The 115,343-nt window shown below is 71.4% G+C and carries 95 protein-coding genes and 1 pseudogene (1 of these 96 running past the window's edge); 32 read left to right on the forward strand and 64 right to left on the reverse strand.

Translation table 11 applies throughout. The features are described 5' to 3' along the window. Nucleotides 1–92: 92 nt before the first annotated feature. The 6 genes from ABT001_RS21675 to ABT001_RS21700 all read right to left on the reverse strand — a co-directional run bounded on the left by ABT001_RS21675 (nt 93) and on the right by ABT001_RS21700 (nt 8,551). Nucleotides 93–1,172 carry a Zn-dependent alcohol dehydrogenase gene (locus ABT001_RS21675; protein WP_351279895.1) on the reverse strand — a complete coding sequence of 360 codons (1,080 nt, stop codon included), beginning with the start codon at nt 1,170–1,172 and terminating at the stop codon, nt 93–95. 30 nt (nt 1,173–1,202) lie between these two features. Beyond that, nucleotides 1,203–2,597, reverse strand: a complete 1,395-nt coding sequence (locus tag ABT001_RS21680) for an aldehyde dehydrogenase family protein (RefSeq protein WP_351279898.1) — start codon at nt 2,595–2,597, stop codon at nt 1,203–1,205. A gap of 187 nt (nt 2,598–2,784) precedes the next feature. After that, on the reverse strand, nt 2,785–4,056 hold the full coding sequence (locus ABT001_RS21685; RefSeq protein ID WP_351279900.1) for an MFS transporter: 1,272 nt from the start codon (nt 4,054–4,056) through the stop codon (nt 2,785–2,787). After that, nucleotides 4,056–5,462: a CitMHS family transporter gene (locus ABT001_RS21690; protein ID WP_351279903.1), complete on the reverse strand. Its 1,407-nt coding sequence runs from the start codon at nt 5,460–5,462 to the stop codon at nt 4,056–4,058. Before ABT001_RS21690 ends, ABT001_RS21685 begins: the two co-directional genes overlap by 1 nt. 121 nt (nt 5,463–5,583) lie before the next feature. Next, complete coding sequence (locus tag ABT001_RS21695) at nt 5,584–7,764, reverse strand: molybdopterin oxidoreductase family protein (RefSeq protein WP_351279906.1); 2,181 nt, start codon at nt 7,762–7,764, stop codon at nt 5,584–5,586. 175 nt (nt 7,765–7,939) lie between these two features. Continuing rightward, nucleotides 7,940–8,551, reverse strand: a complete 612-nt coding sequence (locus tag ABT001_RS21700; RefSeq protein ID WP_502967499.1) for a TetR/AcrR family transcriptional regulator — start codon at nt 8,549–8,551, stop codon at nt 7,940–7,942. 147 nt (nt 8,552–8,698) lie between these two features. Between ABT001_RS21700 and hmgA the strand changes: the two genes are divergently transcribed. The 3 genes from hmgA to ABT001_RS21715 all read left to right on the forward strand — a co-directional run bounded on the left by hmgA (nt 8,699) and on the right by ABT001_RS21715 (nt 12,129). After that, nucleotides 8,699–10,018, forward strand: coding sequence for a homogentisate 1,2-dioxygenase (hmgA, locus tag ABT001_RS21705; protein ID WP_351279911.1), 1,320 nt, complete (start codon nt 8,699–8,701; stop codon nt 10,016–10,018). A gap of 43 nt (nt 10,019–10,061) precedes the next feature. Next, nucleotides 10,062–10,835 carry a GntR family transcriptional regulator gene (locus ABT001_RS21710; protein ID WP_351279913.1) on the forward strand — a complete coding sequence of 258 codons (774 nt, stop codon included), beginning with the start codon at nt 10,062–10,064 and terminating at the stop codon, nt 10,833–10,835. A 70-nt stretch (nt 10,836–10,905) separates the two neighbouring features. Continuing rightward, a complete protein-coding gene (locus ABT001_RS21715) occupies nt 10,906–12,129 on the forward strand; it encodes a type ISP restriction/modification enzyme (protein WP_351279915.1) in 1,224 nt (407 codons plus the stop codon). Between the two features lie 234 nt (nt 12,130–12,363). Here ABT001_RS21715 and ABT001_RS21720 read toward each other — a convergent pair whose 3' ends face one another. Continuing rightward, the gene (locus tag ABT001_RS21720) at nt 12,364–12,627 is read right to left on the reverse strand and encodes a hypothetical protein (RefSeq protein ID WP_351279918.1); all 264 of its coding nucleotides are present in this window, start codon (nt 12,625–12,627) and stop codon (nt 12,364–12,366) included. Between the two features lie 208 nt (nt 12,628–12,835). On the opposite strand from ABT001_RS21720, the gene ABT001_RS21725 reads away from it, so the two are divergent. Beyond that, on the forward strand, nt 12,836–13,918 hold the full coding sequence (locus ABT001_RS21725) for a serine/threonine-protein kinase (RefSeq protein ID WP_351279921.1): 1,083 nt from the start codon (nt 12,836–12,838) through the stop codon (nt 13,916–13,918). 69 nt (nt 13,919–13,987) lie between these two features. Here the strand turns inward: ABT001_RS21725 and ABT001_RS21730 are convergent. Continuing rightward, nucleotides 13,988–14,228 (reverse strand): annotated as a pseudogene (locus tag ABT001_RS21730) (lipase); the annotation flags it as partial. A gap of 582 nt (nt 14,229–14,810) precedes the next feature. Between ABT001_RS21730 and ABT001_RS21735 the strand changes: the two are divergent. The 4 genes from ABT001_RS21735 (at nt 14,811) to ABT001_RS21750 (ending at nt 18,682) form a co-directional block, all read left to right on the forward strand. Next, nucleotides 14,811–15,629, forward strand: coding sequence for a glycosyltransferase family 2 protein (locus tag ABT001_RS21735; protein ID WP_351279923.1), 819 nt, complete (start codon nt 14,811–14,813; stop codon nt 15,627–15,629). 23 nt (nt 15,630–15,652) lie between these two features. Further along, nucleotides 15,653–16,657 carry a glycosyltransferase family 2 protein gene (locus tag ABT001_RS21740; protein WP_351280136.1) on the forward strand — a complete coding sequence of 335 codons (1,005 nt, stop codon included), beginning with the start codon at nt 15,653–15,655 and terminating at the stop codon, nt 16,655–16,657. Between the two features lie 38 nt (nt 16,658–16,695). Then, nucleotides 16,696–17,472 carry a polysaccharide deacetylase family protein gene (locus ABT001_RS21745; RefSeq protein ID WP_351280138.1) on the forward strand — a complete coding sequence of 259 codons (777 nt, stop codon included), beginning with the start codon at nt 16,696–16,698 and terminating at the stop codon, nt 17,470–17,472. A 115-nt stretch (nt 17,473–17,587) separates the two neighbouring features. Then, complete coding sequence (locus ABT001_RS21750) at nt 17,588–18,682, forward strand: DUF5925 domain-containing protein (RefSeq protein WP_351279926.1); 1,095 nt, start codon at nt 17,588–17,590, stop codon at nt 18,680–18,682. 7 nt (nt 18,683–18,689) lie between these two features. On the opposite strand, the gene ABT001_RS21755 is transcribed toward ABT001_RS21750, so the two are convergent. Continuing rightward, a complete protein-coding gene (locus ABT001_RS21755) occupies nt 18,690–19,064 on the reverse strand; it encodes a GntR family transcriptional regulator (RefSeq protein WP_351279928.1) in 375 nt (124 codons plus the stop codon). Nucleotides 19,065–19,157: 93 nt separating this feature from the next. Between ABT001_RS21755 and ABT001_RS21760 the strand changes: the two genes are divergently transcribed. Together ABT001_RS21760 and ABT001_RS21765 are read left to right on the forward strand one after the other, a co-directional pair. Continuing rightward, a complete protein-coding gene (locus ABT001_RS21760; protein ID WP_351279931.1) occupies nt 19,158–20,084 on the forward strand; it encodes a GNAT family N-acetyltransferase in 927 nt (308 codons plus the stop codon). After that, a complete protein-coding gene (locus ABT001_RS21765; RefSeq protein WP_351279934.1) occupies nt 20,059–20,574 on the forward strand; it encodes a ribonuclease FAU-1 family protein in 516 nt (171 codons plus the stop codon). The genes ABT001_RS21760 and ABT001_RS21765 overlap by 26 nt, the downstream gene beginning before the upstream one ends. Before the next feature lie 12 nt (nt 20,575–20,586). Here the strand turns inward: ABT001_RS21765 and ABT001_RS21770 are convergent, their stop codons facing one another. Beyond that, nucleotides 20,587–21,846, reverse strand: a complete 1,260-nt coding sequence (locus ABT001_RS21770; protein WP_351279936.1) for a hypothetical protein — start codon at nt 21,844–21,846, stop codon at nt 20,587–20,589. A gap of 1 nt (nt 21,847) precedes the next feature. Further along, the gene (locus ABT001_RS21775; RefSeq protein ID WP_351279939.1) at nt 21,848–22,690 is read right to left on the reverse strand and encodes an alpha/beta fold hydrolase; all 843 of its coding nucleotides are present in this window, start codon (nt 22,688–22,690) and stop codon (nt 21,848–21,850) included. Between the two features lie 173 nt (nt 22,691–22,863). Here ABT001_RS21775 and ABT001_RS21780 point away from each other — a divergent pair, with 173 nt between their 5' ends. Next, on the forward strand, nt 22,864–24,711 hold the full coding sequence (locus tag ABT001_RS21780; RefSeq protein WP_351279941.1) for an AMP-binding protein: 1,848 nt from the start codon (nt 22,864–22,866) through the stop codon (nt 24,709–24,711). A gap of 39 nt (nt 24,712–24,750) precedes the next feature. Here the strand turns inward: ABT001_RS21780 and ABT001_RS21785 are convergent, their stop codons facing one another. Genes ABT001_RS21785 through ABT001_RS21800 form a run of 4 tightly spaced genes read right to left on the reverse strand, consistent with a single transcriptional unit; the run spans nt 24,751 to nt 29,310 of the window. Continuing rightward, complete coding sequence (locus tag ABT001_RS21785) at nt 24,751–26,229, reverse strand: trifunctional class I SAM-dependent methyltransferase/NUDIX hydrolase/VOC family protein (protein ID WP_351279944.1); 1,479 nt, start codon at nt 26,227–26,229, stop codon at nt 24,751–24,753. 34 nt (nt 26,230–26,263) lie between these two features. Further along, a complete protein-coding gene (locus ABT001_RS21790) occupies nt 26,264–27,751 on the reverse strand; it encodes a tripartite tricarboxylate transporter permease (protein WP_351279946.1) in 1,488 nt (495 codons plus the stop codon). Between the two features lie 3 nt (nt 27,752–27,754). After that, on the reverse strand, nt 27,755–28,330 hold the full coding sequence (locus ABT001_RS21795; protein ID WP_502967500.1) for a tripartite tricarboxylate transporter TctB family protein: 576 nt from the start codon (nt 28,328–28,330) through the stop codon (nt 27,755–27,757). Continuing rightward, a complete protein-coding gene (locus ABT001_RS21800; protein WP_351279949.1) occupies nt 28,327–29,310 on the reverse strand; it encodes a Bug family tripartite tricarboxylate transporter substrate binding protein in 984 nt (327 codons plus the stop codon). Before ABT001_RS21800 ends, ABT001_RS21795 begins: the two co-directional genes overlap by 4 nt. Before the next feature lie 141 nt (nt 29,311–29,451). On the opposite strand from ABT001_RS21800, the gene ABT001_RS21805 reads away from it, so the two are divergent. From ABT001_RS21805 to ABT001_RS21815, 3 genes are all read left to right on the forward strand, one after another. Further along, a complete protein-coding gene (locus ABT001_RS21805) occupies nt 29,452–30,141 on the forward strand; it encodes a response regulator (RefSeq protein ID WP_351280144.1) in 690 nt (229 codons plus the stop codon). Nucleotides 30,142–30,268: 127 nt separating this feature from the next. Then, entirely contained in the window at nt 30,269–31,843 is a 1,575-nt protein-coding gene (locus tag ABT001_RS21810) for an alkaline phosphatase D family protein (RefSeq protein WP_351279951.1), read from the forward strand. Between the two features lie 284 nt (nt 31,844–32,127). Beyond that, nucleotides 32,128–33,162 carry a lytic polysaccharide monooxygenase auxiliary activity family 9 protein gene (locus ABT001_RS21815; protein WP_351279953.1) on the forward strand — a complete coding sequence of 345 codons (1,035 nt, stop codon included), beginning with the start codon at nt 32,128–32,130 and terminating at the stop codon, nt 33,160–33,162. A gap of 66 nt (nt 33,163–33,228) precedes the next feature. Here ABT001_RS21815 and ABT001_RS21820 read toward each other — a convergent pair whose 3' ends face one another. Continuing rightward, nucleotides 33,229–34,227: a DNA polymerase Y family protein gene (locus tag ABT001_RS21820; protein ID WP_351279956.1), complete on the reverse strand. Its 999-nt coding sequence runs from the start codon at nt 34,225–34,227 to the stop codon at nt 33,229–33,231. Further along, on the reverse strand, nt 34,224–37,718 hold the full coding sequence (locus tag ABT001_RS21825) for a DNA polymerase III subunit alpha (protein WP_351279959.1): 3,495 nt from the start codon (nt 37,716–37,718) through the stop codon (nt 34,224–34,226). The genes ABT001_RS21820 and ABT001_RS21825 overlap by 4 nt, the downstream gene beginning before the upstream one ends. 157 nt (nt 37,719–37,875) lie before the next feature. Between ABT001_RS21825 and ABT001_RS21830 the strand changes: the two genes are divergently transcribed. Beyond that, a complete protein-coding gene (locus tag ABT001_RS21830) occupies nt 37,876–38,922 on the forward strand; it encodes a DUF3533 domain-containing protein (RefSeq protein ID WP_351279961.1) in 1,047 nt (348 codons plus the stop codon). 15 nt (nt 38,923–38,937) lie between these two features. Here ABT001_RS21830 and ABT001_RS21835 read toward each other — a convergent pair whose 3' ends face one another. Further along, nucleotides 38,938–40,113 (reverse strand): macrolide family glycosyltransferase, encoded by a 1,176-nt coding sequence (locus tag ABT001_RS21835; protein ID WP_351279963.1) that lies wholly within the window; start codon nt 40,111–40,113, stop codon nt 38,938–38,940. A 365-nt stretch (nt 40,114–40,478) separates the two neighbouring features. Here ABT001_RS21835 and ABT001_RS21840 point away from each other — a divergent pair, with 365 nt between their 5' ends. Next, entirely contained in the window at nt 40,479–40,970 is a 492-nt protein-coding gene (locus ABT001_RS21840) for a phospholipase (RefSeq protein WP_351279965.1), read from the forward strand. Nucleotides 40,971–41,077: 107 nt separating this feature from the next. On the opposite strand, the gene ABT001_RS21845 is transcribed toward ABT001_RS21840, so the two are convergent. Beyond that, complete coding sequence (locus ABT001_RS21845; RefSeq protein WP_351279967.1) at nt 41,078–44,557, reverse strand: HelD family protein; 3,480 nt, start codon at nt 44,555–44,557, stop codon at nt 41,078–41,080. Between the two features lie 399 nt (nt 44,558–44,956). Here ABT001_RS21845 and ABT001_RS21850 point away from each other — a divergent pair, with 399 nt between their 5' ends. Continuing rightward, complete coding sequence (locus tag ABT001_RS21850) at nt 44,957–46,282, forward strand: serine hydrolase domain-containing protein (protein ID WP_351279970.1); 1,326 nt, start codon at nt 44,957–44,959, stop codon at nt 46,280–46,282. Between the two features lie 118 nt (nt 46,283–46,400). Then, nucleotides 46,401–48,389: an N-6 DNA methylase gene (locus ABT001_RS21855; protein ID WP_351279973.1), complete on the forward strand. Its 1,989-nt coding sequence runs from the start codon at nt 46,401–46,403 to the stop codon at nt 48,387–48,389. 79 nt (nt 48,390–48,468) lie between these two features. Here the strand turns inward: ABT001_RS21855 and ABT001_RS21860 are convergent, their stop codons facing one another. Further along, on the reverse strand, nt 48,469–49,554 hold the full coding sequence (locus ABT001_RS21860) for a S1 family peptidase (RefSeq protein WP_351279975.1): 1,086 nt from the start codon (nt 49,552–49,554) through the stop codon (nt 48,469–48,471). Nucleotides 49,555–50,029: 475 nt separating this feature from the next. Between ABT001_RS21860 and ABT001_RS21865 the strand changes: the two genes are divergently transcribed. Further along, nucleotides 50,030–50,875 carry an alpha/beta fold hydrolase gene (locus ABT001_RS21865; protein WP_502967501.1) on the forward strand — a complete coding sequence of 282 codons (846 nt, stop codon included), beginning with the start codon at nt 50,030–50,032 and terminating at the stop codon, nt 50,873–50,875. Between the two features lie 315 nt (nt 50,876–51,190). On the opposite strand, the gene ABT001_RS21870 is transcribed toward ABT001_RS21865, so the two are convergent. From ABT001_RS21870 to fxsA, 5 genes are all read right to left on the reverse strand, one after another. Further along, nucleotides 51,191–53,497, reverse strand: a complete 2,307-nt coding sequence (locus tag ABT001_RS21870; RefSeq protein ID WP_351279979.1) for a tetratricopeptide repeat protein — start codon at nt 53,495–53,497, stop codon at nt 51,191–51,193. 602 nt (nt 53,498–54,099) lie between these two features. Further along, a complete protein-coding gene (gene fxsT, locus ABT001_RS21875; protein ID WP_351279981.1) occupies nt 54,100–58,032 on the reverse strand; it encodes an FxSxx-COOH system tetratricopeptide repeat protein in 3,933 nt (1,310 codons plus the stop codon). Continuing rightward, complete coding sequence (gene fsxC / locus ABT001_RS21880; protein WP_351280147.1) at nt 58,029–59,330, reverse strand: FxsC protein; 1,302 nt, start codon at nt 59,328–59,330, stop codon at nt 58,029–58,031. Before fsxC ends, fxsT begins: the two co-directional genes overlap by 4 nt. Nucleotides 59,331–59,446: 116 nt before the next feature. Continuing rightward, nucleotides 59,447–61,756, reverse strand: a complete 2,310-nt coding sequence (fxsBH, locus tag ABT001_RS21885; protein ID WP_351279983.1) for a radical SAM/SPASM protein FxsBH, inactivated beta-hydroxylase extension form — start codon at nt 61,754–61,756, stop codon at nt 59,447–59,449. Between the two features lie 110 nt (nt 61,757–61,866). Next, nucleotides 61,867–62,031, reverse strand: a complete 165-nt coding sequence (fxsA, locus tag ABT001_RS21890) for an FxSxx-COOH cyclophane-containing RiPP peptide (RefSeq protein WP_351279986.1) — start codon at nt 62,029–62,031, stop codon at nt 61,867–61,869. Nucleotides 62,032–62,242: 211 nt separating this feature from the next. On the opposite strand from fxsA, the gene ABT001_RS21895 reads away from it, so the two are divergent. Further along, entirely contained in the window at nt 62,243–63,172 is a 930-nt protein-coding gene (locus tag ABT001_RS21895; protein ID WP_351279988.1) for a DUF4231 domain-containing protein, read from the forward strand. 15 nt (nt 63,173–63,187) lie between these two features. Here ABT001_RS21895 and ABT001_RS21900 read toward each other — a convergent pair whose 3' ends face one another. The 10 genes from ABT001_RS21900 to ABT001_RS21945 form a co-directional block, all read right to left on the reverse strand. After that, nucleotides 63,188–63,667 (reverse strand): hypothetical protein, encoded by a 480-nt coding sequence (locus ABT001_RS21900; RefSeq protein ID WP_351279990.1) that lies wholly within the window; start codon nt 63,665–63,667, stop codon nt 63,188–63,190. Nucleotides 63,668–63,798: 131 nt separating this feature from the next. Then, nucleotides 63,799–64,710 carry a S1 family peptidase gene (locus tag ABT001_RS21905; protein ID WP_351279993.1) on the reverse strand — a complete coding sequence of 304 codons (912 nt, stop codon included), beginning with the start codon at nt 64,708–64,710 and terminating at the stop codon, nt 63,799–63,801. 269 nt (nt 64,711–64,979) lie between these two features. Continuing rightward, a complete protein-coding gene (locus ABT001_RS21910; RefSeq protein ID WP_351279996.1) occupies nt 64,980–65,786 on the reverse strand; it encodes a DUF1684 domain-containing protein in 807 nt (268 codons plus the stop codon). A 4-nt stretch (nt 65,787–65,790) separates the two neighbouring features. Further along, complete coding sequence (locus tag ABT001_RS21915) at nt 65,791–67,080, reverse strand: NtaA/DmoA family FMN-dependent monooxygenase (RefSeq protein ID WP_351279999.1); 1,290 nt, start codon at nt 67,078–67,080, stop codon at nt 65,791–65,793. Continuing rightward, on the reverse strand, nt 67,077–68,156 hold the full coding sequence (locus tag ABT001_RS21920) for an LLM class flavin-dependent oxidoreductase (RefSeq protein ID WP_351280002.1): 1,080 nt from the start codon (nt 68,154–68,156) through the stop codon (nt 67,077–67,079). The genes ABT001_RS21915 and ABT001_RS21920 overlap by 4 nt, the downstream gene beginning before the upstream one ends. A gap of 15 nt (nt 68,157–68,171) precedes the next feature. Beyond that, on the reverse strand, nt 68,172–69,146 hold the full coding sequence (locus ABT001_RS21925; RefSeq protein WP_351280004.1) for an ABC transporter substrate-binding protein: 975 nt from the start codon (nt 69,144–69,146) through the stop codon (nt 68,172–68,174). A 27-nt stretch (nt 69,147–69,173) separates the two neighbouring features. Next, complete coding sequence (locus ABT001_RS21930; RefSeq protein WP_351280149.1) at nt 69,174–69,926, reverse strand: amino acid ABC transporter ATP-binding protein; 753 nt, start codon at nt 69,924–69,926, stop codon at nt 69,174–69,176. Between the two features lie 35 nt (nt 69,927–69,961). Further along, the gene (locus ABT001_RS21935) at nt 69,962–70,867 is read right to left on the reverse strand and encodes an amino acid ABC transporter permease (RefSeq protein WP_351280006.1); all 906 of its coding nucleotides are present in this window, start codon (nt 70,865–70,867) and stop codon (nt 69,962–69,964) included. Between the two features lie 43 nt (nt 70,868–70,910). Next, nucleotides 70,911–72,752 carry an FAD/NAD(P)-binding protein gene (locus tag ABT001_RS21940; RefSeq protein WP_351280008.1) on the reverse strand — a complete coding sequence of 614 codons (1,842 nt, stop codon included), beginning with the start codon at nt 72,750–72,752 and terminating at the stop codon, nt 70,911–70,913. Then, the gene (locus tag ABT001_RS21945) at nt 72,749–73,612 is read right to left on the reverse strand and encodes an amino acid ABC transporter permease (RefSeq protein ID WP_351280010.1); all 864 of its coding nucleotides are present in this window, start codon (nt 73,610–73,612) and stop codon (nt 72,749–72,751) included. Before ABT001_RS21945 ends, ABT001_RS21940 begins: the two co-directional genes overlap by 4 nt. Nucleotides 73,613–74,062: 450 nt before the next feature. Here ABT001_RS21945 and ABT001_RS21950 point away from each other — a divergent pair, with 450 nt between their 5' ends. Further along, nucleotides 74,063–74,995 carry an ABC transporter substrate-binding protein gene (locus ABT001_RS21950; protein ID WP_351280013.1) on the forward strand — a complete coding sequence of 311 codons (933 nt, stop codon included), beginning with the start codon at nt 74,063–74,065 and terminating at the stop codon, nt 74,993–74,995. Between the two features lie 30 nt (nt 74,996–75,025). On the opposite strand, the gene ABT001_RS21955 is transcribed toward ABT001_RS21950, so the two are convergent. Continuing rightward, the gene (locus ABT001_RS21955) at nt 75,026–76,228 is read right to left on the reverse strand and encodes a DUF5685 family protein (RefSeq protein ID WP_351280151.1); all 1,203 of its coding nucleotides are present in this window, start codon (nt 76,226–76,228) and stop codon (nt 75,026–75,028) included. A 310-nt stretch (nt 76,229–76,538) separates the two neighbouring features. Between ABT001_RS21955 and ABT001_RS21960 the strand changes: the two genes are divergently transcribed. After that, nucleotides 76,539–76,979, forward strand: coding sequence for a cell division protein SepF (locus ABT001_RS21960; protein WP_351280015.1), 441 nt, complete (start codon nt 76,539–76,541; stop codon nt 76,977–76,979). A 22-nt stretch (nt 76,980–77,001) separates the two neighbouring features. Here ABT001_RS21960 and ABT001_RS21965 read toward each other — a convergent pair whose 3' ends face one another. Both ABT001_RS21965 and ABT001_RS21970 read right to left on the reverse strand, forming a co-directional pair. Further along, nucleotides 77,002–78,231: an acyl-CoA dehydrogenase family protein gene (locus tag ABT001_RS21965; RefSeq protein WP_351280018.1), complete on the reverse strand. Its 1,230-nt coding sequence runs from the start codon at nt 78,229–78,231 to the stop codon at nt 77,002–77,004. Between the two features lie 76 nt (nt 78,232–78,307). Next, on the reverse strand, nt 78,308–80,002 hold the full coding sequence (locus ABT001_RS21970; RefSeq protein WP_351280021.1) for an MFS transporter: 1,695 nt from the start codon (nt 80,000–80,002) through the stop codon (nt 78,308–78,310). A gap of 481 nt (nt 80,003–80,483) precedes the next feature. Between ABT001_RS21970 and ABT001_RS21975 the strand changes: the two genes are divergently transcribed. Beyond that, complete coding sequence (locus tag ABT001_RS21975) at nt 80,484–81,533, forward strand: phosphatase PAP2 family protein (RefSeq protein WP_351280024.1); 1,050 nt, start codon at nt 80,484–80,486, stop codon at nt 81,531–81,533. 84 nt (nt 81,534–81,617) lie between these two features. Here ABT001_RS21975 and ABT001_RS21980 read toward each other — a convergent pair whose 3' ends face one another. Together ABT001_RS21980 and ABT001_RS21985 are read right to left on the reverse strand one after the other, a co-directional pair. Next, nucleotides 81,618–81,833 carry an I78 family peptidase inhibitor gene (locus tag ABT001_RS21980; RefSeq protein WP_351280027.1) on the reverse strand — a complete coding sequence of 72 codons (216 nt, stop codon included), beginning with the start codon at nt 81,831–81,833 and terminating at the stop codon, nt 81,618–81,620. A 431-nt stretch (nt 81,834–82,264) separates the two neighbouring features. After that, nucleotides 82,265–83,545 carry a glycosyltransferase gene (locus tag ABT001_RS21985; RefSeq protein WP_351280029.1) on the reverse strand — a complete coding sequence of 427 codons (1,281 nt, stop codon included), beginning with the start codon at nt 83,543–83,545 and terminating at the stop codon, nt 82,265–82,267. Nucleotides 83,546–83,858: 313 nt separating this feature from the next. Here ABT001_RS21985 and ABT001_RS21990 point away from each other — a divergent pair, with 313 nt between their 5' ends. Continuing rightward, nucleotides 83,859–84,641, forward strand: a complete 783-nt coding sequence (locus ABT001_RS21990; RefSeq protein WP_351280031.1) for a DUF8842 C-terminal domain-containing protein — start codon at nt 83,859–83,861, stop codon at nt 84,639–84,641. Nucleotides 84,642–84,781: 140 nt separating this feature from the next. Beyond that, nucleotides 84,782–85,090, forward strand: coding sequence for a hypothetical protein (locus tag ABT001_RS21995; protein ID WP_351280034.1), 309 nt, complete (start codon nt 84,782–84,784; stop codon nt 85,088–85,090). A gap of 70 nt (nt 85,091–85,160) precedes the next feature. Here the strand turns inward: ABT001_RS21995 and der are convergent, their stop codons facing one another. The 7 genes from der to ABT001_RS22030 all read right to left on the reverse strand — a co-directional run bounded on the left by der (nt 85,161) and on the right by ABT001_RS22030 (nt 90,661). Beyond that, on the reverse strand, nt 85,161–86,630 hold the full coding sequence (der, locus tag ABT001_RS22000; protein ID WP_351280036.1) for a ribosome biogenesis GTPase Der: 1,470 nt from the start codon (nt 86,628–86,630) through the stop codon (nt 85,161–85,163). Nucleotides 86,631–86,693: 63 nt separating this feature from the next. Beyond that, nucleotides 86,694–87,353: a lysophospholipid acyltransferase family protein gene (locus ABT001_RS22005; RefSeq protein WP_351280039.1), complete on the reverse strand. Its 660-nt coding sequence runs from the start codon at nt 87,351–87,353 to the stop codon at nt 86,694–86,696. Next, nucleotides 87,350–88,066, reverse strand: coding sequence for a (d)CMP kinase (gene cmk, locus ABT001_RS22010; protein ID WP_351280041.1), 717 nt, complete (start codon nt 88,064–88,066; stop codon nt 87,350–87,352). The genes ABT001_RS22005 and cmk overlap by 4 nt, the downstream gene beginning before the upstream one ends. A 118-nt stretch (nt 88,067–88,184) precedes the next feature. Continuing rightward, nucleotides 88,185–89,270, reverse strand: coding sequence for a prephenate dehydrogenase (locus ABT001_RS22015; protein ID WP_351280043.1), 1,086 nt, complete (start codon nt 89,268–89,270; stop codon nt 88,185–88,187). Beyond that, nucleotides 89,267–89,629 carry a chorismate mutase gene (gene aroH, locus ABT001_RS22020; protein WP_351280046.1) on the reverse strand — a complete coding sequence of 121 codons (363 nt, stop codon included), beginning with the start codon at nt 89,627–89,629 and terminating at the stop codon, nt 89,267–89,269. The genes ABT001_RS22015 and aroH overlap by 4 nt, the downstream gene beginning before the upstream one ends. A gap of 35 nt (nt 89,630–89,664) precedes the next feature. Next, nucleotides 89,665–90,294, reverse strand: a complete 630-nt coding sequence (locus ABT001_RS22025; RefSeq protein WP_351280048.1) for a TetR/AcrR family transcriptional regulator — start codon at nt 90,292–90,294, stop codon at nt 89,665–89,667. Between the two features lie 4 nt (nt 90,295–90,298). Beyond that, entirely contained in the window at nt 90,299–90,661 is a 363-nt protein-coding gene (locus ABT001_RS22030; RefSeq protein WP_351280051.1) for a DUF1304 domain-containing protein, read from the reverse strand. 133 nt (nt 90,662–90,794) lie between these two features. On the opposite strand from ABT001_RS22030, the gene ABT001_RS22035 reads away from it, so the two are divergent. The 3 genes from ABT001_RS22035 (at nt 90,795) to ABT001_RS22045 (ending at nt 92,268) form a co-directional block, all read left to right on the forward strand. Next, nucleotides 90,795–91,487, forward strand: a complete 693-nt coding sequence (locus ABT001_RS22035) for a nucleotidyltransferase domain-containing protein (protein WP_351280052.1) — start codon at nt 90,795–90,797, stop codon at nt 91,485–91,487. A gap of 62 nt (nt 91,488–91,549) precedes the next feature. Continuing rightward, nucleotides 91,550–92,047 (forward strand): DUF2975 domain-containing protein, encoded by a 498-nt coding sequence (locus ABT001_RS22040; RefSeq protein ID WP_351280054.1) that lies wholly within the window; start codon nt 91,550–91,552, stop codon nt 92,045–92,047. Next, nucleotides 92,047–92,268: a helix-turn-helix domain-containing protein gene (locus tag ABT001_RS22045; RefSeq protein WP_351280056.1), complete on the forward strand. Its 222-nt coding sequence runs from the start codon at nt 92,047–92,049 to the stop codon at nt 92,266–92,268. Before ABT001_RS22040 ends, ABT001_RS22045 begins: the two co-directional genes overlap by 1 nt. Nucleotides 92,269–92,323: 55 nt before the next feature. On the opposite strand, the gene ABT001_RS22050 is transcribed toward ABT001_RS22045, so the two are convergent. Then, on the reverse strand, nt 92,324–93,220 hold the full coding sequence (locus tag ABT001_RS22050) for a class I SAM-dependent methyltransferase (protein WP_351280058.1): 897 nt from the start codon (nt 93,218–93,220) through the stop codon (nt 92,324–92,326). Between the two features lie 47 nt (nt 93,221–93,267). Here ABT001_RS22050 and ABT001_RS22055 point away from each other — a divergent pair, with 47 nt between their 5' ends. After that, nucleotides 93,268–93,834, forward strand: coding sequence for a helix-turn-helix domain-containing protein (locus tag ABT001_RS22055; RefSeq protein WP_351280061.1), 567 nt, complete (start codon nt 93,268–93,270; stop codon nt 93,832–93,834). A gap of 23 nt (nt 93,835–93,857) precedes the next feature. Here ABT001_RS22055 and ABT001_RS22060 read toward each other — a convergent pair whose 3' ends face one another. The 14 genes from ABT001_RS22060 to pyrG all read right to left on the reverse strand — a co-directional run bounded on the left by ABT001_RS22060 (nt 93,858) and on the right by pyrG (nt 109,316). After that, entirely contained in the window at nt 93,858–94,652 is a 795-nt protein-coding gene (locus ABT001_RS22060) for a nucleotidyltransferase domain-containing protein (protein WP_351280064.1), read from the reverse strand. A 3-nt stretch (nt 94,653–94,655) separates the two neighbouring features. Continuing rightward, nucleotides 94,656–95,678: an ADP-ribosylglycohydrolase family protein gene (locus tag ABT001_RS22065; RefSeq protein ID WP_351280066.1), complete on the reverse strand. Its 1,023-nt coding sequence runs from the start codon at nt 95,676–95,678 to the stop codon at nt 94,656–94,658. Next, the gene (locus ABT001_RS22070) at nt 95,675–96,418 is read right to left on the reverse strand and encodes an NUDIX hydrolase (protein WP_351280068.1); all 744 of its coding nucleotides are present in this window, start codon (nt 96,416–96,418) and stop codon (nt 95,675–95,677) included. Before ABT001_RS22070 ends, ABT001_RS22065 begins: the two co-directional genes overlap by 4 nt. Then, nucleotides 96,415–97,494, reverse strand: a complete 1,080-nt coding sequence (locus tag ABT001_RS22075; RefSeq protein WP_351280070.1) for an AAA family ATPase — start codon at nt 97,492–97,494, stop codon at nt 96,415–96,417. Before ABT001_RS22075 ends, ABT001_RS22070 begins: the two co-directional genes overlap by 4 nt. Then, the gene (gene pnuC, locus ABT001_RS22080) at nt 97,491–98,144 is read right to left on the reverse strand and encodes a nicotinamide riboside transporter PnuC (RefSeq protein ID WP_351280072.1); all 654 of its coding nucleotides are present in this window, start codon (nt 98,142–98,144) and stop codon (nt 97,491–97,493) included. The genes ABT001_RS22075 and pnuC overlap by 4 nt, the downstream gene beginning before the upstream one ends. Before the next feature lie 132 nt (nt 98,145–98,276). Next, nucleotides 98,277–99,449 (reverse strand): pseudouridine synthase, encoded by a 1,173-nt coding sequence (locus ABT001_RS22085; RefSeq protein WP_351280075.1) that lies wholly within the window; start codon nt 99,447–99,449, stop codon nt 98,277–98,279. Next, entirely contained in the window at nt 99,449–100,099 is a 651-nt protein-coding gene (scpB, locus tag ABT001_RS22090) for an SMC-Scp complex subunit ScpB (protein WP_351280077.1), read from the reverse strand. The genes ABT001_RS22085 and scpB overlap by 1 nt, the downstream gene beginning before the upstream one ends. After that, entirely contained in the window at nt 100,096–101,136 is a 1,041-nt protein-coding gene (locus tag ABT001_RS22095; RefSeq protein ID WP_351280080.1) for a segregation and condensation protein A, read from the reverse strand. Before ABT001_RS22095 ends, scpB begins: the two co-directional genes overlap by 4 nt. Before the next feature lie 157 nt (nt 101,137–101,293). Further along, the gene (locus ABT001_RS22100) at nt 101,294–101,878 is read right to left on the reverse strand and encodes a hypothetical protein (protein WP_351280082.1); all 585 of its coding nucleotides are present in this window, start codon (nt 101,876–101,878) and stop codon (nt 101,294–101,296) included. Continuing rightward, nucleotides 101,863–102,981 (reverse strand): ParA family protein, encoded by a 1,119-nt coding sequence (locus ABT001_RS22105; protein WP_351280084.1) that lies wholly within the window; start codon nt 102,979–102,981, stop codon nt 101,863–101,865. The genes ABT001_RS22100 and ABT001_RS22105 overlap by 16 nt, the downstream gene beginning before the upstream one ends. Nucleotides 102,982–103,339: 358 nt before the next feature. Next, the gene (gene ald, locus ABT001_RS22110) at nt 103,340–104,455 is read right to left on the reverse strand and encodes an alanine dehydrogenase (protein ID WP_351280153.1); all 1,116 of its coding nucleotides are present in this window, start codon (nt 104,453–104,455) and stop codon (nt 103,340–103,342) included. 163 nt (nt 104,456–104,618) lie between these two features. Next, nucleotides 104,619–106,694: a tetratricopeptide repeat protein gene (locus tag ABT001_RS22115; protein WP_351280087.1), complete on the reverse strand. Its 2,076-nt coding sequence runs from the start codon at nt 106,692–106,694 to the stop codon at nt 104,619–104,621. 224 nt (nt 106,695–106,918) lie between these two features. Then, on the reverse strand, nt 106,919–107,545 hold the full coding sequence (locus tag ABT001_RS22120; protein WP_351280089.1) for an NUDIX domain-containing protein: 627 nt from the start codon (nt 107,543–107,545) through the stop codon (nt 106,919–106,921). A gap of 100 nt (nt 107,546–107,645) precedes the next feature. Further along, on the reverse strand, nt 107,646–109,316 hold the full coding sequence (pyrG, locus tag ABT001_RS22125; protein WP_351280092.1) for a CTP synthase: 1,671 nt from the start codon (nt 109,314–109,316) through the stop codon (nt 107,646–107,648). Nucleotides 109,317–109,753: 437 nt separating this feature from the next. On the opposite strand from pyrG, the gene ABT001_RS22130 reads away from it, so the two are divergent. The 3 genes from ABT001_RS22130 to ABT001_RS22140 all read left to right on the forward strand — a co-directional run bounded on the left by ABT001_RS22130 (nt 109,754) and on the right by ABT001_RS22140 (nt 113,875). Beyond that, a complete protein-coding gene (locus tag ABT001_RS22130) occupies nt 109,754–111,556 on the forward strand; it encodes a glycoside hydrolase family 15 protein (protein WP_351280155.1) in 1,803 nt (600 codons plus the stop codon). A 124-nt stretch (nt 111,557–111,680) separates the two neighbouring features. Then, on the forward strand, nt 111,681–112,223 hold the full coding sequence (locus ABT001_RS22135) for a DapH/DapD/GlmU-related protein (protein ID WP_351280094.1): 543 nt from the start codon (nt 111,681–111,683) through the stop codon (nt 112,221–112,223). An 11-nt stretch (nt 112,224–112,234) separates the two neighbouring features. Continuing rightward, entirely contained in the window at nt 112,235–113,875 is a 1,641-nt protein-coding gene (locus ABT001_RS22140) for a PucR family transcriptional regulator (protein WP_351280096.1), read from the forward strand. Nucleotides 113,876–113,881: 6 nt separating this feature from the next. Here ABT001_RS22140 and ABT001_RS22145 read toward each other — a convergent pair whose 3' ends face one another. Together ABT001_RS22145 and recN are read right to left on the reverse strand one after the other, a co-directional pair. Next, nucleotides 113,882–114,961 carry a glycosyltransferase family 4 protein gene (locus tag ABT001_RS22145; RefSeq protein WP_351280098.1) on the reverse strand — a complete coding sequence of 360 codons (1,080 nt, stop codon included), beginning with the start codon at nt 114,959–114,961 and terminating at the stop codon, nt 113,882–113,884. 174 nt (nt 114,962–115,135) lie between these two features. Next, on the reverse strand, nt 115,136–115,343 hold the end of the coding sequence (gene recN, locus ABT001_RS22150; RefSeq protein WP_351280101.1) for a DNA repair protein RecN. 1,538 nt of this gene lie beyond the right edge of the window; 208 of the gene's 1,746 nt are visible here — the last part of the coding sequence; its start codon lies beyond the right edge, outside the window; its stop codon occupies nt 115,136–115,138.

Genomic DNA, 115,343 nt, shown 5'->3' on the forward strand with positions numbered 1-115,343 from the left:
GACGTGCACACCGTCGGCAAACCCGGCCCCGCAAAGCGACGAACAAAGAAGTCAACGACCCCACGCCCACGCCGCACAGGTTAAAGATCAAGCTAGAACACGACCAGCGCGCGTCCGCCCTTGCCCGCGATCATGTTCTCGAAGGCCGCCGGGATGCCGTCCAGCGCGATCCGCTCCGTCACCAGCATGGAGAGGTCGAACCGTCCGGAGCGGATGTGTTCGGCGAGCACCGGCAGGTCGCGGGCCGGGTCGCTGTTCCCGTAGACGCAGCCGGTGAGGGAGCGGCCCCAGTGGAAGATCTCCAGGGCGTTGAAGGTCACCTGCTGGTCCTTGCCGCCGATGCCCACGACCGTGGTGCGGCCGCCGCGGCGGGTGGACTCCCAGGCGCCGCGGATGGTCGCGGGCCGGCCCACGCACTCCACGGCGACGTCCGCACCCTGACCACCGGTGAGCTTGCGGATCGCACGCGGGGTGGTGTCGGACGCGACGACGTAGTCGGTGGCACCGGCCCGGCGGGCCAGCTCCTCCTTCTCCGGTGACACGTCCACGGCGATGATCTTCGAAGCCCCCGCGATGCGGGCGGCCTGCAGGACGGCGAGGCCGACCCCGCCGATCCCGAAGACGACGACGCTCTCGCCCGCCCGGACCCGGGCGGAGTGGTGCACCGCCCCGTATCCGGTCAGGACCGCGCAGCCGAGCAGCGCCGCGTCGGTGAGCGGGATCCCGGCCGGGGCGGGCAGCACGCAGTTCGCCGCGACGACGGTCTCCTGCGCGAAGGCCGCGACGTTCAGGCCGGGGTGCAGCTCGGTGCCGTCGGCCGTCCGGGCGTGGATGTTCGCGGCGCCCTTCAGCGCGTCGGCGCAGAGCCAGACCTCGCCGATCCCGCAGTGGAAGCACTCCCCGCAGGACGGCGCCCAGTTGAGGACCACCTGGTCACCGGCGGCGACGTCGGTGACGCCCTCGCCGACGGCGAGCACCGTGCCCGCCCCCTCGTGACCGAGGACGGCGGGGACGGGCAGCCGCATGGTGCCGTTGGACAGGGACAGGTCGGAGTGGCAGACACCGGCGGCGGCGAGGGAGACGCTCACCTGGCCGGGGCCGGGCTCAGGGAGTTCGATGTCGGTGATCTCCAGGGGAGCTCCGACGGCGGGCAGTACAGCGGCGCGGACCACGAACAGACTCCTCGGTGGGTCGGAGGGGGCTCAGAACTGGAGGGACTTGGTCTGGAGGTACTCGGAGAGGCCGTGCGGGCCGAGCTCGCGGCCCACCCCCGACTGCTTGTAACCACCGAAGGGCGCCAGGGGGTTGAAGCGTCCGCCGTTGATGTCGACCTGCCCGGTGTCCATGCGGCGGGCGAAGGCCACGGCCTCCTCCTCGTCCGCGCCCCAGACGGCGCCGGCCAGCCCGTACACGGTGTCGTTGGCGATCCGCAGGGCGTCGTCCACGTCCTCGTACCGCAGGATCGTGAGCACCGGGCCGAAGATCTCCTCCTGCGCGATGGTCATGCCGGGTGTGACGTCGGCGAACACGGTCGGGCTGACGTAGTAACCCTGCTCCCTGGGCGCCTCGGGGCCGCCCGCGACGAGACGCGCGCCCTCCTCGACGCCCTTCTCGATGTAACCCCGCACCCGGGCCTGCTGCGCGGCGTTGACGAGGGGGCCGACCCGCTCCCCGGGTACGTACTTGGCGACCGCGGCGACGGCGAGGCCCACGGCCTCCTCGTACCGCTCGGCGTCGACCAGCATGCGGGTCCAGGCGCTGCACGTCTGGCCGGAGTTGGACATCACGTTGGCCACGCCCACGTTGACGGCCTTGGCGAGGTCGGCGCCGGGCAGGATCACGTTGGCGGACTTGCCGCCGAGCTCCAGCGCGACACGCTTGACCGCCGCTCCCGCGGTGGCCCCGATCTGCCTGCCGACGGCGGTGGATCCGGTGAAGGAGACCAGGTCGACGTCCTCGTGCTCGGCGAGCGCCTGGCCGGCGACCGCGCCGATGCCGGTGACCAGGTTGAAGACGCCGGCCGGCAGGCCCGCCTCCTGGGTGGCCTCGGCGAAGAGCTGGGCGGTGAGCGGGGTGTCCTCGGCGGGCTTGAGTACGACGGTGCAGCCCGCGGCCAGCGCGGGGGCCACCTTGGCGACGATCTGGTGGAGCGGGTAGTTCCAGGGCGTGATCGCGCCGACGACGCCGACGGGCTCCAGCAGGACGGTGGAGTTGCCGAGCTTCTCCTCGAAGGAGTACGAGGCGGCCAGCTCGGCGTACGAAGCGGCGACCAGCACCGGTACGGCCGCGTGGATCTTCTGGGACGTCTGCGGCGGCGAGCCGAGCTCGGCGGTGACGGTCTCGGCGATCTCGTCCTTACGGGCGGCGAGCACGTCGCGCAGGGCGGCGATCCTCGCGGCGCGCTCGGCGGGCGGGGTGGCCGCCCATCCGGGGAACGCGGCGCGGGCGGCGCCCACCGCCGCGTCGACGTCCTCGGCGGTGCCCGCCGGCACGTGGCCGATGATCTGCTCGTCCGCAGGGTTCACGACCGCGATCGAGTCCCGTCCCGAGGCGGGCCGCCACTCCCCCCCGATGTACATCCCGTCATGCGCCTTCATGGCTGTCCCTCCCGGGCTCGCTGTGCCTGCCGCCGAAGCCGTGCGTCGTACGGACGGATGCCGTCCCGGCCCCAAACTAGCGCTGTTAGTTTTTCGGCGCCAGAGAGTGGCTGGAGACACAGGTCACGCACGGACCCCGGCAACCGTCGCACGGCCGGACCGGATCCGTCCCAGCGCGGCGCCGGGCCTAAGGCTTCGGCGCTCTCACGTCCGGAGGGGTTTCGCTCGGCGCGGGGCGTCCTGCGCCGGGCCCCGGGCCCGCGGCCGCCGGATCCGCCGCCTTCGGTCCGCCGCCGCGCAGGCCGAGTCCCGCCGCACCGACCAGCAGCGCGCCCAGCATCACGAACGGGGCCGCCGTGCCCGCGACCCCGGCGATCAGTCCGGCCGACGCGGGGGCCGCGACCTGGCCGAGCCGGTTGCCCGTGAGCCTGAGGGCGAGCGCGGTGGAGCGGGCCGCCGCGGGGGCCGCCTGCACGACGGTGGTCATGGAGAGCGGCTGGCCTACCCCCAGGCAGAAGCCCAGCACCCCGAGCATCACGGCCAGCCCCCACACCGGGGCCGGCAGGGCGACGGCCGCGCAGAGGAGACCGCCGAGCAGGCAGGTCGTGGAGAGCAGGGCGGTCCTGCCGACCCTGCGCAGCATCGGTGTCATGACGAGCCGGCAGGCGATGGTCGCGGCGGCCCGCAGGCTGAGCAGCAGGCCGACGGTGGCGGGCGCGATGCCACGGTGCTCACCGACCACCGGGAGATAGGCGGTGAGGATGTCGGTGGCGCTGAGCACGGCGAGGCTGATGAAGATGCCCGCCGGGACTCCCCGGGTGCGCAGGATGCCGCCCACCGGTACCTTCGCCGCGGCCTTCCGGGACGAGCCGGCGGACCCCCGGTGCTCGATGCGCCACAGCGACGTCAGCGACACCGCGGCGACGACCGCCGAGACGAGCAGGGCGAGGGCGCTCGTACGGGCCATGGCGCCGTCCCGCTCGGAGATGAGGTAGCCGGCGGCGATCGGGCCGACGAGCTGGCCGAGGGAGGCCCCGATGGTGAAGTGCCCGAAGTTGCGGTCCTGGTCGGCCGGAGCCGACTGCCGGGCGACGAGCGACTGCGCGCCGATCACGAAGCAGAGGTGGCCCAGGCCCATGACCCCGCTCCAGGCGGCCAGCGCCGTGAGGGAGCTCGCGGTACCGCTGAGCGCGCAGCCGCCGCCGATCAGGAGGACCCCGACGGGCAGCAGCGGCGCGCAACGGCCGTGATCGGTCCGCCGGCCGAGCGGTACGGCGGCGAAGAGCGGCAGAAGCGCGTACACCCCGGCGATGACGCCGATCGCGCGCTCGTCGGCGCCCAGCGAGAGAGCCCGGTAGGAGACGGCCGGCCGCGCCATCGACACCGCCCCCTGCGCGAAGGCGAAGGCGATGACGAGGCGCAGCAGCCAGCCCCTGCCGGGCCGTGGTTCCGGAGGCATCAGATGATTCCGAAGAGGATTCCGGCGCCGAGTACCACCAGCGAGGTGAGCACGGCCCACTTGACGGTGAACCGGGTGTGGTCGCCGAACTCCACCTTGGCCATGCCGACCAGGACGTAGACGGCGGGGACGAGCGGGGACGACATGTGCAGCGGCTGTCCCGCGATGGAGGCGCGGGCGATCTCCAGGGGGGAGACGCCGTGGGCGGCGCCGGCCTCGGCAAGCACGGGCAGCACTCCGAAGTAGAAACCGTCGTTGGACATGAAGTACGTGAGGGGGAGGCTCAGCACCCCGGTGACGATGGCCATGTGCGGGCCCATCCCGTCGGGGATCGCCCCGACGAGCCAGTCCGCCATGTGTTCGACCATACCGGTGCCGGTGAGCACGCCGGTGAAGACGGCCGCGGCGAAGACCATGCCGGAGACGTTGAGCACGTTGTCGGCGTGGGCCGCGATCCGGGCCCGCTGGTCGGGCATGTGGGGGAAGTTGACGGTGAGGGCGAGGGCCGCGCCGAGCAGGAAGAGCACCGGGATCGGCATGAGTTCCAGGATCATCGCGGCCAGCAGGGCGACGGTGAGGCCGGCGTTGAACCAGTAGAGCTTGGGGCGGAGCGTGGACCTGTGGGGGTCGAGGCCCTTGAACTCCTCGTCCGTGTCGCCGTGCTCGACGCCGTCCGCGCCGCCGGTCCCGGTACCGGCACCCTTCGGGGTCTTCGTGAGCCGGTCAGCCCCTCCGCCCGCGCCGACCAGGACGGTCTCGGGCTCGGTCACCAGCGCCTCGTCGAGCGTGAGCACGCCGAGCCGCTTGCGCTCGCGGCGCCCCAGGACCCAGGCGAGGAGGACGACGGCCAGGAGGCCGACGGCGAGAGCCGGGATCATCGGGACGAAGATGTCGGCCGCGTCGACCTTGAGCGCGGTGGCCGCTCGGGCCGTGGGGCCGCCCCAGGGCAGGGTGTTCATGACTCCGTTCGCCGTGGCGGCGACACCGGTCATCACGACCAGGCTCATCTTCAGCCGCTTGTAGAGCGGATACATCGCCGAGACCGTGATCATGAAGGTGGTGGAGCCGTCGCCGTCCAGCGAGACGATCGCGGCGAGGAGCGCCGTGCCGACGACGATCCGCATCGGGTCTGCCTTGCAGAAGCGCAGGATGCCCCTGACGATCGGGTCGAAGAGGCCGACGTCGATCATCACGCCGAAGTAGACGATGGCGAACATCAGCATCGCCGCGGTCGGTGCGAGGGTGCCGACCCCTTCGATGACGTAGTCACCGAGCTTCGCGCCCTGTCCGACGGCCACGCAGAACAGGGCGGGGATCAGCACCAGCGCCGCGATCGGCGACATCTTCTTCGTCATGATCAGGACCAGGAAGGTCGCGATCATGGCGAAGCCGAGGATTGTCAACATGTGGGTTACCTAACGTTCACCTTTGAACTCTCACCGAGGCCGGCGGTCCGGATGACGTTAGGGGCCCTGAAGCAGCGTTAACAAGATGTTGACGTGTGAGCAATACGAGCAAAACCCCAGGTCAACGACTTGGTGCTACGGATACGGGGACGGCGTTGAGCACCGCTGTGCCGGACAGCGGGTCCAGGAGGGTGCCGTCCAGGAGTTGGTTCACGTTGACGCCCGGGTCGTCTCCCGCGACCGACATGCGGGTGCCGGGACGGTGGTGACCCCAGCCGTGCGGAAGGCTCACGACGCCCGTGCGTACCGAGTCGGTGATCTCGACGGGCGCCTCGACCTCGCCGCCGGCCGCGGTGATCCTGGCCGTGCCGCCTTCGGCGAGTCCGATCCGGGCCGCGTCGTCGGGGTGGATCTGGAGGGTGCAGACGTTCGAACCGCCGCGCAGCGCGGCGACGTTGTGCATCCAGCTGTTGTTGGACCGCAGATGGCGGCGGCCGACGAGGACGAGTCCCGCGGGGCGTGCGCCGAGTGACGCGCGAAGCCTGGGCAGATCGGCGGCGATCGGTGCGGGGAACAGCTCGATGCGGCCGCTGCGGGTCCTGAGCACCTGGGGAACGCGTGGCTCCAGCGGTCCGAGGTCGATGCCGTGCGGACGCGCGAGGAGCCGCTCCAGCGTGAGGTCGTACGGACCGAGGCGCAGCATCAGGTCGAGGCGGCGTTCCGCGCCGGTGCGGCCGGTCAGACCGTCGGCGAACGACTCGGGGAGTCCGGCCCTGGCGAGCGTCGCGGCGACGACCTGGTCGTCGACGGTCTCGGGCGGCGCGCCGTGCCTGCCGCCGACGGCGAGGACGAGCCGGGCGAGGATCTCGTTCTCGTCCATCAGCCCCTCCTCCAGCGGCACCGCGGGGCGGCTGTAGCGGACCTGGTTGCGGACCGCCAGGGAGTTCAGCGCGAAGTCGAAGTGGGCGCTCTGCGAGGGGGGCGGCGGGGGCAGCACGACATCCGCGTGGCGCGTGGTCTCGTTGAGGTACGGATCGACGCTGATCATGAAGTCGAGGCCGCCCGCGAGTGCCCGGTCCAGCCGGTCCCCGTCGGGGGCGGAGAGCACCGGGTTGCCCGCGACGACGATCAGCGCCCTGATCCGCCCCTCCCCCGGCGTCTCGATCTCCTCGGCGAGTGCGGCGACGGGCAGTTCGCCCTTGGCCTCGGGGTGTCCGGAGACCCGGCTCCTCCAACGTCCGAGGGCGAAGCCCTTGCCCGGCGCGGCGGGGCGCGGGGCACGCGCGGTGGCCGAGAGCGGGAAGAGCGCGCCGCCGGGGCGGTCGAGGTTGCCGGTGAGGACGTTGAGCACGTCGACGAGCCAGCTGGCCAGGGTGCCGTGCTCGACGGTGCAGCTGCCGATGCGCCCGTAGACGGCCGCCGCGGGGGCCGCGGCCAGTTCGCGGGCGATCTCCCGGATGGTGCCCGCGTCCAGGTCGCAGGCGGCGGACACCGCCTCGGGAGTGAAGTCCGCCACGGCTTCGGCGAGTTCGTCGTATCCGTCGAGGTGCTCGGCGAGTGCGCCGGGGTCGGTGAGCTTCTCCTCGACGAGGACCTGGGTGAGCGCGGCGAGCAGCAGGGCGTCGGTGCCGGGCCGGATCGCGGCGTGCCGGTCGGCCAGGCGGGCCGTGCGGGTGCGGCGCGGATCGATGACGGTGAGGGTGCCGCCGCGGCGGCGGAGCGCCTTGAGCTTGCCCGGGAAGTCGGGGGCGGTGCACAGACTGCCGTTGGACTCCAACGGGTTGGCGCCGATCAGCAGCAGATGGGCGGTGCGGTCGAGATCAGGTACCGGGATGGCGTTGGCGTCGCCGAAGAGCAGTCCGCTGGAGACGTGCTTGGGCATCTGGTCCAGGGTGCTGGCGGTGAAGACGTTGCGGGTTCCGAGCGCGGAGAGCAGCAGCGGCGGGTAGAGCCCGCCCGCCGTGGTGTGCACGTTGGGGTTGCCGAGGTAGACCCCGACGGCCTGCCCGCCGTGTTCCTGGACGAGGGCCGGGATCTTCGCCGCGATCGCGTCGAACGCCTCGCTCCAGGTCGCCTCGCGCAGGACGCCGTCCGTGCGGACGAGTGGGGTGCGCAGCCGGTCGGGGTCGGCGTCGAGGCCTCCGAAGGAGGCGCCCTTGGGGCAGATGAAGCCCTGGCTGAAGACGTCGTCGCGGTCCCCTCGGGCGCCGGTGACCTCGGTCCCCTCGATGGTGAGGGTGAGTCCGCAGGTGGCCTCGCAGAGCGGACAGACGCGCAGAGCGGTACGGGACGTGTGGGACATGGGCCCTCCCCGGGGCGGCGGCAGCGGTGGCGCGCGGGTGTGATCCGGCGTCCCGCGGCACGCTCGGCGGGCGCGGGCTCCCGGCGAGGCGAGCATACCGACCGGTACGGATGCTGGCGAGACGCCGGGGCGAAATACGCCCCGGGCCATCCCGTCCGCCACGGCCCCGGGGCCGCTACTCGATGACCCGCGCGAGATACGCCTGGAGCAGGACCCTGGTCTCCGCTATCAGTTCGGGGTCGCCCACCGGATCGGCACGGAAGGCGAGCTGGAGCAGGGCGTCGGCCGCCTGCACGCAGACCAGGACCGTGCGGAGCAGAGCGGCGTCGGGGGCTGCCCCCTCGCCCGAGGGGCCGAGACGTCCCGCCCGGCCGAGGTGACCGGAGAGCAGCTCGGCCAGGCGGCCCGCGACGAGCCGGTTCACCTCCTCGTCGAGGGGTCCGGTGACGGGCACGGGAGGGCCGAAGTCGACGAGGGCGAAGCCGGGGACGGAGCGCTTCATCGCCAGGTACTCGTCGAGCACCGCGTCGATGGCGGTCCGCCACTCCCGCTCGGGGATCGCCTCGAGTCTCGCGACGACACGTGCGGCGTAGACCTCCAGATTGCGCTCGGCCAAGGCGTCGACCAGCGCTCTCTTGTTGGGGAAGAAGCGGTAGACGGAGCCGATGGGCACACCGGCACGGTCGGCCACCGCCCGGGTGGAGAGCTGCTCGTAGCCGGTCTCGTCGAGCAGCGCGGCGCCGGCGTCGAGGATGCGGGCGAGCCGCTCGGCACTGCGTTGCTGCACGGGGACACGTCGGAGGTTCGTATGAGCGCGGGACACGGCCCCATCATGCCCTTATGCCGTTGACGGGCCACGTTTCGATTCCTACGGTGTTCCATAGGATTCTCCGACAGGGGGTCCACGGGATCCCTCATCCACCGGGAGCGCACGTTGAGCGGCATCGAGCAGGCGAGGAAGACGGCGGAGGGCCTCCGCCACAGTTCCGGCTTCGGGAACGAGCACAGCACGGAAGCCGTCCCGGGCGCACTGCCGCACGGCCGGAACTCACCCCAGCGCGCCCCTCTCGGGCTGTACGCGGAACAGCTCAGCGGCTCGGCCTTCACCGAGCCCCGTGCGCGCAACCGCCGGTCCTGGCTCTACCGGATCCGGCCCTCGGCAGCCCATCCCGCCTTCGTCCGGACCGACAACGGCACCCTGCGCACCGCGCCCTTCACCGAGACGGTCCCCGACCCCAACCGGCTCCGCTGGGACCCGCTCCCCGACCCCGCGCCCGGCACGGACTTCCTGACCGGCCTGTGGACGCTCGGCGGCAACGGTGACGCCACGCGGCGCACCGGCATGGCCGTGCACCTGTACAGCGCGGACTCCTCGATGCGGGACCGGGTGTTCAGCGACTCCGACGGGGAGCTCCTGATCGTCCCCGAGCGCGGCGGTCTGCTGCTCCGTACCGAGATGGGTCTGCTGGCCGCCGGCCCCGGTCAGGTGGCGCTGATCCCACGGGGCGTCCGCTTCCGTGTCGAGCTGCTGGACAGCACCGCCCGGGGCTATGTCTGCGAGAACTACGGCCAGCCCTTCGTCCTGCCCGACCTGGGTCCGATCGGTGCCAACGGGCTGGCGAACGCACGGGACTTCCTGGCGCCCGTCGCGGCGTTCGAGGACCGCGAGGGCCCCGTCGAGGTGGTCAACAAGTTCTGCGGAAACCTCTGGTCGGCGACGTACGGGCACTCGCCGCTCGACGTGGTCGCCTGGCACGGCAACCACACGCCGTACGTCTACGACCTGCGCCGCTTCAATGTGATGGGCACGATCAGCTACGACCATCCGGACCCGTCGATCTTCACCGTGCTGACCTCGCCGTCCGACACCCCGGGGCTCGCGGGCGTCGACTTCGTCGTCTTCGCCCCGCGCTGGCTGGTCGGCGAGGACACCTTCCGTCCGCCGTACTTCCACCGCAACGTGATGAGCGAGTACATGGGCCTGATCGAAGGCGCGTACGACGCCAAGGCGGGCGGCTTCGTGCCGGGCGGCGGCTCGCTGCACAACATGATGTCGGCGCACGGCCCGGACCGCGCGACGTTCGACCGCGCGAGCGCGGCGGAGCTGAAGCCGCAGAAGATCGACGACGGCCTGGCGTTCATGTTCGAGACCCGCTGGCCGGTCACAGCGACCGCGCAGGCCGCGGGTTCGGACCGTCTCCAGCGCGGATACGACGACGTGTGGCAGGGTCTGAGCCGCAACTTCCGGCCGTGAGACCGCACCGCCGGCCGCGCCGCAGAGAGATCGGGTGAACCGGATGGACCAGGTGAACGAGGCCGGTCGGCCCGGATTCGCCCCCGACTCCCTGGTGCTGAACCGGAAGCTGCCCCTGTGGTACCAGGTCTCGCAGTCCCTGCGGGCCTCCATACTGGGCCGCCCCCAGGACGCCTCGACGCGGCTGCCCACCGAGGAACAGCTCGCCGCGCACTACGGCGTCAGCGTCCTCACCATGCGCCAGGCCCTCAAGGAGCTGGAGAGCGAGGGGCTGATCAGCAGGCACCGCCGGCGCGGCACGTTCATCGAGCCGCGCGCCCGCCGCGTGTCGCCCGTCCGGCTGCTGGGGTCGATCGACGCGATCGTCGCCCAGCAGTCGGGCGAGCGGACGACCGTGCTCGGCCACGGACGGACCCCCGTCCCCGGTGATCTCGCCGAGTTCTTCCCGGACTGCCCCGAGGTCGTCAGCTACCGGCGGCTCCGCTGCGACGAGGGGACGGGCGAGCCCACCAACTGGGCGGAGAACGCGGTGCGCCCGGAGATCGCGGCCCGGCTCGACGTGGCCGATCTGGAGCGGTGGCCGATGACCAAGGTGCTGCGCGACGCCGTCGGCGTACGGATCTCCCGGATCACCGACACCGTGGAGGCGCGTCTCGCCGACCCCGGCACGGCCGAACTGCTCCAAATCCCGCTGCTCAGCCCGATCCTGCACTACACCGGCGTGACGTACGACGAGGACGGCACGGTGGTGGACGTGGCCCGCATCCGCTACCGGGGAGACCGTTTCTCCTTCTCCGTGACCGTCGACGCGCACTGACGGCGGGGCCGCGAGGGGCGGTCGTTACGATGCCGGGAGCGGCGGACGTGGCGACGGGGAGGACGACACGGTGGCAGCACGAGCGGCGACCGGAGCCGGCGGGGGCGGCACGCTCCCCCTGCTGGACGACCTCATGCCCTGGTCGGTGCGCCCCCTGAGAACGGGGCGCTCCTGGGTGACGGCCCCGGACGCCGCCTCCCTCCGGGCCCGCTGGGACCTGCTGGTACGGGCGGAAGGTGCCGAGCAGGAACGCCTGTTCCGGCCCACCCGCTCCCGTACGCCGCTGACCCCTGCCGCCGCGCTGCCGGGCATGTCCACGGGCACGCGAGCCTTCGCCCGCGACCCTGGCCCGTATCCAGGACCCGTCCGGATCCTGCACGGCCCCTTCGACGAGCAATGGCTGATTCCCGACCACCGGCTGCTCGACGCGGCCCGCCCCGAGCTGTGGCGGGTCGCCGACGGATATCAGCTCTTCGCCGTCGAGCACGGGTACGTGCCCCAGGACAGCGGCCCCGCCCTGTCCGCGACCACGCTGCTGCCCGACGGGCACTCCCCCGCCGGGCGTCCCGGCCGGATCAGGCCGCTCTTCCGCCGTCCGGGCGGACGGGAACCCAATCTCACCCCGGGTCTGGCCGCACTGCTGACCGCCCGGTACGGCGTGCCGGTCACCGCCGAATCCGTCCTGGCCTGGACCCTCGCCGCCTCCCTCCCCTCCCCCGCCGGGCCGCTCGTCCCACTGCCCGCCGACGGCGCGCTGTGGGCGGAGGGCGTGGAGCTCGGCCGGGAGCTGCTGCGGCTCCAGCTGCGCGGCGCCCGCGGCGGGGAACGTCCCCGCCTGCCCGGCGGCCGGCGGCCGTACGTACGGGCCGCGGTCCCGGCCCGTCCGGACGGCCTGCGCTACGACGCCGGCGAGGAGGCGGTCGTCCTCGGTGAGGGACGTGTCTCACCCGTGCCCGTCGGGGCCTGGGAGTTCCGGGTCAGCGGGGTCCGGATGCTGGAGCTCTGGGTGGAGCGCCGTACCGCGACGGCGGAGGGGCTGGCGGCGGTGGGGCCGCGCGGCTGGCCTCGGGAGCGGAGCTCCGAACTGCTGGAGCTGATCACTCTCCTGGCGCTGCTCGACGGGCTGCGGCCCCGGCAGCGGGCACTGCGGGACCGGCTGGAGCGGTCGGGCACGCTCACCCGGGACGGGCTGCGCTCGGCCGGGCTGATTCCCGTCCCCGCGCAGGCGCGGCTACCCGCGTCCGTACTCGATCATCGGGAGGAGGGGCCGGAGGGGCAGTTCGCGCTGCTGTGAGGCGGCGTACCGGGACACGGCTCGGCCGTGGCAGGGCGCCGGCTCCGATGGGTGCCGTACCGGCGCCGAGGAGACGCCTGGGGAGGGCGCCTGGGGAGGAGTCTTGAGGAACACACCGACGCAACGCTGCCGGCCCTGGGGATGACGGACGGGCGGAGAGCAGCACTGCGCCGGAGCGGAGTGATCGTGGACACGGCCCTGAGCGGAGGGCCGGCCGGTCGTGACAGCCGTCGGTCAGTGGCGGCTGCCGAAGAGCGAGCGCCGCAGTCGCCGCAGGGGGGCGAAGAGCGAGACACGCGCGCTCCTGCTCCTGCGGGTGTGCGCGGCGTCGCGCGAGGTGAGTTCGAGCATCAGCAGCGTCGCTTCCGCCGACTCGCGCTGCGGAACGGCGGGGCCGCCCAGCACTGCGAGATGACGGTCGAGGCGCGAACTGGTCGCTCCGCTCCCACATGTGATGGCAGGCACACGCGGCCTGCTGCGCACCGTTATCTGTTCCATATCACTCCCCACCCGTACGAGGGCACCCGGCCCGGGCAGGTTAACCCTATCGTCCCGCGGTGACCCACGTGTATCCCGGCCACAGGATCGCACCCCCGTACGCGGGTGCTGACGGGCCGTTACCGGAACCTGTCGGTTCCGGAGCGGGTTGAGTTAGCTTGGAGTGGATTCGCCCGTACTGCGCACCGCTGCTGATGGAGGGTCACCGATGAGCGAGTTCCCGGGCACCGGCCGTGTGATCGCGGATCGTTACCGCCTCCTGGACCCGTTGGGAGAGGGCGGAACGGGCATCGTGTGGCGCGCCCGCGACGAGGTGCTGGGACGCGAGGTGGCCGTGAAGGAGGTGCGGATCTCGGCCGCCCTCCCCTCCGACGAGGCCGAGCGGCTGCACGCCCGGCTGGAGCGGGAGGTCCGGACGGCGTCCCGCGTCTCGCACCGCAACGCCGTCGCCGTCCACGACGTGGTCAGCCATGACTCCCGGCCCTGGATCGTGATGGACCTGATCCGGGGGATCGCCCTGTCCGACGCACTGGACGCAGACGGCCCGCTGGCACCGCGGCGGGCGGCCCGGGTCGGCGCGGAGGTCCTCGCGGCGCTGCGCGTCGCCCACGAGGCAGGGGTGCTGCACCGGGACGTGACGCCGGGCAACGTGCTCCTGGCCAACGACGGGCGGGTGATGCTGAAGAACTTCGGTATCACCCCGTCCGAGGAATCCTCCGGTCTCACCGGGACGGGTGAACCAGTCGGCTCACCGGACTACCTTGCGCCCGAGCGCGCGCTGGGGCGCACACCGGGTCCCGAATCCGATCTCTGGTCACTCGGAGTGCTTCTGTACGCCGCCACCGAGGGCCGGTCCCCGTTCGGCCGGGCTACCCCGCAGGACACGCTGCGCGCGGTGCGAGAGGAGGAGCCGCCCCCGCCGCTGCGGGCGGGAGCGCTCGCCCCCGTCGTCGAGGGGCTGCTGCGCAAGGATCCGGCCGAGCGGCTCACGGCCGGGGAGACCGAGCGCCGGCTGCGGATCCTGGCCGCGGGCGGGACCGGATCACCGAGCGGAGCCGTAGGCCCGCCGCCGGACGGCGGCCCGGCCGCGACGGCCGGGGAACCAGGGGGATCCGGGCCGGCCGCGGACCAGCCGGAATCCGCCGGGCCCGGAAGCCTCCGGGGCGTCCTGGTGGCCGTCGGGGCCGCCCTACTGCTCATCGCCGGTGGTCTCGTCTGGGCCCTGACGGGCGACGACGACACGGAGGAGAGCGGCGGGAAGGCCACGACGGGTGTGGTCGCGCTCGCATGACGTGCGAGGGGGAGACCGCGCGGGACGGCCCCTCCCCCTCACCGGTCGGCGCATCGCTCCGCGACGCGGTCAGGCCTTCGCGCTGAGGACGGGCAGATAACCGCCGGACCGGCCGGCGGCGGTGGGGTGGCAGGACTCCCCGATGTCGGGCCGGTTCACGCTGTGCAGCCAGGCGCTGCCCGACCAGATCTCGTGCCCGGTGAAGGTCGGGGTGACGTCGCCGAAGGTGAAGCGCGTGATCGGCCGCGCGCTTGGCGGTGGCGGTGTCGAGGTGGTCTGCGGCGCCGTTGACGGCGGAGCGTTCCGGATCCCTGCGCATGGGCGACGCCCGCGCCCGTCGCGGCACATCGGCACGCTCCGGGTCGGCATGCTCCGGGCTCTCGCTTCACTTCCACCCGCCCCTTTCACGCTCTTTCACCTCTTCGCGACACCGACTGCCGCACTGCACGCCGCCATATACCTCGCACACCCCGATAACCCCGATAACCCCAAAGTCCCCGGGCGGCCGAGAACAAGGAATCACGAATTCCGCAGCCGTGTGTGACAGTTCTGTCAAAGTCCGAAAAGGACGAGACGTCATAGCGCGCCTTGCCATACAGTTCCCCTCGTCAATACCGTCGTAGATATACCCGTGACGGTCCATCACGCGAGCGGCTCCAGGGGAGGGCTCAGGCGGCCGCGATGGATACCGGAGCGGGGCGCGGTAGGGGGGTGCCGTGCTCAGCGGCCCGACTCGCTCGAGTCGGTCGCCGTGCGGCCAGTTGTGCCAGCTCATCCAGCCAGCTCGGAGCGTCATGCCGTCATGGCCTGGGTGAGAGCCCCCCTTTCGAACCGGACCTTTATCCGGACAGCCCGGGGGCGGGCCGTCCACCGGACGAGAGGGAAAAGACTCATGAGTTCAGTTCTGCCTTCCTCGATCAGACCTGCCGTCGAAGAGACCGAAACAGCGCGCGTGAAGAGCGAATACCGCCCGATCTCCTCCCATCTCGCGATAGCGCCGCCGGTAAGTGTCGTGATCCCCGCCATGAACGAGGCGGAGAATCTTCCCCATGTGTTCAGGACCCTGCCCGACTGGATTCACGAAGTCGTACTCGTGGACGGGAATTCGACCGACGACACCGTCCGGGTCGCCCGTGAACTCCGGCCGGACGTCGTCGTCGTCGAACAGGTCGGCAAGGGCAAGGGGGACGCCCTGATCAGTGGCTTCGCGGCCTGCACCGGCGAGATCATCGTGATGGTCGACGCGGACGGCTCTGCCGACGGTGAGGAGATCGTCAGCTACGTCTCCGCCCTGGTCGGCGGCGCCGACTTCGCCAAGGGTTCGCGCTTCGCCAACGGCGGCGGCACGGACGACATGACGCCGGTCCGCAAGCTCGGCAACCGGGTCCTGTGCGCGGTGGTCAACCGCAAGTTCGGAGCCCGCTACACCGACCTCTGCTACGGCTACAACGCCTTCTGGAAGCACTGCCTGGACCGGATCGCCCTGGACTGCACCGGCTTCGAGATCGAGACCCTGATGAACATCCGGGTGGTCAAGGCCGGCCTCAGGGTCCAGGAGGTGCCCAGCCACGAGTACAACCGCATCCACGGCGTCAGCAATCTCAGCGCCGTACGCGACGGACTCCGGGTGCTCAGAGTGATCCTCACGGAGAAGCGCGTGCGCCGGACGGCGGCCGTTCCCGCCGTCATCGGCCAGGGGCAGGTGCTGTGAACGCGCGGCCGGGGGCGGACCCCATGGGCCCGCGCGGCTTCTCCGTCGTCATCTGCGTCTACACCGAGGAGCGCTGGGGGGACATCCTCGACGCCGTCGCCTCGGTCCGCGCACAGTCCCTGCCCGCACAGGAGATCCTGCTGGTGGTGGACCACAATCCGGTGCTGCTGCGTCGGCTGGCCGCTGAGTACGGGGAAGGTCCCGGGGTGCGGGTGCTCCCGAACGCGGGTCCCCGCGGCCTGTCGGCCGGCCGCAACACGGGCATCGCCGCCGCCCGTGGCGCGGTCGTCGCCTTCCTCGACGACGACGCGGTGGCCGAGCGGGACTGGCTGCGTCACTTCGACAAGGGCTACGACGATCCGCGGGTGATGGCCGTCGGCGGCCGGACCCTGCCGTCGTGGGCCTCGGGCCACAGGCCCGTCTGGTTCCCCGAGGAGTTCGACTGGGTGGTCGGATGCACCTACCTGGGGCTGCCGTCCGGAACCGTCCGCGTCCGCAACGTCCTCGGCGGCAACGCGTCGTTCCGGCGCGAGGCGTTCGACGCGGCGGGCGGCTTCGCCACAGGCATCGGGCGGGACGGCGACAAGCGGCCACTGGGCGGGGAGGAGACCGAGCTCTGCATCAGGCTGAGCCGCGCGCTCCCCCACGCCGTCCTGCTGATCGACGACCGCGCGGTGATCCACCACAAGGTCCCCGACGTGCGGGAGCGCTTCGGCTACTTCCGGACCCGTACGTACGCCGAAGGGCTCTCCAAGGCGCTCGTCGCCCGGAGCGTCGGTGCGGGGCGGGGCCTTGAGTCCGAGCGCGCCTACACCACCCGGGTGCTCCCGGCCGGAGTGCTGCGGGGCGTACGGGACTTCCTGCTCGGCCGTCCCGGCGGGGCGGGACGCGCCGGCGCCGTCGTGACGGGGGTGCTGGCGGCGGCGGCCGGCTACGCGGTGGGGAGCGTGCGGGTCCGGCGCGACGGCGCGTCCTTCGCCGTGCCGGTGATCGAACCGGCGGCCGGGGCGCGTGAGGGGGTGCGGTGAGCGAGGCGGGCGGGGCGAGCCGGGCCGTGCCGATCCTGATGTACCACGCCGTCGGCCACCGCCCGGCCGACGGCGCGTACGGCCTCTCCGTGTCGCCGGACGCCTTCCGTACACAGATGGAGATCCTGGCCCGGCGCGGCTTCACCCCGCTCACCACGGCCGCGCTGGGCGAGACCTGGCGCACGGGGCGGCCCCTGCCGCCCCGGCCGGTGCTGATCACGTTCGACGACGGTTACGAGGGGGTGCACCGGCACGCCCTGCCGGTGCTCGCCGAGCACGGCTTCGCGGCCACCGTCTTCGTCACCACCGGCTGGCTGCGCGGGGCGTACGACGAGGGCGGCGCCCCGGACACCATGCTCGACTGGGGCCAGGTGCGCGAACTCGCCTCCACCGGGGTGGAGATAGGCGGCCACAGTCACACCCACCCGCAGCTGGACCAGCTCGACGACATGGTCCTGCGCGCCGAGGCCGTGCGCTGCCGGGAGATCGTGGGCGCGGAACTGGGCGCTCCCCCGGTCTCGTTCGCCTATCCCTACGGCTACTCCACCCGCCGGGTGCGGCAGTCGGTGCGGGCCGCCGGATTCGCGCAGTCCCTCGCCGTGGGCAACGCCCTGGCCCGCCGCCGCCAGGGTCCTTACGCCCTGGAACGGGTGACCGTCCGCCGAGGTACCGGCCCCGCCGAGTTCGCGCGGCTGGTCGAGGGCCGTGCGGTCGGCCGGGCGTTCGCGGTGGACCGGGCCCTCACCAAGGGGTTCGCCGTCGTGCGCGCGGCACGCCGGGCCCGCCACGGTCTCGGCGGCTCCGGGCCTCCCTGAGCACGGTGAACGGCGGGACCGGAGCGCCGCGCACGCTGCGCTCCGGTCCCGCCGCCCGGGGGCAGCTGCCGAAACCCGGGTGCACGGGGTGCCGCCGTGCCGGATCATGTGCGGCATGTCTGCCAACCCCGAATCCGCCCTGCCGATCCGGCTCAACGTCGACGACAGCGACTCGCCGTCCGACGTCGTGGACGCGCTGTTCCTGGGCCGCTTCGCGACAGGCGAGCAGCCGTACTCGCACAGCTCCTCCCTCGACCGCGTGCGGTCGGGGGCGACTCTGCTGCCCGCGGCGGCCGAGGTGCTGCGGGCCGCACGTGACGACGACCGCAGCGCGACCCTCGCCGAGGGCGACGGCTGGACCCTGCTCATCTCGCGGTGGAACCGGGGCGCCGACGTCACGGTCACAGCGACCACCCCCGAACTGGCCCAGAAGATCCTGTCCGAGGCGACCGACGGGGCGCGGGACGAGCCGGAGCCGCAGCCCGAGAACGTGACCATGGGTTTCTGGTACGTCTCCCCGCGCCGCGGCCCGCACCGCACCACCCGGCAGATCGCCGCCGGCACCTGGGACGAGGTCCGGTCCAACTACACGGCCCCCGTGGCCGATGCGATGGACCGGCTGATGAAGGTGACCCCCGACGACATCGCCGGACGGCTGCTCCTGCTGCACGGCCCGCCGGGCACCGGCAAGACCTCGGCGCTGCGCACCCTCGCCCGGTCCTGGGGCGACTGGTGCCAGGTCGACTGCGTCCTGGACCCGGAGCGGCTGTTCAACGACGTCGGCTATCTGATGGACATCGCCATCGGTGAGGACGACGGTTCGGCGAAGGGGCGGTGGCGGCTGCTGCTCCTGGAGGACTGCGACGAGCTGATCCGCGGCGAGGCGAAGCACACGGCCGGCCAGGCACTGTCACGGCTGCTGAACCTCACGGACGGTCTGCTGGGCCAGGGGCGCAACGTACTGGTCGGGGTGACGACCAATGAGGACCTGGAGCGGCTGCACCCCGCCGTCGTCAGGCCGGGCCGCTGCCTGGCCCGCATCGAGGTGGGTTCGCTGACCCGTGCGGAGTCGGCGTCCTGGCTGGGCACGGAGGAAGGGCTCGGCCGGGAGGGCACCACCCTCGCGGAGCTGTACGCCCTGCGGAGGGGCAGCGGTCATCCCTCCGTACCGAAGCAGGACGCGGGGGCGGACGCCGGGCTGTACCTGTGAGCGCGCGTCAGCGGCCGTAGGCAGCCCGCAGCGCGTCCTCGGCCAGGGCCAGCGCGTCGGCCCGGGACAGTCCGAGGCGCCGGGCCTGCTCGGCGTACTCCTGTGCCGCCGTCGCCGCGTGGCGGTCGGCCGCGTCGCCGGCGGCGGCGACGAACGTGCCGTTGCGGCCCCGGGTCTCGATCACCCCGTCGGCCTCCAGCGCGCGGTAGGCCTTGGCCACGGTGTTGGCGGCGAGGCCCAGTTCACCTGCGAGACCGCGTACGGTCGGCAGCCGGTAGCCGACGGGCAGGGCTCCGGAGCGGGCCTGTTCGGACAGCTGGGCGCGCAGTTGTTCGTACGGGGCGGTGGCGGAGTCCGGGTCAACGGCGATCTTCAGAGTCACGCGCCGATTCTCTCGTACCGCGTCCCCGTCACCGGGGCACCGCCGCAAATATTCGGAGGCGGCCGGGCCGGGTCCCGCGTTAGCGTCCGGCCCATGACCGTTCTCGTGCGTGATTTCCGGCCCGACGACGTGGACGCCTGGATCCGGGTGCGGCGTGCCGCGCTCCCGTACATGGTGACGACTCCGGAGCAGGTCCTGAGCGACCTGGCCACCGCTCCCCCCGACCGGCACTACCGGCTGCTGGTCGCCGAGGAGGACGGCGAGGTGATCGGGACCGCGCAGACGGGAATCTCCCACGAGAGCACGGAACCCGGCCAGGGGTTCTGCAATCCGTACGTCCGACCGGACAGGACCGGCCGGGGCGCGGGCACGCTGCTGGCGCGGGCCGGTGAGGAGCATGTGGCCGGTGCGGGCGCGACCGCCGTCTACACCTGGGTGCTCGACGAACCGGCCAACCGTGGGTTCGCCGAGAGACGCGGCTATGCGGCGCGCCGGACGGCGCACTTCCTCCGTCTCGGCCTGGCGGACAGCACGCTCCCTCCGGTCCCGGAACTCCCCGCCGGGACCGAGCTGCGGACCGCCGCCGACTACGAGGACGACCCGCGCCCGCTCTTCGAGGCCGACGCGGAGACGACCGCGGACGAACCGAGCGACACCCCGGTGGAGTTCTCCGACTACCAGAACTGGCTGACCACGACCTGGCGGCAGCCCTGCTTCGACCACGCGCTCACCACGGTCGTCGTGGTGGACGGGCAGGTCGCGGCGTTCAGTGTGGCGGAGACGGACGGACTGAGCCGCTACTCGTCGGGCATGACCGGCACCCGGCGCGCCTTCCGCGGCCGGGGCCTGGCGAAGCTCGCGAAGAGCGACTCGCTGCACCGGGCGCGGGCCGCCGGATACACGGACGCGTACACCGGAAACGACGCCGGCAACGGCCCGATGCTCGCGATCAACCGCTGGTTCGGGTACGAGATCTGCGCGACGGAGGTGCGCCATGTCCGCGAGACCGGCCGGAACTGAAGCCGGGGCCGGGGCCACGCTGACCGTCGCCCTGGTCAAGGCGGGCCGTACCAAGATCCGTTACCCGGCCGCGCGGCTGGCCGACGACGGGACCCGGATCACCGTCCGGGCTCCCTGGGCGGCCCCCGGTGTCCGGGACTTCGGCTTCGTACGCTTCGAACCGGGCGACGTCCTCACCGAGCACTACTGGCGCGACCGGTGGTACGCGGTGAAGGAGGTCCGCACCGGCGGCGGCCGGCTGAAGGGCTGGTACTGCGACATCACCCGGCCCGCCGTGCTGCGGGGCTCCGAGCTGGTGGTCGAGGACCTGGACCTCGACCTGTGGGTGTCGGCGGACGGCTCGGCCGTACTGCGGCTGGACGAGGACGAGTTCGCGGAGAGCGGGCTCGCCGACCGCGACCCCTCGGCGGCGGACGCGGCCGTCCGGGCCCTGGACGAGCTGGAACACCTGGCCCGCGCCGAGGGGCTGGCGGCACTGGTCGGCCGGTAGGACTCTCCCTCGTCACACGGCGCGCGCCGTGTCCAGGATCCCGGCCATGACCGCGTGGACCGGCTCACCGCCGAGGAGCCGGCCGAGTTCCGCCACGCCGTGCCGCCGCTGTGCCGGGGTGAGCGAGACGTGGTGCTCGATGCGTTCGTTGAAGGTCCGCCGGTATCTCGCGTAGAGCTCCTCGTCCTTGCGGATACGGCCGGCCAGCCCGACCAGGGCCGCCGTGCCGGCGAAGTCGTCCTCCGGCAGCGGGTGGTCCGGCACGACGTCCGCGAACCGGCCCCCGCTCCGCCCGAACTCCGTGCCGTCCAGGGCGCGCATGGTGAACACATGGGCGTAGTGCTGCTCGTGGATCGCCAGGGGCAGTCGCCCGAGAGCGATCGATTCGTGGAGCGCGGTGAGCCCGGGAGCCATCAGGCAGTCCGGGGTGCTCGCCACCGCCTGGAGCAGCTCGCGCTGGCGCAGGAGGCGGCAGTCGGCCGTGCCGCCGGCGGCCGAGACCGTCCGCTCCCGGCCCTCGCCGAACGGGCCTCCGCAGACGAGGACGCGACGGAACCGGGGCCAGTCGCGCAGCAGGTCGGGGAGCCACCGGTGGAGCAGGCGCAGGTAGTCGTCGTTGACGTCGAAGTCGAGCAGGAAGTTCTTGAACCCGCCGACGTTGATGAGCAGGTCGTGTTCCGGTCCGGTGGTGCGCGCGACGTCCCGCACCCCTTCGACGTCGACGATCGGGCCGGTCAGGTGCGTCCGTGGGCCGGTGCCGAGAGCGGCGAACTCCGTCGCGCGCTCGGTGACGCCGGGGAAGTTCTGGACGACGCTGTGGGTGGCGAGCAGGTGGGCCGCGACGACCCGCTCGTGCGGCGAGAGGCCCGCCAGGTGCTGCTCGGCGGCCGCGAGACCTGAGCGTGGCATGGTCACGCAGCGTTCGTGGATCCTGGCCAACGGGAGTGCGAGCTGCCAGAAGCTGAAGAGACTGTCCACCATGGTCACCGGCCGACCGGCCACGACGGACCGGATCACCAGCTCGGCGTCCATGACGGAGATCACGTGATCGCTGCCCCGCAGCAGCGCGTCGGTCGTCTCCGCCGCCACCTCCCCTGTCATGCCTCCGGTGTCGTGCACCGCGTCGAAGGCGTCGGGGTTACGTCGGGCGAACACAGCGGCGACACCGTCGCCGACGAACACCCGCTCGTGGCCGTGGAGTCCCCGTGAGACCGCGACGAGCTCGGCGACGGGACCGAAGCCGCAGTTCTGCGCCCCCATCACGATCCGCATGTCACCACCCTCCGCCGGTCGTCTCCCGGGGACGGTCCGCTCCGGCGGGTGAGGTGGTGAGGATCTCGACGAGGCGCTCCGCGAAGTCGGCGGGATATCGCGCGTATCCGACGTGCCCGCCGGGGAACAGTTCCACCGGACGGCCGAACCGCTCGGCGAGGGCGGACACGGGGCGGTGCACGAGGTCCCCGCGCGAGGCGTGGCCGCCTGCCCACACCACCTTGTCCGCGACCTCTCCGAGCGCGGTGAGGTCCGGCACGAAGCGGGTGAACGGCAGGACGAAGTGGCTGAGGAAGAAGTCGGTGTTGTTGTGCTCCTCGGGGAGGGCGGGAGCGGGCCGGCCGCCGTGGAGGGCCTGCAGCTTGACGAGCGCCGGTGCCATGCCCGCGCCGCGGTACGTCCGGCAGATGTCCTTCATGAGCGCCAGGTGGATGCGCGCGTCCGGAAGGATGCTGAGCACGGGGGGTTCGTGTGCGACGGCCAGCCGGATCCTGTCCGGGTGCCGGACCGTGAGTTCCAGTGCGACGAGCCCGCCCGAGCAGCTCCCGAAGACGTGCACGGGCTCGTCGGGGCCGGCGAGACGGCGGATCAGCCGGTACGCGTCGTCGGCGTGTTCCTCGACCCTCTGGTCCACCGGGGGGCCGTCGAGCACGCTGCGTGAATTCCCGCGCGGATCGTAGGTGACGACCCGGTGGCCGGCGGCCAGGACCGCGGCCAGTCGTTTGAACACGGCCGCGTCGGAGTTCCCTCCTCCGATGAGCAGCAGGAGAGGCCCTTCGCCCCGTACTTCGTGGTAGATCTTCGCGCCCGGTACCGCGAGCGTTCCGCTGTTCGCTGGGTTCATCTCACTCCCGTGCCGAAACCGGTGTGATTCCACAGCGTGACACGCACGTCACGTACGGTGCAGGGCGTGCGTGATCCTTTCCCACCCACTTCGGACGCCTCCCTGGTCACTCGCGCTTCCCACTGCTTCCGCGCGCCGGTCTCCCGCCCCGGTGTGCCGGGCATACCGTCCGAATGACGGGCATCGAAGAAGTGCGCAGGATCCTCCGTGACCTGGGAATCGGTGAAGAACTGCTGCGCGAGGACGCGCGGTTGCGGGCGGACCTCGCGCTCGACTCCGTGGACCTCACGCAGATCCAGGTGGACCTGGCCGACCGGTTCGCCACCCGCGTCGACCTCTGGACCGAGCACGACCACACCGTGCGACAGCTCGCCGCCGTCCTCGACGGACGCGTACCGGACACCGATGCCCGTGGAGACGTCCACGGGGAGTACCGGGACCGTGGCTGGTGGCGCCCGGAGTTCCTGGACGACCTCGTGCTGGGCACCCGCGTCCACGCGGGTCACCGCGCGGCACTGACCGACGGCGTCCACGCCTTCACCAGGGCCGAGCTCGACGCGGCGGTGTCGGGCTGCGCGGCGGGGCTGGCCAGGGCCGGTGTCCGGGCCGGCGAGACCGTGCTCGTACAGCTGCCGAACCAGGCCCGGTTCGTCGTCCTCGTCCTCGCTCTGATCAGACTCGGCGCGCGCCCCGCACTCGCCCTGCCAGCCCTGCGTGAACACGAACTGGGGCCTGTCCTGACCGCGTTGGCCCCGGCGGCCCTCGCCGTGCCGGCCCGGCACCGGCGCTTCGACCACCTGGAACTCGCCGAGCGGCTCCGCGAGCGCCATCCGTCCGTACGGACCCTCCTCGTCTCGGGCCTCGCGGGCCCTGCCGGGGAACACGTGGACCTCGACCGTCTCGTCCTCGACACCGGTGACTCCCCCGGAACGCCCGCCGGCCGGTGCCCCTCGGACACCGCGCTCTTCCTGCTGTCGAGCGGGACGACCGGCGCGCCCAAACCCATCGCCCGCACCCATGAGGCACTCGGACACGTGATCCGCGCCGCGGCCTCGGTTTCGGGGCTGACGTCGGAATCGGTGTTTCTCGCGGTCCTGCCCGTGGCACACGGTTTCGCCTTCTCCGCTCCGGGGATGCTGGGCACACTCGCCCGCGGCGGAAAGGTCGTACTCGGCGCACCGGACGACGCCACGGCGGCTCTGGCGCTGATCGAGCGGGAGCGCGTCACCCACTGCGCGCTCACTCCTGCGCTCGCCCTGCGGTGGCTCACCGCCCGCGCCGCACACGGCGGCCATGACCTGTCGAGTCTGCGGGTCCTGCAGGTCGGCGGGGCACGCCTGGACGCGTTCACTGCCGCCCGGCTGGCCGAGGCCTTCGACTGCCGGATCCAGCAGGTGTACGGCATGAGTGAGGGGCAGTTGAACTTCACCCGGCTCGACGATCCGCCCGAGGTCGCTTTCACCACGCAGGGGCGGCCGTCCTCGCCGGGTGACGAGATCCTCGTGGTCGACGAGGAGGGCCGGCGCGTCGCGGAGGGGGACATCGGTGAACTGCTGGTCAGGGGCCCGGGAGTCATCTCGGGGTATCACGGCGACGCGGACGCGGCGTCGTTCACCCCCGACGGCTTCTACCGCACCGGCGACCTCGTCCGCCGCCACCCGTCCGGGAACCTCGTGGTCGCCGGGCGGCTGAAGGACGTGATCAACCGCGGAGGGGAGAAGATCCCGGCGGACGAATTGGAGGCTCTGGTCCTGACGCACCCGGCTGTGCTGGCCGCCGCGGCCGTCGCGATGCCGCATGCGGTGCTGGGCGAAGCCGTCTGCCTGTACGTCGTGGGCACGGGCGCGGGGGCGCCGCCGCTGCGGGAGATCCGCAGGCACCTGGAGGCCGGCGGGCTGGCCCGGTTCAAGCTGCCGGAGCGTCTCGTCGAGGTCCCGGCGCTCCCGTCGACCGCGGTCGGCAAGACGGACAAGGTACGTCTGCGGGAGGACATCGCCGCGCGGTTGGGGGCCGGGGGCTGACGGACGCGGTTCCGGTCGTGGGAGCGTGTCCGCCCGGACTCACGGGGCGACCAGCTCGACCTCGAACCCGGCGGTGTTCTCCAGGTACGCGGCGTAATGCCGGTCGCCGCCGGCGTGCGGATGGCGGTCCGGGAAGAGCAGCCGCCAGCCCCGGCTCGGAGCGTGTGCCACGAGCGCGTCGAGTGTGGCGCGGTCCACGACGTGGAACGCCAGGTGGTTGAGGCCGGGGCGCAGCCGGTCGTGCGTGCGGGCGGCCAGGTGCGGTGACTGTTCGACCACCACGTAGGTGTCGCCGCGCCGCCAGCTGCGGCCGTGCGCCCAGCGCTGGTACGGGACATGGCCCAGCTCGCCGAGCAGCCAGCCCCACTCCTCCTCGGCCTCGGCCAGGTCGGGTGTCCACAGCTCGATGTGATGCAGCCGGCCGGTGGGGCTCGCCGCCACCGGCAGCGGGACGGCACGCCGGACCGCCCGTGGTGCGTGGGCGACGGTGTCGCCGTCCTCGTGCCAGTGGATCAGGAAGCGCTGCCCGGCGCGGTATCCGTCGAGGCCCGCACGGCAGTACGCCACCATGTCGTCCGGCAGCGCGTCCAGCGGGAACCAGTCCAGCTCGGAGCACTTGTCCGGCTCCGCGTTGCGCGGCGGGCGGGCCGGGTCGTGGTCCGCCTCGAAGAACCAGCCCATCCGGGGGGTGCCGCCGGGCCCCCGGTGCTGCATGACCAGGGCCACCCGGAGCTCGTCCGGATCCAGCTCGACGCCGATCTCCTCGGCCGTCTCCCGGATCATCGCCGCCCGGACGTCCTCGCCGTCCTCCGCGTGGCCGGAGGGGGCGTGGAGCAGCCCGTCCGCGTACCCCGTGCCGGCCCGCCGGGCGAGCAGCACCTCGGAGCCCCTGCGCAGGATCAGGTGGACGTCGACGACCTCGGTGTGCCGGTGCGGCGGCTCGGCGCGGGCCACCAGGGCGTACCGCTCGTCGTCGACCTCTTTGCCCCAGAGCCGGGAGTCCCCGGAGAGCGGCTCGTGGTGGACGCGCTCGGTGTGTTCGGTGAGGAGCGCGGTGAGGGCGGCCGCGGAGAGGCCGGTGCCGTTCCACACGCCTTCGATCAGCACGAGACGGCCCCCCGGCCGCAGCAGCGAGAACCAGTGCCGCAGGACGGACGCCGGGTCGGGCAGCAGCCACACGAGGTGCCGGGCGAGGATCACGTCGAACCGCTGCTTGCCGACCGGGGGGTGTGCCGCGTCGCCGACGAACACCTCGGTGCCGGTGCCGGCCAGCTTGGCCCGCGCCTGCTCCACCATGCGCGCCGAGCGGTCGACGGCGGTGACGCGGTGCCCCTGACCTGCGACGAGCAGGGCCAGGCTGCCCGTTCCGCATCCGAGGTCGAGGACCGCGGAGCGTGCGGTGGGCAGCCAGGTCTCCATCCGCCGCGCCCAGGCACTGCGGACCACCGGGTCGTGGAGCCCGTGGTCGGGTTCCTCGTCGAAGGAGTCGGCTGCGTCGTCCCAGTCGATCATGGTCATGCCCACAATTCTCTCAGCCGCCACGGACATCCACTCATCCCCGGTTCCGTCCGAGCACCTTCCTCACCAGCGGCCACGCCAGGATCAGCGCGACGACGACGTAGACGGTCACGGAGAACGGGGTGTCGACCAGCCCCGTCACGCTGCCGTCGCTGATCTGGAGGGCGCGCCGCAGCTGCTGCTCGGCGGACGGGCCGAGGATGACGGCGATGATCGCGGGCAGGATCGGCAGTCCGTACCGCCGCATCCCGAAGCCGATCAGCCCGATCACCAGCAGGATCACGAGGTCGACGGCCTCCCCGCCGACCGCGTACGCGCCGACGGCGGCGAAGAACAGGATGCCCGCGTAGAGGTAGGGGCGCGGGATCTTCAGCAGCCTCGCCCAGAGCGGTGCGAGCGGCAGGTTCAGCGCGAGCAGCAGCACCATGCCGACGAAGAGCGAGGCGATCAGGCCCCAGACCAGCTCGGGTTCACGCTCGAACAGGAGGGGTCCGGGCTGGATGCCGTACTGCTGGAAGGCGGCCAGCATGACGGCGGCGACGGCCGTGGTGGGCAGGCCGAGCGTGAGCATGGAGACCAGGGTTCCGGCGGCGGAGGCGGAGGCCGCCGACTCCGGCCCGGCGACGCCCTCGATGGCGCCCTTGCCGAACTCGTCGCGGTGCTTGGAGAGCCGCTTCTCGGTGACGTACGAGAGGAAGGTGGGGATCTCCGCGCCGCCCGCCGGGATCGCGCCGAACGGGAAGCCGATGAGGGGCCCGCGCAGCCAGGACTTCCAGGTGCGCCGGACGTCGGACTTCCCGAGCCAGGGGCGGCCGACCGGGATCGGCTTCCCGCTGGTGCGGCGCAGGTGCGCGGCGACCCAGAGTGCCTCCCCGATGGCGAAGAGACCCACCGCGACGATCACCACGTCGATGCCGTCGGCCAGTTGGAGCGACCCGAAGGTGAGGCGCTGCTGGCCCGTCATCTGGTCGAGGCCGACGAGGCCGATCGTGAGGCCGATGAGGAGCGAGGCGAGTCCGCGGATCCGTGAGGAGCCGAGGACGGAGGTGACGGCGATGAAGGCCAGCACCATGATGGCGAAGTAGTCCGGGGCTCCGATGTCGACCGCGAGGGAGGCGACGGTCGGGGCGAGGACGACCAGCAGGATCGTGCCGATCATGCCGCCGGCGAAGTGACCGATGGCGGCGGCGGCGAGCGCCTGTGCGCCGCGGCCGGCCTTCGCCATCGGGTTGCCCTCGATCGCGGCGACGACGGCCGCGCTCTCGCCCGGGGTGTTGAGGAGGATCGAGGTGGTGGAGCCGCCGAACATGGCGCCGTAGTAGATCCCGGCGAACATGATGAAGGCGCCGGTCGGTTCGAGTCCGTACGTCACCGGCAGCAGCAGCGCGACGGCCATGGCGGGGCCGATGCCGGGGAGCACGCCGATCGCCGTGCCGAGCAGGACGCCGAGTGCGGCCCAGAGGAGATTGACCGGCGTGAGAGCCGTGCCGAAGCCGTCGATGAGGGAATTGAGGGAATCCATCGGTCAGAGCACCCCCATCAGCGGGCCGCCCGGGAGGGGCACCCCGAGCAGGTTGTCGAAGACGAAGTAGGTCACCAGGGAGAGCCCGGCCGCGATGAGCGGATCGCGGTCGTGGTGGCGGCTGCCCAGTGCGTACGCGGAGCCCCAGAAGAGGAGGGCGCCGGAGATGGGGAAGCCGAGCGGGCCGATGAGGGCGGCGAAGGCGAGGAAGACGCCGGTGAGCAGGGCGACGGTGCGCCGGTCGGCGGGTTCGTCGAGGTCGACGTCCTCGCCGCCCTCCGCCTCGCCGCGGCCGCCGCGCAGGACGTCGACGGCCAGCAGCACGGCGACGACGAGCAGCCCGATGCCGACGGCCACGGGGACGGTCCTGGGGCCGACGGGTCCGCGCTGGGTGATGTCCACGTCCATCGTGAGGGCGTCGGTCAGGACGAGGACGCCCAGGACGAGCAGCAGGACGCCGACGCCCAGTTCGGAGTGCTCACGCAGCCAGGAGCGCGCCGTGGCGGGCCGGGAGGGGGTGGGCCGGGAGGGGGTGGGCCGGGAGGGGGTGGGCCGGGAGGGGGTGGTCTCGTCCGTCACAGTCCCAGCTCCTCGAGGACGGTGGCGACACGCCGGTCCTGGCTGTCCAGGAAGTCGCCGAAGTCGTCGCCGGTGAGGAAGGCGTCGTCCCAGCCGTTCTTCTTCATGGAGTCCCGCCACTGCTTCGAGTCGTGCAGCTCGCTCACCAGCCCGATGAGCTTGTCGCGTTCCGCTGCGGAGAGTCCTGGCGGGGCGACGATGCCGCGCCAGTTGGTGAATTCGGTGTCGAGACCGGCCTCACGGAGGGTGGGCGCGTCGAGGCCGGGGACCCGTTCCGGGCCGGTGACGGCGAGCAGCCGCAGCTCACCGGCCTCGATCTGGTCGAGGTACTCACCGACGCCGGAGACGCCGAAGCCGACCTTGTTGCCGAGGATCGAGGCGAGCAGTTCGCCGCCGCCGTCGAACGGGATGTAGTTGACCCGCGCGGGCGCGATCCCGGCGGCCTTCGCCATCAGCATCGGTGCCAGGTGGTCGGGCCCGCCGGGTGAGGACCCGCCGCCGACCGGGATCTTCCCCGGGTCCTTCTTCCAGGCGGTGAGCAGCTGGTCGATCGTCCTGTACGGGGAGTCCTTGGCGACGACGACGATGTCCTGCTCCTCGGTGAGCCGGGCGATCGGGGTGGTGTCGGCCAGGGTCGTGGGCGACTTGTTGGTGTGCACGGCGCCCACGACACCGAGGCCCATGGACATGGCGAGCTTGCCGTTGCCGTGCTCGGCGGCCAGCCGGGTCACGCCGACGGTGCCGCCCGCGCCGGGCAGGTTGAACACCTCGATGCCGTGGGTGAGTCCGGCGTCCTCGGCGTTCTTCGCCGCGGTGCGCGCGGTGATGTCGTACCCGCCGCCGGGTGTGTTGGGAACCATGAAGCGCAGTCCGGGAATCTGCGTGCCGGTGTCGGAACCGCCGCCGGTGGACAGCAGCGGTGGTCCGACGACCACCAGCAGCGCGGCCCCGAACAGGGCGAGTGGAGTGCGCAGTCGCACCGGATGCCGCCTTTCGAGCCGTACGTGTGCGTGTGTGAGGTGGCCCACATGTTGCCCGCGCGTTAACGAGCTGTCGCCGTTCCGGAATCAACGGACGTTGTGGTCGTTGTGGTCGCGCCCTACGGTGTCGGCGTGACGAAAGTGCTGGTGGTGGACGACGACTTCATGGTCGCGAAGCTGCACAGCCGCTATGTGTCCGCATTGGACGGTTTTACGGTCGTCGGCGTGGCTCACACGGGCGCCGAGGCCCTGCGCGCGGCCCGCCGGTTCCGTCCCGACCTGGTCCTGCTCGACATCTACCTACCCGACATGGACGGGATCCAAGTCCTGCGTGAGCTGCGCGCGGCGGAGGAGCGCGACGGAGGCACCCACAGCGCGGACGCGCTCTTCATCACGGCGGCGCGCGACGCCGGTGTGGTCAGAGCGGCTCTGCGGGCGGGCGCCCAGCACTACCTGATCAAGCCGTTCCACCGCTCGGCCCTGCAGGAACAGCTGCAGCACGTGGCCTCGCTGCGCAACCGCCTGAACGCACTGGACGAGGCCCGCCAGGAAGCCCGTCAGGAGGATGTGGACCGCATCTTCGGCACCCGCCCGCCGGGCTCACGTGAGCTCCCCAAGGGCCTGGCGGCGCACACCGCGGACCTGGTGGAGCGCGTCCTGCGCGACCATCCGGCAGGGCTGTCGGCCTCCGAGTGCGCCGAGGCGGGCACCCTGTCCCGGGTCAGCGCGCGCCGCTACCTCGAGTACTTCGCGGAGACGGGCAGGGCCGAGGTCAGCCTGCGGTACGGCGGCACGGGCCGGCCGGAGCGCCGCTACCGCGCGGTGTCCTGAGCCGCCGCCGGTACAGCTGTCCTGTTCACGTATCGCTCGGCACCCGGCCATACGGTGCGCGTGAGCATGACATGAACCCCCGGCAGCGTGTCCGAGGTTGGCGCAGATCAACCGAGGAGGACGAACCGTGGTCGCGTATTCCGTGTCCCGCAGGCAGATGTTCGGATTCGGCGGAGCGGCGGCAGCCGCGCTGATGCTCGGAACGGGAGCGTGGGAGGCGCAGTCCGCGTTCGCCTCTCCCACCCTGAAGGGTGACCCGTTCACCCTGGGGGTCGCCTCGGGCGACCCGACGTCGGACGGCGTCGTGCTCTGGACGCGTCTGGCCCCTGACCCCTTCGCGCAGGACGGCCTCGGCGGCATGCCGGCCCAGCCCGTGCGGGTCCACTACGAGGTGGCGCTCGACGACCGGTTCCGCCGGGTGGTCCGCCGTGGCAGCGTCGTCGCGACTCCCGAACTGGCGCACTCCGTCCACCCCGAGGTGCACGGGCTCGCCCCCGACCGCACGTACTGGTTCCGCTTCAGGGCAGGCTCCGCGATCTCCCCCGTCGGACGTACGCGCACCACCCCGGCCCCCTGGGACTCCCCGCGCGAGCTGAAGTTCGCCTTCGCCTCCTGCCAGGCCTGGCAGGACGGCTACTTCACGGCGTACCACCACATGGCACAGGAGGACCTGGACCTGGTGGTGCACCTCGGGGACTACCTCTACGAGTCCGGTGTCAAGACGAACAAGCGCGGCGTGACCACCGACCCCAAGTTCCACACGGAGACCCTCGACCTCGCCCGGTACCGCCTCCAGTACGGCCTCTACAAGTCCGAGGCACCGCTCCAGGAGGCGCACGCCGCCTTCCCGTGGATCATGACCTTCGACGACCACGAGGTGGAGAACAACTGGGCGGACGGGACCTCCGAGAACGGCGAGAACCCGGAGACCTTCCTGCAGCGCCGCGCCGCCGCCTTCCAGGCCCTGTACGAGCACGCGCCGCTGCGCCGCACCCAGCTGCCGAACGGCCCCGACGTACAGATGTACCGCAGGCTCCCGTACGGCCGGCTCGCCGACTTCACGATGCTCGACACCCGTCAGTACCGCGACGACCAGCCCTGCGGCGACGGTACCTCGGCCGACTGCGCCGACCGCTTCGCCCCGGACCGCACCCTGCTCGGGTCCCGGCAGCGGGACTGGGTCCTCAAGGGCTTCAGCCGCTCGCAGGCACGCTGGCAGGTCCTCGGCAACCAGGCGCCGATGGGCCAGACCGACCAGGATCCGGGCCCCGGCACGACGGTCTGGATGGACCCCTGGGACGGCTACGTCGCCGAGCGCAACCGCCTTCTCGCGGAGGCCGGCACCCGCGGGGTGCGCAACCTGGTCGTCATCACGGGCGACCGCCACCAGAACTACGCCTGGGACCTCAAGCGCGACTACGCCGACCCGGAATCGGCGACCGTCGGCTCGGAGTTCGTGGGCACCTCGGTCACGAGCGGCGGCGACGGCGCGGACATGACGGCGCAGGGCGAGACGTTCCTGGCGGCGAACCCGCACATGAAGTTCTTCAACAGCCAGCGCGGCTACGTCCGCGTCACGGTGGACCGGGAGCGGTGGACGAGCGACTTCCGCGTCCTGCCCTTCGTGTCGAGGCCGGACGCCCCGATCAGCACCCGCGCCCGCGTGGTCGTCGAGGACGGCACCCCGGGCGTCCAGGTCTGAGGCCGTCGGTGGGAAGTCACGGACAATAAATCCGGGCATTTCGGCCGGATCTCTGTCCGTGACTTCCCACCGACCCGTTTCCTGAGCCCTTCCCTAACCGTCCCTTAAGGGCGGCATAACGATCGCCACCTGGGGCTTTTCCCGGGTGGAACCCCTTCCGGCAGCGGCTAGCTTGCTGATCAGTTCAGCCCAGTGCGTTCAGTTCAGTTCAGCTCGTTCGGTTCAGCTCGTTCAGTTGACCTGGTCGAACAGAAGAAGCCGTGTCGCGAAGGAGAACCACCACCATGGCCGTCATCACCACCGCCCGTCGCCGGCTCGCCGCCACCGCCGCCGTCCTCGGTGCCGCGCCGCTCGCCCTGGCGGGGCTCTCCGCCGCGCCCGCCGCCGCGCACGGGTCGCTGAGCGACCCGGTCAGCCGGGTCTCGGCCTGTTTCGCGGAGGGGCCGGAGAACCCGCGGTCCGCGGCCTGCAAGGCGGCGGTGGCGGCGGGCGGCACCCAGGCGCTGTACGACTGGAACGGCGTGAACATCGCCAACGCGGCGGGCAAGCACCGTGAGCTGATCCCGGACGGCAAGCTGTGCAGCGCGAACAACGACAAGTTCAAGGGGCTCGACCTGCCGCGCGCCGACTGGCCGTCCACGCCCGTGACGGCGGGCAGCCACACCTTCCGGTTCCGGGCCACCGCACCGCACAAGGGATCGTTCGAGCTGTACCTGACCAAGGCGGGCTACGACCCGACGCAGCCCCTGAAGTGGTCCGACCTGCAGGAGAAGCCGTTCGCCACGGCCACCGACCCGACGCTGGAGAACGGGTCGTACGTCTTCGACGGCACCGTGCCGGAGGCGTCGGGACGGCAGTTGATCTACACGGTCTGGCAGCGGTCGGACTCCGCCGAGGCCTTCTACGCCTGCTCCGACGTGGTCTTCGGCGGTGAGGGCGCCGGGGGCGGCACCACCGAGGCGGCACCGGCGCCGGTGGCCTCCGCGCCGTCGGAGGAGGAGATCGACGAGGGCACGGACAAGTCGTCCGTCGAGCACAACGGCCACGGTGACGACGACGCGGCGACCGGTGCGGAGGTGACGGAGGCGGCCCCGGCTCCGGTCCCGGCCGAGGACACGGCGGCGAACGCTCCCGAGCCGAACAACGTCGCCGCCTCTCCCGCGGACACGGCCCCCGCCGGCGACGTGCTCGCCGAGACGGGTGGCAGCAGCAGCACCTCGTACCTCGCGATCGGTGGAGCCGCCGCGCTGGCCGTCGGTGCGAGCGCCCTGTTCGTCTCGGTCCGCCGCCGGGCCGCGGGCGGCTCGCACCGCGCCTGACCCGGGGACGCGTACTGCCGGGCCCCGGTTCCGGGGCCCGGCAGTACGCGTCCCCGGGACGGGAGGTCAGGCCGCGAGCCTGCCCGGCTTCACGGCCTGCGGGCCGAATCTGGCCCGCAGCTGGTCGGACACCGCCTCGATCCGCCGTGTCCGTTCGTCCACCGGGTCGAAGGTGAGCTGATGGGCGGCGCGTTCCGCGTCGTCGAGCCCTTCCGCCCTCAGCCCGATCCCCCGCACCCGCGCCCGCTGCAGGGCGAAGGAGTCCTGGATCCGGTACGCGAGCGAGCTGAGCGCCGCCGAGTGGGCGGTGGGCTCCGGGAGCGTACGACTGCGGGTCAGCGTCGCGTAACCGGTCCGGCCGGCGTAGCGCACGGAGACCGCGAGCGAGCGGCACACCTGTCCGTCGCCGCGCAGCCTGGCGCCCAGTTCCTCGGTGAGCGAGAGGAGCGCGCGGCGGTGCCGCTCCGGGTCCAGTTCGTCGTGGGGGAAGGTGCGCTCGGCGGCGATCGACCGGGCGGCGGCGTTCGGCACGACCCTCGTACGGTCGATGCCGTTGGCCCGTTCCCACAGCTCGCGCCCGGTCCGTACGCCGGTGATCCGCTGCAGGGTGGTGAGCGGTGCGGCGGCTATCCGGCCGATGGAGTCGAGCCCGTATCCGCACAGGGTGCGCGCGGTCGCCGCCCCGACGCCGTCCAGTGCGGCTGCGGGCTTGGACGCGAGGAAGCCGGCGTGCTCGCCCGGGGGCACCACGAAGGTCGTTCCGGCCGTCGCCTGCCGTGCCGCCATCCGCGCGAGCATGGGGTTGGAGGCGGCGCCGATCGCGCAGTCCACACCGTGCAGCGCGAGTGCCCGCACCCGGATCAGGGAGGCCAGGCCGGCCGCGTCCTGCCCGAAGTAGCGCAGCGCGCCGGTGACATCGGCGAGCGCGGCGCCCGGCGGTGCCGCCTCGACGACCGGGGTGAAGGCCCCGAGGAGGGCGAGCAGCCCTTCGTACCCCGCGCTGTCCGGCAGTCCGCCGCCGATCCGGCGGAACCGCAGGCACAGGACGGCCGGCTGGTCGTTCATCCCGCGCTCCCCTGGCTCCGGTGCCACAGTTTCCTTCCGGTGGGCGTCCCTTCACCGGCCGGCTGGAGATCGGACCAGGGGTTCATCTCGTAACCGGTCGGGAGCTGGATGCGGCGGCCGTCGTCTGCTGCCTCCTTCTCCTCCTCCGAGGGGGGTTCCTCCGCCAGTCGTGCAGCGACCGCGTCGAGGCCGCCGGTGCGGCGGAGTTCGGCCAGCTCCGCCAGGTTCCAGGCCGCCGAGCCGACCACGCTCATGCTGCGCGCGCCGCGCCGCTGGACCACCCCGCGCACCAGCAGCAGCCAGGAGTGGAAGACGGTGTGCGCGCAGGCGGCGTGGCTGTCGTCGAAGAAGGCGAGGTCGACCAGGCCCGTCCCGTCGTCCAGGGTGGTGAAGATGACCCGGCGCCCGGAGCGGACGGGCGGGGTCTGGGTGGCCACCTTGGCGCCCGCGACCAGCACGGTCTCCCCGTGCCTCGCCTCCCTCAGCCGCTTGGCGGAGATCGCGCCCAGCTCCTCCAGGAAGACGTGGTGATCGCCCATCAGATGGCGGGACACGTCCATGCTGAGGACGCCGAGCTCGGCGCTGAGGCGTTCGGCGTCGTTGAGGTCGGGCAGCCCGACGGTGCCGGTCCGGTGGCCGTCGCCGAGCGGGAGCTGGGCGCCCGCCGCACTGGAACCGGAGCCCCGCTGGGCGCGGTGGAGCTCGGACAGATGCAGCAGCAGGTCCCGGCGGTTGGCGCCGAAGGCGTCCAGCGCGCCGACCTGGGCCAGCCGTTCGGCGGCCGGTTTTCCGGGCCTGGCCCGCTGCCAGAAGTCCAGCAGCGAGGTGTAGGGCTGTCCGGCCTCGATCCGGGCGACCTCGGCCTCACTGATGCCGTGGACGTCCGGGAGAGCCAGCCGCAATCCCCATTTATCACCGTTGTCGCCAGACACCAGTTCGATCCGATGGGTGGCCGCCGACCGGTTCACATCCAACGGCAGCACCGGCACCCCGCGCCGCCGCGCGTCCGCGAGCAGCAGCCGCTTCGGGTACATCCCGGGGTCGTGCGTGAGCAGCCCGGCGTAGAAGGCCGCCGGGTGGTGCGCCTTGAGCCAGGCCGACTGGTACGTCGGCACGGCGAAGGCGACGGCGTGCGCCTTGCAGAAGCCGTAACTCCCGAACGCCTCGATGATCTCCCAGGCGCGGGCGATCACCTCGGCGCCGTACTTCCTCCGCGCCGCCCGCTGTGCGAACCAGACCCTGATCCGGGCCTGCGAATCAGGGTCGGAGAGCCCGCGCCGCACCCGGTCGGCCTCGCCGCGTCCGCAGCCGGTCATGATGTTCACCATCTCGATGATCTGCTCGTGGAAGACGACCACCCCGTAGGTGTCGCGCAGTGCCTCCTCCAGATCGGGGTGCGGATACCGCACGGGCGCGCGACCGTGCCTGGCCTCGATGAACGGCCGCACCATGTCGGCGGCCACCGGCCCCGGCCGGAACAGCGATATGTCGACCACCAGGTCGTGGAAGGTTGCGGGCTGGAGCCGGCCGACCAGGTCACGCTGGCCCGGTGACTCGATCTGGAAGCAGCCCAGCGTCTCGGCACTCCTGATCAGCCGGTACGTCTCCGGGTCGCCCTGCGGTACGGCGTCCAGGTCGACCTCCCGTCCGGAGGCCCGCTTCACCTCGGTCACCGCGTGCGCCATCGCCGACTGCATCCGTACGCCGAGCACATCGAGCTTGAGCAGCCCGAGGTGCTCCACGTCGTCCTTGTCGAACTGGGACATCGGGAAGGGGCCGCCGCCCGTGCCGTCGGGGCCGTGCGGGATCTCGCCGCTGGTGGGTACGACCGGTGTGCGCCGCAGCAGCGAGTCGTCCGAGAGGAGCACCCCGCACGGGTGCATGGCGATGCCGCGCGGCAGGGCGTCCAGCGACTCCACCAGGTCCCAGAGCCGTCCGTACTTCTCCTTCCGCCCGGCCACGGCGCGCAGTTCGGGCAGTTCCTCCATCGCGGCGCGGGCGTCCCTGGCCCGGATGTGCGGGAAGGCCTTGGCGAGCCGGTCGGTCTCGGCCGGGTCCATGGAGAGCGCGGCGCCGACGTCGCGGATGGCGTGGCGCACCCGGTAGGTCTCCGGCATGGAGACGGCAGCGACCCGCTCGGCGCCGAAGCGGCCGATGATCGTGCGGTAGACGTCGAGGCGGCGGGCGGACTCGACGTCGATGTCGATGTCGGGCAGCACGAAGCGCCGCTTGGACAGGAACCGTTCCATGAGCAGCCCGTGTTCGAGCGGGTCGGCGTGGGCGATCCCGAGCAGGTGGTTGACCAGGGAGCCGGCCCCGGAGCCGCGTGCGGCGACGCGTATGCCCATGCCCTTCACGTCGTCGACGACCTGGGAGACCGTCAGGAAGTAGGACGCGAAGCCGTGGTGGGCGATGATGTCCAGCTCGTGGTGCATCCGTTCCCAGTAGTCGCGCCTGCGGTCGTAGCCGTGCAGCACCATGCCCGCGGCGGCGCGGGAGGCCAGCACCCGCTGGGCGGTGCGCCGCCCGGCTCCGACGAGGCGCGGTTCGGGGAAGTGGACGCTGCCCAGACCCAGGTCGTCGGCGGGGTCGACGCGGCAGGCGTCGGCGGTGCGCCGGGTCTCCGCGAGCAGCCGCCGCCCCGCGTCCTGTCCGAGCCCCGCCGCGGCGGCGATCCGCTCGGCGGTCTCCCGCATCGCGAGGGCGTCCTTGAGCCATCGCTCCCCGCTGTCGAGGGGGGAGCGGCGCGGGTCGACGGGGACCAGCCTGCGGGCGGAGTCGAGTACGTCGGCGACGGGCCCCTGTCCGGGGTCGGCGTACCGGACGGCGTTGGTCAGCACGGCCCGCACCCCCTGCTCGGCGGCGAAGCCGACGGTACGGGCGGCGAGCCGCAGCGAGCCGGGGCCGGTGCCCTCGCGGCCGTGGTGGACGGCTTCGAGACGCAGGGCGTCAGCGTAGATCTCCCGCCAGGGGGCGAGCAGCGCGGCTGCCCGGTCGGGACGGCCGGCGGCCAGGGCCGCGCCCACCTCGGAGGCGGGGCCGAGCAGCACGGTGAGCCCTTCGGCGGGCAGTGCGTCCCGGTCGAGCAGGGGTTGCCCGGCGTCCGGGTGTCCGGGGCTGTGGGCATGGGCGGCGGTGACCAGCCGGCAGAGCTCGGCCCAGCCATGGGCGCCGTCCCGGGCGAGGAAGGTGACCCGGGGTGCGGATTCATCGACAAAGGCACCCCCGCGGACCGGCTTACGCGTCCGGTGCGTACGCCCCTCTCCTCCCGCCTGCCGCGCCACCGCGAGCTCCACCCCGAAGAGCGGTCGTATCCCGGCCCCCTCGCAGGCCCTGGCGAAGCGGACCGCGCCCGCGAGGCTGTCGCGGTCGGTCAGCGCGAGGGCGTCCATCCCCCGCTCGGCGGCGCGCTCGGCCAGCCGTTCCGGGTGCGAGGCCCCGTACCGCAGGGAGAACCCCGAAACGGTATGCAGATGCGTGAACCCTGACATCCGCACCTCCTGGACCGCCGATCCGTACTCATCACCCCCCTCGCTCCACCATAGACCAAGTTTCGAACGTTCGTACGATAACCGGAGGTGCGGCCACCTCTCCGCCATTCGGCCCGCCCCGCCTGCGCGAACCACACCCCGGCCGGACCGTGGGGGCATGACTTTCGCTGACGAGGTGAGAAACGCCGTCACCGCACGGGCCGCGCTGCTGGTCATCGGCGTGCTGGCGCTGCAGCTGCTGTTCATCGCCTCCTACGTCGGCGCGCTGCACCGGCCCGACCCGACGGACATCCCCTTCGGTGTCGTCGCCCCGCGGCAGGTGTCCGGGCAGCTCGTCACCCAGCTGGACGGGCTTCCGGGCGGACCGCTCGACCCGCGCGCGGTCTCCGGTGAGGCCGAGGCCCGTCGGCAGATCCAGAACCGTGACATCGACGGCGCCCTGATCGTCAGCCCCACCGGGGCGACCGACACCGTACTGGTCGCCTCCGGCGGCGGCACCGTGCTGGCCACCTCACTGACCAAGATCATCAAGGAGGCCGAGGCGCCCCGGCAGCGCACGGTACGGACCGTGGACGTGGCCCCCTCGTCCCCGGACGACTTCGACGGCCTCTCCTCGTTCTACCTGGTCGTGGGCTGGTGCGTCGGCGGTTACCTCTGCGCCTCGATCCTGGCGATCAGCGCGGGCACCAGACCGGCCAACCGGCAGCGCGCGGTGATCCGCACCGCGGTGATGGCGCTGTACTCGATCGCGGGCGGGATCGGCGGCGCGGTCATCATCGGCCCCGTCCTCGGCGCGCTCCCGGGCAGCATCTGGGCCCTGGCCGGCCTGGGCGCCCTGGTCGTCTTCGCGGTCGGCATGATCACGCTCGCCCTGGAGGCACTCACCGGCATCGTCGGCATCGGCCTGGCCGTCCTGCTCATCGTGATCGCGGGCAACCCGAGCGCGGGCGGCGCCTTCCCGCTGCCGATGCTGCCGGACTTCTGGCGGGCGATCGGACCCGCCCTGCCGCCCGGCGCGGGGACCTGGGTGGCCCGCTCGATCGCGTACTTCAGGGGCAACGCGGTCACCGGCCCGCTGCTGGTCCTCTCCGCCTGGGCGGTCGTCGGCACGGCCCTGACCCTGCTCCTGTCGATGCGCCGCCGGGACACGGAGGAGACCCGGCAGGCGAGGGCCTCCTCCGGCGGGGGTTCGAGCCTCGGCTGAGGCCCGGACCCGGGGTCAGCCCAGCATCTCCTCGACGAGGCCGGCCGCCCGCACCGTCCCGCCCTCGGCACGCGCCTCGGCGCGGAGCCGCGCCGAGCGCCGTGCGACCTCGGGGTCGGCGACGAGCTCGATGAGCGCGGTGCGCAGGGCATCCGCGGTGGCGTCCACCGTGTCGATGCGGCGGGCCACGCCCAGACCGACGAGCCGGTCCGCGTTCATGAACTGCTCGGCGCCCTGCGGGACGGCGATCATGGGAACACCGGTGTACAGCCCTTCGCTGCTGCCACCCATCCCCGCGTGGGTGACGAACGCGTCGGCCTGCTCCAGGATCGCGAGTTGGGGCACCCAGGAGTGCACCTCGACGTTGCCCGGGATCTCGCCGAGTTCGCCGGGATCCGTGTGCTTCCCGATCTGGAGCACGACATGCCAGCCCGCCAGGTCGCCGTAGGCCTCCAGACACCGGCGGTAGAACTCCGGCTGCTTCGTGTACGCCGAGCCCAGGGAGATCAGCAGTACGTTCTCGGCGCCGGCCGGCCGGCTCCAGGTGTCCCGGTCCGCACGGGAGCCGAAACAGGGGCCGACGAAGGTCACCACGCCGGTGTCGACCTGGTCCGCGTGCGGCTGCATGGCCCTCGGAATCATCGCCAGAGCCCTCGCGGGCCGGCCGGAGAAGGCGTCCACGTCGGTGGTGGCCGCCCCCGAAACCGCGAGCCATCGCGCGAACTTCGCGCGGTACGCGTCGGCGCCGGGCAGCGCCCACAGGGCCGCCGCCATGTCGTCGTCGTAGCCGTCCCAGGCGACGAAGGTCGGGGAGAGCTGGAGGACGGGCCGGCCCTGCGACTCGGCGAGGGCACGCGCGGCGTAGGCGCCGATGTCGTACAGATACAGATCCGCCGGGTCGGCGTCGTACACGGCACGCAGCTGCGGCAGGGCCTGGACGGCGTCGTCCAGGAAGAGCTCCATCGCAGCGATCGGGTCGTCGGGCCAGTCGTTGTCGGCGACCGGAAGGACAGAGCCGCACGGCACGAATTCGGCACCGGTGGCCGTGATCAGGCCGGCCACGGCGGGGTCGTTGGCGTACGTCACCCGATGGCCACGGGCCACCAGCTCACGCAGGATCTCGAGGCTCGGCAGGACGTGACTGACGGCGGGAATGCCGGTCATGGCGATATGGGCACGGCGACGGGACATACGGGATCACTCGTTTCAGGTCTACGGCGAAGAGGACACACCGGGACGGTGCGCCGCCGCACGGCAACAGCCTGCCGAGGAGCGCGCACGGGTCGCGGTACGGGAACGGGGACGCGGCCCCGCCCGTGTCAGCCGTAGATCTGGTGGAAGTGCATGCCGGAACTCTAGAGCACACCCCAGGACCTGCGCAGGGAATATCCGGGGTACTCCGGCCGACCACCGCCCGAGGCACGTCCGAATTCCTGGCGGCCGGCCGGCGAACTCGCTAGGCATGGCAGGTGCATGACGGCATTCTTGGAACGCCTCGCGGGACCCGTGAGGCGCACGGCCGGCCCAACCCCCCTTTCATCCACCGGAGGTTGCTCATGCGTCGCAGATTCACCGTCCCGTTCGCCGCAGTCGCTGTGTCGCTCCCGCTCGCCCTCGTACCTGCCGCCTCCGCTTCGGCCGCCCCGTCGGACAAACCGCAGGTCCTCAGCTCCTGGACCCAGACGAGCGCCTCCAGCTACAGCGCGTGGAACGCCGCCCGCAACAATCAGGGCGCATGGGCCGCATACGGCTTCAACTGGTCTACTGACTACTGCAGTTCATCCCCGGACAACCCGTTCGGCTTCCCCTTCCAGACGGCCTGTGCCCGCCATGACTTCGGCTACCGCAACTACAAGGCCGCCGGCACGTTCCCCGCGAACAAGTCCCGCATCGACTCCGCGTTCTACTCGGACCTCAAACGCGTGTGTGCCGCCTACTCCGGCGCCCAGCTGACCGCGTGCAACAGCACGGCGTGGACGTACTACCACGCGGTGGACATCTTCGGCGTCGCGCCCGCCAAGGCGAGCACGCTGACGCCCGCCGCGTGAACGAGAGGCCCGAGCCCGCCGCGGCGGCGGTCTCGGGCCCCACCACCCACCGCGCGCCCGGGGCACCGCGGGGGCGTATCGCAACACCCTTCGGTGGCCGGAGTGTTCTACGCCTGCTCCGCCCCCAGCACGGCGTCGGCGCCCTGGCCGGCCCAGGTCTGCTGCGGGGTGCGCCACAGGACGTCGACTCCGAACACGTCGTGGACGGTGGCGGCCGGCCAGTCCTCGGCCGGGGGGTCGGACAGGACCAGGCAGAGGCGGTCGGCCCGCGCGGGCAGGACGTGGTCGACCTCCCGGAGGCGTACCGCTCCCGAGCGGAGGTCGGCGTACGTGCGGAGGCCGGCGCCGAGCACCTCGAAGAGCACCCGGCCGTTCTCCGTGACGCAGGTGGCGTCGGCGACCGGGTGCTCGGGCTCCAGTCCCCGGTCCGCACGCAGGAGGGCCGCCTTCAGTTCGAAGCGCACCGCCTCGTGGGTCCTGCAGGCGCGGTCCGTCGCCGCCGAGGCCGTGAGGACGTCGAGGAGGCCCGTGGGTCGTTCTCCTTGTTCCGGCGCGTTGGTGGTCATGGGTTCTGCTTCCTTCGGCTCGGACGGCTCGGACGGCTCGGTTGTCTCGGACGACTCGGGTGTCTCCGACGGCGGCGTGGAGCCCCCGTCGTTCCGCTCGCTCTCCCCCACGGGGCCGGCCGCGTCGTCGATGCGGCGCTCGATGGTCCGCCGCGCCTCGGCCAGGTCCTCGGCCAGGCCGCTGCGTTCCAGTTCGGCCCGGAACCTGTCCAGGTCGGGCGTGCCGGAGGAGGACGCGCGGTTGGCGTTGACCGCCAGGTCACGCAGCAGGCTCAGACGGGCCCTGTCCGGGGAGCCGAGGACCCGCCAGACATCCAGCCAGTCGTGCTGGTCCAGGCGCAGGCAGCGGTTGGCCATGCCCTTGAGCTCCGACAGCCGGGCGCGGAAGTCCTCCGGGACGTGCCCGCCCGCCAGGTCCTCGACCACCGCGAGCGCGTCCGCGTAACGCCTGGCCATGGAGGGTGAGATGGGCCGGCGGCCGCGTTCGTCCACGGTGACGAAGCTGATGCCGGAGGCGTGGCGGAGCACCCAGGCGTCCAGCTCCGCCCCGAGGGTGGGAGGCGTGGAGCCGTGGCGCACGGCCATGAGCAGCGGGCGGTCCGTGGCCGGCGAGATCGCCTCGACCTTGTAGTTGCCGCCCGTGGTGTGGCCGATGACCCGGACCCGAATGTCGGTCCCGATCTCGGGGATGTCCGCTCCCACCACGGGCACGGAGCCGGGATCGGCTTCAGGCCCGGCCTCGGGCCGCGGCTCCTGGGTGCCCCCGGTGGTGTCCGTCAGGGCGTCCGGGAGGGGGGCGGTGTGCAGAACGGTCAGGCTCTGGGTGCTGCGGGTCAGGGCGACGTACAGCTGGCGCAGGCCGGCCGGGCCGCGGTCGGCGATGGTGGCGGGCTCGACGACGAGGACGTGGTCGTACTCCATGCCCTTGGCCTGCGCTGCGGCCAGCACGGACACCGCCTCGCGTTCCTGCGCCGTGATGCCGTCGGCCTCGTCCAGGTGGCGGGCGATCTCGTCGAGCCAGCCGGAGTCGTCGGGAACGATGACGGCGACGGACCGCAGGGTGCGCCCGTCGCTGCTGCCGACAAGGCGGACGGCCTGGGTGACGGTGTCGCCGAGCAGCTTCCAGGGCTCGGTGGCGATCGTCCGTACGGCGTCCGCACCGGCCTCCCGCACGGCACGCGGGTACGGCAGCGAGGGTGCGACCGCCCGTGCCAGGGGGGCGACGAACTCCATGATCTCGGCGGGTACGCGATAGCTGGTGGTCAGCTTCTCGACGCGCCAGTCACCGTGGTCGGACAGGAGTGCGCCGAGGCGGTCCCATCCGGTGTACGGATACGGGCCGGTGGCCTGGGCCAGGTCACCGAGGACGGTCATCGAACCGCCCCGGGCGACACGGCGGCGCAGGGCACGGGCCTGCATGGGCGTCAGGTCCTGGGCCTCGTCGGCGACGATGTGGCCGTAGCGTCGCGGGGTCTCACCCGTGATGAGGTGGCGGAGCTCCTCGAGACAGACGCGGTCGTCCAGGGTCCAGGGGTCGTCCTCGGCCCGCTCCGCCCTGGGCCTGTGCAGGGCGGCCTGTTCCGCATCGTCGAGGATTCCCTCGGCGCAGGCACTCAGCAGGTCGGGCGAGTCGTAGAGGCTGCGCAGCGCTTCCCGGGCGCCCGGTGAGGGCCAGGCCCGGTCGAGGAGGCGCTCCACCTGGCGGTTGCGTTCCAGGCTTCGGCGGATCGTGCCGTCCGCGCCACGGCGTGGTGCCTGGACGGCGAGTTCCCGCAGGAGGCGGTCGACGAGCAGGCTGCGGAAGCGGTCACGGCGCTCGCGGTGGGCCCCGTCACCGCCGCGCGCCTCCTCGAACAGGGCCTGGATCCCGGAGCGCGGGACACGCAGGGTCGTGCTGCCCGCGGTGACGGTGAACGCCGGCTCGTCCCCGTCGAAGGAGGGCTCGGTGAGGAGACGGTCGATGGCCTCGGGGCGGCACTCCTGCTCGACGCGGCGCCGCAGGACGGCGGCCATGCGCTCGTCGGACTTCACCAGCCGTGCCGCCGGTGTGTCGGTGCCGAGGACGTCGCCGTCCCACAGACGGGAGAGCTGCACGGCGTTGACGTCGCGGGTGCCGAGGGTGGGCAGGACCTGGCCGACGTAGTCGAGGAACCGCTGGTGCGGGCCGATGACCAGCATGTCCTGGGCCTTGAAGTGGTTGTTGTCGACGAGCCAGGTCACGCGGTGCAGACCGACCGCGGACTTGCCCGTTCCGGGGCCGCCCTGTACGACCAGGATGTCGGAAGGAGTCCCCGTGACCAGGTCCATCTGATCGCGGCGGATGGTCTCGACGATGTCCCGCATGCGTCCGCTGCGGGAGCGCTGGAGCTCCCGCAGCAGCAGGTCGTCCGGCTGGAGGGGCTTGCGGCGCTGGAGCCGGGCCACATCGGCGGGGGTGCGGACCGGCGGGCGGGCCCCCGGCCTCTCCGCCTCCGCTCCGCCGGCGTCGACGGGCTCCGGGGCGGCGGCGTCGTCCCCGGCCTTCCGGGGCGTCGGGACGGCCGGAAGCTCGGCTTCGGCCACGGCTGCGGGCACAGCGGCCGTGGTGATGTCGTCGAAGTAGTCCTCGACGACGCGGCGCACACAGCGCAGTTGGCGCCGCAGGGTGATGTCACCGGGCGCGTCCGGCTGTGCCGCCAGCCACTTGGACGCGGCCGGGCTGGTCCACAGCACGACGACGGGCTCGCGGGTGCGGACGTCGGAGACCGCGCGCCGCCCCACGTACCAGGGCCGGCACTCCTCCCCCGTCGCCTCCGGCGCGTCGACACGGGCGGTGACCAGCGATTCGTCACCCAGCCCGCCGTACGCGGCCGCCTTCTCCTCGATGTCGAGCCGATTGGCGATGCCGTCCTTGTTGCTGACGGCGGCCGTTGCCGCAGCGGCACCTGTCATCTCGGCCAACCGCTCGGCGTAGCATTCGTACGCCCGGTCCACGGCCTTCTGCTCGCCGCCGATGACCTGGTCGCGTGTGGTGGTGTTCATCCGCTGCCCCCCCTCTCACGGTGCCCGTCGGGACACCGTCACGGTCCTGCGTCCGCGCCCTTCGACATCGCTGCCGCCCGCGTCCTGCGCGCCCGAGGCGACACGACTCCGCCCCTGGAGCGGCCGGAGATCAAGCATCTCAATCATTGACTCAGTTCACAAGCAAAAGTGGGGATCGCTTTCCCGCCACGCTCGCTCCTGGCGCGATCCGGCCCTGCGCCGGCTTCGGCCGTGACCGGGCGAGGGTCCTGACCACGGAATTCGCGCCGTGGGGACCCACACCTGACAAACGTCATCTCTTTCTGTGCACAAGGTCGTTCCCAAGGAGGATGGACGGCCGGTGCGGCGCACAGAGGATGGGGAGCTCCGCCACGCACACCTGAAGACACGGGAGTTCCCATGCACAGCACCCGCCCGCGCCCTCATCCCGATCGCCGGAGACTGCGCCTGGCAGCCGTGGCCTCGACGGTCCTGCTGTCTCTCGCGGTCGGCGTGCTTCCGGCCGGGGCCACCGCCCCGCCTTCCGCTCCCGCCGCGTCTGCCGCCTCGACCGCCTCCGGCCTCGACCGCAAGGCGCTGAACGCCTCCCTCGACGCGTTCCACCAAGCGGGGATGTACGGGGCCTACTCGGCGGTCAGGGACGGCTCCGAGCGGTGGCGCGGAGCGACAGGTGTCGCCGACATCGGGACCGGGCGGCCGATGCACCCGGACTTCGAGCACCGGATCGGCAGCATCACCAAGACCTTCACCTCGGTGGCCGTCCTCCAGCAGGTGGCCAAGGGCCGGATCGACCTGGACGCCCCGATCGGCGACCACCTCCCTGAGGTGGTGCCGGGCGAGCGGGGCCGTCAGGTGACCGTACGGATGCTGCTCAACCACACGAGCGGCATAGCCGACTACATACTGCCCGCGTTCCCCCAGCTCGTGACCGACCCGGGACTCGCCCTGGACGAAGGCCGGTTCCGCGAGCGGGCCGCCGAGGAGCTGGTCCGGCTCGGCCTGGCGGCCGAGGCTCCGGCGCCGCGTGGCACGCACTCCTACGCCAACACCAACTTCCTCATCGCCGGGCTGCTCCTGGAGAAGGTCACGGGCCAGGACCCGGAGGCGTACATCACCAGGAACGTCATCCGCGAGGCCGGGCTGCGGCACACCTACTTCCCGCGCTCCGCACGCATATCAGGACCGCACGCCAGGATGTACGAGTCGTTCTACGGCACGATCGCACCGGCGCGCGACTACAGCGTCTACGACATGTCCTGGGCCGGGACGGCCGGTGCGATGGTCTCCACGATGAGCGACCTCAACGACTTCTACCGTCAGCTCCTGAGCGGGAAACTGCTCGGCGCGGCGGAGCTGCGGGAGATGAAGACGACGGTTCCCGCGTACGAGCCGCCTCCGGGCCAGGAAGTGGCGATGCGGTACGGCCTCGGCCTGTACACGCTCAAGAGGCCCGACGGCGGCTGGTACTGGGGCCACGACGGTGGCGTGTTCGGGGCGGGGACCTGGGCACTGTCAACGGAGGACGGGCGCCGCCAGGCCGCGATCGGCTACAACCTGATGAAGTACGAGCGGTTCGGCGAGGACGGTCAGCCGTTGCCCGACCCGATCGGCGCCGCCCTGCTCGCCCACATGGACGAAGCCCTGAGCGGTGCCCCCGCCGAGCGGTCCCACGGCACCTCACCGGTGCCTCATCGTCTGGTCCCGCCCGAGCAGCTGCGGCGCTGACCTCTCCGGGTCACTTCCTGGCGGCCTGTGAACAGAGTCAATGAGTGCAGTAGCCTGCCATGACCGAGGCCGCCAGGACGCCGACCCACCCGGCCCGACAAGGACCCGGAGACCTCACATGCGCAACGCCGACGCCGTACCCGTCAGTCTCGCCGAGATAGCCCGGATCGCGGGCGTAGGACGTGCGGCGGTCAGCAACTGGCGCCGACGTCATGACTCGTTCCCGTCCCGTATCGGCGGTACGGACGTCAGCCCCCAGTTCTCGCTGTCCGAGGTCGAGCAGTGGCTGCGTGACAACGGGAAGCTCCACGACGTCGCCGGCCGCGAATTCCTGTGGCCCCGGTTCGAAGCACTCGGCAGCAGGGACACCTCGGGGCTCGCCGTCGCCGAGGCGGCCCGCCGGATGCTCGCCCCTCGGACACGCTCCACGCTCCCGGGCCTCTCCGACGAGGCACGCGACCTGGCCGGTGAAGCCGCCGGGCTGGGACGGAGCGAAGGCCCGCGCGAGACGTTCGAGTTCCTGTTGCAGAGGTGGCTGGACACCCACGTACGCCAACTGAGCACCACACCCGCGCAGCTGGCCTCCCTCATGGTCAGGATCGCGCTCCGCACCCGGCTCGGCGAGGGCACCGGAGGCCTGACCGTCTTCGATCCGGCGTGCGGGACAGGGCATCTGCCGGTCGCGGCGACGCAGGAGTACACAGGGCCGGGACTGACCCTGGTGGGATGCGAACGCGATCCGGCGCTCGCCGCCCTCGCCACCGCCCGCCTCGGCTTCGTGACGGAGGACCGGGCCGGTGTGCGTACGGAGATCGTCACGGCCGACGCGCTGCGGGCCGATCCCTTCGAGGGCCTGCAGGCCGACATCGCGCTGTGCAACCCGCCCTTCAACGAACGCGACTGGGGCTACGAGGAGCTGGCCACCGACCAGCGCTGGACCCATGGGCTGCCGCCGCGCACCGAACCGGAGCTGGCCTGGGTCCAGCACCTGCTGACACATCTGCGGCCAGGCGGCACCGCCGTGGTCGTCCTCCCCCCGGCCGTCGCGTCGCGCAAGGCCGGCCGCCGCATCCGGGGATCACTGCTGCGCACGGGAATGCTGCGGGCGGTCGTCGCCCTGCCGCCGGGCTGCGCGCAGCCGCACAGCGTCTCGCTCCAGCTGTGGGTCCTGCGAGCCGCCCCCGCCTCCGCGGGACCGGTCGCCCAGGACGCCCTCCTGATCGACGCGACCCGGCCGGCAGGGCCAGGAGCACGTGAACAGGGCACCGACTGGGACCGGTTGACGGACTTCGTGCTCTCCGCCATCGCGCAGCTGGACACGCCCGAGGGTGCTCTTCCGGACGGCGCCGTACGGATCCCGCTGCTCGACCTGCTGGACGACGAGGTGGATGTCACCCCCGGCCGCCACACCTCCGCGGGAGGCGATCCTTCGGGAGCGGAACTGACCTCCTCGTGGGCGGAGCTGACGGAGTCGCTCGCCCGGCTGACGGAACTGTCCGGGCACCTGTCGAAGCTGAGCCTGTCGGCCGGCAACCCCCGCACGACGGTCACCGTCGGCGACCTCGTCAAGGCCGGAGCCCTCACCCTGCGCGCCGGCCAGCAGCCGGCCGCGACCACGGCATCGCCCCGCGACACCGGCATTCCGCTGCTCACCGTCCCCGACCTGCTGACGGACGGCTCCCCGAGCACCCGGGTGGCCGCCGACGAAGCCGGGACCGTTGCCGAGGAGGGCGATGTGGTGGTCGCCGGTGTGGTCCGCGCGTTCAGGGCATGGGTGCACGAAGGCCCTCCGATCGCCCTGGGACCTCAGCTCCACGTCCTGCGCGTGGAGGCCGCGAAGCTGAGCGCCCACTTCCTGGCCGGGTGTCTGCGCGCCCCGTCCAACGGCCGCCAGGCCGGCACCCACGCGTCGAGCTCGTCCCGCGTGGACATCAGACGCCTGCACGTCCTGCGGCTGCCCTTGGAGGAGCAGGCCGGTTACGCGGAGGTCTTCCGGCGCCTCACCTCCTTCAGACAGCTGCTGAAGGGAGCGGACGTACTCGGCGAGCAGCTCGCGGACGACATCAGCGACCGGCTCGCGGCGGGCGGACTGACGGCCGGCGGGTAGTCACGGCATGCCCGTGCACGCGGACGAGCCCGCCCCCTCGTGTGCGGGGGCGGGCTCACCGGTGCGCAGTGACCTGAGGTCAGCCGATCTCGGCGCCGTACGCCGCCAGTGCCTCGGGCACCGGCTGGAAGAACGTCTCGCCGCCGGTGGAGCAGTCGCCGCTGCCGCCCGAGGTCAGGCCGATCGCGGTGTCGCCGGAGAAGAGCGAGCCTCCGCTGTCCCCGGGTTCGGCGCAGACCGTGGTCTGGATGAGGCCGTTGACGATGTCTCCGTTGCCGTAGTTGACCGTGGCGTCCAGGGCGGTGACCTCACCGTCGTGGACCTGGGTGGTGGAGCCGCTGCGGGTCACCGACATGCCGACGGTGGCGTCGCCCGCCTTGGTGATCGCCTGGGTGGAACCGTCGTAGAGGTCCACCTCGCTGGGGTGCTCCACGTCGGACGTGTACTTGACCAGGCCGTAGTCGTTGTCCGGGAAGCTGGAGCCCTCGTTGGCGCCGATCTCCGTGCCACCCTGGGTGTCGGACCAGCTGGTGATCCCCTCGGTGCAGTGGCCGGCGGTCAGGAAGTACGGTTCGCCGTCCTTGACCACGTTGAAGCCGAGCGAGCAGCGGCCGGAGCCGCCCCAGATGGCCTCGCCGCCCGCGATGAGCGGCTTGAACTCCCCTGCGGTCTTCTTGAGTTCGGCCTTCGTACCGAGTCCTTCGACCACCTTGCCGAGCTTGTCCCAGGCCGCGCCGTCGACCGTGCGGTCGGCCGTGACGACCACCTTGTTGCTGACCGGGTCGACCGCCCAGGAGGTGCCGGGGATGGTGGCCTTGTCGGCGAGGGTCTGCCGGGCGTTCGTCAGCTCGGCGAGCGTGTGCTGGACCAGTCTGGCCTTGCCGCCCGCCTGGCGGACCTGCTCGGCCGCCGCCTCGTCGATGACGTTGACGACGAGGTTGTCGGCCTCGGCGTCGTAGTACGCGCCCGCCGTGTCACCACCCAGGGTCTTGTCCAGGGTGGCGGCGAGATTTCCGGCCGCGTGCGCGCTGAGGGTACGCGGGGTGAACTGGGGTACGTCGTCACTGGCGTTCGCGGTCTGGAACGTGAATCCTGCCGCGACGAGGGCGAGGACGGCCGATCCGGCCAGGGCCACACGCTTCCTGGGTATGCGTCGGTGCTTCAACTTCGACCTCCTGTGGGGCCGCGCCCGGACAAGTGGGGTGTCCGGAACACGGAGGATGGGGCGCCCACTATTCCCATACGGCCACTAGCACACAAGGTCGACTTCAGGACGCGCACACGACGGCGACGGTTCGACCGCGCCATGTTCACAACCTGGATGCCGCACCAGGTCGGTTCCGTTCGCGAACACCCGGTGCGACGGCACGTGGGCAGCGGGTGAGAAACGGCCCTGTCCTGTAATGGTTCCTGGAGTCCGGATGCCGTGGAGCGCGCTCCCGAAGCCGAACACCTCCGAATGCCTCCGAACGTCCCGAACACCACCGGCGCGTTCGGACAAGGAGTGCCGGTATCGCTTCCGATAGGTCATCATCGAACAGGCAGTACACGCTGGGCACTCGGTGCCCGGACCGGGCGGAGCGACCGAACGGAGGAGCGGCGTGCGAAGTCAGGTGCGCGTGGCGGACGGACGGCATCTGATGGTCGAGCGTCAGGGGGACCCCCGCGGCAGACCGGTGTTCCTCCTCCACGGCATGCCGGGCAGCCGGCTGGGGCCCGCTCCCCGCGGGATGGTCCTCTACCAGCGGAACATGCAGCTGATCGCCTACGACCGCCCGGGGTACGGCGGCTCGGACCGGCTGCCGGGCCGGCGGGTGATGGACGTCGCCGAGGACGTACGGGCGATAGCGGACTCCCTCGGCCTGGAACGCTTCGCCGTGGTCGGCCGTTCCGGCGGCGCACCGCACGCCCTGGCCTGCGCCGCGCTGATGCCCGAGCGGGTCACCCGTGGCGCCGCTCTGGTCAGTCTGGCGCCCCCGGACGCCGAAGGGCTCGACTGGTTCGACGGGATGGCCGCTTCGAACGTGCTCGCGTACTCCAGGGCGACGGCGGATCCGGACGGGCTGGCGGAATCCTTCATCAGCCGCTCGGAGGAGATCCGGCAGAACCCTGTCCGGCTCCTGGACGACCTGCGTCGGGAGCTGACCGCCTCCGACCGCACCGTGGTCAACGACGCCGGGATCCGCACGATGCTGCTCGCCAATTTCCGCGAGGGGCTGCGGACATCGGCGTACGGATGGATCGACGACGTGCTCGCGTTCTGCAGGCCCTGGGGGTTCGACCCCGCCGACATCAGGTGCCCCGTGATGCTGTGGCACGGCGTGCAGGACGTGTTCTCCCCCGTGGGCCACTCACGCTGGCTGGCCGAGCAGATCCCGGGCGCCACCACCGTACTCGAGCCGGCGGCAGCGCACTTCGACGCGCTGTCCGTGCTGCCCGAGGTGCTCAACTGGCTGCTCGACGAACGGGAGGCGGTGGTGGGCTGACAGCGGTGCGGTGGCTGCTACGGGACCCGGGCCCTCACCGGATCACCTGGCCCGGAGGAAGCCGGAGGTCGAGGTCCGGCCGATGAAGGTGAAGCGGGTGTCGCGTTCGAGGTGCTTCTCAGCCGAGGCCTCACCCTCGGCCGTTGATGACGACGACGCCCTACGCACGGTCGGAGACGGTGGTGCGGACTTCGGTGTCGTTGGAGAAGCCCTGCCTCAGCCGGATCCGTTCCTCGGGCAGACCGGAGAGCCCGAGGTTGGCGCGAACGACGCTCTCAAGTCCGGACGCGGTGCACGGTCCACGCGCACGCAGTATCAGGACCCGGTTGGATCCTCGCTACCGGCCCTCTCCTCCTGGACGGCCCCGAGCTCCTCGATTTCGCGCTGCACCTCGTCGCTCATCGGATCACCTGCGGCCTGTAGCAGGGCCAAGGCTCGCGCCATCGTGGCGCGCGCGTCCTCCAGGCGGCCCAAATCGCTGAGACAGCGCGCACGAGAGCGCAGAGCGATGGCCTGACCGTTCGGGTAGCCGGAGTCCTCATGAGCATCGGCGGCTTCCCCGAAGGCTGCCTGTGCGGAGTCCAGGTCGCCCCGATGCAGAGCGACATGTGCCAGGCCGGTGAGGGCGAAGCCGATGGTCTGACGGTCGGCCATGGCCCGCAGCTCAAGACTCTGCCGGTAGTTCTGCTCAGCCGAATCCGGGTCGCCCGACGCCAGGTGCAGATCACCGAGCAGGAACAAGGAGATGGCTGTCTCACGCTGATTTCCGAGCGAGCGGCGAATGCGCAGTGCATCCGCGATCACCTGGGTAGCCTCAACCAGCCGCCCCTGGGCGATCAGGGCATCACCCAAGTTGTTGAGGCTCTTTCCTTCACCCTCGGCATCTCCCAGTACACGCCACAACGCCACCGCTTCCCTGCCCTTCTCGGCGGCCTCATGGTTCAGGCCCAGCTCACGCAGTGCGCCACCGAGGCTCATCAGACTCCACGCCTCACCCCAGCTGTCCCCGGCGCGACGAGCGGCGTCCAGCGCGATCTCGCAGACCTCACGGCGGTCCGCGTGGTAGGAGCGCAGGACAAGAGGGGTGATCAGTGCCATGGCGAGGCGCCAGCACAGGCCGTCCTCACCGTTCGCGGCAGCCGCACGGACCATCGCCATGGAATTCATCCGCTCCGAGTCGCACCAGGCGATGGCCTCCTCGTACGAAGAGAACGGCTCACCGGCCTCCTCGGCCGACAGCACGTGACGACGTCCCGGAGCGAGAACACGATCGGCCGCGTCCGTCCGGGAGAGATAGGCCGCCAGCAGACGACGCCGTGCCAGGCTCGTTTCCGTACCTGGCTCGTCCTCCCGTGCACGCTCCGCTGCGAACGCCCGCAGCAGGTCGTGAAAACGGAAGCGTGACCGGCCAGACGGCTCCAGAAGGCTGAGCTGAACCAGCCTGTCCAGGCGGCGCACGGCCTCGGCCTGTTCTACGGCCGCCAGCGCAGCAGCGTCAGCCGCACTGAAGTCGGCTCCGGGATGAAGCCCGAGCAACCGGAACGTCCGGGCCAGGTCGTCGGGGATATCGGCGTAGGACCAGGAGAGCACCACACGCAGCTCCATAGATGAGTCGTCGTCCAGCGGGGAGAAGGTGTCCAAAGCCGCACGAGCGTCCTGTAGCTCTCCGATGACCTCTGCGGCGCAGTCACCGAACGAGTCGAGGCCTCGGGTCGCCAGCCGTTCGAGGATGATCCGCAGCGTCAACGGAAGGTAACCGCACTTACGGGCGATGTCGTCGGCCAGCAGCAGATCGGCCGCCGGTAATCCCTCTCGGTCACCGGTGAGCATCTGGATCGCGACGCGGTCGTCGAAGGGTTCGAGTCCGATGCGCAGCGCCCCGAGCTGAACCGCGAGTGCGGCGAGCCTGTTCCGGCTCGTGAGCACGGTGAGCGACGTACTGGCTGAAGGGATCAACGGCCGGACCTGGCGGGCGTCCAGGGCATTGTCGAGGAGCAGCAGAAGGGACCGGCCATGAGTGATCGACCGGAAGAGCGCGGTACGGCTGTCTTCGTCGTCGGGGATCCTGTCTGCCGGCACGTCCAGCGCACGCAGGAACTGTTCGAGCACCTGGCTCGCAGGGGTAGCAGGTCCGTCCGAGAAGCCGCGCAGGTTGGCGTAAAGCTGGCCGTCGGGGAATTGGTCGGCGATCGCGTGGATCCAGTGGACGGCGAGCGAGGTCTTCCCCACACCGCCCATCCCGCTCATGATCACGACTGCGGGCTCGTCGGCCAGCCGACGCCGCTCCAGGTTCGCGTTCAGGGTGTTCTGCGTTGCTTCCCGATCTCGGAAGCCGACCACCCGGGGAGGTAACTGATGCGGCATCGGCAGCGGGGCCGGGGCTACGTCGCCGATGGTGAGCCCATTGATGACTCCGGTCTGCACGACGGTATGCGCAGCTCCTGAGAAGGTGGTGTCGATCTGCAGATGTCCGGTGTTGGCGATGCTGCCTGTGGTGGCACACGCGTGCCCCGTGTCACTGACTGGCCCGAACTCCGCGGCGTCGGCGCCCGGTGACCGTACACCGGATACCGCTGTCGAGCCGTCCACGGCAAGCGCGTCCCCGGTGTGCGTGACAGTCACGGACCTGCCCAGCTCGTTCCCACGATCGGACCCACCCTCGTCACCGAGGTGACGTTTCCACCAACGCGCTGCCAATCGAGCCCCCCTTTTTGTTCGCCAGTCCGGCCGACGATCAGCTCAGCTGTAGTCGAGGCCGCTACTGGCTGTGCTCCCCGGCCCGGTCGCAGTGGCGTCCCCGGTACGCTCGGCCCGCGCCGACCCGCTGCCGGCGCCCCGGCGCGTGACACCCGTTCCGGCGGTAGCACCTCCAGAAGCCCTTGCCCTGCCCGTGTCGACGGCCGCGTCAGCAGGCCCTGGGGCGGACGGCCTCTGGAACAGCGCCCAGAGCAGGGCGGCAATTCCCGTGGCGCCCTGCACGGACGCGCCGACCATCTGCCCCGTGTTCGGGGTGTCCAGCAACCAGAACAGTGGGGTGGAGACGATTCCTGTTGCTGCGACCACCATCATCGCGGTCCTCCGGCCTCGCGACACGCTACCGCCTCCTCACCAGGACACACCTCGACAGGGCAGTTCCAACTCTAACGAACGGTATGAGGGGGCGGCCCCCCGTGACCACCCCGATGGGCGCCGGCCGGCACCGGGCTGCCGCCCCCCCCATTCCGTCAGACCGACATCGGCTCCAACTCGCGCCGGAACCTCCGCTCGTCCCGCGCTATCCGGGTCAGCGGATGCTCATCGCCCAGCTGCCGTGCCAGCTCGTCACCTGTCTCGGCACGCACCCTGATCGCCTCGTCCTTGCGCCCCAGCGCGTCCAGCGTCACCGCGCGGTTCGAGTTCATCGCCAAGGTCTCCGGGTGGTGTGCCCCGAGAACCTCCCGGAGCTGACCGACCAACTGTCGCTCCGTCTCCAGCACGATGTCGAACTCCCCCCGGTCGGCTGTGGCATTGGCCAGGTTCATCACGCAGAACAGCGTGTTCGGGTGCTCCCGTCCGAACACCTCGCGCATGGAGGCGACCACCTGCGTCAGCAGTCTCACCGCCTCCAGGGGGGCACCGCTCCCCGAGAGGTAGACGCCTAGGTTGTTCTGCGCGGCCAGGGTGTACGGGTGCTGCTCCCCCGGCACGGTCATGTACTGGTCCACCACCTCCTGCGCGGCGTCCCTGGCCTCGACAGCCTCCCCCGCGGCGAAGAGGTCGGCCGCCACGTTGAGGTCGCAGGCCAGTGATTCCGGGTTGGCCAAGGTGTACTTGGCCCGGTACCTGGCCCGCGTGGCCAGCGTCAGCCTGCGCGCGTCCTCCAGCTGCCCCGCCCTGCGCAGCGAGACCGCGAGACTCTTGGCGACGCTGAGGGTGGTGGGATAGGTGCGTCCGAGCGTGGCCTTGTACGCGTCGTATGTCCGGCTGAGCAGTCCCACCGAGTCCTCGTACCGCCCCACCTCACGCAGGTCACGTGCCAGCGACATGGCGGAGGACAAGCTGTACGGATGCTCGGGGCCCAGGACCTCGGACCGCAGGTCGTAGACGTCCTGATCGATCTCCCTGGCGCGGGCGTACTGCCCGACACTCCGCAGGTTCAGTGCCAGGTTGTTCGCCGCGGCCAGAGTCCGGGGATGCCTGTCGTGGAAGATCTGGCTGAACCCCTCGTGCGCCGCGGTCGCCAGTTCGATCGCCTTGCCGTAGTCACCGAGCAAGCCCAGGTCGATGGCTAGGCTGCTGGTGGTCATGTACGTGTGCGGATGCTCCGGACCCAGCACTTCCCTCTGTCGGGCGAGGGTCACCTCGTCGAGCTCCTTGGCCTCCACGTAGCGGCCCCGGGTACGCAGGATGTTGGAGAGGTGGAAGCAGAGGTAGAGATACTGCAGGTCCTTGTTGCCCAGCATCTCCCTCCATGTGTCACGGAGTTCGTCACCGAGTCGGCCCGCCGTCCGGACGTCCCCCCGCTTCCAGAGGTAACGCACGCGGTCGATCAGCAGCCTGCGGGTCTCCGGGTCCTTGCAGTTGCGCGCGTCCGACGGGCCGAGGTGCGGCCAGATCGTGGCGAAGCGCGGCCACGTCTCCGGGTTGTCGATCGGTTCGTCGTCGTCGGGCCGTGCGCCCGCCAGGATGCGGTGGACGACGTGCCTGGCCTCCCTCTGCTCCTCCTCGCTGAGCTGCGCCCTGATCACCGCCTGCACCAGACGGTGCACCTGGATGGAGTTCGACACCTGGTCGACCTTGGCGAGTGCGAAGCGGCCGATCTCACGGATGACCCGGCCCAGCACCAGCTTCTCCTGCAGCGAGGCGTCGTACGGCTTCAGTGCCTCGATCATCTCCTTGCTGTAGAGGAGATTCGCGGAGATCGGCTCGGGCGCGAAGAACGCGCAGAGCTGGAGCAGCCGCACAGCGGCCGGCGAGCGGTCCTTGAGGCGTTCGATGGAGATGTTCCACGTGGCCGCCACGGGCTGCGGATACCCCGCCGGCTGGTTCAGGGCCAGGACTTCGGGCGCCTGGCGGGCCAGCTGTTCCAAGTAGGTGTCGATGGGGGTGGCGGTCTCGGCGATCCAGGCCGCCGCCTGTTCGACCGCCAGCGGCAGATCTCCGACCGCGGTGGCCACCTGAGCCGCGTCCTCGTCGCTCAGCCCGGGCGCGCGGCGCTGGAGGTGCTCGACCGACTCCTCCCGCAGGAACACATCGACGGGCAGCGCGTCACCGTGCTGGGACCAGGTCTGGTTCCTTGAGGTGACGAGGATGTGACCCGAACCGCCCTGCGGGAAATAGCGGCTGAGGCGCTCGGGATCGTCGGCGTTGTCGAACACCAGCAACCAGCGTTCCGAAGGCACACCCCGACGTAGCAGGTCCACCGCCTCCTGCGAGGCGGCCGCCATGTCGTCGCCACCCTGGGCGCCGAGCCGTACGGCGAGTTCGGCGAGGCTCGCCACCACGTCGTCGATCTGCTCGGACGATATCCACCACACCAGGTCGTAGTCGGCCATGAAGCGGTGCACGTACTCCAGGGCCACCTGGGTCTTGCCGACACCGCCGAGACCGTACAGGGTCTGCGGCTGCGGCAGCACGACTGCCATGCCGCCGCCGAGCTGGTCACGCATCCGCTCCAGGACCACGGAACGGCCGGTGAAGCCGGGGTTGCGTGGCGGCGCGTTCCAGATCCTGGGCACGGTACCGGGGAAGCGGGGCCCTGGTGACATCCCGTCGCCGAGCTGTACCGGCCGGTCCAGGGCGCGCATGAGGGCCGTGGTGGCGTGCACCTCGTCCAGCCGGAACAGGTCGACCGGGTTACGGTCGATGTACGGCGCGGAGAGCCGGACATCACCGACCCTGAGCGGCAGCAGCTGACGCCGCCCCCCACCGGGGTCCTCGGAGACCGCCCGCTCCCAGAGGTCCACGGCCCGCTGGGACTTGAGATAGGCGCTGGAGAGGAGCACGACCGTACGAGTCGCAGCGTCCGCCGCATGCGTGATGTCCCCGTCGCCCGGGTCGGCGGAGACGTCACGCGGAACCACACGGAACCCGGCCCGGGTGAGGGTCGCTTCGATCCAGTCCGCCCACATGCGGTTCTCCGCCACATAACTGAGGAAGAGATCCGCGGGCAGCGCGGGCCTGCGCCGGGTGAACGCGTCCCGGATCCGCAGTCTGACCTCCTCGCTCACCGGAGGCATCGAGGTGATCTCCTGCTGGGTGACGACCGCGGTGAGCCGTTCGAAAGCCGACAGGAGCGAATTGCTGAGGCCGGCCTCGTCGCCGAACGTGGCGAGGGTCTCCTCGTACGCGTAGTAAGGACGGTAGGGAATCTCCACCGCACCCCAGTACGCGGTGAGTTCGTCACCGGAGAGGTCACGGGGCAGCCGGTCGAACTTCAGCCGGGCAAGCGCCCGGCCGGCGTCGGCCTTCTCCTTCTCGCCTTCGTCGATCCGCATGGGGACGGGGAAGATGGAGATGGGCCGACCGGTGTAGCGCTCGGCGATCTGCCGGGCGACGGAGGCCGCGCCGTCGATGGACTGGTCGCTGAGGGTGAAGCAGTCGACCAGCACGTCCGGGAGGTGGACGGTGCAGATGTCGGCGATATCGCTGAGGCCGGTGCGGCTGTCGATGAGGACGTAGTCGTAGTTGGCCTTCATGTCGTCCCGCAGGGCGTCGAAGAAGTGGCCGCCGCCGAGCCGGTCGTAGAAGTTGTCCCAGTCGAAGGTGGAGACGGTCGCGGAGTACTCACGGTTCTGCCGTCCGGCGGACACGAAGTCGAGCGTGCCGCCCCGTGGGAACTCCCAGCCGAGCTGGTCGGGCGTGAGCGAGACGGCGTGCGGCTGGATCCGGGCGTAGTCACGGTGCCAGTCGTCCGCCCGCTGGGCGGGATTGGTCGCGGCCCAGGCGTATTCGGTGATCAGATCGATCACGCCGGTGGTGGCCCCGAGCGTCGAGGGGTCGAGGAAGGGGTGGAAGAAGCGGTGAAGTCCCGGGGCTTCCAGGTCCCAGTCGACGGCCAGGACCCGTTTGCCGTTGGCGGCGAGGATCCAGGCGGTGTTGGCCAGGGCCATGGTGCGCCCCGTACCGCCCTTGTACGAGTAGAAAGTGACGACGCGCCCGTCACGACCGGCTGTCATACGTCCTCCACATCCGTCGCAGGGTCGTGCATGTCGGGTATGAACTGTGTGTTGCCCATGGGCCCCATCAGCCGGGTCCGTTCACTGTGCCGTCCACCGGCCGGTGGGTAGACCGTGGCATGCCTCAGATACTGCTGGGCGGCCACCTCGACCACTTGCGGCAGAATCTGGCCGAACGCTTCCATGCTGGGTACCCCCTTGGCCGCGACACGGCAGAATGCCCGCCCCTGCTGCATCTTGACCGGCATCGTCTGCTCGAGTCTCTCGGTCAGTTCGGCCTCGGCCGCCCTGCTCTGGTGGTCGTCCCTGCACCAGGGAACGACCATGGTCACCCAGGGCCGGTTCTCCCTGTCGAAGGCTGCGAGCCTCCGTCTCAGGTCGTCGTCCTGCAGAGCCCAGCGATCCACCAGGAGGATCTCCGGCGTGTTGGGCGCCTGCTTTCCCTCTTGCTGTCCGGGCTCCTCGTCGAACGACCCGATGACGGCCTGGTAGTTGAGGGACCGTACGAGCTCTTCGGCGACGTAGGCCAGCGGTCTGACTGCGGCCGGATGGTAGGGGTTCCATTCCTGAGGGTTGTCCCCGTAGTAGTCCGGGTTCCGGCCTTCCGGCAGGTCGTGACGGGTGAGAGCGGCGATGGTGATCCGCATGGGCCTCGGAGCGCCCGCACCGCTGCCCGGTGCACCGAAGGCGCTGGGCACCTTACGGAAATCGAGAGGTCTGCCCGAACCGAGTTGCACGGTGTCGGCGACATGGACGATGCGTTTGGCCAGCTGGTACACGGCTTGTTCGTAATCCTGGGCGAACAGCGTGAGCTTGATCAACCCGTAGAGCCCGTCGCTGACGTAGCGGTCACCGAAGTCCCGGTGATTGAACTGTAATCGTTCGGCCGGCCCTGGCATCTGACTCGGCTGCACCGGGACCCAGAGTGCGGGGACGATCGCCTCGGCGGACTGATTGGACCGGGCTCTGTGGTGAATGGCGCGCTGCTCGAAGGCGTACCACTCCTTGCCGCACATCTCACTGGCGAAATAGCGCGGCGAGAACAGCGGGACGAAGACCCGGCAGTTGGCCAGGACATTGCTCAGCCTCTCGGACCAGCCCTCGCCGGAGCGTATCTCCCGGTCCATGAAACCGGCCGGCGACCCCGCGGGCAGATTGGTCATGGCCATCACATGACCACAGAGATCTTGGAAAAGCCGCTCGACCCACATGTCTGGGTCCGATCCACCGCCGTACCCCGGTGTATGCGCGTAGCTCAGAAAAAAGTACGGCCGATGGTCCGCTCGCTGTTGCGTCATGCGTGCACACGACCCCCGTCCTGTGTGAGCACCCGCATCCCAGGACAGTGGTGAGGGTGCGAGCGAATTCATCATTCCGGAGCGGACTGTGCTCCACCCCCATGGCGTTCGGTCATTCAACGCCGCTTTTCAGTCATCCCTACCCAGAATTCATCGGCAGGTTCCTGCTCCATGACTTTCATGCGGCTCTTCATCCCACTTGTCCCATGCACACCTCCGACCTCGTCCCGGAGCGACCTCAGCAGCTGCTTTCCTCCGACAGTGGGTTCGGCCGCCCCGTCCATCATGTCGAGGGCCTCGGGCACGCCGTCCATGAATGCCGGTACCAGGAGAGAAAGTCCCACGCGTTCGTATGTGTCGGCCAGTAGCCGGGAGAACGGAATCCTGGCGTTCCGCTTCCAGGGCGGCGAGTACTCCCAGGCCCCGTCCAGCGCGTAGAGATCCGTGACATCCAGGAGAGCCCGCAGGCCCGATCTCCGCAGGCCTCGCATCAGCGCGACGGCGAGCGCCCAGGTGTCCCCGGTCATCGTGACTCCGACGGCCCCGTAACCGTGCGGGCGCTTGGTGTTGTCGCCGGCCACGAGCGGGGTCAGCATGGTGAGCCACTCCCCCGCCTCCGAGACCTGCCGGGGCGCGGCCGCCTCCAGCTGTTCCCACGCCCTGCCGACGGCCTCGGCCCACGCCTCTGCCGCCGCATGGCCCAGGCGTGGCGCGGCCGGAGCCTCGTAGCAGTCTCGGTACGGATCCAGGTCCTCGAGGGCGAACGGGAGCCTACCGCCCACGGTGTAATGCCGCACCGGAAGCCAGTCCGGGCTGTCTGAGCCCCTCGTGATGATCCGTTCACCGCCGCCCTCCCGCCGGACCGAGAACCCCTCGCCGACGGCGCGGACCCGTACCCTGCCCGCCTCGCCCGGCCCAGCGATCCGCAGCTCGCCGAGTGTGGGGAGGAACAGCCTGCCGTCCCGGTAGTCCGCGGACACCTCCAGGTCGAGGCCGGACCGCACTGCGGCAGCCGCGGCGTACGACGGGAGGCGCAGCGCCTGGCCCACGGCCTCGGGCCGTTCGGCGTGCAGACCTTCCAGAACATCCAGCAGCCAGGTCCTCGTATACGCGTGCGCGAGGACCCGGTCGAGCGCGGCCGCGCCCTCGTCGGAGGACTCCAGAGTGCCCGCGAGCGTCCACGCCTCGTCCCACCGGGCGCCGCCGCGGCCGTCCAGTGCGTCATGGAGACCTGCGAGAAGCGTACGGGTCAGGTCATGCTGCTCGATGGCCAGTTCCTCACTGTCGGCCAGAGCCGGGGCCACGGTGACAGCGTGTGTACGCGCTTCGATCCCCCGTACCAGCGCATCCAGGTCGGCGCAGTAGACGGAGGGATTGTCGAAGTCGTTCGCCGACCGGTACCGGTGGGTGTAGAGCCCGCCGCCGCACGACCGTACGACGGGGCAGCTGTGGCACGTCTGACTGACACCCGCCAGGCCGAGTTGCCGGGCCCGGACTCCGGGGTGGCCGGCGACGTCGTCGAACGAATGGGAGAACACGTCGAATCCGGTTGCCGCGGCTCCTTCATAGGCGCTCTTGAGGGAGTCGACCTGCTCCAGCTGCCCGTCCGTCTCGACGACCACCAGGTCCGTGGGGGCCAGCCCGAGGGACTCGGTGAGGCTGGGGCCGCCGCTCAGCGTGGAGAGCACCGAGGAGAACAGGCGCACCGGTACCGGGCTGCCCTCCTCCTGCCAGCGGTCGAATACCGCGAGGAGCCACTCGGCGTAGGCCGTGGGCGAACCGTCGGGTCGGGGCGGCGGGGCGTCCCATGTCGCGTGCGGGAGGAGGAAGTCGATGAGTGGGGGGTCGAGCGCGACGAGGGCGTCCAGCACCGCGTGCGGATCGTTCTCGATGTCGACGGTGCACAGGAGTCCGAGATCGAGGTGGCGGTAGCGGTCCTGCCGGAGCAGCTCGACCGCCTTCAGAACGAGGGGATGGCTGCTGCGCCCGTCGGCGTAGCGCCGGTGCCGGTCGTTGGCCGCACGGTCGCCGTCCAGGGAGATACCCACCTTGACGTCGAACTCGTCGAAGAGGTCCAGATACCGGGGGCTGAGCTGAAGTCCGTTGGTGTGGATCCGAAGGTCGAGGCCGGCGACACCGGAAAGGGCGGAACCGAACTCCTCGCAGACGCGCCGCAGTCGGTGCGGGCCCGCCAGCAGAGGCTCCCCTCCGTGCAGGATCACTGTCACGGAGGGCAGTGCATGTGTCTTTGCGTGCTCAGCGAGGCGCTGTGCCGTTTGTGAGATGACATGATCAGAAACCGTCTTGGGCCGGGATCTCCAGCTCTGATCAGCATGTTCATAGACATAGCAATGATCGCAGGCTAGGTCGCACCTGCTATGAACCTTCAGCACGATTTCGCGGAACGGTACCGCGGGGCCTGTCATTCCACCACTCTAGTCCAGGGGCGTCAGGAATCCGACCGTCGGCTACAGCAGCCTATCGGCCGAACGGGTGGAGTTTTTAACGCTTTACGGCGCCACCGTCCCCGCTGTCCTTACAGCGCGGAGTTGAATGTGGAGATCTGTGTCGGGCGGCCGCCTGCAGTCGCGAGCACCCGGCCCATCTTCCTGGCTGCTGCACTACCTGATACCTCGATCTTCGCAAGCGGCACACGACGCTTCGCGACGGCGAAGTTCGGAGTGGATTCGTAGGTCTTCACGGCCGTCCTTGATGGGCTCGTTCCGGACACGGAAACAGCACCGGCACCTGCACCATTGCAGTGTCCGGCGGGACGACTTTACTCTCATGGCCCCGGCGTGCAACTCGACTCGTACCACAGTGACCCGAGCGATTTGCGGCGCTACGCCAAATGGCCCGGAGCCCATTCGAGCAGGACCGGGGTGACCACTACATCGATTACAGGAGTGATCATGACGGCGATTCCCGGACCACTGCAGAGCATGGTCTTCAGGAGCGCTGATCTGCCCGCACTCTTCCACCACACCGACGCCGTCGCCGTCGCCCGCCAGCGCGAGGCGGTCAACACCACCCGCGGCCAGCTGGTCCTGCTCGTGCTGGGCACCGTGCCGGCCGCCCTGCCCTGGCGCGCCGAGGTCGGCGACGGCATCCAACTCCTCGATGGTATCGCGGTGTTGGCCTATCTCGGTGTCCTGATCACGACCTACGCCGGATCTCGGCGGAAAGCAAAGTCGCATTGGCAACTCAACCGCTCCGCAGCGGAGTTCATCAAGTCCAACTGCTGGCGCTACGCGGTCCACGGTTCACCCTTCGACTCGGCCGTCCAGCACCCCGAGGCGGTGTTCGCCAGCCGTCTGGAGGAAGGGCTCCAGGAGCTGCGGAAGGTCGGGTGGAACGATCCGAGGGAGGAGATGGCGGACTCGGGCGGCGGTCTCATCACCGCGTCCATGCGGGAGTTACGGGACAAGGCCTTCACCGTACGCAAGGAGACGTACGTCCGGGACCGGTTGATCGAGCAGCGGCGCTGGTACCGCAGGCGCCGGCTGGTGTCGCGGCGGGGGGCGCTCGTGTGGTCGAGCACCATTGCCGCGCTGACCCTTCCGGCGCTGGTCCTCGCCGTGCTGCAGACCTTCGGCGGCGCGGGGTCGTTCGCGCTCACCGGGACGTTCTCCGCCGCCGCTGCCGCCTGCCTCGCCTGGAACGAGATGCGCCGTCATCACCCGCTGGTGACCGCTCACTCCCTGGTCGAGGAGGACCTGGAGAGCATGCAGGCCGCGATGGAGACCACCCTCACCGAGCGGCAGTGGGCCGCCGCCGTCTTCGAGACCGAGCGGATCGTCTCCCCCGAGCACACCGACTGGCTGGTCCGGCACCGGATGTGAGGCCGCGCCCTCGGCTCAGGCACGCTCCACACCGTCGCGCCAGATGACGGTGACCGGCCGTCCGAGGCTACGGGCGTAGGTCACGATGTCGCCGGTGCCTCCGAGGCCCCGTGCGGGACGGCCGTCCCAGACCGCGAGCAGCCGGTCGCAGTGGTCGGCGATGTAGGCGCCCGCCGCGTAGTAGGCCTCGTCGGTGGAGTGCGGGAAGTCCAGCCGGATCTCACGGGCGGCCCGGGCCTTGAGCGCGTGGTAGCGCTCCAGCTCCGCCTCGTCGGCGAAGCCGGCCTCGTAGTCCCCGCTGGGGATGACCGCGGTCAGCTCCGCGCCATGGGCCAGCGCCAGGTCGGCGAAGAGCTGGTCCGCGCCGACCGCCAGGCTGGAGAGCACCTCCAGGGAGCCCTCATGTCCGCACAGCGCCGACCTCAGCCCTTCGAGCACATGGGCGTGCAGCTCCTGGGGAATGGAACGGTGACCGGTCACTCCGATGCGTTTCACGGACCTGGAACCCCCTGGTGCCTGCCTCTGCGACCCACCGTCCTGACATCCTCTCAAAAGCCGCGGTCCGAACGGGAGCCCCCACCGGGGTTCGACGGGGGCTCACTGGAGTGCGGCGGTGCCCGACGGGGTCAGTACACGTTGACCCCGTACGCGCTCAGCGCTTCGGTGACGGGCTGGAAGAACGTCGTCCCGCCCGAGGAGCAGTTGCCGCTGCCACCCGAGGTGAGACCGATCGCCCGGGGGCCCGCGTGGAGGGGGCCGCCGGAGTCGCCGGGTTCGGCGCACACGTTGGTGCGGATCAGGCCGTGGACGATGTCACCACCGCCGTAGTTGACGCTGGCGTCGAGGCCGGTGACGAAGCCGCTGTGGATTCCGGTGGTGGAGCCCCGCCGGGTGACGCGCATGCCGACCGTGGCGTCGGCCGCGCTGGTGATGTCCTGACTGCCGACGGTGCCGGACTTGGTGACCGAGTCGTTGGTGTAGCGGACGATGCCGTAGTCGTCGACCGGGAAGCTGGATCCCTCGGTGGTGCCGAGGACCGTGGTGCGGGCCGGGTCGGCCCACCAGGTGTCGGCACCTTCGGTGCAGTGTCCGGCCGTCAGGAAGTAGTAGGTGCTGCCGCTGCGGACGTTGAACCCGAGGGAACAGCGCCAGCTCGACGCGTAGACGGCGTCGCCGCCCGAGATCAGCTTGGTCAGCTTTCCGGGAGTGCGCTCGATGCGCAGGGCGCCCGCGTCGGCCCCGGCGGCAGCCTTGATCGTGTCGATCTCCGTCTGCGAGACGGTGCTGTCCACGGTGACGAGCAGCCGGCCGGTCGCCGGGTCGACGTTCCAGGCGCTGCCGGCGACGTCGGCCCGCAGCACGGCCTCTCCTGCCGCGCTGAGCTGGTCGGCACTGTACGTACCGGACGTACCGGCCTGATCGGCGTCGGCTGTGGGGACGGCGAGGGCGGCGACGGCGACGAGGCCCGCGAAGACGGCCGTGATCCGGTTTCGTCTCGCGGCTCCGCCGCTGCGGGGGGTGATGCGCTTGATCCTCACTTGTCATTCCTCCCGAGGGGAGCCGAGGGCCCGCCTGTGGGGTGGCCGGGCCCGTGAGGCGCCGTCATGGGGCGCGGACGCGTCCCGAAACGTGTTCGAATCAGGACACACCACGCTTTTGACGAGCGCTGCTCGGGAGTATCAAGGGGCGTCAATGTGCCATGCAAGGGCGCCTTTCCAGCCATGCCGGCGTGCGGCCACACCGGCCCCGGCAGCCCTGTAGCCGCTGGGGCGGGTGTGCCGGTCCGCCGTGTTCCGCCCGGGACGGTTCAGCCGTCGACGCGGTTCCGCTCCCCCGCCGGGACGGCCACCGTGAGGGTGTTGCCCGGGGGCGGGAAGGGACAGATGAAGTGGTCGGCGAACGCGCACGGCGGCAGCAGGGTGCGGTTGAAGTCGATCCGTACCCTGCCGTCCCCGTCGGGTGCCGGGGGCCGCAGGAAGCGGAAGCGGTAGCTGCTGTTCCCGCTGGTGGCGTCGGCGAAGACGGCCCAGAGCGAGCCGTCGGGTTCGACCGCCACCTGGAGGGTGTGCTCGGCGCCGTCCAGGGTGAAGGCGATCTCGCCCGAGAGTCCCAGCCCCCGCTCGCGTCCGTCGGCGTTGCCGACGCGGACGGTCCGGTCGGACCCGTACGGCCGGAAGGTGCCGTCCAGCGACCACTTCGGGTCGTACGGGGCGGCGTCGATGGTGCGGAAGGCGTGGCGGGCCGGTGACCCCGGGTCGAAGTCCCGTACCGCCCAGAGGCCTTCGCGGCTCAGCACGACCAGTCGGCGCTCCCCCTGCGCCACCCGGGAGGCGTCGACGGGGCCCCGGTCCGCGCCGAGGCGGACCTCGCCGGAGAACGGCTTCGCGTCGACGGTCAGTCCGTCCTCGGGGCCGGCGGTGAGCACGACCCCGTCGTCCTCCTCGCGCCACAGTCCGGGCACGGCCGGAATTCGTTGCTCCGGATGGTCGGCGAGCCAGTGGGTGCCGGTGAGGGAGAGCGGGCCGTGCGGCGCGGCCACGGCGACGATGCGCCCCTCGTGCCAGCGCTGCCAGGCGTGGAACTCCTCGCTGTCCTGCTGTGCGTCCGTGCTCATGCGGTCAACCTTTCCACACCGGCTCGGCCAGGCCGAGGTGCGACCTCAGCGTGGAGCCGGTGTATTCGGAACGGAAGGCCCCGCGTTCCTGGAGGAGCGGGACGACCCGGTCGACGAAGTCGTCGAGACCGCCCGGGGTGAGATGCGGTACGAGGATGAAGCCGTCGGCCGCGTCGGTGGTGACGAACTCCTCCAGCCCGGCGGCGACCGTCTCCGGCGAACCGATGAAGGACTGCCGGGCCGTGGACTCGATGACCGTCCGGCGGATGGACAGCCCCTTGGCCTCCGACAGCTCCCGCCACCTCGCTGCGACGGCGAGCGGGTCCGCCACCCGCACCCTTCCCTGGACCAGGTCCGATTCGGGGTCCGGGTCGATGTCGGGGAGGGGCCCGTCGGGGTCGTACGAGGAGAGGTCGCGGCCCCAGACCTGTTCCAGGGCGAGGATCGCGTTCTGCGGGGAGACCTGCTGCCCGCGGATCTCGGCGGCCCTCTGCTGGGCCTCCGCGTCGGTGTCCCCGACGACGACGGTGACCCCGGGCATGATCTTCAGGTCGGCCGGTTCCCTGCCGTACTTCGCCAGCCGTGCCTTGACGTCGGCGTAGAAGGTCCGTCCGGCCTCCAGGGTGCCGTGCCGGGTGAAGATGACGTCGGCGGCGGACGCGGCGAATTCCCGGCCCGCGTCGGAGTCCCCGGCCTGGATGACGACGGGGTGCCCCTGGGGTGAGCGGGGGACGGTGAACTCCCCGGTGATGTCGAAGTGCTGCCCGGAGTGGGCGAACGGACGCGAGGTGCCGTCCGGCGTCCAGGAGTCCCACAGTTCCCTGGCAGTGGAGACGAATTCGGCGGCGCGGGTGTACCGGTCGGCCCGGTCCAGGTAGCCGCCCCGGCGGAAGTTCTCGCCGGTGAAGGCGTCGGACGAGGTCACCACGTTCCATGCGGCCCGGCCCGCGCTGAGGTGGTCGAGCGTGGCGAGGCGGCGGGCGAGTTCGTAGGGCTCGTTGAAGGTGGCGTTGACCGTGGCGGCGAGCCCGAGACGTTCGGTGACGGCGGCCAGGGCGTTCAGGACGGTGAGGGATTCGGGGCGGCCCACCACGTCCAGGTCATGGATGCGGCCGTTGTGCTCGCGCAGCCGCAGCCCTTCCGCGAGGAAGAAGAAGTCGAACTTCCCGCGCTCGGCGGTCCTGGCCAGGTGCTCGAAGGAGGAGAAGTCGATCTGGCTCCGGGAGCGGGGGTCGGTCCACACGGTGGTGCTGTTGACGCCCGGGAAGTGGGCGGCGAGGTGCATCTGCTTCATGACGTCCCTTCCGAGGCGGTCCTCGCGAGCGTGTGACGGTTGGCCGGCCGGACCAGGCCCAGGTGCTCGCGGAGTGTGCCGCCCGGGTAGAAGGTGCGGAAGAGGCTGCGGTGCTGGAGCAGGGCCACGGTTCCGTTGACGATCCTTTCGAGGTCGCGCTCGGGTGTGAGGGGCCTGAGGTGGAAGCCGTCCACCGCTCCGCTCCGGTGCCACTGGGTGATGAGCTCGGCGAGGTCCACCGGGCCGCCCCGGAAGTAGGTCCCCCGCGCCGCGAGCTGCGGGCCGCTCACCAGCCCGGGTTCGGGTGCCGTCTCGGCGTCGCCGAGGTCGACGGTGAGGGCGGCCAGGACCCGCAGGCTGTCGGGGTCCCGTCCGTGGGCAGCCGCACCCCGGCGCACGTCCTCGCGGAGCGAGGCCGCCTGCCCGGGTGAGGTGGCCCGTACGTAGACGATGTCGGCGTGCCGCGCGGCGGCCTCCCGGGCCGGGCCGCTCGTCCCGTCGATGACGGTGACGGGCCGGCCCTGCGGCGGGCGGGGCACGATGGCCGGGCCACGGACCGAGAAGGTGCTGCCCCGGAAGTCGACGTAGTGCAGTTTGTCGCGGTCGATGAAACGGCCGGTGGCGACGTCCCGGATCTCCGCGTCGTCCTCCCAGCTGTCCCACAGCCGTGCCCCGGCGTCGGCGACCTCCCCGGCCTCCTGCCACAGCGCGGTGGCGGGTGCGGCGGGGCGCCGGCCGAACAGCCGGGCCTCGGTCTCGGTCGTCGACACGTCGGCGTGCCAGCCGGCCCGGCCCTTGCTGACCCAGTCGAGGGTGGCGACGGCGGACGAGACGTGGAAGGGCTCGGTGTGGGTCGTGGTGACGGTCGGCACGAGGCCGATCCTGGTGGTGGCCGGGGCCACGCGGGCCAGTACGGCGAGCGCGTCGGGGCCGGGGCGGGCGAAGGAGTCGTGCAGGGTGACGAAGTCGAGTGCGCCCTTTTCGGCGAGGCGGGCGAGCTCGACGTGGGAGCGGGCGTCGTAGCGTGGCGGGCCGCCGATCTCGGCGGCGATGTGGAGTGGCCTGGTGGCGGACATGCGGGACCTCTCGGGTCAGTTCTCGGTCTTGGGGAGGCCGGGCGGGTTGAGCTCCGACTTCTCGACGGCCTCGTCGGACAGGCCCCAGCGCTCCAGCACCTCGGCGTAGGAGCCGTCCTGGATGATGTGGTCGATCGCCGCTCCGTACGCCTCGGCCAGACCGCTGCCCTTCTTCGTGGTGGCGGCGATCTTTCCCTGGATGCCGTCACCTCCGCCGGAGAGCGTCCCGATGATCTCGGACTGTCCGGCCGAGGCCACGTGGTAGTGGGCCGAGGGGCTCGGGCCGAGGTAGGCGTCGATGCGGCCCGACTGGAGGGCCAGGTAGTAGTCCGTGTCCTTCTGGAAGTACGTGATATCCACCGGCTTCCGCCCGGCCTCCACGTTCACCTCGTTCCAGTCGACGAGGATCTTCTCCTGGTTGGTTCCGGAGGCAACGGAGATCTTCTTTCCCGCCACGTCCGCCGGGCCCTTCACCTTCCAGCCGCTTCCCTTCCTGGCCTCGAAGGCGATGTTGTCGAGCCGGTACGTCGCGAAGTCGTACTTCTTCTTGCGCTCCTCCGTCACCGTGACGTTGGAGAGGACCCCGTCGAACTTGGAGCTGTCCAGCCCGACGAAGAGGTTCTCCCAGGAGACCTCCTCGAACTCCGGCTCCAGGCCCAGCGTGTCGGCGATCAGGGTCGCGAGGTCGATCTCGCTCCCGATCCGGGTCCTGTCGTCGGTCGCGTAGAAGCCGAGCGGTGGCGAGGCGTCGGCGCTCGCGCCCAGCCGGAGGGTGCCGCGTTCGCGGACGGCGGCGGGCACCCGGGCGGCTATGGCGTCCACCTTCTCGCCCCTGATCCGGTTCTGGTCGGGGCCGATGTTGACGCCGGTGTCCTTCTCGCCCTTCGGGCGGATCACGTCCTCGGCCGCGTCGCTGCCGCCGCACGCGGTGAGCAGCCCGGCGGCGGTGAGTGCGGCGAGGGCGGCGGTGAGGGTGCGGCGGACGGACACGTGGCTGCTCCTTGACTGCGGCATGGTTCAGAGGACCTTGGAGAGGAAGGCGCGGGTGCGTTCCTGGACCGGGTGGTCGAGTACGTCGGCGGGCGGGCCCTGCTCGACGATCCGCCCCTCGTCCATGAAGACGACGGTGTCGGCGACCTCGCGGGCGAAGCCGATCTCGTGCGTGACGACGATCATCGTGGTGCCCCCGTGCGCCAGGTCCTTGATGACGTCGAGCACCTCACCGACGAGCTCGGGGTCGAGCGCCGAGGTCGGCTCGTCGAAGAGCAGCAGTTTCGGTTCCAGGGCGAGGGCGCGGGCGATGGCGACGCGCTGCTGCTGGCCTCCGGAGAGCTGCTTGGGGTAGGCCCCGGCCTTGTCGGCGAGCCCGACCCGGGCCAGAAGTTTCCCGGCCGCGGCGACGGCGTCCTTGCGGGGGCGCCCGAGGGCGGCGACCGGGGCCTCGATGACGTTCTCGAGGACGGTGAGGTGCGGGAAGAGGTTGAAGTTCTGGAAGACGAAGCCGATCCGGGTGCGCTGGCGCAGGACCTCACGCTCGCGCAGTTCGTACAGCTTGTCGCCGGCCCTGCGGTAGCCGACCAGGGTGCCGTCGACGCTGATCCAGCCCCGGTCGACCTTCTCCAGGTGGTTGATGGTGCGCAGCAGGGTCGATTTCCCCGACCCGGAGGGGCCGAGGACGACGGTGACCTCTCCGGCGCGTACGGCCAGATCGATGCCGCGGAGCACTTCGAGCGAGCCGAAGCTCTTGTGGACGGACCGGATCTCGACCATGGCGTCGGAGCCGGTGACTTCTTCCGTGGGTGCGCTCATCGCACGGCCCCCTTGGCGTAGTGACGTTCGACGTAGTGCTGGAGGACGGAGAGCACGGTGGTGAGGAGGATGTACCAGACGGTGGCGACCATGAGCAGGGGCACCACCCGGCCGTTGCGTCCGTAGACGACCTGGACCTGGTAGAAGAGTTCGCCGATCGCCATCACGGAGACGATCGAGGTGCCTTTGAAGAGGGAGATGATCTCGTTGGCGGCGTTCGGCAGGATCGAGCGCATCGCCTGGGGCAGCACGATGCGCCGCAGCTGCCTCAACCGTGGGATCCCGAGCGCGGCCGCCGCTTCCAGCTGGCCGCTGTCCACGGCCAGTACACCGCCCCGGACGATCTCCGCGGCGTACGCCGCCTGGTGCAGGGCGAGTCCGAGGACGGCGGCGCTCATCGCGCCGACGAGGTTCATCGTGTCGAAGGAGACGAATCCGGGTCCGAACGGGATGCCGAACCGTATCTCCTCGTAGAGGTAGGCCAGGTTGAACCAGAACAGCAGCTGGACGATGAGCGGGATGGAGCGGAACGCCCAGACGTACGCGTACGAGACCGCCCTGAGGAACGGGCTGGCGGACAGCCGCATGACGGCCAGTGCGATGCCGAGTGCGAAGCCGATGACCGTGCCGTAGAAGGTCAGCTGCAGGGTCACCCAGACGGCTCGCAAAATCGTCTCGGTGGTGACGAAGCGGGCGAAGACGTCCCATTCCCAGCCGGGATTGGTGATCAGGCCGTGCAGGAACTGGGCGAGCAGCACGGTCGTGGCGGCGACGGCCACCCAGCGCCAGGGGTGGCGTACGGGGACGATTTTCAGAGCGGCGTACGCGTCGGCGGCCGGCGGTTGCCCGGCGGTGGCGGGCGGGGCCTGTGGATGGACGGGTGGATCGCTGGTCAGCGACATGAAGGAGTTTCCTTCTGCGACAGGAGAGGTGGAGGGGCCGTGCTCAGGCGGTGCGGCGGACCCGACAGGAGAGGTCGCGCAGGAACGCGAGCGCCGCGCGGGCGGTGGCGTCGTTCTGCCGGAAGGCCGGGCCGCCGGTGCGCGGCCGGGTGAAGGCACCGCTGGAGCGCGCGGTGGTGTAGGGGCCGAGGGCGAAGCGGCGCGGGTGGGGGCGGCCGTCGCGGTCCAGGATCCGGCTGTCGGCGGGGTCGACGGAGAGGAGCCCGGTGTCGGTGCCGGCCGCGCCGTCCTGGTGGAGTCCGCGCAGCAGGCTGCTGCGGGTCGCGCGGAGCGACGGGTCGGGCAGCCGGGCCTCGACCAGGGCGCGGGCCTCGGTGTGGGCGCCGGGCACGGTGGTGCTGCGGGCGCGGAAGACGCCCTGTGCCTCGTCGGTCTCGACGGTCATGCCGGCGCCGAGGAAGCGGACGACCCCGGCCCGTGAGAGGGCGAGGAGCTGGCGCAGCCTGGGGCCGGGCGGTCCGGAGGCGAGGTAGCTGAAGAAGCTGTGCCACCGTTCACCTATGTCGCCGAAGCTGGTCAACTGCCCGTAGACGGAGAGGAGTCCGAGGAACACGGCGAGGTCGGGGCTGTGCCGGGGGTCGTGCCGCCGGTCGAGGTCGGCCGTGATGTGGGCACGCATCCCGTCCTGCAGTGCGTCGTACGAGGTGTGACGCACTCCTTCGAGCGGCCGGTCGAGCGCGTCGAGGTCGAGCCGGTCGGCGGGGTCGGGGACGGCCGAGGCGACGAGGGCGGCGAGTTCGGGGCTGCCTGGCTCGGTGGCGGCGTACGTCTCCTCGAAGGCGGCCTGATCCATGGCGGTGCGCTCGGGGTGGGCGGTGAAGAGCCGCTGGTAGTGGGCGTGGCCCAGCTCCTTGGTGACCAGCGGCCAGAGGTCGCGCCGGAAGTCCACGGGGCCGGGACGGTTCAGGATCTCCTCCGCCTGGGCGGTGCCGAAGTGGCGCGGCAGGGACGGTGGTTCGCCCTGCAGGGTGTAGCCGATCTTGGAGTGGTACGGGACGCCTCGGCGTGACCCGACGTACAGGACGGGCTCCTTGCCGGAGGGGACGTAGGCCCCGTTCTCGTAGCGGCCGCCGCGGCCTTCGGTGAGGAGCACCATCAGGTCGATGAAGGCGAGGCCGAAGCCGCGCACGAGGACGGGTTCGCCGGCCGGAAGGGCCGTCAGGTCGGTGTCGGCGGTGAAGTCGGGCGGCAGGTGGACGAGGCCGTGGCGGGCGGCAAAGCCTGCCAGCTCCCGCTGTTCCGGCGCCGGTTCGGCGTCCAGGTGGCCCACGGTGAGGACGACGAGGTCGGCGAGGAGCGGTTCGGCGCGCCCCTCGATCAGGACGAGCTGCGAGCCGTCGCGGGGGCCCGAGAGGCGCAGGGCGACCCCGGTGTGTTCGTGGACGGTGATGCCGGGAGGGAGCGCGGCGAGCGCCTGCTCGTGGACCCAGCGCAGGTAGGCGCTCTGCAGTCGTCGGCTGGGGAAGTCCTGGGGTCCGAGGCCGCGGATCTCCCTCAGGACGGCGGGGTCGGCGGAGATCACGGTCCGCCCGTCACGGACGTCACCGGCCCAGGTGTGCAGGGTGGGTCCTGGGCTCACGGGACCGTCCATCCGGACCGTGTCGTCGGTGAACATGGTGACGTCCTCGGCCATGGAGTTCATCCGGAGCAGCGGGGACTGGTCCTGCCGCCAGATCCGGCCACCGCCCGGCGGGTGGGGGTCGACGAGGTGGATGTCCAGGGGCCGGTTCCCGTACAGCTCGCGGGCGTTGGCGGCTATGCGTTCGATGACGCCGGTGCCGCGCGGCCCGGCGCCGATGACGACGAGCACCGGTGCGGCGTTCATCGTGCGCCCGCCGTGCCGCGGGCGTAGTGGCGCTCGACGTAGTACTGCCCGATGGACAGGAGCGAGGTGACGGCCACGTACCAGAGGGTGGCGACCAGCAGCAGGGGGATGACCTCGTAGGTGCGGTGGTAGACGAGCTGCACGGAGTAGAGCAGGTCCTGCACGGCGATGATGCTGACGATCGAGGTGCCCTTCAGCGTCCCGATCAGCATGTTGCCCGCGGGCGGGACGATGGAGCGCATGGCCTGGGGAAGCACGATCCGCCGCAGTCTGCGCCACGGCCGGAGGCCGAGTGACTGGGCCGCCTCCAGTTGTCCGCGTTCGACGGAGAGGATGCCGCCGCGCACCACTTCGGCGGCGTACGCGGCCTCGTGGAGCGTGAGACCGATGACGGCGACGGCGACCGGGCCGAGGAGATTGACCGTGTCGACGCCCAGGATCGTCGGGTAGAGGGCGCCGATGTTGAACCAGAACAGCAGCTGGACCAGGATCGGTGTCGACCGGAACAGCCAGATGTAGCCCCAGCTCACCGCCTGGAGCACCCGGTTCCCGGAGAGTCTGCACACCGCGAGCAGGGTGCCGAGTGCGAAGCCGAGCACCATGACGAGGCCGGTGAGCCACAGGGTCAGGCCGAGGCCCCGCAGCACCGACTCGGTCGTCAGGTAGGCGCCGACGACGTCCCACTGGAAGGCGTCGTTGCGGACGACGGAGACCAGGGCGCCGGCGAGGAGGAGCAGGACGACGACGGCCGCCGCCCACTGGCCGGTCCGGCGTACGGGGACGATGCGTGGAGGGGATTCCTCGACGTGCCTGCCCGGGGCCGGAAGTGACGGGGCATGGGTTTCTGTCTGCGCGGACATGCGAAGGCTCCGTGGATGCAGAGATCGAACACGGGGCGTGCCTTCAGCGCGGAACACAACGTGGCCCGGGCCCCTCAGCGCCGGTCCGCCTCCGACAAAAGCGCCACCGGGGTCCGTTGTCAAGCTTGTCCACAGTGTGAGCCGTACGTCTCAGCTCGGTTGACGCGCAACCGGATGCCTGTTCCACTTGGGCCATGTATTCGCAGCTGTGGCTGGTCACGCGCTCCCACATCGACTTCGGTCGCGTGTGGTCCTGTTCCTGTTGAGCTGACCCCCCTGCGTCTTTCGTTCCTCCCGCTCGCGCCCTCGTCGGCGCTCGAGCGGTTTCCCCGCGTTCCTTCACGCACACAACACCGCTCGGCCCTCCCCTCGTACAGCTGATCTCCCGCCCCGACGCTCCGTGCTGCCCAGGCACCGGAGCGCGGTCGACGAACCCGGAGAAACTCCGTCATGCCCCGAACCCGGCAGACCTCTGCCTTCGCACTGATCACCGCGGCCGCCCTCTCGCTCACCGCATGCGGATCGGGTGACCCGGCCGCACCTGCCGGGCCGGCCGCGGTCAAGGGAAGGACCCCGACGGCCGATGTGGTCTCGTCGGTGAAGAAGAACGACGCCGCCGTGCGGCTGCTGCCCGCGAAGGTGCGCGACTCGGGCTCCCTCTCTCTCGCCACCGCCGTCGGTGCTCCGCCCGGGGCGTTCTACCGGGAGGACGGCAAGACGCTCACCGGCGCCGACATCGACTTCGCCGACGCGGTGGCCAAGTCGCTCGGGCTGGAGCTGAAGCGGGAGGTCGCCTCCTTCGAGGCGATCCTGCCGGCCCTCGACAGTGGCAAGTACGACCTGGGCACGGGCAACTTCGGCGTGACGGAGGAACGCCGGAGGACCATCGACTTCGTGACGTACATCAACGACGGACAGGGGTTCGCCGTCCGCGACGACAGCGGCCTGGAGGAGGTCACCGACCTGACGCAGCTCTGCGGCCTGACCGTGGGCACCGGTGCGGGGACCACCTTCGAGGCGACCCTGGAGGAGAACAGGCACCGGTGCGCCGACGTCGGCGAGGAGGCGTACGAGGTCAAGACGTACGCCGACCAGGCCGCGGTCTGGATCTCGCTCCAGCAGGGCCGCAGCGACGTCCTGATGTCGACGATCAACGGACTGCGCTACGCCGTCACCCAGCAGGAGGGGCTGCGCTTCCTCAACGAGTACAAGCGGCTCGACGTCGGCTTCGCCTTCAAGAAGGGAACCCCGCTGGCACCCGCCTTCCAGGCCGCGGTCAACGGCCTCAAGGCCGACGGGACCTACGACCGCATCCTGAAGAAGTGGGGCACCACCGGGTCGGCGATCCGGACGTCGCGGATCTCCCCGCCCGAGATCGGGTGAGGGCGGCGGACACGGCCGCCTGACTGACGGTCAGCAGTCGCAGCCGCAGTCACAGCCGTCGCAGCAGTTGCCGCACTTGTCACAGCAGCTGCAGCACTCGCAGCAGCCCTCGCACCAGTCACTGCAGCTGTTGTTACGGCAGAGCCCTTCGTGCTCCTGCCCGCTCCACGGGCCGTTGTAGCTGTTGGCGCAGCACATCTGGCAGGTGCAGGCGAGGCCGGCCCAGACGAGGCAGCCGGCTATGAGGCCGCGCCGGTTGCGGGGCGGCTCGGGCGGGAGCGGCGGTCCGGGAGGGCCGCCGGGTGTCGGCGCGTACGGATTGCCGGGCGCCGGCCCGAAGGCCCCCGAGAGCTGCCCGTCCCCCTGGTGCGAGCACGACGTGGAGCCGAAGGCCCGGTCGACGGAGCGCCGCAGCTCGTGGACCAGGAGCACGTGCGCGAGCGTGCCGTCGGTGAACTCCGCGTCCCGCATCGCCAGGCGCACACCGTGCAGCGCGTCGTCACAGAGGCGGCGGGCCTCGGTGAGCGGTGTACCGGTCGCGGTCAGCGGGTTCCAGGCCCCCGACGCGGCGTCGGCCTCACGGTCCTCGACGGCGTCCAGCAGATGGGCGAGCCGCCCGAAGAGCCGTCCGGCCTCGGCGAGCGGGACCACGTTCTGCGGCTTGCCGGCGAGCAGGGCGGTGTGCGCGAAGGCCGCGGCCGTGGCCGTCTCGGTCGGTTCGGTCACCGTCAGGAGCGGGGTGCCGGGGCCGGCGAGGGACTCGATGCCGGTCTGCCGGTCGACCGCGTCGACCAGGACCGCCGTGTCGAAGCCGAGCTCGGCCCCGGTGCGCGCCCCGGCCCTGTCCCAGCCCGCGGCGACCCGGCGTGCCGCCGCGGCCACCGGGCGTCGCCTCAACAGTCCGTCCCGGTCCGCCACATGGTCGCGCACCTTCGCGGACGCCAGCACGAGCGACACGGCGGCGGCGAGCCGGGCCCCCTCGCCGCGGGCGACCGGAGCCGTCCTCATCGAGCGCAGCGGGCAGGGGCCCGCGGTGCGCCGCAGACCCGCGGACGGCGCGGACTGAGCCTCCGTCAGGACCGAGACGATCAGCCCGTCATAGTTCGTGACGACGCGGGCGAACTGCCCGTGGTCGGCTCGGAGTGCGAGACAGAGACCGCAGAGATGAGCCATCCACTCCGTCTTGAGCCCTTCGGTCAGTCGATGGGTACACGGCCTCACGATTCCGAACATGACGATCCCCCGGTGGCTGTTCATGTGACGAGTCGCGCCGTGCACCGGCGCGCGGCGTGCATCGTATCGAGCGGTCCGTTCACCCGTACGCCCCCCATCTCACCCGTACGGAGGGGAGCGTCATATTTTCCTTCCGCAAGCCCCCTTATGCGGTAGGAACCCTGACGAATCGCCACATCTTCTGCACCAGTAGCGTCACGAATCGCCTACTCGGCGCCTATCCCCTTGGCGCTGTGTCCGCATCATGGTCGACCATAGGGATAGGAAAGAGATACGGAACACCAACGAACAGCGGTGAGAGGAGGCGTCCATGGGATCGGTGCGCAAGGCAAGCGCCTGGCTGGGCCTCGTGGAGGACAACGACGAGCGGTACTACGACGACGAGTACTCCGAGGATGCTGAGACCGGCACGAATCAGCCATGGGTGACCGACCCCCGTGTGCAGGTCGCCTCCGAGAAGGCCGAGGACAAGGGCCGTCGGATCGCCACCGTCACCCCGGACAGCTTCCGGGACGCGCGCGCCATCGGTGAGCTGTTCCGGGAGGGTGTGCCGGTGATCGTCAACCTCACCGCGATGGACTCCGGCGACGCCAAGCGCGTCGTGGACTTCGCCGCGGGGCTGATCTTCGGCCTGCACGGCTCGATCGACCGCGTGGCGACCCGGGTCTTCCTGCTGTCCCCGGCCCACACCCAGGTGGTCAACGGCGAAGCCGTCGGCCGGCCGGCCGACGGCTTCTTCAACCAGAGCTGAGCAGGGCGCTCGCCGGAACGTCCTACCGGAAGGCGTCCAGCCCGGTGAGCGCCTTGCCCAGCACCAGCTGGTGCATCTCCACGGTGCCCTCGTAGGTGAGCACCGACTCCAGATTCGTCGCGTGCCGCATCACCGGGTACTCCAGCGAGATTCCGTTGGCCCCGAGAATCGTCCGCGCCGTGCGGCAGATCTCGATCGCCTCACGCACGTTGTTGAGCTTTCCGAAGCTGATCTGCTCGGGGCGGATCCTGCCCGCGTCCATCCGCCGGCCCAGGTGGTGTGCGAGCAGGATGCCCTTGTGGAGCTCCAGGGCCATGTCCGCGAGCTTGGCCTGGGTCAGCTGGAATCCGCCGATGGGCCTGCCGAACTGCTCCCGGGTCCTCGCGTAGTCCAGAGCCGCGTCGAAGCTGGCCCGCGCGGCGCCCATGGCTCCCCAGACGATTCCGTAGCGGGCGTGGCTGAGGCAGCTGAGCGGGCCGCGCAGTCCGGTGGCCCCGGGCAGGACCGCGTCGGCGGGCAGCCGTACGCCGTCCAGGACCAGCTCACTGGTGACCGAGGCGCGCAGCGACCACTTGTGCCTGATCTCGGGTGCGGTGAAGCCGGGGCTGTCCGTCGGCACGACGAAGCCACGGATCCCCGAGCCGCCGCCCGCCCGGTCGGTCTGCGCCCATACGACGGCCACCCCGGCGACGGACCCGTTGGTGATCCACATCTTGCGGCCGGTGAGGATCCAGTCCCCTCCGTCCCGCTCGGCATACGTCCGCATCCCGGCGGGGTCCGAGCCGTGGTCGGGTTCGGTGAGGCCGAAACAGCCGATGATCTCACCGGCCGCCATGCCGGGGAGCCACCGCTGCTTCTGCTCCTCGGATCCGAAGCGGTGGATGGCGTACATGGCGAGGGAGCCCTGGACGGAGACCAGGGAGCGGATGCCGGAGTCTGCGGCCTCCAGCTCCAGACAGGCCAGCCCGTACTGGACCGCACTCGCCCCGGCGCAGCCGTACCCCTGGAGTGACATGCCCAGGGCGCCGAGCGAGCCCAGCTCCCGGGCCAGCTCGCGGATGCCGGGCAGCTCGCCGTTCTCGTACCACTCGGCGATGTGCGGGAGCACCCGGTCGGCGGCCCAGCCGCGCACGGTGTCGCGGATCGCGAGGTCCTCGGGGCCGAGGAGGTCGTCGATGCCGAGGGGGTCACCCGGATCGAACGGCGGGGCCTTCGGCGGCGCCGAGGGCTTGGCGGACTCGGTGGTGGACATGGGCGCCTCCGGCGGCTCGCACAGTACGGAAACGCGCCACGAGGCAGTGGTCAAGGCGCCGTGCCGACGTTACGGCTCAGCGTGCTGATCGTCCAGGGCCCGTGGCCTCGACGGTCTCGCGCCTGGACCTCGGGGCCGGGAGCGAGGGGGGAACGGACGCGGCGGTGCCGGGTCCCGCGGGCCGCTCGGGCATGGCGGCCGACGGCTTCCGGCAGACGTCCTTCACCGGCGGACAGTCCATGACGCGCGGCAGGCGCAGCGCCGCCAGCGCCCCGAGCAGCAGCAGCCCTGCGCTGACCACCAGCGTGAGGTGCAGACCGTCGACGAAGGCGTGCCGGGCCGTGTCCCGCAGCAGGTCGCCCATGGGGCCGCCCAGCCGGCCGGCCACCTGGTAGGCCTCGCCCAGCGAACGCGAGGCCGCCGATCCGGCGGCGGCGGGCACGCCCTCCTCATGGAGCCGGGCCAGCCCGGGGGCGTAGGCCGCGTTCATCACGCTGCCGAGCAGGGCGATCCCCATGCCCGCGCCCAGCTGGTACGAGGTCTCGCCGATCGCTGCCGCGCCCCCCGCCCGCTCGGCGGGTGCCTCGCTGAGCATGGATTCGTATGCCCCGAAGAGCGTGGACTGCAGCCCGAATCCCAGCAGCACGAAGCCGACGGTCAGCAGTACCGGGCGGTCGTGCTGGCCCATCAGGGTCAGCAGGAGCACCGAGGCCGCCGTCAGCACGAAGCCCCAGCCGACCATCCGGCGGGGACCGACGCGGCTCAGGGTGTACGAACCCGTGGCACCGGCCGCCATCGCGGCGAACGTCAGCGGCAGCAGCCGCAGGCCGGTCTCCAGCGGACTCAGGTCCAGAACCAGTTGGAGGTACTGGACCGCTATCAGTTCGAGGCCCACCAGGGCCAGCATCGCGAGCACGATGCAGCCGACCGCGGTGGTGAAGGCGGGACGGGAGAACATCGCGATGTCGATCAGGGGGTGTGCGCGCCGCTTCTGCCTGCGCACGAAGAGGACGACCAGCGCGGCGCCGGCGAGCAGCGGGGCCAGGGTGGTGAGGTGCAGCAGCCCCTCACCGCCGCCGATCCGCTTGATCCCGAGGACGACCCCGAGCACACCGGCCGCGGCCATCAGCGCACCGAGCACGTCCCAGGGGCCGTCGTCCTCACCTCGGGACTCGGGCAGCAGCAGGCGCCCGACGGGGAGGAGCAGCACCATGAGCGGGATGTTGATCAGGAAGACCGAGCCCCACCAGTAGTGCTCGACGAGGAAACCGCCGATGACGGGCCCGGTCGCGGCGCCGACCGCGGCGACCGCGGTCCAGACGCCGATGGCCATGGCCCGCTCGCGGCGGTCGGGGAAGACCTGGCGGAGTATCGACAGCGTGGCCGGCATGATCATCGCGCCACCCACGCCGAGCAGGGCGCGCGCGGCGATCAGCACTCCGGGCGAGTCGGCGGCCGCGGCGAGCGCGGAGGCGACGCCGAAGAGGGCGTAACCGAAGAGGAGGACGCGCCGTCTGCCGATCCGGTCGCCGAGCGTGCCGAACAGGATCAGCAGCGAGGCGCAGACCAACGGGTAGGCGTCCACGATCCACAGCAGGCCGACGGCGCTGGGCCGCAGGTCCTCGGTGACGGCCGGGACGGCGACGTGCAGCACCGTCGCGTCCAGCGCGACGAGCAGCAGACTGAGACAGAGGACGACGAGGACGAACCAGCGGTTGGCACCGTCGGCTGCCGCGCGCAGCCTGCTCACGGCCGTGGATGTCCCGGTCATGTACGTACCTCCCACAATGAGTCCCTCGCGCTCGGCAGACCCGCAGGGGATCCGGCTCACGGTGTCCCCCGGGCCCGGCATCGACGGGCGAGTGAGCCGCCAGCGTACGCGAGTTCCCGGTGACCACACGTGGTGCAGCTCATACGTTCACCAGCCACCGAGTGTGTCCTACGCCACTCCACCCCCTGCACGCGGGGTGACGCCCGGACCGCTACGCCGACGCCGCGGCGGGGCCGCCGCCGGTCGGTCGGCGACTCCCTCCAATGGCCCCGCATCCACGCGGCGCGGTCACGATTTGATCATTCCATCGACACCCAAACATTTCTACGAATAGCGCTCGGAACGAATAGCCGAACCGCGCACACCATTCATCGACCCACGGGGAATAGATGCCTGTCTGAGACAAAGTCCACATCACATCGTCATCACAAAGAGACGGGATCGGCCGGATCCCGCACTCACTCGCTGTAACGTCCATTGCGTGCGTACCGACATCTTTGCCCGTCTGGACCGGGAGCCGGAACCGCCGAAGATAGAGACCCCGCGGATGAGTCGCCACCGCATCGCTCTCTTCGGCGGGACTTTGGCGTTCTATCTCGCCATCGTCGTCGCCGTGCTGGTCTCGTCCTGGCTGGTGGCCCTCGACTGGAAGGTCATGCTGTTCCGGCCCTATCAGCAGTGGCCCGAACTCCACGCCTTCCTCGACTACTACGTCGTGCTCGGCCAGCGTGGCCCCACGGCCGTGATGGTCGCCTCCTGGCTCGGCTGGCGCTCCTGGCGCCAGCACACGCTGCGCCCGCTGCTCACGCTGGGCGCCTCCCTGCTGCTGCTCAATCTGTCGGTGGGCGCGGTAAAGCTGGGCCTGGGGCGCCTGGGCCCGCACTACGCCACTCAGATCGGCTCGGCGGAGCTCTACGCCGGCGGCGATATATTTCCTTCGGGACACACCGCCAACGCCGTGGTGACCTGGGGAATCCTCGCCTACCTGGCCACCACCCCGCGCGCGAGGCGCTATCTGTCGGCGCTCTCCGCGTTCGTCTCCCTGGGCGTGGGACTCACCACCGTCTACATCGGCACCCACTGGCTCAGCGACGTCCTGCTGGGCTGGGCGGCCGGCCTGCTGATCCTGCTGGCACTGCCCTGGTTCGAGCCGCTGATCACGCGTGCCGAGACCCTGATCCTCTCGGTGCGCGAGCAGTGGCGGGCCCGCCGCCGCAGGCTCCGGGAGTCCGTTCCTCCCCCTCCCGTAACGCCGGGACCAGTCCTGCTGCCGCAGTCCATGGCCGGCGGAGCGACCGCCGAGGATGTCCAGGAGGCCACGAGCAGCGCTCCGGCAGCCGGGACGGCGGGAACAGCGGGCGGTCACCAGGGCGCGGCCGTCAGGACCCGGGCACACCCGGCGCACCCCGCGCGGCCGGACCGGACGACGCTGAGCCCGGCCGCCTCCCGCCGGCCACCGCACGCCGACCGCTCACCACGGAGCGGCGCGGGGCCGTCCCGCCCGGTGGCGGGCGGCCCGGTCGCCCCCTGACCTGGGCGAAGGGCATGCGTCGCCGCTCCCGCAACGAAGAAGGCCCCGACTCCGGTCGGGGCCTTCCGTCGGTCGGGGCCGGGTTCAGCCGACCCAGCAGCGGGTGACGGTCGCGGCGTCCACCTCGAAGTTGATGCGTCCGCCACGGAACTCCATGGTGATGACGGTGCCCGGCGGGAGAGCCCGGACCGTGCTCCAGCCACGGTCCCTGGCCTGCCGTTCGGCAGCCTCGGCGTCGAGGCCGAGGTAGGACTCGGGGGTGTCGTCCGGCTGGGCGGGAGGGGTCGGTACAGGTGCCATACCTCTCACCGTAGGCCGCCCGGCGCCGGGACGGAAGCGATGGCGATCACCGTCCCCGGGCATCTCCCCGTCCCTCGGCGGTCACGCTTGTGTCACAGGATCCCTACGGGCGTTTACGGGGAGCCACTTCACCCGAACAGCATCCGGACGACGCGTCACCGATAATTCTCACCGGTCCGCGAAATGCCCGGCGAAGGTCCACCGGATGGAATTACCGGAGATCAGGGGGTGTACACGGCCCCTTTTCCCGGCCCCCTCGGAAAGAAGAATATACGGGCAGGCCATCTGGAATTCACCCTCCCTTATGCGGGCCTTACTTTCCCTCGCCCGACGGCCGTCGGCCCGCCACCCAAGCGCGCCGACGGCCACACCCATCCGGAATGCAACCGTCCGGGATACGGCTCCCGGACCACGGGCCCGGGCGCACCGACTCAGGCCCGTCCTCGGTGGAGCACCCCCACCGCCTTGTCACGCAACGCGTACGCACCGTCCAGCACGCTGCCCCTGGAGCGGTGGAACCCAGTGCGCAGCACCCCCCGGGAGACCCTCACGCCACCGCCCCCGGCGAGCTCGGTGAAGAGCCTTTCGTGCCGCTCGGCGATCGGTGCCGGGTCGAACCGCGCGGCGGAGACCCGCGCGGCACGGCCCATCCGGTGCCGCAGCGCGTCGTCGTCGATCAGGCCGAGCAGGGCCGCGGCGAAGGCCTCGGTGTCCCCCAGGGGCACCAGCCGTCCGTCCGTTCCGTCGTCGATGATCTCGGCGGGCCCATGGGGGCAGTCGGTCGCCACGACCGGCACACCGCAGCGCATCGCCTCCACGATCGTCATGCCGAACGACTCGCGTTCGGAGGTGACGGCTGCGATGGAGTTCTTGGGCCACTCCGCCTCCATCGGGTCGGCCGCTCCCATGAGGAACACCCGGTCCCGGAGGCCGAGCTCGTCGACGAGCGCGCGCAGGGGCCGCTGCTCGTTGCCGGACGCGTCACCGGCTCCGTAGATCCGCAGCCGCCACTCCGGGCGCACGGCCGCGATCCCGGCGAAGGCGCGCACGAGGACGTCGTACCGTTTGACCCGGTGCAGCCGGCCCGCCGCCACGATCCACTTGGCGTCGCAGTCGGCGGGCGGCCCGGCCGGCTCGGGCACGCTGTTCGGGATGGCCTCGATCCGCACGCCGGGCAGCCGCAGCCCGGAACGGTAGTCCCGGGCATCGGCCTCGGTGACGGTGGTGACGGCGTCGAGCAACCCGTAGCGGTGCCTTATCTCCCGGCGCAGCCGGTAGCCGTGGCTCTCCAGGGTGAGGTGCTCCTGGCCGACACGGACCGGGCCGCGCCGTGCCTGGCGGCTGATGTGGACGTTGAGGCCGGGGCGCGTACCGACGACGACATCGGCCTCCAGCGCGCCCAGATGGGCCGCGATGCGGCTGTCGGTGAGTCCGCTGTACTGCCGGTGCCTGGTGTCGCCCCGGGGGAACACCGTCGCGGGCCCGGCCTGGTCGGCGACCGCGCCCTCGTACCCCGGACTCGACTTGCGCAGATCGACGAGATGACTCATCCGCACTCCGGCGGGTGCGCCGAGCTTCGGGTCGTCGCGATGCCGGAAGACGGAGACGATCTCGACGTCGTGCTGCTGCGCCAGGGTCGTGGCGAGCGTGAAGGTGGTACGGATCGTTCCCCCGATGCCGTACGCGTTGTGAAGCAGAAATGAAATGTGCATTACGTGGACGTTTCCCCTGTTCGACTGGTCTGCAACGGACCTTACGCGGCGTCAGATGACGCCACAGCATTCGCACAGGAGTCGCACAAACCCGTGACGTTTCGAACGTGCGCCCCCACGCCAGGGGGCTGCGTGCGGAACACTCGGCTCCGAATCACCTGTTCGATCTTCCGCTCCGTCGGCACGCCTCGTTCCGGTCACCGTCAGGCGCCTAATCGGCTCGATTCACGCGTGACCCCGGCCCCGGCTCGTCCGTTGTCTCTTCATGAGCCGGGAACCGCCCGGCCCACGCACCGAGTTCGAGGAGCCACCCGTGCCGCGCATGCTCGACGTCAGCGAGGACGTACGCGCCGAGATCGGCGATGCCGAAGCCGACCGGCTGCTCGTCGGCGACAGTGCCCCAGGCAGTTACGACTGCACCTCGTGCCGCACCCCCGGCGACTCCGACCAGGAACGCACCAGCACGGTGCTGTTCGTGGGCGACGAGACCGCCGTGCTCGCCTTCGCCCACGCGACCTGCATCCCCTCGCAGGTCGTCCAGGTCGCGGAGGACCAGCTCCAGGGCGCCGTGCGGTCCATCACCGGCAGCGAGCCACAGAATCCGGAGGGCCTCATGCCCGAACAGGCCGTCCTCGGCATCACCAGCGGTCTCGTCCTGATCGAGGACGACCTCCGCCCGGCGCTGGTCGTCGAACCGACCGGGCCGATCGCCCGGCCCGGCACGGACGGCAGCGGCGGCGACCAGTTCCTCCAGCTCCTGCTGGAGCAGGGCTTCCAGCCCACACCCCATCTGAACCGGCTGCCCGGTGTCCTCACCGGCTGGTCGGTCCTCCTCGCCATGGGCCAGCTGCACGCCGTGCTGCAGCCGGGTGCCGGCGGTGGCAGCCCGGTCGCCTGGTGGCAGGCCCACCAGCCGCTCCAGGTCACCGAGGGCTGGCGGACCGCCGCCAACAAGGCGCAGAGCGTGCTCGTCTTCGCCGCGCCCGCCGGTTCCATCGGCCAGCAGCCCCGCGAGGACCTGCTCCGTGACGCGCTGGACAAGGCGGCGGTCAACGGCCTCCTCGTCGCCGCGACGATGCCGCTCGCCGGGACCTGAGCATGCCTGCCCGGCCGCCCTCCCCTGCCCGCCGAACAGCGTTTTCTCGGCCAGGCCCGCATCCGACGGGCGGCGGGGTCGTTGGCACCTACGTGCACTCATACGACCCTCCTCGCCAGCAGCAGACCCCGATCCCAGCCATGCGCCCGTCGCAGGACCCGTCGGGGGGCAAGTCCGCGACCCCGATCTACGACGCCCTGTACTCCGAGTACAGGCGATCGTTCCGGGCGCTTCCCGGGGACCGCACCGGTGAGGAGAATCTCGGCTTCAGAGCGTTCGGCGTCGGGATGTTCGGCAGCCGTGCACCGCTGGGCGGCCGTCCGCCGGCGAACGCCCAGGGCAGCCACAGCGGAGGCGGAGCCGGTAACCCCGGCTCCTGGCAGCGGGTCGGCAGGCATGCCGGCCGCGCCCGGCCCGCGGCGCTGCCGCCCGGGTCCACGGACGCCTGAGGGCGTACGGCGAAGCCCCGGACCACCCGCTTCTCTGCCGGGTGGTCCGGGGCTTCGCCGTACGCCTACGTCACTTCTTGCGGCCGCGCTTCTCGCGCACGCGGACGGAGATGTGGATCGGCGTGCCCTCGAAGCCGAACTCCTCGCGCAGACGGCGCTCCACGAAGCGGCGGTAGCCGTGCTCCAGGAAGCCGGACGAGAAGAGGACGAACCGCGGCGGCTTGGTGCCCGCCTGGGTGCCGAAGAGGATGCGGGGCTGCTTGCCGCCGCGCACCGGGTGCGGGTGGGAGGCCACGATCTCACCGAGGAAGGCGTTCAGCCTTCCGGTGGGGATGCGGGTCTCCCAGCCTTCGATCGCGGTCTCGATCGCCGGGACCAGCTTCTCCATGTGCCGGCCGGTGACGGCCGAGACGTTGACGCGGGGAGCCCAGGCGACCTGCGCGAGCTCCGTGTCGATCTCGCGCTCCAGGTAGTAGCGGCGCTCCTCGTCGAGGGTGTCCCACTTGTTGAAGGCGATCACGATCGCACGGCCCGCTTCCACGGCCATGGTGACGATGCGCTGGTCCTGGACGCTGATGGACTCGCTCGAGTCGATCAGGATGACGGCGACCTCGGCCTTCTCCACGGCGGCGGCCGTACGCAGCGAGGCGTAGTAGTCCGCGCCCTCCTGGAGGTGGACCTTGCGGCGGATACCGGCCGTGTCGATGAACTTCCACGTGACGCCGCCGAGCTCGATCAGCTCGTCGACCGGGTCACGGGTGGTGCCCGCCAGCTCGTTGACGACGACACGGTCCTCGTTGGCGACCTTGTTCAGCAGCGACGACTTGCCGACGTTCGGGCGGCCGATCAGCGCGATGCGTCGGGGGCCGCCGAGCGCGGTGCCGAAGGTCTGGGCCGGCGCCTCGGGCAGTGCCTCCAGGACGGCGTCCAGCATGTCGCCGGTGCCGCGGCCGTGCAGCGAGGAGACCGGGTGCGGCTGGCCCAGGCCGAGCGACCAGAGCGCGGTGGCGTCGGCCTCGCCGCTCTGCCCGTCGACCTTGTTGGCGCAGAGGACGACGGGCTTCTTGGCCTTGCGCAGCAGCCTGACGACGGCCTCGTCGGTGTCCGTCGCTCCGACCGTCGCGTCGACGACGAAGACGACGGCGTCCGCCGTCGAGATCGCGTACTCGGCCTGGGCGGCGACGGAGGCGTCGAGGCCCAGCACGTCCTGCTCCCAGCCGCCGGTGTCGACGACCTTGAAGCGGCGCCCTGCCCACTCGGCCTCGTAGCTGACGCGGTCACGGGTGACGCCGGGCTTGTCCTGGACGACGGCCTCACGGCGGCCGATGATCCGGTTCACCAGGGTCGACTTGCCGACGTTCGGGCGGCCGACGACGGCGAGCACGGGAAGTGGTCCGTGACCGGCCGCACCGATCGCGCCCTCGACCTCCTCGGGGTCGAACCCCTCCTGCGCGGCGAGCTCCATGAACTCCGCGTACTCGGCATCGCCAAGTGCTCCGTGCTCGTGGTCCGAGCCGTCGGAGTGAATCTGGTCGTTCATGAAGTCCGTTCCTCTTTGCATCATCATCGATGGACCACGATCGCGCGGCCCACTACTCAAGTGTCACAGGCGTCCGGTGAGACGCCTGGCGTTCCTCAGGTGCGCGGTCAGCTCTCCCTGGATCCGGAGCGTCGCCTCGTCCAGCGCCTTCCTGGTCCGCCGCCCGCTGCCGTCATCGGCCTGGAAGGCATCGCCGAAGACGACGTCGACCCGGCTGCGCAGCGGAGGCAGTGCCGATATCAGCCGTCCACGGCCCTCCGTGCTTCCCAGGACCGCGACGGGGACGATCGGTGCCCCGCCGCGCACCGCGAAGTACGCGAGCCCCGCGCGCAGCGAGGCGAAGTCGCCTTCGCCTCTGGTGCCCTCGGGGAAGATCCCGAGGGCCCCGCCCCGGTCCAGCACGCCGAGTGCCTGCGTGATGGCGGTGCGGTCGACGGTCGTGCGGTCCACCTTCAGCTGACCGATTCCACGCAGGAACGGGTCGAGGGGGCCGACGAACGCCTCCTTCTTGATCAAGAAGTGGACGGGCCGGGGCGCGGTGCCCATCAGCATCGGTCCGTCGAGGTTGTGCGCGTGGTTCACCGCGAGTATGACGGGTCCCGCGGCGGGGACGCGCCACGCTCCGAGCACACGGGGCCTGAACAGGCCGTACATGAGCCCGATGCCGATCCCGCGCCCGACGGCCGCTCCGCGCGGCGTCGGCACGGCGGTGGCTCCGGTCACTTCGCGGCCTGCTTCTCCCCGACGAGGGTGACGACGCACTCGATGACCTGCGCGAGGGTCAGGTCGGTGGTGTCCACCTCGACGGCGTCCCCTGCTTTGGCCAGCGGCGAGGTCTTGCGGCCGGAGTCGGCCGCGTCCCGCTTGATCAGCGCTTCCTTGGTGGCGGCGAGGTCGGAGCCCTTGACCTCACCGCTGCGGCGGGCGGCACGCGCCTCCGGTGAGGCGGTCAGGAAGATCTTGATGTCGGCGTCGGGGAGCACGGTGGTCCCGATGTCACGGCCCTCGACGACGATGCCCCGCTCGGCCTCCGTGGCGATCGAGCGCTGCAGCTCGGTGATCAGGGTGCGCACCTCGGGCACGGCGCTGACGGCGCTGACCTTGGAGGTGACCTCCTGGGTACGGATCGGGCCCGAGGCGTCCTCGCCGTCGACGGTGATCGTCGGGGCGGACGGGTCCGTGCCGGAGACGATGACCGGCTTGGCCGCGGCCATGGCGATCTCGGCCGGGTTCCCGACGTCGATGCCGTTGTTCAGCATCCACCACGTGATCGCCCGGTACTGGGCGCCGGTGTCCAGGTAGCTCAGACCGAGCTGGGCGGCGACGGCCTTGGAGGTGCTCGACTTGCCTGTGCCGGAGGGGCCGTCGATGGCGACGATCACTGCGGCCGGGGCGGTCCGGGCGGCGGCGCTTACGGTTTCCACGGTGGTGGACACCTTCCTGGTACACGGGGACGGGCGGAGCGGGGCAGGGCTGACCGGGGCGCCCTCCCCACAAGGTTACCGAGTGCGCGAAGCGGCTTTGCACCCCTGCCTCCGGGGCCCGCCCGGGGCCCTACGGGCGGATCGACCAGCCCCGCTCGCCGAGGGCCGCGCTCAGTGCGGGTGCGGCACTCGGCTCGACCATCAGCTGGACCAGTCCCGCCTGCTGGCCGGTGGCGTGCTCGATGCGGACGTCCTCGATGTTGACGCCGGCCCGGCCCGCATCGGCGAAGATCGCGGCCAGCTCGCCCGGCCGGTCGCTGATGAGCACGGCCACGATCTCGTACGACGCCGGGGCGGCCCCGTGCTTGCCGGGAACCCGGACCCGGCCGGCGTTGCCGCGGCGCAGGACGTCCTCGATGCCTTCGGTGCCCGTGCGGCGCTTGTCCTCGTCGGCGGACTGCAGGCCGCGCAGCGCCCGGACCGTCTCGTCCAGATCGGCGGCGACCCCGGCCAGCACGTCGGCGACCGGGCCGGGGTTCGCGGAGAGGATCTCCACCCACATCCGGGGGTCGGAGGCCGCGATGCGGGTGACGTCCCTGATGCCCTGGCCGCAGAGGCGTACGGCGGTCTCGTCGGCCTCCTCCAGCCGGGCCGCGACCATCGAGGAGATCAGCTGCGGGGTGTGGGAGACCAGGGCGACGGCGCGGTCGTGGGCGTCCGCGTCCATGACGACCGGGACCGCCCGGCAGAGCGCGACCAGCTCCAGGGCGAGGTTGAGGACCTCGGTGTCGGTCTCCCGGGTCGGGGTGAGGACCCAGGGGCGGCCCTCGAAGAGGTCGGCGGTGGCCGCGAGGGGCCCGGAGCGCTCCTTGCCTGCCATGGGGTGCGTGCCGATGTACGGGGTGAGGTCGACGCCGAGCGCCTCCAGCTCGCGGCGCGGGCCGCCCTTGACGCTGGCGACGTCGAGGTAGGCGCGGGCGATCCCGTCGCGCATGGCAGCGGCGAGGACGGTGGCGGTGTGGGCGGGCGGTACGGCGATGACCGCCAGGTCGACACGGCCCTCGGGTTCCTCGTCCGTGCCCGCTCCGAGCGCGGCGGCGGTCTCCGCCGAGGACGGGTCGCGGTCGACGAGGTGCACCTGGATGCCGCGCCCCGCGAGGGCGAGGGCGGCCGAGGTGCCGACCAGGCCGGTTCCGATGACGAGGGCTGTTCTCACTGGGCGATGTCCTTGCGGAGGGCGCCGGTGGCGCCGAGGTAGACGTGGCTGATCTCGGACCGGGAGAGATACGTCTCCACGTGCGCGAGGATGCGGACCACGCGGGGCATGGCTCCCGTGATGTCGAGCTCCTGGGCACAGATCAGCGGTACGTCGACGATACCGAGGCCCCGGGCGGCGGCGGCCGGGAAGTCGCTGTGCAGATCGGGGGTGGCGGTGAACCAGATGCTGATCAGGTCGTCGGCGGCCAGCTGGTTGCGCTCCAGGACGGCGGTGAGGAGCTCACTCACCCGCTCGTCCATGTGCCCCGCTTCGTCCCGGTCCAGCTGGACGGCTCCACGGACTGCTCGTACCGCCACGTCGTACCCCTCGTCGCCTCGTGCTGTGTGCTCTTTCAGCCTAGAGGTGCGGCTGCGGCGCCGGTCACGGTGCTCTGTCCGTGAGACGCGGCGGCGGCGTGCACGGCGACGAGCATGCGCCAGATCCGTCCGGCGAGCTGCTCGGGGGAGGCGTCGATGCGGTCGTGCACCCAGTCGGCGACCACCCCGGTGAACAACCCGGCGACGGCGCTCGCGGCCACATCGTGGCCGTGGGCGGCGGGCCTGCGCCGGCTCAGCTCCTCGCCGCTGCGCAGGCGGAGCTCCCGGTGCAGCAGCTCCCCCAGGGGGCCGCCACCGGGCCCGAGCAGGCTCCGGTAGACGCCGGCGCGGCTGCGGACCTCACCGAGCAGGGCGACGAGCTCCGCGGGCGGGGAGTCCGGGCCGGGCGGCGTACGGCCCCAGGCGTGCAGGGCGTCGACCGCGTCGCGTACGACTTCCGCGCAGGCGTCCACGGCGAGGGCGTGCAGGTCGTCGTAGTGCAGGTAGAAGGTGGCGCGTCCCACGCCCGCCCGGCGCACCACCTCCGCGACGCCGACCCGTTCGAGGGGCTGCTCCTCGCATGCCTCCAGCAGCGCCGCCCGGAGGCGGGCGCGGGTGCGCGCGGTCCTCGGGTCGTTGCTGCCGTCCGTCACCGCGGGTGTCATGCGCTCAGCCCGCGGCCAGCACGAGGACGAGGGCGAGGGCGGCGGGCGCCGCCTGCACGTACAGGATCTTGCGGCTGACGGTGGCCGCCCCGTACACCCCGGCGATGATCAGGCAGCTCAGGAAGAAGATCTGCGCCTGGTGGGCGACCGGGTCGCCCGCGATCAGGCTCCAGACCAGTCCGGCGGCCATGAAGCCGTTGTAGAGCCCCTGGTTGGCGGCGAGCGTGGCGCTCCGGGCCGAGAACTCGGCGGTGGTGGAGAACGCCTTGCGGCCGCGGGGGGTGTCCCAGAGGAACATCTCGAGGATCAGGAAGTAGGTGTGGATCAGCGCGACGAGCGCGACCAGCACGTGGGCGGCGGTCTGCATGTCATGGCCTCCTGGGAAGATTTCCTGGACGACTGTACAGGAAGTGTCCCGGTGGCACCTCCCGGCTGCCCGCCGAGCGGTCACCGCCGAAGGCGTCGGCGTCCGGCTCACTGGAGCGCGTAGCCTCGCGCGCATGATCACCCCTCAAGGCGAGCGGCTGGTGCGGGAGCACACCGTCTACTCCTGCGTGATGGGCTCCCGCGCCTTCGGACTGGCCACCGACGACAGCGACACGGACCGGCGGGGCGTGTTCCTGGCACCCACCCCGTCGTTCTGGGGCTTCACGAAACCGCCGACCCATGTCGAGGGCCCGGCCGACGAACAGTTCTCCTGGGAGCTGGAGCGTTTCTGCGAGCTGGCGCTCCGGGCCGATCCCAACGCACTGGAGTGCCTGCACTCCCCGCTCGTCGAGCACGTCGACACGACGGGGCGTGAGCTCCTCGCACTGCGCGGGTCCTTCCTGTCCCGGCGGGCCCACGGGACGTTCGTGCGCTACGCGATGGGACAGCGCCGGAAGCTGGAGGCCGATGTCCGTGTGCACGGCGCTCCGCGCTGGAAGCACGCCATGCACCTGCTGCGGCTGCTGGCCTCCGGCCGTGACCTGCTGCGGACGGGTGAGCTGCGGATCGAGGTCGATGACGCCCGGGAAGGGCTGTTGGCGGTGAAGCGGGGCGAGGTCCCGTGGGCCGAGGTGGAGCGCAGGATGACGCGCCTGGCCGAGGAGAACGACGAGGCGGCCTCCCGCTCCCCGCTGCCGCCGGAGCCGGACCGTGAGCGCGTGGAGGCCTTCCTGATCCGGGCCCGGCGGGTGTCGGCGGAGGGCTGACCGACGAGCGAGCGAGCTCTCGACCTATTGACCATCGATAGAATTCGCTCGATAATCGATAGATGCATCCCCTCATCACCGCCGCGCTCCGCGCCGGCATCACCATGGTCATCGCGTTCGGCCTCTTCGGTCAGGTCGTGATCATCCCGACGACGGCGGCCGACGAGGTCGACCGCTTCCCCGGCTACGCCCCTTTCGCCACGCCCTACACGGTGCTGGCCGTCCTCGGGGTGGCCTGCGTCCAGGTCGCCCTCGTCGCCGTATGGAGACTGCTCGGGATGGCCCGGCACGGGGCGATCTTCGCGCCCCGCGCGTTCCGTTGGGTGGACGTCGTCATCGGCTCCTCGGCGGTGGCGACGGCGCTGGCGATCGGGGCCGCCGCCCACCTGGCCGTGGCCGAGATCCCCTCGCCGGACGACGGCATGGAGATCACGGGCGCCCTGGCGGCCGCGGTCACGGCTGCCGGCATCGGAGCCTCCTTCGCCATGCTCACCGTGATCATGCGCAGTCTGCTGCGCAAGGCGACGGCGCTCCAGACGGAGATGGCCGAGGTCATCTGATGGCGATCGTCGTCGACATCGACCGTCGGCTCGCCGAACGCAACATGTCGGTGGGCGAGTTCGCCGCCGCCATCGGTATCAGCCCTGCCAACGTCGCCGTACTCAAGAACGGCCGGGCGAAGGCGGTCCGGTTCACGACACTGGACGCCATCTGCCGCACGCTCGACTGTCAGCCCGGCGACGTCCTGCGGTGGGTGTCCGATACCCCCGGGAACGGCTGACGCGTCAGGGCCCGCGCCGGGTCGTCGCAGACCGTTCGGGCCCTGGGGCGGCCGGCTACGAGGCGGTGTCCACCGGGCGCCGCGCCACCCAGAGCTGACGTGTGGAGCGGACGACCAGGTCGTCGCGGTGGCGCACGTCCGCCGGGCCGCCGTCGAGCAGGGTACCGAGCGCGGCGAGGTCCGCGGGGTCGACCAGGCCGTCGAGGGCTGGGCGGATCCGGTCGAGCACGAGGTGGGCGTACCGGCCGGCGGAGGCGGGCAGCGGGGCGCTCAGCTCCAGCAGCTCCGTGCGTGCCTGCTCCACGGTGAGACCTGCCGCGGCCAGCAGGACGCCCCAGTCCGCACCCAGGTGCGGCATCCGCTCGGCGTGGAGCGCGTCCAGCGCGGCACGGCAGCGCGCCTCCAGGCCGGGGCGGCCGGCCACGGCGTCGTCCGGGAGGAAGCGCGGCATCCCGTCCAGCTCGGCGACGGCCAGCAGCCCGCCCGGCCGCAGCGCGGCGTGGACCCCGGCGAGGGCGGCGGCCGGGTCGTCCACGTGGTGGAGGGAGGCCGACGCCCAGACGAGGTCGGCGTCCGTGATGCCGGGGAGCCCGGCGCCCGCGTCCGCCTCCAGGGTGCGCACCCGGTCACCCAGGCCCTTGGCGCGGGCGGATCCGACGAGCCGGGCGAGCATCCCGGGGGAGCTGTCGACAGCGGTCACACGGGCGTGCGGGAAGCGTTCCAGCAGGGCGAACGTGCCGGTGCCGGTGCCCGCCCCCAGGTCGACGACGTGGGCGACGCCGTCGCCGGCCGCGTCGGCGAGCCGGGCGGTCACCGAGGTGAGGTAGGGCGCGAACAGCTCGGCGTCGAGATCGAGTACCTGGGTGAGCGCCTCCTGGTCGGAGCCGCCGTGTTCGAGGGTATGGCCGTGCGTGTGGCCGTGCTCGTGCTCGTGGGATGCGGTAGATGTCATGCGCCCGAGCCTACGAAGTTTTGCGCACAGCGCATACTGTCTTGCTCATGACGCAAGAAGGTAGTGACCTCGACGGCCTCGTACGCAAACGGATCCGCGCCCTGCGTGCCGCGCACGGCTGGTCGCTGGACGACCTCGCCGCCCGCTGTCACCTCAGCCCCTCCACCCTGAGCCGGATCGAGACCGGCCACCGCAGGATCGCGCTGGACCAGCTCGCCGTGATCGCCCGGGCCCTCGGCGCCTCGCTCGACCAGCTCGTGGAATCGGCTCCCGACGATGTCGTCGTGAACCCCACGCACCACCCGGCCCGGGGGCTGACCCAGTGGACGATGCGCGGCGATCCCGGCGTCACCGTGGCCCGGATACGGCTGACCGGCCCTCCGCCCGAAGGCCCCGCGGCGCTCAAGGCGCACCCGGGCAGGGAGTGGTTCACGGTGCTGTCCGGTACGGCCCTGCTGGTGCTGGGGGATCGACGGCTGCGGGTCGAGGAGGGGCAGGCGGCGGAGTTCGCCACGATGCTGCCGCACGCCCTGGGCGCCGTCGGCGGCCCTGCCGAGGTTCTCGGCGTCTTCGACCGCGACGGCCGCCGCTCCCATCTGCGCGAACGCGGGTGAGAAGGCGGCCGTCAGCCGGGCGGTCAGGACGGGACGGGCTCCCCCAGCCGTGCGCGGACGACGAGATCGTGCAGGGCGTCGAGGCCCGTCGGTGCCTCGGAGAGCGCTGACGCGGCCTGGGCCTCGTCGAGCACCGCGTGCAGGGCTTCGACGCCCCGCGCGGCGGCCGCGCGATCCGCCGGATCCGCCGCACCGTGTTCGGCGTCCGCCTTCGCCTCGATCAGCGCGGGCAGGGAGGCCGGCGCGGCGGCGACTTCGTCCAGCAGGGTCGGCAGATGCGCCACGACCGTGCCGGTGCGCATCAGGTGGATTCCGGTGAGCAGTGCGCGGAACGTGTAGAGGAGCGGCTTCAGCTCACCGGTCCTCTCGAACAGCCGCCACTGCGTACCGGCGAATCCCCGGTAGTGGTGGGCGTGGTTGCGGGTCATCACCGCCGGTGCCAGTCCCACGAGTTCCGCGTGGAGCGCCGTGGTGCGCACCACCAGCGGGGACAGCAGCTGTTCCAGCACGTACCCGTTGGGCTTCAGCATGAGCCGGACGAATTTACGGAGATCGTGGGTGACGAGGTCCATCTCGACCCCGTCGTGGTCCCACATCCGTGAGCGCGTCTCCTCCGGCGTGCGGAGGCCGACGAGATCCTCCGCGGGCAGGACGTGGACCCCCCGCAGGTCCACGTCCGAGTCCTTCGAGGGGAAGCCGTACAGGTGGGCGCCCGAGACCGTGGCGAACAGGAGAGGTCCGGGCTCCTCGCCGAGTACGGCGGTCAGGTCGGTGACCGGCAGCCCGGCCCCTCGCAGGAGTGTCGTGTCGGTATGCACGGTTCACGCGTCCCAGAGCGCGGCCAGCGACAGCAGGTCGCTGCGGTACTCGATGCGTTCCGACCACTCCTTGGGCCATGCCTCCGCGCCCAGGTGGGCTCCGGCCAGCGCGCCCGTGAGGCAGGCGATCGAGTCGGAGTCGCCCCGGGTGCAGGCCGCCCGGCGCAGGGCGGTGACCGGTTCCGCGGGGAAGAGCAGGAAGCAGTGGAGTGCGGAGGCGAGGGCCTCCTCGGCGATCCAGCCGTCACCGGTCCGCTCGCACGGGTCGGTCTCCGGCGACGGTTCGCGCAGGGCGTCCTGGACGGTCTCCAACGCGGTCAGGCACTCGTCCCAGCCCCGGCTGATGAATGCCTCGGGCGAGGCGTCATGGGCGTAACGCCACAGGTCACCGAGCCACCGGGTGTGGTAGCGGCCGCGGTTCTCGTACGCGTAGGAGCGCAACTGGCCGACCAGGCCCAGCGGTTCGGCCCCTTGGGCGAGGAGGTGCACCGCACGGGCCGTCAGGTCGGAGGCGGCGAGGGCGGTGGGGTGGCCGTGGGTGAGTGCGGCCTGGAGCTGGGCGGCCCCGGCACGCTGCTCGTCGCTGAGGCCGGGCACGAGGCCGATGGGGGCGACGCGCATGTTGGCACCGCAGCCCTTGGAGCCGGTGCGGCTGGCCTCCTGCCAGATCCTGTCGCCCTCCAGCAGCGCACACGCGTCCAGGCAGGTGCGGCCGGGTGCGCGGTTGTTGTCGGGTGAGCGGTTCCAGCGCACGAACTCCTCGCGGACCGGGCCCACCATCCGCTCGGGAGTGAGGAGCCCCTGGTCCATGGCGGTCCGGATGCCGCGTCCCAGCGCGAGCGTCATCTGGGTGTCGTCGGTGACGAACGCGGGCTCCGGGAGCCGCATCCCGCGCCAGGGCCCGCACTTCGCGAGGATCGCGGGAACGTCGTTGAACTCGGTGGGGAAGCCCAGGGCGTCGCCGAGCGCGAGCCCGGTCAGCGTGCCCGTGGCCGCCTGCTTGGTGAGAATTCTTGTCGGGGTCATGATGTCCGTCCTTCAGGGCGTCCTTCCGGGCGCAGCAATGGCGGGTGCAGGGCGGTGGCGGCACCCGCCCGGTAGAGGGCGGCGGGTTTCCCCCGGCCGCCGGTGCGGCGCGGTGGCCCGTCCACGGCCTGGACGAAGCCGGGCGTGGTGAGGACCTTGCGCCGGAAATTGGGCCGGTCCAGCTCGACGCCCCAGACGGTCTCGTAGACCTGCTGGAGCTCGCCGAGGGTGAACTCGTCGGGGCAGAACTCGGTGGCCAGGCAGGAGTACTCGAGCCTCGCGCCGATCCGGTCGTGCGCGTCCCTCAGGATGCGGTCGTGGTCGAACGCGAGCGGCCCGGTGCCGCCCGCCTCCCACCACTGCGCCTTCGCCGCGTCCCCGCCGCCCCGCGGTTCGGGAAGGTCCGGGACGAGTGCGGCGTACGCGACGGAGACGACCCGCATCCGGGGGTCGCGGTCCGGATCGCTGTAGGTGCGCAGCTGTTCGAGGTGGAAGCCGCATACGGACTTCCTGGTGAGGCCGGTCTCCTCGGCGAGCTCGCGGCGGGCCGCCTCCTCGGCGGACTCCCTGGGCAGGACGAAGCCGCCGGGCAGCGCCCACCGCCCCTTGTACGGAGCCTCGCCCCGTTCCACGAGCAGCACGTGGAGCCGCGCCTCGCGCACCGTGAAGACGGCGAGGTCGACGGTGACGGCGAAGGGGGCGTAGGCATGGGGGTCGTACCCCTCGGGGGCGGCGCTCATCGGTGCTCCGGCAGGGGGGCGGTGAAGTGCCAGCCGGTGGCGAGGAGTGCGTCCACGGCGGCGACGGCCGTCCGGAGTCGCTCCTCACGGGCTCCGGTGACCTCGACGTACCGCCGCCCGGTACGGGTGAGTTCGGCGCGGAAGCGGTCCGTCATCCAGGGCCGCAGCTCCTCGCCGTCACGCAGTCCGTCGTCCTCGAAGGGGACGCCTTCGTGGTCGGTGAGCAGCCAGAGGTGGTGGGTGACCCGGTCCGCGGCCTTCTCGACGAGCGGATTGCGGCCGCCGACGTAGCGCTCGTGCCAGACGGTGGTGGCGAACGCGTCGGTGTCGCAGAAGAGCACCGGGGACCCCGTCCGCGCGGCTGCCTCCTCCCTGGCGTTCTGGGTCTCGGCGATGCGGGGGAAGTCGTCGGTGGTGAAGGTGACGTCCTCCCACCGGGCGTCCGGCCACCGGCTGCGCAGGGCGGCGAGTTTCGCCTCGCTGAACTCCCGCCCGTACTCGGCGACGTACCGGGTCCCGGCCCATACGCCGCCGCGCCCGCGGTAGTGGTCGGTCAGGGCCCGGGCCAGGGTCGTGGTGCCGGTCGACTCGGCGCCCAGGACGACGACCCGGCGGGCGAGCGCGCCCCGCACCGGCGGCTCCAGGTAGTCCCAGCAGCGGGCGGGGTCGGCGCGGACCGCGGTTCCCGAGACGGGGAAGAGGGTGCGGTCCCGGTCGACGAGGACGGACTCCGCACCGAAGCGGCGCGCCAGTTCGTCGCCGTAGGACTCCGAGGTGAAGACGGCGTCGACGCGTTCGGGCACGGCCGCGGTGAACACCCGCATGTGGGCGTCCCAGACGGCCGCGTCGGTGAGGTCCATGGGAATGTCGTCGACGGTGCCCACGACCCGGACGCCGGGGTGGGCCTGCCGCATCCACGCGACCCGGTCGGCGAGCGGCACGGATTCGACGGAGGCCGCGCAGACGAGGACGGTGAGCCTCTCGCAGCGGTCCTGTGCGGTGCGGACGAGATGGTGGTGACCGGCGTGCGGCGGATAGAACTTGCCGAGGACCAGGCCGTGCCCGTGGCGTCTCATGCCGTCACCACCACGTCGTCGCGCCGGTCGGGTGTGAGGCCCCGCTTCCAGCTGCGCAGCCCGACGACGCAGAGCGCGAGGAATCCGGCGTACAGCAGGGAGGTGAGGTAGAGCTCCTTGTACGCGTAGAGCGGGATGTACACCACGTCGGCGGCGATCCACAGCCACCAGGACTCGACGCGCTTGCGGCACTGCCCGTACGTCGCCATGAGGGACAGCGAGGTGGTCAGGGCGTCCCAGAACGGCACGGTCGAGTCCGTGGCCCGGGAGAGCAGCAGGGTGAGCCCGAGCGTTCCTGCCACCCCCGCCGCGAGCAGCCATGTCCATTCGGTGCGGGTGGTGCTCCGCACCGGCAGGACGGGTGTCCCTGGTCCACCCCCGTGGGTCCAGGTCCACCAGCCGTACGCGGCGAGGGAGATGAAGACGATCTGCAGGCCGGCGTCGGCGTACAGACCGGACTGGGCGAACAGCAGGATGAAGAACAGGTTGTTGGCGATGCCGATCGGCCAGTTGGCGAGATGCTGGCGGGCCACGAGCCAGACGCACAGCGCACCGCTGCCGAATCCCAGCACCTCGGTCCAGCTGACCGGGGTGCCCAGGACCGTCACCAGCGGCTGCTGCAAGGGGCCGAGTACGTCCGCGAGCGTCACGCGTTCCTTCTCTCTTTAAGAGTCACTATGACTATAAAGAGAAAACGGCGGCAGCAGAAGGCCCGCGGCCGGTTCCTGTTCGAAAAAATCGGAACGAGGAACCGGCCGCGGGCCGTCGGGACCGGGAGGAGGCTACAGACCGACCTCGCGCATCAGCATGCCCACCTCGGTGTTGGTCAGGCGGCGCAGCCAGCCGGACTTCTGGTCGCCCAGCGGGATCGGCCCGAAGGACGTCCGCACGAGTCGCTCGACCGGGAAGCCGGCCTCGGACAGCATCCGGCGGACGATGTGCTTGCGGCCCTCGTGGAGGGTGACCTCGACCAGGTAGTTCTTGCCGGTGTTCTCGACGACCCGGAAGTGGTCGGCGCGGGCGTAGCCGTCCTCCAGCTGGATGCCGTCCTTGAGGCGCTTGCCGAGGTCACGCGGCAGCGGGCCCTGGATGGCGGCCAGGTAGGTCTTCTTCACGCCGTACCTGGGGTGCGTCAGGCGGTGGGCCAGGTCACCGTGGTTGGTGAGCAGGATGATGCCCTCGGTCTCGGTGTCGAGCCGCCCGACGTGGAACAGCCGCGTCTCGCGGTTGTTCACGTAGTCCCCGAGGTTCTGACGGCCGTCCGGGTCGCCCATGGTGGAGACGACGCCGGCCGGCTTGTTCAGCGCGAAGAAGAGGTACGACTGGGTCGCGACGGTCAGGCCGTCGACCTTGATCTCGTCCCGCTGGGGGTCGACGCGCTTGCCCTGCTCGAGGACGATCTCGCCGTTGACCTCGACGCGCGCCTGCTCGATGAGCTCCTCGCACGCCCGGCGCGAGCCCATGCCCGCGCGGGCGAGGATCTTCTGCAGACGCTCGCCCTCCTGCTCTGCGCCCGGGTTGGTCCTGGGGGTCTTGATCTCGGGCTTGTCCGCGTACCGGTCACGGTTGCGCTGCTCGATCTTGGCGTCGAGCTCACGGGGACGGGAGGGGGCGCCGACACGGCGTCCGCCCTTGGTCACCTTCTGTGCGGGCTTCGGTCCGCCCTTGGCCCCTCCGCGTGCCGCGGCGCCGCGGCCCTTGCGGGCACCGCCGTCGCCGCCCGGCTTGTCGGCGCCCACGTCGTAGCGGCGCTCCTCGGGACGGGGGCGGCGGGGGCGCTGCTCCTCCTGCTTGTCGTCGCGACCGGATCCGGAGACCCGAGGACTCGGGTTGCCGTTCCTGCCGCTGCCGCTGTTGTTCCTGCCGCCCGCGCCACCGCTCCTGCCGCCGCCGCTGCTGCTGTTCCTGCCGCCGCCGCTGCCGCTGCTGCCGCTGTTCCTGCCACTGCTTCGCATCAAAAGTCCGTCTTGTCGTCTGCGTGAGTTTCCGGGGTGTCCGGTGCGTCCGGATCGAACGACGGCACACCCTCTAGCGTCTCAGCCTCGATCGCGTCCGCCTCCGGGAGGAAGGGCGCGAGCTCCGGGAGCTCGTCCAGGCCTCGCAGGCCCATGCGCTCCAGAAAGTAGTTCGTCGTCCTGTACAGGATCGCACCTGTTTCGGGTTCCGCGCCCGCCTCCTCGACGAGACCCCTCTGCAGGAGGGTCCGCATGACGCCGTCGCAGTTCACCCCGCGCACCGCCGAGACCCTCGACCGGCTGACCGGCTGACGGTACGCGACCACCGCGAGGGTCTCCAGCGCCGCCTGGGTGAGCCGGGCGTGCCGGCCGTCCAGGACGAAGCCCTCGACCGCCTCCGCGTACTCGGGGCGGGTGTAGAAGCGCCAGCCCCCGGCGACGAGTCTCAGGTCGAATCCGCGGCGCTGGACGGTGTACTCGTCGGCCAGCTCCCGCAGGGCGTCCACCACGGCCCTGCGGGGCCGCTGGAGGACCCTGGCGAGGTGTTCCTCGGTGGCGGGCTCGTCGACGACCATGAGGACCGCCTCCAGCGCGGGCTTGAGGTCGAGCCCGGCCACTGCGGATTCGCGCCCGTCGTCGTCTGCACTCATGCCTGTACGTCCTCCTGTGGCTCGCGCACCTCTTGGTCGAATTCGTCCGTGACCACCGGCTCGGCCCCCTCACCCCCGGCCCAGCGCACCAGGAGGTCGCCGAGCGCCTCCTCCTGGTCGAGCACGACCGCCTTCTCCCGGTAGAGCTCCAGGAGCGCCAGGAAGCGGGCGACGACCGTGAGGGTGTCCGCGGCGTCCTCGGTGAGCGCGCGGAAGCTGATCTCGCCCTCCGCCCGCAGCCGCGCCACCACGATCTCCGCCTGCTCGCGCACGCTGACCAGTGGGGCGTGGATGTGGTCGACGTAGACCTGCGGCTCGGCCCTCGGCTGCATCGCCTTCACCGCGAGCCGGGCGAAGCCCTCGGGGCCGATGCTGATCACGACCTCGGGCAGCAGCTCGGCGTGCTGGGGTTCGAGCCCCACGGTTCGGGGGTGGCGACGGGACTCGGACTCCAGCCGGTCGCCGAAGATCTCCGCGATCCGCTTGTACGCGCGGTACTGCAGCAGACGTGCGAAGAGCAGGTCCCGCGCCTCGAGGAGGGCGAGGTCCGCCTCGTCCTCCACCTCGGCGGTGGGCAGCAGCCGGGCGGCCTTGAGGTCGAGCAGGGTCGCTGCGACGACGAGGAACTCGGTGGTCTGGTCGAGGTCCCAGTCGGGCCCCATGGCCCGGATGTGTGCCATGAACTCGTCGGTGACCTTCGAGAGTGCGACCTCGGTCACATCGAGCTTGTGCTTCGAGATCAGCTGGAGGAGCAGATCGAAGGGGCCCTCGAAATTGACCAGCCGCACGGTGAACCGGCGGTCGTCACCGGCTTCGGCGGCAGCGGGAGCGGCCGACGGGTCAGCGAGGGGCTCCGACACCTCCGAGGGCCCTGGCAGAGCCTCCGGGGCCGCCGGAGGCTCCGAGGGGCGCACAGGGGCCGTGGGAGCCGCGGGAGGCAGCGGCCCGGTGGCCCCGTCGGCCGCCGACGCCGGTATCCCCGGACCGCGGCCGAGGGCACGGCGGGGCGGACGGGGTGTGTCGTCGGCAGTCGGCATGTGCTGGGGTCCAGGAGAGCGGCGGGAGGCGGGCGGTGGCCCCGGGGCGGGGCCGCCCGCACGGACGGCCTCCCCCGGCAGGCTAAGGGCTGTCCGGTGATCCGTGGTGGATCAGCGCGAGGTGCGCTGCCGGAGGGCCCCACCGGCGCGGTACCGGTCAGCGGCCCCGCAGTCGCCGTACGAGGATGCTCGCGTCGCCGCGCGACTCCAGGTCGGCCAGCACCACGGCCACGGCCTCACGGACGATGCGCCCGCGGTCGACGGCCAGTCCGTGCTCTCCGCGCAGCACGAGGCGCGCGTGCTCGAGGTCCATCAGTTCCTCGGCCGACACGTAGACGGTGATCTTCTCGTCGTGGCGTTCCCGGCCACTGGGCCGGCGGTTCGCTCCTCGCCCGCCCCCGCGTCCGCGCTGCGGCTGGACGGTGGTGGCCGCTTCCTGCGGCGGTGCGGTACGGGGCTGGGGCGGGCCCTGGGTGCCGGACCGGTCGTCCCCGTCGGCGCGGGTCCGCGAGCCGCCGCCGTCGGCGCCCGCCGCGGAGTGTTGCTCCTGGGACGCCCCGGCGGGTGTGTCACCACCGCCCTGGCCCGTGTCCGCCGCGTCGCTCCCCGGAGCCGGTGCGGGGACCCGTCCCTCACCGCTCGCCTTGCGTCGCCGCTCGGCGGAGGACGAGGCCTGGAGGCCCATGCCCCCGGTGGTACGGAACAGCTCGTCGGCCCCCGGCAGACTCACTCGGCGTGACACCGGGCGAGCACCTCCCTGGCGAGCTGGCGGTAGGCGGCGGCGCCTACCGAGTTCGACGCGTACGTGGTGATGGGTTCACCGGCGACCGTCGTCTCGGGGAAGCGCACCGTGCGTCCGATGACGGTGTGGTAGACGTGCTCGTCGAAGGCCTCGACGACGCGCGCGAGCACCTCACGGCTGTGCACGGTGCGGGAGTCGTACATGGTGGCGAGGATGCCGTCCAGCTCCAGCTCGGGGTTGAGCCTCTCCTGGACCTTCTCGATGGTCTCGGTGAGCAGAGCCACACCGCGCAGCGCGAAGAATTCGCACTCGAGCGGGACTATCACCTTGTGAGCCGCCGTCAGGGCGTTCACGGTGAGCAGGCCGAGTGAGGGCTGACAGTCGATCACGATGTAGTCGTAGTCGGCCATCAGCGGCTTGAGGGCACGCTGCAGCGTCGACTCCCGGGCCACCTCGCTCACCAGCTGCACCTCGGCGGCCGAGAGGTCGATGTTGCTGGGGAGCAGGTCCATGTTGGGCACGGCCGTCTTCAGCAGGACCTCGTCGGCCGCCATGCCCCGCTCCATGAGCAGGTTGTAGACCGTGAGGTCGAGCTCCATCGGGTTGACGCCCAGGCCGACGGAGAGGGCTCCCTGCGGGTCGAAGTCGACGAGCAGGACACGACGGCCGTACTCCGCGAGTGCGGCGCCCAGGTTGATGGTCGACGTGGTCTTGCCGACGCCGCCCTTCTGGTTGCACATCGCGATGATCTTCGCGGGGCCGTGCTCGGCCAGCGGACCGGGAATCGGGAAGTACGGCAGCGGCCGGCCGGTCGGGCCGATCCGCTCGCGGCGCTGGCGCGCGGCGTCGGGCGCGAGCGTGGCCGCGTACTCCGGATCGGGTTCGTATTCGGCATCGGGGTCGTAGAAGTGCCCCTCGGGCACCTCGGCGAAGTCGGCGAAGTGGTCAGTCTTTCGGCCACTCTCGTTGCCGGCCATGGCGTTCACGTGTAGGCCGTCCATCATCTGGGGGGCTGTCGTCATGTGCTGGTGGGTGGCGAAGGTGCGGACAGCGACGGAGCCGACAGCTTCGAGCCCGATCGGGCTCAGACCCCGTGCGGGCATCCCTGGTTGACCACCCCCGGGAGTAATTGTCGACTCATTCACAAGTCGTCTTACCTCCTTGGATGTGACCAGGAAACTTATCGATAGGTCAGCGTGGCACCATGCCGACGATTGGCGACTCTATGGCGTGTCACCGGTTCGCAGCAACACAATCCGCCGGACCCGGCCCGATGTGTCGGCAATCGAACACCCCTCTGTCAAGAGCACGGAGCGCCCGGGGCGCACCATTCGCGGTGGTGCAAAAAGGGTAGAGGGTCACGTCTCCGGCGGGTCGGGCCGGGGCCCCTCACGCGCCCGGCCGGACCTTGCTGGGCAAGGTCCGGCCGGGCGCGTGAGGTTGACGGAGAGGGTTGACCGCTCAGCCGATGAGCGTGCTCAGTTCGACGTGGTCGAGACCGTGCGCCTCGGCGACCTCGCGGTAAACCACCTGCCCGTCATGGGTGTTGAGACCCCGGGCGAGCGCGGCGTCACGACGCAGGGCGTCGGCCCAGCCCCGGTTCGCGAGCTCCAGGATGTAGGGCAGCGTGGCGTTCGTGAGGGCGTAGGTGGAGGTGTTCGGCACAGCGCCGGGCATGTTCGCGACGCAGTAGAAGACCGAGTTGTGCACCGTGAAGGTCGGCTCGGCGTGCGTCGTCGGATGCGAGTCCTCGAAGCAGCCTCCCTGGTCGATCGCGATGTCGACAAGAACACTTCCGGGCTTCATCTTGGCGACGAGCTCGTTGGTGACCAGCTTCGGCGCCTTCGCGCCCGGGATCAGCACGGCGCCCACGACGAGGTCGGCCTCGACGACGGCCTTCTCGAGCTCCAGCGCGTTGGAGACGACCGTCCGCACCTGGGTGCCGAAGATCTTGTCGGCCTCACGCAGCTTGTTGATGTCCTTGTCGAGCAGCGTGACGTGGAAACCGAGCCCGACGGCGATCTGCGTGGCGTTCCAGCCGGAGACCCCACCGCCGATGACGACGGCCCGGGCCGCCCCCGTGCCGGGGACACCGCCGGGGAGCACACCGCGCCCGCCGACCGAGCGCATCAGGTGGTACGCGCCGACCTGCGGGGCGAGACGGCCGGCCACCTCGGACATCGGGGCGAGCAGCGGCAGTGCGCGGTTCGCGGTCTCGACGGTCTCGTACGCGATGGCGGTCGTGCCCGACTCGAGCAGGGCGTCCGTGCACTCACGGGAGGCGGCGAGGTGCAGATACGTGAAGAGCGTCTGGCCCTTGCGGAGGCGGTGGTACTCCTCGGCGACCGGCTCCTTGACCTTGAGCAGCAGGTCCGCGGCGGCCCAGACCTCGTCGGCGGTGGGCAGGATGCGCGCACCGGCGGCGACGTACTCCTCGTCCGGGATGGAGGACCCCTCGCCGGCGTGCCGCTCGACGAGGACCTGGTGGCCGTGACGGACGAGCTCATGCACTCCGGCAGGGGTGATCGCCACCCGGAACTCGTTGTTCTTGACTTCGCGGGGGATGCCGACCTTCACGTCGATCACGGTCCTTGGCTCGGAGAATCGCTCGGACACGGCGGGAGATACCCGCATGAACCAAGCATAAGGGGAGACACCACAGAGAACTGCGGCAGAGCCATCATTAATGAAGGACTTCGCGCTGTCCAGCCTTACAAAGCATTAAGTTTTGATCGAAGCACTACGGATTTCGTAGGTCTGGCCCTCCTTGATCGGCGGTCCGCCCCTCTTCGCCCAGCAGTCGGTCGGCCGCCGCCCGGTGCAGTCGGGCCGCCGCCGGGTCACCGAGCCGGTCCATCGTGTCCGCCAGCCTGAGCTCCAACGCGGCCTGGAGACGCGCGTCACCGGCCCGGCGCGCCAGGTCGACCGCCTCCCGGCAGGTGTGCAGCGACTCCTGCGGCCTGCCCGCGTACTCCTGCACCCGCGCGGCCTCGCTGAGCGCCCGCGCCTGGGCCGGGAGGTCCCCGAGCCTGCGGTGGCCCGCCGCGGCCGCCCGCCAGTTGCGCAGGGCCTCGCCGTAGCGCCCCGCGTACGTGTGGACCGCTCCGAGCCGCCCGTACAGCCTCGCCTCGTCGGCCCGCTCCCCCTGCGTGAGCCGCTGCGCGAGCGCCCGGCCGTACCAGTCGGAGGCCCGGTCGAAGTCCCCCAGCTCCGCGTAGGCCCCACCTGCGGATTCCATCGCCCTGCCGGTCGCGTAGAGGTCGTTCGCCGCGCGTCCGGCGTCCAGCGCGGCCCGGTAGCGGGCCAGCGCCTCCCGCGTACGGCCGGTCCTGGCGTCCAGATCGGCGAGGTTGAGCAGGGCGGCGGCCTTCTCCCTGGGCAGGTCGCGGCGTTCCGCCACATCGAGGACCAGGCCGTGCAGCCCGTAGAGCACGGGAGCGGCGTCCTCGGCGCCCCGGTGGACGGCGAGGGCCCGGACGAGGGCGGCGACCAGCCGGCGGGCCAGGGTGTCCAGGTCCCCTTCGCGCACCGCGGCCCGGGCGGCGGCCAGCAGCGCCGGCTCGCGGACGCGCAGCCACGCGGCGGCGGACTCCGGATGGGAGAAGCGCAGCGAGCGCGGCAGCCCGGCGAGCTTGCGGCGGGCCGGGGAGTTCTCGGGATCGGTGATCGCACGGCACGCCTGGAGCCGGCGCACGGTCCGCTCCAGCATCCTGGCCCGGGCCAGCTGGATCTCGGCGGGCCGCTCCCGCTCCTCCAGCACGGCGCGCACCAGCGGGGCGAGACAGCCGGGCACCTCGTACTGCGGCTGGTCGGCGCCGTCGGTCCGGAGCAGTCCGAACCTGACGAAGTCGTCCAGGGTCGCCTGGGCGGCCGACACCGAGCACCCGGCCAGCGCGGAGGCGGTGTGGGCGTCGGCCAGCCCGGCGGGGGCGAGCGCGAGCAGCCGCAGTATCCGGGCTGCGGCCTGCGGCAGCGAGTCGTGGACCAGCCGGAAGGCACGGGCCAACGGCCTTGCCCCTGCGGGCTGTTCGGGATCGTCCTGTTGGTCCCGTAGCTGCTTGGCCACATCGGCGACCGAAGCGCCGGGCCGCGCGGCGAGCCAGCCGGCGACCAGGGTCAGGGCGGCGGGCTGCCCTCCGCACTCCTCCGTCAGCGTCTCGGCGGTACGCGGATCGACCGTGATGCGGACCTGGCCGATGGCACGGGCGAGCAGCTGCACCGCGGAGCCCGCGTCCAGCCCCCCGATGGTGCACGGGCGGACCCCGGGGATTCCGGTGAGGGGGCCGGTCGCGGTGGCGACGACCAGGCAGTCGGGGTTGTCCGGGAGCAGCGGGTCGACCTGTTCGGCGTCCACGGCGTCGTCGAGGAGGATCAGCGCGCGTCGTACGGCGAATGCCTCGCGGACCATCTCGGAGAGCTCGTCCTCGTCCGCTCCGGGCGGGCCGGCGATGGAGAGCCGGCCCAGGAGGGCGCGCGCGGTGCGCTCCACGGGGACGCGCTCGCCGCCGGGTTCGGTGAGCTGGACCCGGAACACCCCGTCGGGATAGGCGCCCGGTTCCGCGAGGCGGCGGACGAGCTCGGAGGCGAGGGCGGTGCGTCCGGATCCGGGACGTCCGGCGATCAGCAGGACCCGGGCGCGGGCCGCTTTACGGCCGGCCAGGGTGTCCAGTCCCGCGCGCTCGATGTCTTCCTGAAGGGCTTTCAACTCGCGTTTGCGGCCGAAGAATTGGGCTGGACCGGCATCCGGCGGCTGCTTGGCTCCCGCCGCCCCGGCCACATCGGCCGGGCCGCTGGTGTCCACCGCCTGATCGGTCACGGGCCACGCTCCACTTCGCTGCACGCGGGTTGCCCGCCGGATCTCCGGGCGGGGCCTTTCGAGCGTAGTTCAGAGGTGTGCAGGATCACGGCCGAGCGTGACCGTCAGGTCCCCCGATCGGATCAGCGTTTCGTACGATCGGGCCCTGGCCGGCCTGCCTCCGGCCCGCCCCGCCGGGGACGGACCGGCTCAGGCCTCGGACAGGCGGGCCCGGACGGACCGGCTCAGGCCTCGAACGGGCGGGCCGGCCAGGGCGCCTCGGCCGGGCGCAGCGAGTCCACGCCGTCGCCCGCGAGCACCGCGGTGAGCGACAGGACGCCCACGACCAGGCAGTTGTTGTGCAGGTCACCGGCGAGCACACCGCGCACGAGCTCTTCGAGGGGCACCCTCGCCTGCTCCATGTCAGCCTCCTCCTCGGCGACCTCGAAGCGCTCGCCGTCGGCCTCGGAGAGGTCCCGGGCGAGGAAGATGCGCACGGCCTCGTCGCAGCCGCCGGGTGTGGTGTAGACGTCGGTCAGCACCCGCCAGTCCTCGGCCTTGACGTGCGCCTCCTCGTAGAGCTCACGCTGCGCGGCGTGCAGCGGGTTCTCGCCGGGGATGTCGAGCAGCCCCGCCGGGATCTCCCACAGCTTGTGGCGCACCGGGTGCCGGTACTGCCGCAGGACGAGCACCCGGCCCTCCGCGTCCAGCGCGAGCACGGCCACGGAACCGGGGTGGACCTGGTAGTCGCGGCTGTGGACGCTTCCGTCGGGCATCACGACCCGGTCGGTGCGGACGCTGGTCTTGTTACCGGTGAAGGGGGTCACCGTCGCGGTGACCTGCCATTCCTCGGGCGTGTCCTGGAAACCCATGTACGTCCTCCCACGAACAAACAGAAACCGGGGTACGCCTCCCCTGAGGGATGCGTACCCCGGTCAACGGTATCGCCTCGGAGCGCCCGGCAGACCGGGCTTACGCGTCGGTGCCCGTCCCCCGCGCCGCGACCTTGCGCTCCACGGCGGCCTTCACCAGGCCGGCGAAGAGCGGGTGGGGGCGGGTCGGGCGGGAGCGCAGCTCCGGGTGCGCCTGGGTGGCGACCAGATAGGGGTGCACCTCACGCGGGTACTCGACGTACTCGACGAGCTTGTTGTCCGGCGAGGTGCCGGAGAAGACCAGTCCGGCCTTCTTCTCGAGCTCGGCGCGGTAGCCGTTGTTGACCTCGTAGCGGTGGCGGTGGCGCTCCTCGACGTACGGCTCGCCCGCGTATGCCTCGCGGACCAGGGAGCCCTCGGCGAGCTTCGCCGGGTACAGGCCGAGCCGCATGGTGCCGCCCAGGTCGCCCGCTCCCTCGACGTACGCGAGCTGCTCCTCCATCGTCGAGATGACGGGGTGGCCCGTGGCGGCGTCGAACTCGGTGGAGTTGGCGTCGGGGATGCCGGCGAGGTTCCGCGCGGCCTCGATGACGATGCACTGCAGGCCGAGGCAGAGGCCGAGCAGCGGCACCTTGTTCTCCCGGGCGTACTGGATGGCGCCGACCTTGCCGACGACCCCGCGCTCGCCGAAGCCGCCGGGGATGCAGACGGCGTCGACGTCACCGAGCTGCTGCTGCGCGCCGGCCGGGGTCTTGCAGTCGTCGGAGGCGACCCACTTGACCTTGACCCGGGCCTTGTTCGCGAAGCCTCCGGCACGAATGGCCTCGGTGACCGAGAGGTAGGCGTCGGGCAGGTCGATGTACTTGCCGACCAGGGCGACCGTGACCTCGTGGTCGGGGTTGTGGACCCGGTCCAGCAGGTCGTCCCACGTGGTCCACTCCACGTCGCGGAACGGCAGGTCCAGCTTGCGGACGACGTACGCGTCCAGGCCCTCGGTGTGCAGCACCTTGGGGATGTCGTAGATCGACCGGGCGTCGGGACAGGCCACCACCGCGGTCTCGTCCACGTCGCACATCAGCGAGATCTTGCGCTTGATGGCGGTCGGTACGTCACGGTCGGCACGCAGCACGATGGCGTCGGGCTGGATGCCGATATTGCGCAGGGCCGCGACGGAGTGCTGGGTCGGCTTGGTCTTCAGTTCGCCGGACGGGCCGATGTAGGGCAGCAGCGAGATGTGCACGACGAAGACGTTGTCGCGGCCGACCTCGTGGCGGACCTGGCGGACCGTCTCCAGGAAGGGCAGCGACTCGATGTCGCCGACCGTGCCACCGACCTCGGTGATGACGACGTCCACGTCGTCGGTCGCCATGCGGCGGATGCGGTGCTTGATCTCGTTGGTGATGTGCGGGATGACCTGGACGGTGTCCCCGAGGTACTCACCACGCCGCTCCTTGGCGATGACCTGCGAGTAGACCTGACCGGTCGTGACGTTGGCCGAGCCGTCGAGGTCGACGTCGAGGAAGCGCTCGTAGTGGCCGATGTCCAGGTCGGTCTCGGCGCCGTCGTTGGTGACGAACACCTCACCGTGCTGGAAGGGGTTCATCGTGCCGGGGTCGACGTTGAGGTAGGGGTCGAGCTTCTGCATGGTGACCCGCAGGCCACGTGCCTTCAGCAGGGCACCCAGGCTGGAGGCAGTCAGACCCTTGCCGAGGGAGGAGGCGACACCCCCGGTGACGAAGATGTGCTTGGTCGTCGTGGATGTGGGCTGCATAGCCAAAGGGGGCTCCCGTGGTCGCGATAGTGAGGTGCGTGCCGGCATGCCGTACGGAGAATTCCGGAGGCGCCGTCGCTGCGGTTCGGGGGCCTCGTCCACTGCGGGACGACCACCGGTCCACGGGCTACCAGGGTAACAGCGACGAAGGGAGGCCGCTTCCGGCCATGCCCCTTCCCGCACGGACACAAGATCATCACGTCTGTTTCAGGTCCCACGCATTCGCCGGTCCCCGATGGATGACAACCTGCGGACAGTCGCGCGGAACCCCCTGGTGCGTCGTATCCTGCTCAAACACTCGCTGCCGAGTTGGCCGGCCCAGCGGCACCACCCCAGCCCGCTCACCCGTGCAAGAGCTCGTCGGTTCTACTACAACGACCCCTTGACCAGCAGTAAGCGCCCTTCGGGGCGACATGGCCGTTCGACTGGAGACGCACGTGGCCGGGCGCATCGAGGATTACGCACTCATCGGAGACATGCAGACCGCCGCCCTGGTCTGCCGGGACGGCACAGCGGACTGGCTGTGCTTGCCCCGCTTCGATTCACACGCCATTTTCGCCGGACTTCTCGGCACGGAGGAGCACGGCTTCTGGCGGCTCGGACCCGCCCGCCCCGAGGGGGCGGAGCCCCCCGCCGCGGACCGGCGGCGCTATCGCGGCGACTCGCTCGTCCTGGAATCGGAGTGGGACACCCCCCGCGGCACCGTCCGCGTGACCGATTTCATGCCGCCGCGAGACGGAGCGCCGCAGCTCATCCGCATCGTGGAAGGAGTGAGCGGCCGGGTTCCGATGCGCTCCGAACTCCGGATGCGTTTCAGCTACGGGCGGGTCACCCCCTGGGTCCACAAGGTCGACGGCCGCACCGTCGCCGTCGCGGGCCCCGATTCGGTCTGGCTCGACACCGACGCGGACACCTATGGCCAGAACCTGACCACGTACTCCGATTTCACCGTGGCTCCCGGCGACCGGATCGCCTTCACCATCAGCTGGCAGCCGTCCCACCACGAGCCGCCCGCCCTGCCGGAACCCGAGGCCTCCCTGGAGGCGACGGAGAACTTCTGGCGCGAGTGGGTCGAGCAGTGCACGTACCACGGCCCCTACCGTGAGGCCGTCGTCCGCTCGCTGATCACGCTCAAGGCGCTCACCTACGCGCCGACCGGCGGCATCGTGGCGGCCCCGACGACCTCCCTGCCGGAGGACATCGGCGGCTCGCGGAACTGGGACTACCGCTACACCTGGCTGCGGGACGCGGCCATCACGCTCTCCTCCCTGCTGCGCACGGGCTACCGGGAGGAGGCCCGCGCCTGGCGTGAGTGGCTGCTGCGGGCCGTCGCGGGCGACCCGGAGAACCTGCAGATCATGTACGGCATCGCGGGTGAGCGTGAGCTCGGCGAGGCGGAGCTGGACTGGCTGCCCGGTTACGAGAACTCCGGCCCGGTCCGGGTCGGCAACGGCGCCGCGAACCAGCTCCAGCTCGATGTGTACGGCGAGGTCACCGAGGCGCTGCACCTGGCGCACATGACGGGGCTCACCCGCAACGACTACGCGATGGGCCTCCAGCTCAAGCTGATCAGTTATCTGGAGAAGCACTGGGACGAGCCGGACGAGGGCATCTGGGAGGTGCGCGGGCCGCGCCGTCACTTCGTTCACTCCAAGGTGATGGCCTGGGTCGCCGTGGACCGCACGATCAAGCTGATCGAGTCGGGGGACGCGGAGGGACCGCTGGAGCGGTGGCTCCAGCTGCGCGACGACATCCACCGCGACGTCTGCGAGCGGGGCTACGACCCCGAGCGCAACACCTTCACCCAGTCCTACGGATCGCAGGAGCTGGACGCGTCCCTGCTGCTGATCCCGCAGATGGGCTTCCTGCCTCCCGACGACAAGCGGGTCATCGGCACGATCGAGGCGATCCAGCGGGAGCTGTCCACGGAGGACGGTTTCGTCCTGCGCTACCCCACCGAGGGCGACGCCGCGGGTGTCGACGGCCTGGAGGGTGACGAGGGCGCGTTCCTGGCCTGCTCGTTCTGGCTGGCGGACGACCTGGCGATGATCGGCCGGGTCGACGAGGCCCGCCGGCTCTTCGAGAAGCTGCTGTCCCTCCGCAACGACCTCGGCCTGCTGGCCGAGGAGTGGGACTCCGGGCTCCAGCGGCAGGTGGGCAACTTCCCGCAGGCGTTCAGCCACGTGCCGCTGATCGACACGGCCCTGCGGCTGACGGCCAGCGGGGCCTACGTCGGCTGATCCGGTCGTACGAGCCCGCCCCGGTCGCCCTCCACGGGTGAACCGGGGCGGGCTCTCCGGTGTCCGGCCGCCGGAGCTCGCGTACTCTCTCTGCCTCATCCACCGGAACACGAAGGAGCGGGGCATGCCCGGCGACCACCTCCTGCGCATCCACAGCGACGAGTTCAAGGCCATGTCCGAGAGGGTCCTGCGGGTCACCGAACTCACCTCCCGTCTGAACGTCCTGCCCTTCGAGGACGAGACGGGCAAGGCGGAACTGTTCGAGCGGATTCTCGGCAGGCCGCTGCCGGGGAAGGTCACCATCTATCCGCCCTTCTACACGGACCACGGCCTCCGCCTGGATCTCGCGGAGCGTGTGTTCATCAACCAGAACTGCACGTTCCTGGACTACGGCGGCATCCGGCTCGGCGAGCGCGTGATGGTCGGGCCGAAGGCCACGTTCATCACCGTCGGCCACCCGGTCGATCCCGAGGAGCGCCGGGGGTGGCTGAGCGGCGGGCCCATCGATGTGGCGGAGAACGTGTGGATCGGCGCCGGGGCCACGATCCTTCCCGGCGTCAGCATCGGCCGTGACGCCGTGATCGCCGCCGGTGCGGTCGTGGCCGACGACGTTCCCCCCGCCAGTCTGGTGACCGGCCGCAAGGCCACCGTGCACCGGCAGTGGTGAACGGAAGCACCATGCCGGAGCCGGAGGAGACGGAGGGCGGGATCACCGTGCGGCGGGCGCTGGAGCTGCCGGGGCTGCGGGGCGGGCTTCCGGAGGTACTGACCTGCGCGGACCGGTTGGAGCGCACGGTGCGCTGGGTGCACGCCGGCGAGGCCCCGAACATCCCCGCGCTGCTCAAGGGCGGGGAGCTGCTGCTCACGACGGGGCTCGGCCTGGGCTCCCGGCCCGCCGACCAGCGCGCCTTCGTCCGCAAGCTGGCCGACCGCGGCATCGCCGCCCTGGTCGTGGAGCTCGGTCCGCGCTTCGACCGGCTGCCCGCGGTGATCGTGGAGGCGGCCCGGGCCGTGGGACTGCCGCTCGTCCAACTGCACCGCGAGGTGCCCTTCGTCGCGGTGACCGAGGAGATCCACACCGAGATCGTCAACGGCCACTACACCCTGCTCCGGCGGGCCGAGGAGGTCCACCGGCGCTGTACCCGCGCGGTGCTGGGCGGTGGCGGTGTGCCGCAGGTCCTGGGGATCCTGGCGGACTTCGCCGCGAACCCGGTCTTCCTGGAGACTCCGGACGGCCGGCTGCTGTTCGCCGCGGGGACCGGAACCGGCCCGGCGCCCGTCGATCCGCTGCAGGTCTGGGAGGGCCTGCGCGGGGCCCGCTCGGCCCGTGAGGCGCCACCGGCCGGCGCGGTGCTGGTCGAGGTGCCGGGCGGCGGTCTCGGGGCCGCTTCCGTACGGGCCCGGCTGGTGCTCCTCCCCGTGTCCGGCCCGCTGGTGACGGTGCACCGGATGGCGGCGGAGCGGGCGGCGGGCATCCTCGCGGTCGTGCTGATGCAGGCCCGGCAGGAGGACGAAGTGGCGGCGCGGGGGCGCGGTGACTTCCTCACGGATCTCGCCGAGGGGCGGATCGCTCCCGCGGACGCCCCCGCGCAGGCGGGGGTGCTGGGGTTCAGGCCGGGCGAGGATCCGCTGCTGCCGGTGGTGATGCGCCTCGTCCCCGAGTCGGCCCCCTCGGGCAGCTGGGCGCTGCTGGCCCGTGCCGTGGCGGAGGAGCTCGCCGCCGTGGGGGCGCCCGTGCTGGCAGGGGTGCGCCCGGTGGAGGGCCGGGTGCCCCTGCTGCTGGCACTGCGCCAGGGGACCACGCGTACGGCGCTCGCGGACCGGGTGGCGGCGGCGCTGCGGGCCGCCGCCGGGCGGGCGGGTCTCGAGCGGGCCGGAGGCCGTGCGCCGGTCGTGGTGGTCGTGGGGGCGGCGGGCGGCTGGGCGGCTGTCGGCAGCGGACTCCGTCACGCGGCGGAGGCGGCGACGGCCGCGCAGGGACTCGGGGAGCGCCCCTGGTACGACGCGCGCCGGCTGGACATCGATCTGCTGCTGTGGAGGCTGCGCGACGATCCGGACCTGGAGGCCTTCGTCGACCGGGCGATCGGGCCGCTGCTGGCGCACGACCGGACGTCGCGCCCCGCGCTGCTGCCCACACTGGAGGCGTACCTCGCCCACGCGGGCCGCAAGGCGGAGGCCGCGCGGGAGCTGCACCTGAACCGGCAGACGCTCTACAACCGGCTGGCCCGCATCGGCGAGCTGCTCGGCACGGACCTGGACGACCCCGGGTCGGTACTCGCCCTGAGCCTTGCGCTGCGGGCCCGCCGCCACACCCGCTGAGAGGCCCTACGCCGTCAGCGGCTGCGCCAACTCGTCGTAGACGGACAGGACATGGGCGATGGTCTCGTCCTCGGTCGGCCAGCCCGCGGCCCGCGCGCGCCCGGAGTCGGCGAGCCGCTCCCGCTGCCCCGGGTCGCCGAGGAGCCGTACGACTGCGTCGGCCAGCGCCCCGGCGTCTCCGTACGGGACGAGCTCGGCCGCCTCGCCGACGAGTTCGGGCAGGCCGTCGGCACAGGCCGCGACCAACGGGACGCCGAGCCGCAGGGCCTCCCGGGCGAGCAGCGGCCCGCCCGCCCCCCTGCCGGACAGCACGGCGATGTCGGCGGCGGCCAGGAGTCCGCCGATGTCGTCCGAGGCGCCGACGAGGGCGACGGGCAGCCCCTCCGCCGCGATCCGGCGTCGCAGGGCACTGCCGCGGGGCCCCTCCCCCATGACGGCCAGCAGCGGAACGGGGTCCAGCGCGCGCCACTCACGCGCCGCCTCCAGCAGCGTCTCGTGACCGTGCTGAGCCACCGACACCAGCAACGGCCTTCCGACCGCGCCCAGTTCGGCGCGCGTCTTGCCGCCGTCGGAGGGATCGGAGGCGCCGGGGAAACGGCTCACGGGGATCGCCGCCGGCGCGAGCCGTGCGTCCCTGGCGCCCCGGCGACGGGCGCGGTCGACCAACTCCCACGAGGTGCCCAGCACGACGGCGGCCGCCCGGGCCGCCCTTCGCTCCAGCAGCCGGAGCAGCCGTCCACGGGCACCCTCGGCATGGACACGGGTGTGCCAGGTCACGACCAGCGGGGTGCCCCGGCCGCTGAGCGCGATCCCGGCGCGTACGGCCGCGTGCAGTCCGTGCGCGTGGACGATGTCCGCCCCGGTGCAGGCGGTCCGGAGAGCGGCGACGGCCGCGGGGTCACTGCGCCGGGGCACCGCGACGAAGCGGGCACCCGATGCGGGGAGGCCGTGGGCGCGGCCGGAACCGGCCGGGGCACAGACGGTGACCTGCACGCCCCTGGCGACCAGTCCCGCGGCGAGTGAGCTGACATGAGCGCTGCTTCCGGCACCGCCGCCCAGGACTTGGACCGTACGCAGCTGTGACACGTTGATTGGCTCCCGGGGCTCCCGACTCGGCGGTATGTACAGCTCCAAGGATGCCAGTCCGTACGCGCGTTCCGGCACCGACGAAACGTTCTTCCCCTCGTCGTGGCGACAGCGAATCGCGCCACCCCACTCGTACGAGTGAGCAGGGCGGCACGAAACTGACGCCGTCAGCCGCTACCCGTCGGCCCGCGCGGTCTCCAGCAGCTCCTCGGCGTGCGCCCGGGCGGTCTCGGAGTCCTCCTGGCCGGCCAGCATCCGGGAGAGTTCACGCACCCGGTCCTCGCCCTCCAGGACCGTGACACCGCTCCTGGTCACCGATCCGTCCACGGTCTTCTCGACCAGCAGCTGCCGGTCCGCGAAGGCCGCCACCTGCGGCAGGTGG

The organism is Streptomyces sp. NPDC002793, from assembly GCF_040295485.1.
Taxonomy (GTDB): Bacteria; Actinomycetota; Actinomycetes; order Streptomycetales; family Streptomycetaceae; genus Streptomyces.

Excerpts from the sequence above, each read along its gene's own strand:
- ABT001_RS21680 (WP_351279898.1), bottom strand. The coding sequence starts at position 2,597 with ATGAAGGCGCATGACGGGATGTACATCGGGGGGGAGTGGCGGCCCGCC.
- ABT001_RS21685 (WP_351279900.1), bottom strand. The coding sequence starts at position 4,056 with ATGCCTCCGGAACCACGGCCCGGCAGGGGCTGGCTGCTGCGCCTCGTC.
- ABT001_RS21690 (WP_351279903.1), bottom strand. The coding sequence starts at position 5,462 with ATGTTGACAATCCTCGGCTTCGCCATGATCGCGACCTTCCTGGTCCTG.
- ABT001_RS21695 (WP_351279906.1), bottom strand. The coding sequence starts at position 7,764 with ATGTCCCACACGTCCCGTACCGCTCTGCGCGTCTGTCCGCTCTGCGAG.
- ABT001_RS21710 (WP_351279913.1), top strand. The coding sequence starts at position 10,062 with ATGGACCAGGTGAACGAGGCCGGTCGGCCCGGATTCGCCCCCGACTCC.
- ABT001_RS21720 (WP_351279918.1), bottom strand. The coding sequence starts at position 12,627 with ATGGAACAGATAACGGTGCGCAGCAGGCCGCGTGTGCCTGCCATCACA.
- ABT001_RS21725 (WP_351279921.1), top strand. The coding sequence starts at position 12,836 with ATGAGCGAGTTCCCGGGCACCGGCCGTGTGATCGCGGATCGTTACCGC.
- ABT001_RS21735 (WP_351279923.1), top strand. The coding sequence starts at position 14,811 with ATGAGTTCAGTTCTGCCTTCCTCGATCAGACCTGCCGTCGAAGAGACC.
- ABT001_RS21740 (WP_351280136.1), top strand. The coding sequence starts at position 15,653 with ATGGGCCCGCGCGGCTTCTCCGTCGTCATCTGCGTCTACACCGAGGAG.
- ABT001_RS21745 (WP_351280138.1), top strand. The coding sequence starts at position 16,696 with ATGTACCACGCCGTCGGCCACCGCCCGGCCGACGGCGCGTACGGCCTC.
- ABT001_RS21750 (WP_351279926.1), top strand. The coding sequence starts at position 17,588 with ATGTCTGCCAACCCCGAATCCGCCCTGCCGATCCGGCTCAACGTCGAC.
- ABT001_RS21760 (WP_351279931.1), top strand. The coding sequence starts at position 19,158 with ATGACCGTTCTCGTGCGTGATTTCCGGCCCGACGACGTGGACGCCTGG.
- ABT001_RS21765 (WP_351279934.1), top strand. The coding sequence starts at position 20,059 with ATGTCCGCGAGACCGGCCGGAACTGAAGCCGGGGCCGGGGCCACGCTG.
- ABT001_RS21770 (WP_351279936.1), bottom strand. The coding sequence starts at position 21,846 with ATGCGGATCGTGATGGGGGCGCAGAACTGCGGCTTCGGTCCCGTCGCC.
- ABT001_RS21775 (WP_351279939.1), bottom strand. The coding sequence starts at position 22,690 with ATGAACCCAGCGAACAGCGGAACGCTCGCGGTACCGGGCGCGAAGATC.
- ABT001_RS21780 (WP_351279941.1), top strand. The coding sequence starts at position 22,864 with ATGACGGGCATCGAAGAAGTGCGCAGGATCCTCCGTGACCTGGGAATC.
- ABT001_RS21785 (WP_351279944.1), bottom strand. The coding sequence starts at position 26,229 with ATGACCATGATCGACTGGGACGACGCAGCCGACTCCTTCGACGAGGAA.
- ABT001_RS21790 (WP_351279946.1), bottom strand. The coding sequence starts at position 27,751 with ATGGATTCCCTCAATTCCCTCATCGACGGCTTCGGCACGGCTCTCACG.
- ABT001_RS21815 (WP_351279953.1), top strand. The coding sequence starts at position 32,128 with ATGGCCGTCATCACCACCGCCCGTCGCCGGCTCGCCGCCACCGCCGCC.
- ABT001_RS21820 (WP_351279956.1), bottom strand. The coding sequence starts at position 34,227 with ATGAACGACCAGCCGGCCGTCCTGTGCCTGCGGTTCCGCCGGATCGGC.
- ABT001_RS21825 (WP_351279959.1), bottom strand. The coding sequence starts at position 37,718 with ATGTCAGGGTTCACGCATCTGCATACCGTTTCGGGGTTCTCCCTGCGG.
- ABT001_RS21830 (WP_351279961.1), top strand. The coding sequence starts at position 37,876 with ATGACTTTCGCTGACGAGGTGAGAAACGCCGTCACCGCACGGGCCGCG.
- ABT001_RS21835 (WP_351279963.1), bottom strand. The coding sequence starts at position 40,113 with ATGTCCCGTCGCCGTGCCCATATCGCCATGACCGGCATTCCCGCCGTC.
- ABT001_RS21840 (WP_351279965.1), top strand. The coding sequence starts at position 40,479 with ATGCGTCGCAGATTCACCGTCCCGTTCGCCGCAGTCGCTGTGTCGCTC.
- ABT001_RS21845 (WP_351279967.1), bottom strand. The coding sequence starts at position 44,557 with ATGAACACCACCACACGCGACCAGGTCATCGGCGGCGAGCAGAAGGCC.
- ABT001_RS21850 (WP_351279970.1), top strand. The coding sequence starts at position 44,957 with ATGCACAGCACCCGCCCGCGCCCTCATCCCGATCGCCGGAGACTGCGC.
- ABT001_RS21855 (WP_351279973.1), top strand. The coding sequence starts at position 46,401 with ATGCGCAACGCCGACGCCGTACCCGTCAGTCTCGCCGAGATAGCCCGG.
- ABT001_RS21865 (WP_502967501.1), top strand. The coding sequence starts at position 50,030 with ATGGTCGAGCGTCAGGGGGACCCCCGCGGCAGACCGGTGTTCCTCCTC.
- fxsT (WP_351279981.1), bottom strand. The coding sequence starts at position 58,032 with ATGACAGCCGGTCGTGACGGGCGCGTCGTCACTTTCTACTCGTACAAG.
- fsxC (WP_351280147.1), bottom strand. The coding sequence starts at position 59,330 with ATGACGCAACAGCGAGCGGACCATCGGCCGTACTTTTTTCTGAGCTAC.
- fxsBH (WP_351279983.1), bottom strand. The coding sequence starts at position 61,756 with ATGACAGGCCCCGCGGTACCGTTCCGCGAAATCGTGCTGAAGGTTCAT.
- ABT001_RS21895 (WP_351279988.1), top strand. The coding sequence starts at position 62,243 with ATGACGGCGATTCCCGGACCACTGCAGAGCATGGTCTTCAGGAGCGCT.
- ABT001_RS21910 (WP_351279996.1), bottom strand. The coding sequence starts at position 65,786 with ATGAGCACGGACGCACAGCAGGACAGCGAGGAGTTCCACGCCTGGCAG.
- ABT001_RS21915 (WP_351279999.1), bottom strand. The coding sequence starts at position 67,080 with ATGAAGCAGATGCACCTCGCCGCCCACTTCCCGGGCGTCAACAGCACC.
- ABT001_RS21920 (WP_351280002.1), bottom strand. The coding sequence starts at position 68,156 with ATGTCCGCCACCAGGCCACTCCACATCGCCGCCGAGATCGGCGGCCCG.
- ABT001_RS21930 (WP_351280149.1), bottom strand. The coding sequence starts at position 69,926 with ATGGTCGAGATCCGGTCCGTCCACAAGAGCTTCGGCTCGCTCGAAGTG.
- ABT001_RS21935 (WP_351280006.1), bottom strand. The coding sequence starts at position 70,867 with ATGTCGCTGACCAGCGATCCACCCGTCCATCCACAGGCCCCGCCCGCC.
- ABT001_RS21940 (WP_351280008.1), bottom strand. The coding sequence starts at position 72,752 with ATGAACGCCGCACCGGTGCTCGTCGTCATCGGCGCCGGGCCGCGCGGC.
- ABT001_RS21945 (WP_351280010.1), bottom strand. The coding sequence starts at position 73,612 with ATGTCCGCGCAGACAGAAACCCATGCCCCGTCACTTCCGGCCCCGGGC.
- ABT001_RS21950 (WP_351280013.1), top strand. The coding sequence starts at position 74,063 with ATGCCCCGAACCCGGCAGACCTCTGCCTTCGCACTGATCACCGCGGCC.
- ABT001_RS21955 (WP_351280151.1), bottom strand. The coding sequence starts at position 76,228 with ATGTTCGGAATCGTGAGGCCGTGTACCCATCGACTGACCGAAGGGCTC.
- ABT001_RS21960 (WP_351280015.1), top strand. The coding sequence starts at position 76,539 with ATGGGATCGGTGCGCAAGGCAAGCGCCTGGCTGGGCCTCGTGGAGGAC.
- ABT001_RS21965 (WP_351280018.1), bottom strand. The coding sequence starts at position 78,231 with ATGTCCACCACCGAGTCCGCCAAGCCCTCGGCGCCGCCGAAGGCCCCG.
- ABT001_RS21970 (WP_351280021.1), bottom strand. The coding sequence starts at position 80,002 with ATGACCGGGACATCCACGGCCGTGAGCAGGCTGCGCGCGGCAGCCGAC.
- ABT001_RS21980 (WP_351280027.1), bottom strand. The coding sequence starts at position 81,833 with ATGGCACCTGTACCGACCCCTCCCGCCCAGCCGGACGACACCCCCGAG.
- ABT001_RS21985 (WP_351280029.1), bottom strand. The coding sequence starts at position 83,545 with ATGCACATTTCATTTCTGCTTCACAACGCGTACGGCATCGGGGGAACG.
- ABT001_RS21995 (WP_351280034.1), top strand. The coding sequence starts at position 84,782 with ATGCGCCCGTCGCAGGACCCGTCGGGGGGCAAGTCCGCGACCCCGATC.
- der (WP_351280036.1), bottom strand. The coding sequence starts at position 86,630 with ATGAACGACCAGATTCACTCCGACGGCTCGGACCACGAGCACGGAGCA.
- ABT001_RS22025 (WP_351280048.1), bottom strand. The coding sequence starts at position 90,294 with ATGACACCCGCGGTGACGGACGGCAGCAACGACCCGAGGACCGCGCGC.
- ABT001_RS22030 (WP_351280051.1), bottom strand. The coding sequence starts at position 90,661 with ATGCAGACCGCCGCCCACGTGCTGGTCGCGCTCGTCGCGCTGATCCAC.
- ABT001_RS22035 (WP_351280052.1), top strand. The coding sequence starts at position 90,795 with ATGATCACCCCTCAAGGCGAGCGGCTGGTGCGGGAGCACACCGTCTAC.
- ABT001_RS22040 (WP_351280054.1), top strand. The coding sequence starts at position 91,550 with ATGCATCCCCTCATCACCGCCGCGCTCCGCGCCGGCATCACCATGGTC.
- ABT001_RS22045 (WP_351280056.1), top strand. The coding sequence starts at position 92,047 with ATGGCGATCGTCGTCGACATCGACCGTCGGCTCGCCGAACGCAACATG.
- ABT001_RS22050 (WP_351280058.1), bottom strand. The coding sequence starts at position 93,220 with ATGACATCTACCGCATCCCACGAGCACGAGCACGGCCACACGCACGGC.
- ABT001_RS22055 (WP_351280061.1), top strand. The coding sequence starts at position 93,268 with ATGACGCAAGAAGGTAGTGACCTCGACGGCCTCGTACGCAAACGGATC.
- ABT001_RS22065 (WP_351280066.1), bottom strand. The coding sequence starts at position 95,678 with ATGACCCCGACAAGAATTCTCACCAAGCAGGCGGCCACGGGCACGCTG.
- ABT001_RS22070 (WP_351280068.1), bottom strand. The coding sequence starts at position 96,418 with ATGAGCGCCGCCCCCGAGGGGTACGACCCCCATGCCTACGCCCCCTTC.
- ABT001_RS22075 (WP_351280070.1), bottom strand. The coding sequence starts at position 97,494 with ATGAGACGCCACGGGCACGGCCTGGTCCTCGGCAAGTTCTATCCGCCG.
- ABT001_RS22085 (WP_351280075.1), bottom strand. The coding sequence starts at position 99,449 with ATGCGAAGCAGTGGCAGGAACAGCGGCAGCAGCGGCAGCGGCGGCGGC.
- scpB (WP_351280077.1), bottom strand. The coding sequence starts at position 100,099 with ATGAGTGCAGACGACGACGGGCGCGAATCCGCAGTGGCCGGGCTCGAC.
- ABT001_RS22095 (WP_351280080.1), bottom strand. The coding sequence starts at position 101,136 with ATGCCGACTGCCGACGACACACCCCGTCCGCCCCGCCGTGCCCTCGGC.
- ABT001_RS22105 (WP_351280084.1), bottom strand. The coding sequence starts at position 102,981 with ATGCCCGCACGGGGTCTGAGCCCGATCGGGCTCGAAGCTGTCGGCTCC.
- ABT001_RS22120 (WP_351280089.1), bottom strand. The coding sequence starts at position 107,545 with ATGGGTTTCCAGGACACGCCCGAGGAATGGCAGGTCACCGCGACGGTG.
- pyrG (WP_351280092.1), bottom strand. The coding sequence starts at position 109,316 with ATGCAGCCCACATCCACGACGACCAAGCACATCTTCGTCACCGGGGGT.
- ABT001_RS22135 (WP_351280094.1), top strand. The coding sequence starts at position 111,681 with ATGCCCGGCGACCACCTCCTGCGCATCCACAGCGACGAGTTCAAGGCC.
- ABT001_RS22140 (WP_351280096.1), top strand. The coding sequence starts at position 112,235 with ATGCCGGAGCCGGAGGAGACGGAGGGCGGGATCACCGTGCGGCGGGCG.